Annotated in this window: 104 protein-coding genes, 1 tRNA gene, 1 other RNA gene and 1 riboswitch (1 of these 107 only partly in view); of the genes, 53 read left to right on the top strand and 53 right to left on the bottom strand. The window is 55.3% G+C overall.

Annotation, left to right across the window (positions count from 1 at the left end; translation table 11 throughout):
* Positions 1–887 carry the 5' portion of a galactarate dehydratase gene (gene garD, locus ACH1XZ_RS13390; RefSeq protein ID WP_395595961.1) on the bottom strand. Its footprint begins 685 nt before the window's first position, so the window shows 887 of its 1572 coding nt (coding positions 1–887); it begins with the start codon at positions 885–887; its stop codon lies beyond the left edge, outside the window.
* Between the two features lie 412 nt (positions 888–1299).
* On the opposite strand from garD, the gene ACH1XZ_RS13385 reads away from it, so the two are divergent.
* The 7 genes from ACH1XZ_RS13385 to ACH1XZ_RS13355 all read left to right on the top strand — a co-directional run bounded on the left by ACH1XZ_RS13385 (position 1300) and on the right by ACH1XZ_RS13355 (position 9210).
* Positions 1300–2640, top strand: a complete 1341-nt coding sequence (locus ACH1XZ_RS13385; protein WP_395595960.1) for an MFS transporter — start codon at positions 1300–1302, stop codon at positions 2638–2640.
* A gap of 26 nt (positions 2641–2666) precedes the next feature.
* Positions 2667–3437, top strand: a complete 771-nt coding sequence (gene garL, locus ACH1XZ_RS13380; protein WP_395595959.1) for a 2-dehydro-3-deoxyglucarate aldolase — start codon at positions 2667–2669, stop codon at positions 3435–3437.
* A gap of 30 nt (positions 3438–3467) precedes the next feature.
* A complete protein-coding gene (gene garR / locus ACH1XZ_RS13375) occupies positions 3468–4358 on the top strand; it encodes a 2-hydroxy-3-oxopropionate reductase (protein WP_395595958.1) in 891 nt (296 codons plus the stop codon).
* A 95-nt stretch (positions 4359–4453) separates the two neighbouring features.
* On the top strand, positions 4454–5599 hold the full coding sequence (gene garK / locus ACH1XZ_RS13370; RefSeq protein WP_395595957.1) for a glycerate 2-kinase: 1146 nt from the start codon (positions 4454–4456) through the stop codon (positions 5597–5599).
* A gap of 32 nt (positions 5600–5631) precedes the next feature.
* Positions 5632–6013, top strand: an RNA gene (gene rnpB / locus ACH1XZ_RS13365) — RNase P RNA component class A.
* A gap of 547 nt (positions 6014–6560) precedes the next feature.
* Positions 6561–7886 carry an SLC5/6 family protein gene (locus ACH1XZ_RS13360; RefSeq protein ID WP_395595956.1) on the top strand — a complete coding sequence of 442 codons (1326 nt, stop codon included), beginning with the start codon at positions 6561–6563 and terminating at the stop codon, positions 7884–7886.
* A 19-nt stretch (positions 7887–7905) separates the two neighbouring features.
* Positions 7906–9210 carry an L-cysteine desulfidase family protein gene (locus ACH1XZ_RS13355; RefSeq protein ID WP_395595955.1) on the top strand — a complete coding sequence of 435 codons (1305 nt, stop codon included), beginning with the start codon at positions 7906–7908 and terminating at the stop codon, positions 9208–9210.
* Positions 9211–9339: 129 nt separating this feature from the next.
* On the opposite strand, the gene ACH1XZ_RS13350 is transcribed toward ACH1XZ_RS13355, so the two are convergent.
* The gene (locus tag ACH1XZ_RS13350) at positions 9340–9501 is read right to left on the bottom strand and encodes a hypothetical protein (protein ID WP_395595954.1); all 162 of its coding nucleotides are present in this window, start codon (positions 9499–9501) and stop codon (positions 9340–9342) included.
* 26 nt (positions 9502–9527) lie between these two features.
* On the bottom strand, positions 9528–10229 hold the full coding sequence (locus tag ACH1XZ_RS13345; RefSeq protein ID WP_395595953.1) for a pirin family protein: 702 nt from the start codon (positions 10227–10229) through the stop codon (positions 9528–9530).
* A gap of 104 nt (positions 10230–10333) precedes the next feature.
* On the opposite strand from ACH1XZ_RS13345, the gene ACH1XZ_RS13340 reads away from it, so the two are divergent.
* Positions 10334–11230 (top strand): LysR family transcriptional regulator, encoded by an 897-nt coding sequence (locus ACH1XZ_RS13340; protein WP_035896412.1) that lies wholly within the window; start codon positions 10334–10336, stop codon positions 11228–11230.
* A gap of 111 nt (positions 11231–11341) precedes the next feature.
* On the opposite strand, the gene ACH1XZ_RS13335 is transcribed toward ACH1XZ_RS13340, so the two are convergent.
* The 11 genes from ACH1XZ_RS13335 to ACH1XZ_RS13285 all read right to left on the bottom strand — a co-directional run bounded on the left by ACH1XZ_RS13335 (position 11342) and on the right by ACH1XZ_RS13285 (position 18573).
* On the bottom strand, positions 11342–11707 hold the full coding sequence (locus tag ACH1XZ_RS13335; protein WP_395595952.1) for a DUF805 domain-containing protein: 366 nt from the start codon (positions 11705–11707) through the stop codon (positions 11342–11344).
* A gap of 129 nt (positions 11708–11836) precedes the next feature.
* Positions 11837–12823: a glutathione S-transferase family protein gene (locus ACH1XZ_RS13330; protein ID WP_395595951.1), complete on the bottom strand. Its 987-nt coding sequence runs from the start codon at positions 12821–12823 to the stop codon at positions 11837–11839.
* 71 nt (positions 12824–12894) lie between these two features.
* Complete coding sequence (locus ACH1XZ_RS13325; protein ID WP_064542109.1) at positions 12895–13287, bottom strand: DoxX family protein; 393 nt, start codon at positions 13285–13287, stop codon at positions 12895–12897.
* A gap of 187 nt (positions 13288–13474) precedes the next feature.
* Complete coding sequence (locus ACH1XZ_RS13320; protein ID WP_395595950.1) at positions 13475–13765, bottom strand: YqjK-like family protein; 291 nt, start codon at positions 13763–13765, stop codon at positions 13475–13477.
* Positions 13762–14160 carry a phage holin family protein gene (locus tag ACH1XZ_RS13315; protein WP_395595949.1) on the bottom strand — a complete coding sequence of 133 codons (399 nt, stop codon included), beginning with the start codon at positions 14158–14160 and terminating at the stop codon, positions 13762–13764. Before ACH1XZ_RS13315 ends, ACH1XZ_RS13320 begins: the two co-directional genes overlap by 4 nt.
* A 2-nt stretch (positions 14161–14162) precedes the next feature.
* Positions 14163–14468: an ElaB/YgaM/YqjD family protein gene (locus ACH1XZ_RS13310; RefSeq protein WP_035896418.1), complete on the bottom strand. Its 306-nt coding sequence runs from the start codon at positions 14466–14468 to the stop codon at positions 14163–14165.
* A gap of 26 nt (positions 14469–14494) precedes the next feature.
* Positions 14495–14863, bottom strand: coding sequence for a DUF1090 domain-containing protein (locus ACH1XZ_RS13305; protein WP_395595948.1), 369 nt, complete (start codon positions 14861–14863; stop codon positions 14495–14497).
* A gap of 148 nt (positions 14864–15011) precedes the next feature.
* Positions 15012–15392: an EnvZ/OmpR regulon moderator MzrA gene (gene mzrA, locus ACH1XZ_RS13300; RefSeq protein WP_395595947.1), complete on the bottom strand. Its 381-nt coding sequence runs from the start codon at positions 15390–15392 to the stop codon at positions 15012–15014.
* Between the two features lie 2 nt (positions 15393–15394).
* On the bottom strand, positions 15395–16057 hold the full coding sequence (yqjA, locus tag ACH1XZ_RS13295; RefSeq protein WP_333496213.1) for a DedA family general envelope maintenance protein YqjA: 663 nt from the start codon (positions 16055–16057) through the stop codon (positions 15395–15397).
* Positions 16058–16362: 305 nt separating this feature from the next.
* Positions 16363–17139 carry a transcriptional regulator ExuR gene (gene exuR, locus ACH1XZ_RS13290; protein ID WP_035896422.1) on the bottom strand — a complete coding sequence of 259 codons (777 nt, stop codon included), beginning with the start codon at positions 17137–17139 and terminating at the stop codon, positions 16363–16365.
* A 129-nt stretch (positions 17140–17268) separates the two neighbouring features.
* Positions 17269–18573, bottom strand: coding sequence for an MFS transporter (locus tag ACH1XZ_RS13285; protein WP_395595946.1), 1305 nt, complete (start codon positions 18571–18573; stop codon positions 17269–17271).
* Positions 18574–19049: 476 nt separating this feature from the next.
* On the opposite strand from ACH1XZ_RS13285, the gene uxaC reads away from it, so the two are divergent.
* From uxaC to ACH1XZ_RS13270, 3 genes are all read left to right on the top strand, one after another.
* On the top strand, positions 19050–20462 hold the full coding sequence (gene uxaC, locus ACH1XZ_RS13280) for a glucuronate isomerase (protein WP_185667876.1): 1413 nt from the start codon (positions 19050–19052) through the stop codon (positions 20460–20462).
* A 14-nt stretch (positions 20463–20476) separates the two neighbouring features.
* Positions 20477–21964 (top strand): UxaA family hydrolase, encoded by a 1488-nt coding sequence (locus tag ACH1XZ_RS13275; RefSeq protein ID WP_395595945.1) that lies wholly within the window; start codon positions 20477–20479, stop codon positions 21962–21964.
* A gap of 81 nt (positions 21965–22045) precedes the next feature.
* The gene (locus ACH1XZ_RS13270) at positions 22046–22597 is read left to right on the top strand and encodes a YgjV family protein (RefSeq protein ID WP_333498718.1); all 552 of its coding nucleotides are present in this window, start codon (positions 22046–22048) and stop codon (positions 22595–22597) included.
* 19 nt (positions 22598–22616) lie between these two features.
* On the opposite strand, the gene sstT is transcribed toward ACH1XZ_RS13270, so the two are convergent.
* The 4 genes from sstT to ACH1XZ_RS13250 all read right to left on the bottom strand — a co-directional run bounded on the left by sstT (position 22617) and on the right by ACH1XZ_RS13250 (position 26949).
* Positions 22617–23867, bottom strand: a complete 1251-nt coding sequence (sstT, locus tag ACH1XZ_RS13265; RefSeq protein ID WP_395595944.1) for a serine/threonine transporter SstT — start codon at positions 23865–23867, stop codon at positions 22617–22619.
* 281 nt (positions 23868–24148) lie between these two features.
* Positions 24149–25117 (bottom strand): TerC family protein, encoded by a 969-nt coding sequence (locus ACH1XZ_RS13260; protein WP_395595943.1) that lies wholly within the window; start codon positions 25115–25117, stop codon positions 24149–24151.
* A gap of 272 nt (positions 25118–25389) precedes the next feature.
* Positions 25390–26376 (bottom strand): Gfo/Idh/MocA family protein, encoded by a 987-nt coding sequence (locus tag ACH1XZ_RS13255; protein ID WP_395595942.1) that lies wholly within the window; start codon positions 26374–26376, stop codon positions 25390–25392.
* Positions 26377–26448: 72 nt separating this feature from the next.
* Complete coding sequence (locus ACH1XZ_RS13250; protein ID WP_395595941.1) at positions 26449–26949, bottom strand: YgjP-like metallopeptidase domain-containing protein; 501 nt, start codon at positions 26947–26949, stop codon at positions 26449–26451.
* Between the two features lie 83 nt (positions 26950–27032).
* On the opposite strand from ACH1XZ_RS13250, the gene rlmG reads away from it, so the two are divergent.
* Complete coding sequence (rlmG, locus tag ACH1XZ_RS13245) at positions 27033–28169, top strand: 23S rRNA (guanine(1835)-N(2))-methyltransferase RlmG (RefSeq protein ID WP_395595940.1); 1137 nt, start codon at positions 27033–27035, stop codon at positions 28167–28169.
* A 156-nt stretch (positions 28170–28325) separates the two neighbouring features.
* Here the strand turns inward: rlmG and ACH1XZ_RS13240 are convergent, their stop codons facing one another.
* Together ACH1XZ_RS13240 and ygjG are read right to left on the bottom strand one after the other, a co-directional pair.
* Entirely contained in the window at positions 28326–30344 is a 2019-nt protein-coding gene (locus tag ACH1XZ_RS13240; protein ID WP_395595939.1) for an oxidoreductase, read from the bottom strand.
* A gap of 145 nt (positions 30345–30489) precedes the next feature.
* Positions 30490–31881 carry a putrescine aminotransferase gene (gene ygjG / locus ACH1XZ_RS13235; protein WP_395595938.1) on the bottom strand — a complete coding sequence of 464 codons (1392 nt, stop codon included), beginning with the start codon at positions 31879–31881 and terminating at the stop codon, positions 30490–30492.
* A gap of 365 nt (positions 31882–32246) precedes the next feature.
* Between ygjG and ACH1XZ_RS13230 the strand changes: the two genes are divergently transcribed.
* Positions 32247–33767 carry a methyl-accepting chemotaxis protein gene (locus tag ACH1XZ_RS13230; RefSeq protein ID WP_395595937.1) on the top strand — a complete coding sequence of 507 codons (1521 nt, stop codon included), beginning with the start codon at positions 32247–32249 and terminating at the stop codon, positions 33765–33767.
* On the opposite strand, the gene ACH1XZ_RS13225 is transcribed toward ACH1XZ_RS13230, so the two are convergent.
* Positions 33764–34348 (bottom strand): PadR family transcriptional regulator, encoded by a 585-nt coding sequence (locus ACH1XZ_RS13225; protein ID WP_395595936.1) that lies wholly within the window; start codon positions 34346–34348, stop codon positions 33764–33766. The two genes, ACH1XZ_RS13230 and ACH1XZ_RS13225, sit on opposite strands and share 4 nt — an antisense overlap.
* Before the next feature lie 236 nt (positions 34349–34584).
* Here ACH1XZ_RS13225 and ACH1XZ_RS13220 point away from each other — a divergent pair, with 236 nt between their 5' ends.
* From ACH1XZ_RS13220 to ACH1XZ_RS13205, 4 genes are all read left to right on the top strand, one after another.
* Positions 34585–35349 carry a siderophore-interacting protein gene (locus tag ACH1XZ_RS13220; protein ID WP_395595935.1) on the top strand — a complete coding sequence of 255 codons (765 nt, stop codon included), beginning with the start codon at positions 34585–34587 and terminating at the stop codon, positions 35347–35349.
* A gap of 450 nt (positions 35350–35799) precedes the next feature.
* Positions 35800–37353 carry a peptide MFS transporter gene (locus tag ACH1XZ_RS13215; RefSeq protein WP_395595934.1) on the top strand — a complete coding sequence of 518 codons (1554 nt, stop codon included), beginning with the start codon at positions 35800–35802 and terminating at the stop codon, positions 37351–37353.
* 271 nt (positions 37354–37624) lie between these two features.
* Complete coding sequence (locus ACH1XZ_RS13210; RefSeq protein ID WP_035897195.1) at positions 37625–37924, top strand: DUF1889 family protein; 300 nt, start codon at positions 37625–37627, stop codon at positions 37922–37924.
* Positions 37925–38150: 226 nt separating this feature from the next.
* On the top strand, positions 38151–39161 hold the full coding sequence (locus ACH1XZ_RS13205; protein WP_395595933.1) for a LacI family DNA-binding transcriptional regulator: 1011 nt from the start codon (positions 38151–38153) through the stop codon (positions 39159–39161).
* Positions 39162–39211: 50 nt separating this feature from the next.
* Here ACH1XZ_RS13205 and ACH1XZ_RS13200 read toward each other — a convergent pair whose 3' ends face one another.
* From ACH1XZ_RS13200 to ACH1XZ_RS13170, 7 genes are all read right to left on the bottom strand, one after another.
* On the bottom strand, positions 39212–39643 hold the full coding sequence (locus tag ACH1XZ_RS13200; RefSeq protein WP_395595932.1) for a GlcG/HbpS family heme-binding protein: 432 nt from the start codon (positions 39641–39643) through the stop codon (positions 39212–39214).
* Positions 39630–40541 carry a dihydrodipicolinate synthase family protein gene (locus ACH1XZ_RS13195; protein ID WP_395595931.1) on the bottom strand — a complete coding sequence of 304 codons (912 nt, stop codon included), beginning with the start codon at positions 40539–40541 and terminating at the stop codon, positions 39630–39632. Before ACH1XZ_RS13195 ends, ACH1XZ_RS13200 begins: the two co-directional genes overlap by 14 nt.
* Positions 40535–41362 carry an SDR family oxidoreductase gene (locus tag ACH1XZ_RS13190; protein ID WP_395595930.1) on the bottom strand — a complete coding sequence of 276 codons (828 nt, stop codon included), beginning with the start codon at positions 41360–41362 and terminating at the stop codon, positions 40535–40537. The genes ACH1XZ_RS13195 and ACH1XZ_RS13190 overlap by 7 nt, the downstream gene beginning before the upstream one ends.
* Before the next feature lie 23 nt (positions 41363–41385).
* Positions 41386–42489, bottom strand: a complete 1104-nt coding sequence (locus ACH1XZ_RS13185) for a mandelate racemase/muconate lactonizing enzyme family protein (RefSeq protein ID WP_395595929.1) — start codon at positions 42487–42489, stop codon at positions 41386–41388.
* A 65-nt stretch (positions 42490–42554) separates the two neighbouring features.
* On the bottom strand, positions 42555–44012 hold the full coding sequence (locus ACH1XZ_RS13180) for an MFS transporter (protein ID WP_395595928.1): 1458 nt from the start codon (positions 44010–44012) through the stop codon (positions 42555–42557).
* Between the two features lie 149 nt (positions 44013–44161).
* A complete protein-coding gene (locus ACH1XZ_RS13175; protein WP_395595927.1) occupies positions 44162–45811 on the bottom strand; it encodes a signal transduction protein in 1650 nt (549 codons plus the stop codon).
* A 27-nt stretch (positions 45812–45838) separates the two neighbouring features.
* Positions 45839–47455 (bottom strand): FGGY-family carbohydrate kinase, encoded by a 1617-nt coding sequence (locus ACH1XZ_RS13170; RefSeq protein WP_395595926.1) that lies wholly within the window; start codon positions 47453–47455, stop codon positions 45839–45841.
* 485 nt (positions 47456–47940) lie between these two features.
* Here ACH1XZ_RS13170 and ACH1XZ_RS13165 point away from each other — a divergent pair, with 485 nt between their 5' ends.
* Positions 47941–49302, top strand: a complete 1362-nt coding sequence (locus ACH1XZ_RS13165) for an MFS transporter (protein ID WP_395596056.1) — start codon at positions 47941–47943, stop codon at positions 49300–49302.
* Between the two features lie 341 nt (positions 49303–49643).
* Here the strand turns inward: ACH1XZ_RS13165 and ACH1XZ_RS13160 are convergent.
* Positions 49644–49719: transfer RNA gene (locus ACH1XZ_RS13160), tRNA-Ile, on the bottom strand.
* Between the two features lie 126 nt (positions 49720–49845).
* Between ACH1XZ_RS13160 and mug the strand changes: the two genes are divergently transcribed.
* On the top strand, positions 49846–50352 hold the full coding sequence (gene mug / locus ACH1XZ_RS13155; protein ID WP_395595925.1) for a G/U mismatch-specific DNA glycosylase: 507 nt from the start codon (positions 49846–49848) through the stop codon (positions 50350–50352).
* A 189-nt stretch (positions 50353–50541) separates the two neighbouring features.
* Here the strand turns inward: mug and rpoD are convergent, their stop codons facing one another.
* The 3 genes from rpoD to rpsU all read right to left on the bottom strand — a co-directional run bounded on the left by rpoD (position 50542) and on the right by rpsU (position 54612).
* Entirely contained in the window at positions 50542–52386 is a 1845-nt protein-coding gene (gene rpoD, locus ACH1XZ_RS13150) for an RNA polymerase sigma factor RpoD (protein WP_035893681.1), read from the bottom strand.
* Positions 52387–52539: 153 nt separating this feature from the next.
* The gene (gene dnaG, locus ACH1XZ_RS13145) at positions 52540–54282 is read right to left on the bottom strand and encodes a DNA primase (protein ID WP_035893683.1); all 1743 of its coding nucleotides are present in this window, start codon (positions 54280–54282) and stop codon (positions 52540–52542) included.
* Between the two features lie 114 nt (positions 54283–54396).
* Entirely contained in the window at positions 54397–54612 is a 216-nt protein-coding gene (rpsU, locus tag ACH1XZ_RS13140; RefSeq protein WP_001144069.1) for a 30S ribosomal protein S21, read from the bottom strand.
* A 236-nt stretch (positions 54613–54848) separates the two neighbouring features.
* On the opposite strand from rpsU, the gene tsaD reads away from it, so the two are divergent.
* The gene (tsaD, locus tag ACH1XZ_RS13135) at positions 54849–55862 is read left to right on the top strand and encodes a tRNA (adenosine(37)-N6)-threonylcarbamoyltransferase complex transferase subunit TsaD (protein WP_202217157.1); all 1014 of its coding nucleotides are present in this window, start codon (positions 54849–54851) and stop codon (positions 55860–55862) included.
* A 69-nt stretch (positions 55863–55931) separates the two neighbouring features.
* Here tsaD and plsY read toward each other — a convergent pair whose 3' ends face one another.
* A complete protein-coding gene (gene plsY / locus ACH1XZ_RS13130) occupies positions 55932–56552 on the bottom strand; it encodes a glycerol-3-phosphate 1-O-acyltransferase PlsY (protein ID WP_395595924.1) in 621 nt (206 codons plus the stop codon).
* A gap of 107 nt (positions 56553–56659) precedes the next feature.
* Here plsY and folB point away from each other — a divergent pair, with 107 nt between their 5' ends.
* Positions 56660–57019, top strand: coding sequence for a bifunctional dihydroneopterin aldolase/7,8-dihydroneopterin epimerase (gene folB / locus ACH1XZ_RS13125; RefSeq protein ID WP_395595923.1), 360 nt, complete (start codon positions 56660–56662; stop codon positions 57017–57019).
* A 92-nt stretch (positions 57020–57111) separates the two neighbouring features.
* A complete protein-coding gene (gene bacA, locus ACH1XZ_RS13120; protein WP_395595922.1) occupies positions 57112–57933 on the top strand; it encodes an undecaprenyl-diphosphate phosphatase in 822 nt (273 codons plus the stop codon).
* A 10-nt stretch (positions 57934–57943) separates the two neighbouring features.
* On the opposite strand, the gene ACH1XZ_RS13115 is transcribed toward bacA, so the two are convergent.
* Positions 57944–59185 carry a multifunctional CCA addition/repair protein gene (locus ACH1XZ_RS13115; protein WP_395595921.1) on the bottom strand — a complete coding sequence of 414 codons (1242 nt, stop codon included), beginning with the start codon at positions 59183–59185 and terminating at the stop codon, positions 57944–57946.
* Between the two features lie 69 nt (positions 59186–59254).
* Complete coding sequence (locus ACH1XZ_RS13110) at positions 59255–59875, bottom strand: TIGR04211 family SH3 domain-containing protein (RefSeq protein WP_395595920.1); 621 nt, start codon at positions 59873–59875, stop codon at positions 59255–59257.
* Positions 59876–60109: 234 nt separating this feature from the next.
* On the opposite strand from ACH1XZ_RS13110, the gene ACH1XZ_RS13105 reads away from it, so the two are divergent.
* The 3 genes from ACH1XZ_RS13105 to hldE are packed head-to-tail and all read left to right on the top strand — an operon-like array spanning position 60110 to position 65754.
* The gene (locus ACH1XZ_RS13105; RefSeq protein WP_395595919.1) at positions 60110–61411 is read left to right on the top strand and encodes a CYTH domain-containing protein; all 1302 of its coding nucleotides are present in this window, start codon (positions 60110–60112) and stop codon (positions 61409–61411) included.
* Positions 61412–61432: 21 nt separating this feature from the next.
* Positions 61433–64273 carry a bifunctional [glutamate--ammonia ligase]-adenylyl-L-tyrosine phosphorylase/[glutamate--ammonia-ligase] adenylyltransferase gene (gene glnE / locus ACH1XZ_RS13100; RefSeq protein ID WP_395595918.1) on the top strand — a complete coding sequence of 947 codons (2841 nt, stop codon included), beginning with the start codon at positions 61433–61435 and terminating at the stop codon, positions 64271–64273.
* A gap of 47 nt (positions 64274–64320) precedes the next feature.
* The gene (hldE, locus tag ACH1XZ_RS13095; protein WP_395595917.1) at positions 64321–65754 is read left to right on the top strand and encodes a bifunctional D-glycero-beta-D-manno-heptose-7-phosphate kinase/D-glycero-beta-D-manno-heptose 1-phosphate adenylyltransferase HldE; all 1434 of its coding nucleotides are present in this window, start codon (positions 64321–64323) and stop codon (positions 65752–65754) included.
* A 105-nt stretch (positions 65755–65859) separates the two neighbouring features.
* On the opposite strand, the gene ubiK is transcribed toward hldE, so the two are convergent.
* Positions 65860–66129, bottom strand: a complete 270-nt coding sequence (gene ubiK / locus ACH1XZ_RS13090) for a ubiquinone biosynthesis accessory factor UbiK (protein WP_035893703.1) — start codon at positions 66127–66129, stop codon at positions 65860–65862.
* A 121-nt stretch (positions 66130–66250) separates the two neighbouring features.
* Positions 66251–66399: riboswitch (FMN riboswitch) on the top strand.
* Between the two features lie 107 nt (positions 66400–66506).
* Here ubiK and ribB point away from each other — a divergent pair.
* Positions 66507–67160, top strand: coding sequence for a 3,4-dihydroxy-2-butanone-4-phosphate synthase (ribB, locus tag ACH1XZ_RS13085; RefSeq protein WP_395595916.1), 654 nt, complete (start codon positions 66507–66509; stop codon positions 67158–67160).
* A 64-nt stretch (positions 67161–67224) separates the two neighbouring features.
* Here the strand turns inward: ribB and zupT are convergent, their stop codons facing one another.
* Positions 67225–67998 (bottom strand): zinc transporter ZupT, encoded by a 774-nt coding sequence (gene zupT / locus ACH1XZ_RS13080; RefSeq protein ID WP_395595915.1) that lies wholly within the window; start codon positions 67996–67998, stop codon positions 67225–67227.
* A 195-nt stretch (positions 67999–68193) separates the two neighbouring features.
* Between zupT and ygiD the strand changes: the two genes are divergently transcribed.
* Entirely contained in the window at positions 68194–68982 is a 789-nt protein-coding gene (gene ygiD, locus ACH1XZ_RS13075) for a 4,5-DOPA-extradiol-dioxygenase (protein ID WP_395595914.1), read from the top strand.
* Between the two features lie 3 nt (positions 68983–68985).
* On the opposite strand, the gene ACH1XZ_RS13070 is transcribed toward ygiD, so the two are convergent.
* The 3 genes from ACH1XZ_RS13070 to tolC all read right to left on the bottom strand — a co-directional run bounded on the left by ACH1XZ_RS13070 (position 68986) and on the right by tolC (position 72437).
* The gene (locus tag ACH1XZ_RS13070) at positions 68986–70146 is read right to left on the bottom strand and encodes a glutathionylspermidine synthase family protein (protein ID WP_035893708.1); all 1161 of its coding nucleotides are present in this window, start codon (positions 70144–70146) and stop codon (positions 68986–68988) included.
* A gap of 5 nt (positions 70147–70151) precedes the next feature.
* The gene (locus ACH1XZ_RS13065; RefSeq protein ID WP_185668391.1) at positions 70152–70832 is read right to left on the bottom strand and encodes a DUF1190 family protein; all 681 of its coding nucleotides are present in this window, start codon (positions 70830–70832) and stop codon (positions 70152–70154) included.
* A gap of 180 nt (positions 70833–71012) precedes the next feature.
* A complete protein-coding gene (gene tolC / locus ACH1XZ_RS13060) occupies positions 71013–72437 on the bottom strand; it encodes an outer membrane channel protein TolC (RefSeq protein ID WP_395596055.1) in 1425 nt (474 codons plus the stop codon).
* Between the two features lie 210 nt (positions 72438–72647).
* Here tolC and nudF point away from each other — a divergent pair, with 210 nt between their 5' ends.
* From nudF to ACH1XZ_RS13020, 8 genes are all read left to right on the top strand, one after another.
* On the top strand, positions 72648–73280 hold the full coding sequence (nudF, locus tag ACH1XZ_RS13055; RefSeq protein WP_333496161.1) for an ADP-ribose diphosphatase: 633 nt from the start codon (positions 72648–72650) through the stop codon (positions 73278–73280).
* The gene (locus tag ACH1XZ_RS13050; RefSeq protein ID WP_395595913.1) at positions 73277–73702 is read left to right on the top strand and encodes a DUF1249 family protein; all 426 of its coding nucleotides are present in this window, start codon (positions 73277–73279) and stop codon (positions 73700–73702) included. The genes nudF and ACH1XZ_RS13050 overlap by 4 nt, the downstream gene beginning before the upstream one ends.
* Positions 73703–73794: 92 nt before the next feature.
* On the top strand, positions 73795–74622 hold the full coding sequence (gene cpdA, locus ACH1XZ_RS13045) for a 3',5'-cyclic-AMP phosphodiesterase (protein WP_395595912.1): 828 nt from the start codon (positions 73795–73797) through the stop codon (positions 74620–74622).
* Positions 74622–75197: an esterase YqiA gene (gene yqiA / locus ACH1XZ_RS13040; protein ID WP_035893716.1), complete on the top strand. Its 576-nt coding sequence runs from the start codon at positions 74622–74624 to the stop codon at positions 75195–75197. The genes cpdA and yqiA overlap by 1 nt, the downstream gene beginning before the upstream one ends.
* A gap of 27 nt (positions 75198–75224) precedes the next feature.
* The gene (gene parE / locus ACH1XZ_RS13035) at positions 75225–77120 is read left to right on the top strand and encodes a DNA topoisomerase IV subunit B (protein ID WP_395595911.1); all 1896 of its coding nucleotides are present in this window, start codon (positions 75225–75227) and stop codon (positions 77118–77120) included.
* A gap of 283 nt (positions 77121–77403) precedes the next feature.
* Positions 77404–78381, top strand: coding sequence for a TRAP transporter substrate-binding protein (locus ACH1XZ_RS13030; RefSeq protein ID WP_185668385.1), 978 nt, complete (start codon positions 77404–77406; stop codon positions 78379–78381).
* Between the two features lie 57 nt (positions 78382–78438).
* Positions 78439–78987, top strand: coding sequence for a TRAP transporter small permease (locus ACH1XZ_RS13025; RefSeq protein ID WP_395595910.1), 549 nt, complete (start codon positions 78439–78441; stop codon positions 78985–78987).
* Positions 78988–78999: 12 nt separating this feature from the next.
* The gene (locus ACH1XZ_RS13020; RefSeq protein ID WP_395595909.1) at positions 79000–80289 is read left to right on the top strand and encodes a TRAP transporter large permease; all 1290 of its coding nucleotides are present in this window, start codon (positions 79000–79002) and stop codon (positions 80287–80289) included.
* Here the strand turns inward: ACH1XZ_RS13020 and ACH1XZ_RS13015 are convergent.
* A complete protein-coding gene (locus ACH1XZ_RS13015; RefSeq protein WP_395595908.1) occupies positions 80286–81143 on the bottom strand; it encodes a helix-turn-helix transcriptional regulator in 858 nt (285 codons plus the stop codon). The genes ACH1XZ_RS13020 and ACH1XZ_RS13015 overlap by 4 nt on opposite strands.
* A gap of 152 nt (positions 81144–81295) precedes the next feature.
* Between ACH1XZ_RS13015 and ACH1XZ_RS13010 the strand changes: the two genes are divergently transcribed.
* The 3 genes from ACH1XZ_RS13010 (at position 81296) to ACH1XZ_RS13000 (ending at position 85716) form a co-directional block, all read left to right on the top strand.
* Entirely contained in the window at positions 81296–83134 is a 1839-nt protein-coding gene (locus tag ACH1XZ_RS13010) for a DUF2264 domain-containing protein (protein WP_395595907.1), read from the top strand.
* Positions 83135–83231: 97 nt separating this feature from the next.
* On the top strand, positions 83232–84500 hold the full coding sequence (locus ACH1XZ_RS13005; protein ID WP_270502823.1) for an oligosaccharide MFS transporter: 1269 nt from the start codon (positions 83232–83234) through the stop codon (positions 84498–84500).
* A gap of 25 nt (positions 84501–84525) precedes the next feature.
* On the top strand, positions 84526–85716 hold the full coding sequence (locus ACH1XZ_RS13000) for a glycoside hydrolase family 88 protein (RefSeq protein ID WP_395595906.1): 1191 nt from the start codon (positions 84526–84528) through the stop codon (positions 85714–85716).
* A 112-nt stretch (positions 85717–85828) separates the two neighbouring features.
* Here the strand turns inward: ACH1XZ_RS13000 and ACH1XZ_RS12995 are convergent, their stop codons facing one another.
* The 4 genes from ACH1XZ_RS12995 to qseB form a co-directional block, all read right to left on the bottom strand.
* Positions 85829–86143 carry a putative quinol monooxygenase gene (locus ACH1XZ_RS12995; protein ID WP_395595905.1) on the bottom strand — a complete coding sequence of 105 codons (315 nt, stop codon included), beginning with the start codon at positions 86141–86143 and terminating at the stop codon, positions 85829–85831.
* A gap of 30 nt (positions 86144–86173) precedes the next feature.
* The gene (locus tag ACH1XZ_RS12990; RefSeq protein WP_395595904.1) at positions 86174–86755 is read right to left on the bottom strand and encodes an NAD(P)H-dependent oxidoreductase; all 582 of its coding nucleotides are present in this window, start codon (positions 86753–86755) and stop codon (positions 86174–86176) included.
* Positions 86756–86860: 105 nt separating this feature from the next.
* Positions 86861–88210, bottom strand: coding sequence for a quorum sensing histidine kinase QseC (gene qseC, locus ACH1XZ_RS12985; RefSeq protein WP_395595903.1), 1350 nt, complete (start codon positions 88208–88210; stop codon positions 86861–86863).
* Entirely contained in the window at positions 88207–88866 is a 660-nt protein-coding gene (gene qseB, locus ACH1XZ_RS12980; RefSeq protein WP_395595902.1) for a quorum sensing response regulator transcription factor QseB, read from the bottom strand. Before qseB ends, qseC begins: the two co-directional genes overlap by 4 nt.
* Positions 88867–89016: 150 nt before the next feature.
* Between qseB and ACH1XZ_RS12975 the strand changes: the two genes are divergently transcribed.
* The 6 genes from ACH1XZ_RS12975 to ACH1XZ_RS12950 all read left to right on the top strand — a co-directional run bounded on the left by ACH1XZ_RS12975 (position 89017) and on the right by ACH1XZ_RS12950 (position 97532).
* Entirely contained in the window at positions 89017–89412 is a 396-nt protein-coding gene (locus ACH1XZ_RS12975) for a YgiW/YdeI family stress tolerance OB fold protein (protein ID WP_395595901.1), read from the top strand.
* A gap of 74 nt (positions 89413–89486) precedes the next feature.
* The gene (locus ACH1XZ_RS12970) at positions 89487–90353 is read left to right on the top strand and encodes an AraC family transcriptional regulator (protein WP_395595900.1); all 867 of its coding nucleotides are present in this window, start codon (positions 89487–89489) and stop codon (positions 90351–90353) included.
* Between the two features lie 110 nt (positions 90354–90463).
* A complete protein-coding gene (gene parC / locus ACH1XZ_RS12965) occupies positions 90464–92722 on the top strand; it encodes a DNA topoisomerase IV subunit A (protein ID WP_395595899.1) in 2259 nt (752 codons plus the stop codon).
* A gap of 181 nt (positions 92723–92903) precedes the next feature.
* The gene (gene plsC / locus ACH1XZ_RS12960; protein WP_395595898.1) at positions 92904–93641 is read left to right on the top strand and encodes a 1-acylglycerol-3-phosphate O-acyltransferase; all 738 of its coding nucleotides are present in this window, start codon (positions 92904–92906) and stop codon (positions 93639–93641) included.
* 99 nt (positions 93642–93740) lie between these two features.
* The gene (gene ftsP, locus ACH1XZ_RS12955) at positions 93741–95153 is read left to right on the top strand and encodes a cell division protein FtsP (protein ID WP_395595897.1); all 1413 of its coding nucleotides are present in this window, start codon (positions 93741–93743) and stop codon (positions 95151–95153) included.
* 207 nt (positions 95154–95360) lie between these two features.
* Complete coding sequence (locus ACH1XZ_RS12950) at positions 95361–97532, top strand: YgiQ family radical SAM protein (RefSeq protein ID WP_395595896.1); 2172 nt, start codon at positions 95361–95363, stop codon at positions 97530–97532.
* A gap of 117 nt (positions 97533–97649) precedes the next feature.
* On the opposite strand, the gene dkgA is transcribed toward ACH1XZ_RS12950, so the two are convergent.
* Together dkgA and yqhD are read right to left on the bottom strand one after the other, a co-directional pair.
* The gene (dkgA, locus tag ACH1XZ_RS12945; protein ID WP_395595895.1) at positions 97650–98477 is read right to left on the bottom strand and encodes a 2,5-didehydrogluconate reductase DkgA; all 828 of its coding nucleotides are present in this window, start codon (positions 98475–98477) and stop codon (positions 97650–97652) included.
* Between the two features lie 103 nt (positions 98478–98580).
* Positions 98581–99744, bottom strand: coding sequence for an alcohol dehydrogenase (gene yqhD / locus ACH1XZ_RS12940; protein WP_395595894.1), 1164 nt, complete (start codon positions 99742–99744; stop codon positions 98581–98583).
* Between the two features lie 197 nt (positions 99745–99941).
* Between yqhD and ACH1XZ_RS12935 the strand changes: the two genes are divergently transcribed.
* The gene (locus tag ACH1XZ_RS12935) at positions 99942–100835 is read left to right on the top strand and encodes an AraC family transcriptional regulator (RefSeq protein WP_395595893.1); all 894 of its coding nucleotides are present in this window, start codon (positions 99942–99944) and stop codon (positions 100833–100835) included.
* Between the two features lie 108 nt (positions 100836–100943).
* Here the strand turns inward: ACH1XZ_RS12935 and yghB are convergent, their stop codons facing one another.
* Together yghB and metC are read right to left on the bottom strand one after the other, a co-directional pair.
* Positions 100944–101603, bottom strand: coding sequence for a DedA family general envelope maintenance protein YghB (gene yghB, locus ACH1XZ_RS12930; RefSeq protein ID WP_395595892.1), 660 nt, complete (start codon positions 101601–101603; stop codon positions 100944–100946).
* Positions 101604–101850: 247 nt separating this feature from the next.
* Positions 101851–103038 (bottom strand): cystathionine beta-lyase, encoded by a 1188-nt coding sequence (metC, locus tag ACH1XZ_RS12925; RefSeq protein ID WP_395595891.1) that lies wholly within the window; start codon positions 103036–103038, stop codon positions 101851–101853.
* Positions 103039–103288: 250 nt separating this feature from the next.
* On the opposite strand from metC, the gene exbB reads away from it, so the two are divergent.
* The 5 genes from exbB (at position 103289) to ACH1XZ_RS12900 (ending at position 109259) form a co-directional block, all read left to right on the top strand.
* On the top strand, positions 103289–104020 hold the full coding sequence (gene exbB / locus ACH1XZ_RS12920; protein ID WP_395595890.1) for a tol-pal system-associated acyl-CoA thioesterase: 732 nt from the start codon (positions 103289–103291) through the stop codon (positions 104018–104020).
* 6 nt (positions 104021–104026) lie between these two features.
* Positions 104027–104452 (top strand): TonB system transport protein ExbD, encoded by a 426-nt coding sequence (gene exbD / locus ACH1XZ_RS12915; RefSeq protein ID WP_035892082.1) that lies wholly within the window; start codon positions 104027–104029, stop codon positions 104450–104452.
* Positions 104453–104683: 231 nt separating this feature from the next.
* A complete protein-coding gene (locus tag ACH1XZ_RS12910; RefSeq protein WP_395595889.1) occupies positions 104684–106135 on the top strand; it encodes a methyl-accepting chemotaxis protein in 1452 nt (483 codons plus the stop codon).
* A 153-nt stretch (positions 106136–106288) separates the two neighbouring features.
* Entirely contained in the window at positions 106289–107716 is a 1428-nt protein-coding gene (locus ACH1XZ_RS12905; RefSeq protein WP_395595888.1) for a glycoside-pentoside-hexuronide (GPH):cation symporter, read from the top strand.
* Between the two features lie 10 nt (positions 107717–107726).
* Positions 107727–109259, top strand: a complete 1533-nt coding sequence (locus ACH1XZ_RS12900; RefSeq protein ID WP_395595887.1) for a glycoside hydrolase family 43 protein — start codon at positions 107727–107729, stop codon at positions 109257–109259.
* On the opposite strand, the gene ACH1XZ_RS12895 is transcribed toward ACH1XZ_RS12900, so the two are convergent.
* Positions 109232–109675, bottom strand: coding sequence for a cytoplasmic protein (locus tag ACH1XZ_RS12895; RefSeq protein WP_395595886.1), 444 nt, complete (start codon positions 109673–109675; stop codon positions 109232–109234). The genes ACH1XZ_RS12900 and ACH1XZ_RS12895 overlap by 28 nt on opposite strands.
* Before the next feature lie 2 nt (positions 109676–109677).
* Positions 109678–110073 carry a hypothetical protein gene (locus ACH1XZ_RS12890; protein WP_395595885.1) on the bottom strand — a complete coding sequence of 132 codons (396 nt, stop codon included), beginning with the start codon at positions 110071–110073 and terminating at the stop codon, positions 109678–109680.
* A 103-nt stretch (positions 110074–110176) separates the two neighbouring features.
* Between ACH1XZ_RS12890 and ACH1XZ_RS12885 the strand changes: the two genes are divergently transcribed.
* Complete coding sequence (locus ACH1XZ_RS12885; RefSeq protein ID WP_395595884.1) at positions 110177–110686, top strand: ESA_00282 family adhesion-associated protein; 510 nt, start codon at positions 110177–110179, stop codon at positions 110684–110686.
* Between the two features lie 70 nt (positions 110687–110756).
* Entirely contained in the window at positions 110757–111251 is a 495-nt protein-coding gene (locus tag ACH1XZ_RS12880; protein ID WP_395595883.1) for a TIGR00645 family protein, read from the top strand.
* A 145-nt stretch (positions 111252–111396) separates the two neighbouring features.
* On the opposite strand, the gene ACH1XZ_RS12875 is transcribed toward ACH1XZ_RS12880, so the two are convergent.
* Positions 111397–112437, bottom strand: a complete 1041-nt coding sequence (locus tag ACH1XZ_RS12875) for an aldo/keto reductase (protein ID WP_395595882.1) — start codon at positions 112435–112437, stop codon at positions 111397–111399.
* Positions 112438–112640: 203 nt separating this feature from the next.
* On the opposite strand from ACH1XZ_RS12875, the gene ACH1XZ_RS12870 reads away from it, so the two are divergent.
* The gene (locus ACH1XZ_RS12870; RefSeq protein ID WP_035892073.1) at positions 112641–112931 is read left to right on the top strand and encodes a DUF2623 family protein; all 291 of its coding nucleotides are present in this window, start codon (positions 112641–112643) and stop codon (positions 112929–112931) included.
* A 28-nt stretch (positions 112932–112959) separates the two neighbouring features.
* On the opposite strand, the gene yghU is transcribed toward ACH1XZ_RS12870, so the two are convergent.
* A complete protein-coding gene (yghU, locus tag ACH1XZ_RS12865; protein WP_395595881.1) occupies positions 112960–113829 on the bottom strand; it encodes a glutathione-dependent disulfide-bond oxidoreductase in 870 nt (289 codons plus the stop codon).
* Positions 113830–113858 lie beyond the last annotated feature (29 nt).

Here is a 113858-nt window from a genome sequence, read left to right as displayed (position 1 = left end):
CCGGAGAACGCATCGCTGCCGCCGCACTGCATCCCAACCACCAACTCCGAGGCTGGGCAGGTTTCACGCTGGCGCTTGTTGAGTTTTTCCAGATGGCGTTCGGCCACCTGCAGAATGTCGTCAACCATCGAGCGAAAACCGACATGCTGTTCATCCTGCAGGCGCACGATGCTGGCACTGTCGACCGGGATGCTCTGGACATCTTCGGTACCCTGAAGCAGACGTTCTGGCTGTAACTTTTCACAGCCGAGGCCAACCACCATCACTTCGCCGCCAAAGTTAGGGTTCAGGGCGATATTGTGGATGGTGCGAATAGGTACGATGGCCGCTGGGGCGTTGATCGCCACGCCGCAGCCGTACAGGTGATTGAGGCCCACCACGCCGTCGACGTTGGGGTATTTTGGCAGCAGATCGCGTTCAATAATTTTGACTACGTAATCCACCACGCCCGCGACGCAGTGTACGCTGGTTGAAATACCCAGCAGGTTTTTGGTCCCCACGCTGCCATCGGCATTGCGGTAGCCTTCGAAGGTGTAACCCTCCAGCGGTGGTAGCGGCTCCGGTACTTTGGTTGCCAGCGGTAAGGTATTCAGCGGCGGCGCTTTTGGCAGAATGACCGTGGACTCATCTATCCAGCTCCCTTTGACGATGTCGCGTACGGCGTAGCCGATGACCTCGCCGTAGCGGATAATTTCGCCATTATGAGGAATATCCACCAGGGCCACTTTATGTCCTTGAGGAATATGTTCAATTAATTCCAGTCCGTCAGGAAAACGGGTTCCTGCTTTTAATCCATTATCGTTAACAATAATCGCCACATTGTCTGTTTCGTGCACTTTAATATAAAAGGCAGTTGGCGATTCTTGTCTGATTTCGATGTTAGCCATTGTCCAGCATTCTCCAGCCAGTGGGTAAAATAATAAATGTTATAAGTGTCAGGTTTTTCAATGTGGAAAATAAGAACACTTTGATTATGGAATAAAGCATGTCAGGTGTTGGAATCTAAAAATGTGATAAAGATCACTTATTATCGTCATGCCTTGTGGCGCAAGGGTATCAAAAATTGAAATTGTGCATCAGCGCCCAGTGTTATGTGCATATGTATAACTAAAAGATTTTGTAAGGTGCTTTAATTGTGTCTTTGCACAATGTATGGCTATCGTTTCCTGATTATACTGAATCACGATTTCATGGTGTCTTATCGATTTATAAAGATTGCCAGTTATCAATAAATAATCAGCGAAATAGACCTTAATAATAAAAAAATAATTAAGGTTCTCTGTGCCCGAGGATAATAAAATGATACATGATACAGCTGATGTTTCTGGATCAACGAAAGGAATGCATACCCGTTATTTAATTCTTTTAGTTATTTTCATTGTTACGGCCGTTAACTATGCGGACCGCGCCACGCTCTCAATCGCCGGTACGTCGGTGGCAAAAGAGCTGGGACTGAGTGCGGTCGAAATGGGGTACATCTTCTCTGCGTTCGGTTGGGCATATTTGCTCATGCAGATCCCCGGTGGTTGGTTACTGGATAAATTTGGTTCGAAGAAAGTCTATACCTATAGTCTGTTCTTCTGGTCGCTGTTTACTTTCCTGCAGGGCTTTGTCGGCTTCTTCCCATTAGCGTGGGCGGGCGTCTCAATGTTCTTCATGCGCTTTATGCTGGGCTTCTCCGAAGCGCCTTCCTTCCCGGCTAACGCCCGTATCGTGGCAGCCTGGTTCCCGACCAAAGAACGCGGCACGGCGTCCGCTATCTTTAACTCCGCGCAGTACTTCTCTTTAGCGCTGTTTTCGCCACTGTTGGGCTGGTTAACCTTCGCCTGGGGCTGGGAGCACGTCTTTACCGTGATGGGTGTGATTGGCTTCGTGTTGACCGGCATGTGGGTGAAGTTCGTCCATAACCCAACCGACCATCCGCGCATGTCCAAAGAGGAGCTGAAGTTTATTGCGGATAACGGCGCTGTGGTCGATATGGACCATAAAAAGCCGGGTAGCGATGCGGCAAAAGGTCCGAAGCTGGAGTACATCAAACAGTTGCTGAGCAGCCGTATGATGTTAGGGATCTTCTTCGGCCAGTACTTCCTGAACACCATTACGTGGTTCTTCCTCACCTGGTTCCCGATTTACCTGGTGCAGGACAAAGGTATGTCGATTCTGAAAGTAGGGCTGGTGGCGTCTATTCCTGCGCTGTGCGGTTTCGCCGGTGGCGTGTTGGGTGGGCTGTTCTCCGACTACCTGATTCGTCGTGGCTGTACGCTGACCTTTGCCCGTAAGCTGCCTATCGTATTGGGCATGCTGTTGGCATCGACGATTATTCTGTGTAACTACACCGACAACACCGCGCTGGTCGTTACCCTGATGGCGTTGGCATTCTTCGGTAAAGGCTTTGGTGCACTCGGTTGGCCGGTTATCTCCGACGTGGCGCCAAAAGAGATTGTAGGGCTGTGCGGCGGGCTGTTTAACGTCTTCGGTAACGTGGCGTCTATCGTCACACCGCTGGTGATTGGCTATATCGTGAGTGAGCTGCACTCCTTTAATGGCGCACTGATTTTTGTAGGCTGCTCCGCCCTGATGATGATGGTTTGCTACCTGTTCGTGGTGGGCGACATCAAACGTCTGGAACTGCGTAAGTAAGCCACGACTAACTTAAGGTAATGAAAATGGATAACGCGATTTTCCCTAACAAATTCAAAGCTGCGCTGGCGGCAAAACAGGTACAGATTGGCTGCTGGTCCGCACTTTCCAGCCCAATCAGCACTGAAGTGTTAGGACTGGCCGGTTTCGACTGGCTGGTACTGGACGGTGAACATGCGCCGAACGACGTGACGACGCTCATCCCGCAACTGATGGCCTTAAAAGGCAGCGCCAGCGCACCGGTGGTTCGTATCCCAACCAACGAGCCGGTGATTATCAAGCGCATGCTGGATATCGGTTTCTACAACTTCCTGATTCCGTTTGTGGAAACCGAAGAAGAAGCCGCACAGGCGGTCTCTTCGACCCGCTATCCGCCAGAAGGCATTCGCGGCGTGTCCGTTTCTCATCGTGGCAACATGTTTGGCACCGTGCCGGATTACTTCGCGCAGTCCAATAAAAACATCACCATCCTGGTGCAGATAGAAAGCCAGCTGGGCGTCGACAACGTTGATGCCATTGCCGCCACTGAAGGCGTAGATGGCATCTTCGTCGGCCCAAGCGACCTGGCCGCCGCGTTAGGCCATCTGGGCAACGCTTCTCACCCGGAAGTGCAGCAGGCGATTCAACATATTTTCGCCCGTGCCAAAGCGCACGGTAAGCCAAGCGGCATCCTGGCGCCGGTAGAAGCCGATGCGCGCCGCTATCTGGAGTGGGGCGCAACCTTTGTGGCGGTAGGCAGCGATCTCGGCGTGTTCCGCGCCAGTACGCAGAAGCTGGCTGACGCCTTCAAGAAGTAACCACCACCGAATACACACATATTTGAGGAAATGACGATGAAAGTTGGTTTTATTGGCCTGGGTATCATGGGTAAACCGATGAGTAAAAATCTGCTGAAAGCAGGTTACTCGCTGGTGGTTTGTGACCGTAATCCTGAAACGATTGCTGAAGTGATTGCCGCCGGTGCCGAAACGGCAACCACGGCAAAAGCCATTGCTGAACAGTGTGATGTGATCATCACCATGCTGCCAAACTCTCCGCATGTGAAAGACGTCGCGCTAGGTGAAAACGGTATTATCGAAGGCGCGAAGCCGGGCACCGTGCTTATCGACATGAGCTCGATTGCACCGCTGGCTAGCCGTGAAATCAGCGACGCGCTGAAGGCGAAGGGCATTGATATGCTCGATGCGCCAGTCAGCGGCGGCGAACCAAAAGCTATCGACGGCACCCTGTCGGTGATGGTCGGCGGTGATAAAGCTATCTTCGATAAATACTACGACCTGATGAAAGCGATGGCGGGCTCCGTGGTGCATACCGGTGAAATCGGCGCGGGCAACGTGACCAAGCTGGCAAACCAGGTGATCGTCGCGCTGAACATTGCGGCGATGTCTGAAGCGCTGACGCTGGCAACCAAAGCGGGCGTTAACCCGGATCTGGTTTATCAGGCGATTCGCGGCGGCCTGGCGGGCAGTACCGTGCTGGATGCCAAAGCACCGATGGTGATGGATCGTAACTTCAAGCCGGGCTTCCGTATCGACCTGCACATTAAAGATCTGGCGAATGCGCTGGATACCTCACATGGCGTGGGCGCGCAGCTGCCGCTGACCGCCGCGGTGATGGAGATGATGCAGGCGCTGCGTGCTGATGGTCTTGGAACCGCCGACCATAGCGCTCTGGCGTGCTATTACGAAAAACTGGCGAAAGTGGAAGTCACTCGCTAAGGACGTTGTGCCCGGTGGCGCATTGCGTGCCGGGCTTACAGGGTAGGCCGGAACTGTGAAACGCGCTCCGGCGTCGTGCGCTAATAGGCTCAGATATGAAAATCGTAATCGCCCCAGACTCTTATAAAGAAAGCCTTTCTGCCACCGAGGTAGCTCAGGCAATAGAAAAAGGATTTCGGGAAATCTTTCCGGAAGCGCAATTCGTGTCAGTGCCGGTCGCCGACGGTGGAGAAGGAACGGTTGAGGCGATGATTGCGGCAACGCAGGGTCGTTCAGTGACGTCAACGGTCACCGGCCCGCTTGGCGATGCCGTAGAAGCACAGTGGGGGATCTCCGGCGACGGGAATACCGCCTTTATTGAAATGGCGGCGGCAAGCGGTCTGGCATTAGTTCCACCGGAGCTGCGTAACCCGCTGATTACCACCTCTTACGGCACCGGGGAGCTGATCCTCCAGGCGCTGGAGAGCGGGGTGAAAAACATTATTATCGGCATTGGCGGCAGCGCGACCAATGACGGTGGTGCCGGTATGGTACAGGCGCTGGGCGCGAAGCTGTGTGATGCTAGCGGCACGGAAATCGGTTTTGGCGGCGGTAGCCTGATGAGCCTCAACCATATTGATATTTCCGGTCTTGATGCGCGTCTGAAAGACTGCGCGATTCGCGTGGCCTGCGATGTGACGAACCCGCTGACGGGGCCCTTTGGCGCGTCCTGTATCTTTGGCCCGCAGAAAGGGGCGACGGAGGCGATGATCGCCGAACTGGACCGTAATCTGGCGCACTACGCGGATGCGATTAAGAAATCGCTGCGCATTGACGTCAAAGAGGTGCCGGGTTCCGGCGCGGCTGGTGGGATGGGCGCGGCGCTGATGGCGTTCCTCGGCGCGGAGCTGCGTAGCGGCATTGAGATTGTGACCCAGGCGCTGAATCTCGAAGAACATATTCATGACTGCACGCTGGTGGTGACCGGTGAAGGCCGCCTCGACAGCCAGAGCATTCACGGCAAAGTGCCGGTCGGCGTGGCCAGCGTGGCGAAGAAGTACCATAAGCCGGTTATCGGCATTGCCGGTAGCCTGACGCGCGATGTGGGCGTGGTGCATCAGTACGGGATTGATTCGGTATTCAGCGTGCTGAACCGCATTGGCTCGCTGGAAGAAGCCTTCCGCGACGCGGCGGAGAATATTTACCACACTTCCCGGAACATCGCCGCCACAATTCAGGTGGGGATGCGGATCGAAGGGTGACATCGACGCGCAAACCCTCTATACTTCGCGCCGAAGCTGACCAGACAGTCGCCGCTTCGTCGTCGTCCTCTTCGGGGGAGACGGGCGGAGGGGAGGAAAGTCCGGGCTCCATAGGGCAAGGTGCCAGGTAACGCCTGGGGGGTGTAACAGCCCACGACCAGTGCAACAGAGAGCAAACCGCCGATGGCCCGCGTAAGCGGGATCAGGTAAGGGTGAAAGGGTGCGGTAAGAGCGCACCGCGCGGCTGGTAACAGTCCGTGGCACGGTAAACTCCACCCGGAGCAAGGCCAAATAGGGGTTCATAAGGTACGGCCCGTACTGAACCCGGGTAGGCTGCTTGAGCCAGTGAGCGATTGCTGGCCTAGATGAATGACTGTCCAACGACAGAACCCGGCTTATCGGTCAGTTTCACTCTTTAAAGAAAACCCCGCCTCGGCGGGGTTTTTGCTTTTCAGCATCTGGCAAAGCACGTCCCACGCTGTAGCGTAATATTCTGATTGTTTACCATATCCATACAAACAATGGAGTTATTCACTAAATCGAGGCGCTGGTGTGATAGCCATCATTTTTTGCCTTTCTTTAAATTCACATCTTATTAACACAGCGCATTGCGCTATCTCACAAAATCCTCGAGGCGTTCAACGTTGTATAAATCAACACCCTATTAAAATTCATTAAAAAACAATTAGTTATAATTGATCGCTAAAGAATGAAAACCACCGAAATCTCTATTTTTTTAGTAAAAGAGAAATACATTGGTTAATTTTGCGCTAACGATAGGAATATTTTCTATTTTCGGCGCTTTACTGCGCAAATAGTTGCAAGTTTTTTCTCCTTAACCCGCGATATCATTTTATCAATCTAAAAAAGGCAGTGAATAAGCCTGTGGTATTTGTACTTTGTGGAACATCAAACTGCATTAAAACAATAAACCCCTACATACTAAGAGTGAGAATTTGTTATGGAAACAATCTCAGTTGCACCCGCACAGACGTCGTCTGCGGCCGCGCGAGCGGGCATGTCAGAAAGTGAATGGCAGGAAGCAATAAAATTCGACAGTACCGACGTCGGCTGGGTGATCATGAGTATCGGGATGGCTATCGGGGCGGGGATCGTGTTCTTACCCGTTCAGGTTGGCCTGATGGGGCTGTGGGTCTTCCTGCTCTCCTCCATCGTCGGCTACCCGGCGATGTACCTGTTCCAGCGTCTGTTTATTAATACGCTTGCTGAATCACCAGAGTGTAAAGACTATCCGAGCGTTATCAGCGGCTACCTCGGCAAAAACTGGGGGATCTTACTCGGCGCGCTCTACTTCATCATGTTAGTTATCTGGATGTTCGTCTACTCCACGGCTATTACCAACGACAGCGCCTCTTATCTGCATACTTTCGGCGTCACCGATGGGCTGCTCTCGGAGAATCCATTCTATGGTCTGGTGCTGATTTGCGTGCTGGTCGCCATTTCATCGCGCGGTGAAAAGCTGCTGTTTAAAGTCTCCAGCTTTATGGTGCTGACGAAGCTGCTGGTGGTCGCGGCGCTGGGTGTTTCGATGGTGGGGATGTGGCATCTGTACAACGCTGGCACGCTGCCGCCGATGGGGTTACTGGTTAAAAACGCCATTATTACGCTGCCATTTACCCTGACCTCTATCCTGTTTATTCAGACCTTAAGCCCGATGGTCATCTCTTACCGCTCTAAGGAGAAATCCCGCGAAGTGGCGCGCCACAAAGCGCTGCGAGCGATGAATATTGCCTTCGGTATTCTGTTCGTGGTGGTCTTCTTCTACGCCGTTTCCTTTACGCTGGCGATGGGCCACGATGAAGCGGTGAAAGCCTATGAGCAGAACATCTCGGCGCTGGCGATTGCCGCCCAGTTTATTAACGGCAGCGCAGGTGCATGGGTCACCGTGGTGAGCGTGATCCTCAATATCTTTGCCGTGATGACCGCCTTCTTTGGGGTTTACCTGGGCTTCCGCGAAGCGACACAGGGGATTGTTATCAACCTGCTGCGCCGCAAAATGCCGGAAGAAAAAATCAATCAGAAGCTGGTGCAGCGCGGGATCATGATCTTCGCCATCCTGCTGGCCTGGAGCGCCATTGTGCTCAATGCGCCGGTGCTGAGCTTCACCTCTATCTGTAGCCCTATTTTCGGCATGGTGGGCTGCCTGATTCCGGCCTGGCTGGTCTACAAGGTTCCGGCGCTACATAAATACAAAGGCGTCTCGCTGGTGATTATCATCATTACCGGCCTGCTGCTCTGCGTCTCTCCATTCCTGGCATTCTCCTGATTTACGCGTGGTAATGAATATGGTTGAAGTAACAATGAATCCGCTGTGGGACGATATGATTCTGGCGGTAAAACAGAATGTGAAGCCTGCAATGGGCTGCACCGAGCCGGTATCGCTGGCGCTGGCAAGCGCGATTGCGGCTTCTCACCTGGCGGGACGTATCAGCCATATCGAGGCTAAGGTATCGCCAAACCTGATGAAAAACGGCATGGGCGTTACCGTACCGAGTACCGGGATGGTTGGCTTGCCGATTGCCGCCGCGCTCGGTGCGCTGGGCGGCGATGCGCAGGCCGGGTTAGAGGTCCTGAAGGGCGCGTCGGTGGAGGATATTACGGCGGCCAAGCTTCTGCTGGCCAGCGGTAAGGTGTCGGTGACCATGGAAGAGCCGTGCGATGACGTGTTGTACGCCAGCGCAACGGTTTATACCCTCGACGAGTCGGCTACGGTGACCATTGCTGGTGGCCATACGCGCGTCATTCGCGTGGTGAAAAATGGCGTGACGCTGCTGGATGCTAGCAATTGCGAGGGTGCAGAAGAGGAGCAGACGGCCTCGCTTGAGCGCGTCACGCTGGAGCAGGTTGTTGAGTTTGCCGAGCAGGCGCCTTTTGAGAAAATTAGCTTTATTCTTGATGCCGCGTTGCTAAACAGCGCGCTCTCCCACGAAGGGCTACGCGCGCCGTACGGTCTGCATATTGGCGCGACCCTGCAACGCCAGCGTGAGCGCGGGCTGCTGGCAAAAGATCTGCTGAGCGACATTATTATTCGTACCTCGGCGGCCTCGGATGCGCGCATGGGGGGCGCTTGTCTGCCCGCAATGAGCAACTCCGGCTCGGGTAATCAGGGGATTGCCGCCACTATGCCGGTGGTGGTGGTCGCGGAACATCTGGGCTGTTCCCAGGAGAAAATGGCCCGTGGGCTGATTCTTTCGCACCTGACGGCTATCTATATTCATCACCAACTGCCCATGCTCTCGGCGCTCTGCGCGGCCACCACGGCCTCGATGGGGGCGGCGGCCGGTATCTGCTGGCTCATCGACGGCAGCTATCGCAGTATCTCAATGGCTATCAGCAGCATGATTGGCGATGTGAGCGGCATTATCTGCGATGGCGCGTCCAACAGCTGCGCGATGAAAGTGTCGACCAGCGTATCGTCGGCGTGGAAAGCGGTGCTGATGGCATTGGATGAAACGGCGGTGACCGGAAATGAGGGGATTGTGGCGAACGATGTCGAGCAGTCGATTAGCAACCTCTGCTCGCTGGCCTGTCACTCCATGCAGCAGACGGACAAACAGGTGATTCAAATTATGGCGAGCAAGCTTGGCTAAAAAATAGGGAATGTCGGCTGGATAAGGCGTTTACGCCGCCATCCGGCAATCTGTACAGGTGTTGCCGGATGGCGCTTTGCTTATCCGGCCTACAATAAAAAAGCCCCGGTGTCTGGCCGGGGCATCTTCTCAGGCGGCTTGTTCTTCCGCCTGATGACGCTCTGCTTCACAAACGATCGCTTCGAGCTCGTTCAGCATCTCTTCAAAACCAAACGTTTTAGGCGCGGTGACCGGCTGTGGGGCGTTAACGACGACGGCCTTGTGCTGCTTCTTGTTGTTTCGCTTACTCATAATGTCTTCGGTGTCCCTGAAAATCGTTACACCGGTAAATCTATCAGCAAAGCGCGCAGCGGGGTATCAGCCACGAGTGTGATATTGTTCTCATCGCGGATAAATGCCCCATCGCCGCAGGTCAGAGACTGCTTTTCGGCCTCGTGCGCCAGCGCATGAACCGTACCATGAATAGACTGCAGATAGGCGCGCGGCCCGTGCAGCTGCAGGCTGACCTGCTCACCTTTCGCCAGTTCAATATGGTGCAACCATACCTGCTGACGCAGCTGTAAACTATGCTGGCTGCCGTCCGGCGAAGCTAACAGTTGGTGGTTCGTCTCTTTCAGTTTGATCTTCTGCACGCGCGAATTTTCGCGTTCAGGGCAGGCGTCGAGCCAGATTTGCATCCGGGTTAACGGCTTGTCTTTACTCAGATTATGCTCGCTGTAGCTCACGCCTTGCTGAGTGGCAATCAGCAGTGCTTCCCCGGCTTTGGCACGAATATGATGGCCTTCGCTGTCGCGGTACTCCGCTTCACCTTCCAGGATAATATTCAGGATATCGACTTTTGGATAAGTGCGTGGCTGGAAGGCGGCACCCGGTGCGAGCACTTCCTGATTCAACACGCGCAGTGAGGCGTAGCCCAGCAGCTTCGGATCAAAGTAGTGTCCAAAAGAGAAGGTATAGCGAGCCTGCAGCCAACCGAAGTCTGCCTGTCCGCACTGTTTCGCTGTTCTTGTGGTAATCATCTTCTTGACCCTCCTTTACACTAAATCAATGGTAAAGGTATGGACGCTGCATTGTTAGCCAGATATTCTGCCCGGTATGTTCAAATTTACTGAATGAGCGCGCTATGGCCAAAGAGAGAGCACTGACGCTAGAAGCACTACGAGTAATGGACGCCATCGATAGACGCGGAAGCTTTGCCGCCGCGGCTGATGAGCTTGGACGCGTGCCTTCGGCATTGAGCTACACCATGCAAAAGCTGGAAGAAGAGCTGGACGTGGTGCTGTTTGACCGTTCGGGTCATCGAACAAAATTCACTAACGTGGGGCGCATGCTGCTGGAACGCGGCCGCGTCCTGCTGGAAGCCGCCGATAAGCTGACCACCGATGCGGAAGCGTTGGCCCGAGGCTGGGAAACCCATCTCACCATCGTGGCAGAGGCGCTGATCCCAACCTCGACGCTGTTCCCGCTGGTGGAAAAGCTGGCGACCAAATCTAACACTCAGCTGTCGATCATTACCGAAGTGCTGGCGGGGGCCTGGGAGCGGTTGGAGCAGGGGCGTGCGGATATTGTGATTGCGCCGGACATGCATTTCCGCTCATCGACTGAAATTAACTCCCGTAAACTGTATTCGGTGATGAACGTCTACGTGGCCGCGCCGGATCACCCGATTCACCAGGAAGCCGAGCCGCTGTCGGAAGTCACGCGCGTGAAGTACCGCGGCGTAGCGATTGCCGACACCGCCCGCGAGCGCCCGGTACTGACGGTACAGTTGCTGGATAAGCAGCCGCGTTTGACGGTGACGTCGATGGAAGAAAAACGCCAGGCGCTGCTGGCTGGACTGGGCGTGGCGACCATGCCGTATCCGATGGTCGAAGAGGATATCGCACAGGGGCGCCTGCGCGTGGTGAGCCCGGAATACACCAGCGAGATTGATATCATTATGGCCTGGCGTCGCGATAGCATGGGCGAAGCGAAGTCATGGTGCTTGCGTGAGATTCAGAAGCTGTTAACCGCGAAGTAGAGTTGTAGGCCGGATAAGGCGTTTACGTCGCCATCCGGCAATCAGCACCGCATTGCCGGATGGCGCTACGCTTATCAGGCCTACAATACTCGCATTTTAGCCTGACCGGGATCAGGAAAGACGCTTCGGATCCGGCCCAAAACGGTTGTCGCCAGGCGTTCCGTTCTGGCAGTTAAAGATGATAATCACCAGCCAGCCAATCACCGGAATGATCAGCAGCAGTAGCCACCATGCCGAACGATCGGTGTCGTGCAGTCGGCGGAACTGGACTGCCCACCATGGAATAAAGACCAGAATGCCGTAAATGGTCGTGAGGATCCCCTCGCCGCCAGCGCGCTGCCAGCCCAGCATCTTATCCACCACGCCTAGCACCGCCGTCAAAATGACGTTCACCAGAATAAACATCCAGTACTCTTTGCGACGGGCACGGCCACCAAATCCAATGTAATTACGTAGAACGTTGAGATACCAATCCATTTTTATGCCTCAGTTGATCATTAATCACTTGTTTTTAAAGCGATCAAGCTAAGGATAGTCGTGAATGAAATAGTGGTAAATATTGATCACGTGAATTAATTGGGCATCGAGGACCGATGCCCGGTGTGCTTAACGGAAACGCTCGTCGCGGCCGTGCGGTTCGTCCAGATCCTGCCATGGCCCAATGGAGATAATCCCGGTCGGGTTGATGGTTTTGTGGCTACGGAAGTAGTGAGTACGAATATGGGCGAAGTCGACAGTCTCTGCAATGCCCGGCATCTGGTAGATATCGCGCAGGAAGCCGTGCAGATTCAGATAGTCGCTGATGCGATGCTTATCGCACTTGAAGTGGGTCACATAGACCGGATCGAAGCGGATAAGCGTCGTCCACAGGCGAATATCGGCTTCGGTCAGCTGATTACCGGTCAGATAGCGATGCTGGCCGAGGATCTTTTCCAGACGATCCAGCGAACTAAAGACGTTGTCGACGGCTTCGTCATAGGCCGCCTGGCTGGTGGCGAAACCGGCTTTGTAGACACCGTTGTTCACCGTGTCGTAGATCCAGCTATTCAGCCCATCAATTTGTTCGCGCAGCGCGGACGGATAGTAATCGCCCGCTTTGGCGCCCAGCGCATCAAAGGCGGTATTGAACATACGGATGATTTCCGCAGATTCATTGCTGACGATGGTCTGGTTCTTTTTATCCCACAATACCGGCACAGTTACGCGCCCAGAGTAGGTGGAATCGGCGTGCTGATAAAGCTGATACAGGAACTGATGCTGGTAAAGCGTATCGCCCGTGGCGGCCGGGAAATCGGCATCGAAGGTCCAGCCGTTTTCCAGCATCAGCGGGTTGACGACGGATACGGAGATGAACGGCTCCAGCCCTTTGAGCTTACGCAGGATAAGCGTGCGGTGCGCCCACGGACAGGCAAGCGAGACGTACAGATGATAGCGATCTTTCTCAGCGGCAAAACCGCCGTTGCCGGTAGGGCCTGGCTCGCCGTCGGCGGTCAGCCAGTTGCGAAAGGCGGAAACTGAACGCTGGAAACGTCCACCGGTGGATTTGGTGTCATACCAGACGTCTTGCCAGACGCCATCGATTAATTGTCCCATGATGTGCTCCTCCAGATAGCAAAAGCGAGGAGATATCTCCTCGCTTTTTTTATTCATTCAGTATAGTGCGCTTACCACTTTTTATTCAGCACGCGGTCGATGCTGAATGCGCCTGGACCGGTGATGCCCAGCAGCAGGTAGCCGCCAGCGATGGTCAGGTTTTTCATAAACATCAGCGAGTTCATGCCTTCAGCAAAGTTGCTGTGGAAGATGAAGGCGGTCAGCAGGGTGAAGCCTGCGGTGAACAGCGCGGTGGTGCGGGTCAGGAAACCGAACAGAATCGCCAGACCGCCGCCAAACTCAAGCAGAATGGTCAGTGGCAGCAGGAAACCTGGGACACCCATTGCTTCCATATACTGCTGCGTACCCGCATACCCGGTGATTTTGCCCCAGCCTGCGGTGATAAACAGAATCGGCATCAGAATACGTGCGACCAGGAAACCAATATCTTCTAATTTTTTCATCTTTCTCTCCAGAGAACCCTGCGGGCAGTTAAACCGTTTTATTGAGCGTTTACACGCTGATAGCGCGTAGCTGCTGTCGATGGAGAGAAATATAACTGTGACGTATAACAATTGTTAGCAAGGAAAACTGTTGAAGTTCTTCAAAGAATCTGAGCAATGATGTATGGCAGTGGGGAACGGGAGACGGTTACAGGGACTTACGCGCGATATTCCTGACCATTCGCCAGGTGCTCCAGATACCCACGCCGCGACGGGCCCAGCGCACCAGGAAACGCGGATGACGCAGTGAAACGACCGCCATTGCGCTACTGGCGACCATGAACCACGAACGCAGGCTGACAAGCTTGCTCCAGCCGCGATCGTAGGGTTGGGTGGCATCCAGCCAGTCGCGACGGCTGGCGCTAAGGTCCAGCCGCTGCTGCTGAATTTGCCGCAGTAGATGCGTTTTGCGAGCTTCTCGTTCCTGTCGTGGACTCATGGTTCATTATCCTCCAGCAGGGTACGATCGTTAGCCAACTCGTGACGAGTATGGCGTAGCAGCGTTGAACGACGCGCTTTGCGCAGCGTCCATATTCCGCCAACGATAGCGAGGAGCAACAGCGTCGCGGTGGTGGCTACCATAACGATGAGACGATACTGCGGGTCAACGGCCCACATTATCAGTACCAGCAGGCTCATCAGGCCGAAAGCGGTAAACAGCAGGGTAAGCCCTGCCATTAACAGGAGCTGGAAGAGGTTAGCTTTTTCCTCTTCCAGTTCTACTACGGCTAAGCGCAACCGCGTTTCGACCATCTGAACCACGAGGGTAACAATGCGCTGGCCGATGCCGAGAATGTTCTTTCCCGGCCCCTGCGCCTGGTGAGAATCGCTCATGCTTAACGACGCGTCAGCAGAACGCCCAGCACCAGCCCGACGGCTGCACCAATACCGACGCCGGTCCATGGGTTTTCACGCACGTAGCCATCGGCTTTGGCGGCCGCTTCGCGCGTTTGCTTTGATAAGACTTCACCGGCTTCGCCCAGGCGGTCACGGCTCTCTTTCAGCGCGCTTTCCGCTTTACTACGCAGCTTGCTCATCTCTTCTTTGGATTTGTCGGTGGAAGCATTCAGGACCTCTTCCAGAGTATCGGACAGGGCTTTCAGCTCTGCGCGTAATTGATCTGATGTCGTATCTTTAGCCATCGTATCTCTCCTGTAAGAATTTCCACTCAATATGCGCGGGATTCCAGCGTATTAAGTTCTTTTTTGGCTTCCTGCAGCTTATGCTCGCGTTTGGCCACTTTATCCGCATCGCCTTTCTGTTTTGCTTCCTTCAGATCCTGCTCGCGCTCGCGAACTTCATCCTTTTGTTCAGCAATTTTTTCCTGATGATCGGCGCGAAGCTTGCTGTCAGTACAGTGTGCCTGGACTTCGCTCAGCGCTTTTTTTAAACCGTCAATACGGTTCTGATTGTTATGCTTTTCGGCATAGCCAATCTCGCGCTGAATATCCTGCTCTTTTTCCTGACAGAGTGATGTTGCTGCTGCGCTCGCACTAAGGGACGCGAGAGCAAGGGCAAGAACGATGCGGTATTTCATGTATAAACCTTCCATTGTGCATAGTACACCTGACATGTACTTATTCCGATGTGCGGGAGACGCCGTGACGTTACCCACAACACTAAGCATAGTAACTAAAATACAAAATCACCAAAGTCGGTGAAATTATTCGGATTCCTGGAAGTGGCTAGCCAAATCGATGCGAGGTATCACGAAGAAGAGACAGCCAGCTTGCCGGGTTGTTATCCTCATCCTGCAGCGCTATCACATAAACATGCGGCAGGGTGTTATCCAGTACGCGCTTTGCAGCGGCGCTCTGTTCGCTGGATTCAAAGGTCACCAGCAGCGCATCATCCTTCGGGGTGATGCTCTTAAAACGAATGCCGTTAGCATCCAGATGGTGGGAGATAGCAAAGCCATCCGGCATGCTCGCCGGGTTGATCGGGCGAATGGCAAGCGTAGACTCTTCACGCTGAAGCGCGGCCCACAGCCAGAGCAGGATGCAAAGCATCAGCACCATGCTCAGGCTAAGTGTAAATCGACGTAGCAGAATACGGTTTGGCACCATTGTTACCCTCGATTACCGTATTTTTTCTTCCACACGACGGCCAGCGAGCCTATCAGGCCAACAACCAACAGTACCACTGGCAGCAGCATCAGGCAGGACATCAGCGCGTCTTCGTATTTCTGGAATACCGGCGTTTTACCCAGCAGATAGCCAAGGGTGGTCAGAATCAGCACCCACAGCAGGCCGCTCATCCAGTTGAAGAACTGGAAACGCGCGTTGTTCAGACCGGAAATCCCGGCAATGGTGGGCAGCAGGGTACGCACAAAGGCGATAAAGCGGCCAATCAGCAGCGCGGAAAGCCCGTGTTTATGGAACAGATGGTGCGCGCGCTGGTGGTAATGGGCGGGAAGGTGCGAGAGCCAGTTCTGGACGATACGCGTATTGCCCAGCCACTTGCCCTGAATATAGCTAAGCCAGCAGCCAAGGCTCGCGGCAACGGTGAGCAGAAGGACCGTTTGCGGGAATCCCATCGCGCCTTTGGCAATGAGTACGCCGACCAGCACCAGCAGGCTATCGCCCGGTAAAAACGCGGCCGGCAGCAAACCGTTCTCAAGGAACAGAATCATAAATAAGACAAAATAGAGCATGCCAATCATGGACGGATTAGCGAGGGTTTCGAAATCCTGGCTCCACAAGGCATTTAAGAGTTGGGTTAATAGTTCCATTCACGATTCCTGGTACATCGATTAACGTAATGCCTGAACGCGCTGCGACGGTTTTCTCTTGTTTCTATTTTAATAGCATCGCGATAAATACGCGCTGAACAGTCCCTGTTTTGGCAAAATTATCTATAGCTGAACAACAAAAAGGCAAATTGCACGCAATTGTAACAAATGACGTGGTTTTACGTCATAGAAATTGCAATTTGTTGCAGTTCGATTTTGCGTTTTCGTGCGGGGAGTGGCTAGGGGATTTACAAAGGCTTACCCACGCGAAATGTCAGGTAAGCCCTGGAAAGAAAACGGCGTGATTATTTACCGCCGATAGCGACCGTATCGAGGTGAACGACCGGGTTTTCCGCAAACAGGTAGCGGTCGGCGTTGAATTCGAAATCATCGCTGGTTTCGTTGAACAGCATCAGCTTGGTGTTTTCCAGATGCTGCCACATGGCAATTTTCGCAGCGTGCGGATCTTTGCGAATCAGCGCTTTCAGAATCTGGTCGTGATCGTCACACCAGTTGTCGACGGTGCGGGCGTCAATATGGTCGTGGAGTTTTTTCCAGTACGGGTTGTGCACGCGCTGGGTCCACATTTTTTCGACAATGGCGGCAAGGGCGGTGTTCTGCGTTGCCAGAGCAACCTGCACGTGGAACTGGAGATCCCACTCTGAATCACGGAAGCATTTTTCCTGGCGCGCCTTTTCCTGGATCTCCATCAGCTTCATGATGTCCTGCTTGGTGACCTGGGTGGCGGCAAACTCCGCGATGTTACTCTCAATCAGCTGACGTGCCTGCAGCAGCTCAAACGGGCCGTAGTTGGCAAACTCTTGCGACTCGTCTGGGGTCTGGTGGTATTTTGCCTGGTTAGAAATGACGTGAATGCCGGAGCCTTTGCGGACTTCAACATACCCTTCCACTTCCAGCATGATGATGGCTTCGCGAACCACGGTACGGCTGACGCTCTTTTCATCGGCAATAAAGCGCTCCGCAGGCAGTTTATCGCCCACAAGGTAGACGCCTTGCTCAATGCGTTCTTTTAGCTCAGCGGCCAGTTGCTGATACAAGCGACGTGCGTCGGCGATTTCCATATGCTCTCCAGGCAGGGTACGGCAGATTAAATTTGTTATACCACTTTTACGAGCAGCTAACCACATTATGACATGAAAAAAGCCGCCTGAAACAAGGCGGCTTTTGCGAAAACAGACATTGGTTACAGTTTAGTTTTGTGTCGCCTGTTGAGTCGGGCGATTGGCGTCAGACTCACCGTCGTCAGCCTGCTTGTTCTGCAGGACGGTCCAGATAACCAGCGCACCTAACAGGTCGAAGATAGCCAGGACTGCAAACAGTGGGCTGAAGCCGATGGTATCTGCCAGCGCACCGACGACCAGAGCAAACAGGGTGCTCGCCATCCACGCCGCCATCCCGGTCAGACCGTTCGCGGTTGCGACTTCGTTACGACCGAAGACGTCAGAAGAGAGCGTAATCAGCGCGCCGGACAGGGACTGGTGAGCGAAGCCACCGAGGCACAGCAGAGCGATTGCAATGTATGGGCTGGTGAACAGACCGATCATCCCTGGGCCAATCATCAACAGTGCGCCCATGGTGACCACCATTTTACGGGAAACAATCAGGTTCACGCCGAACCAGCGCTGGAACAGCGGCGGCAGGTAACCACCCAGTACGCAGCCTACGTCAGCGAACAGCATTGGCATCCACGCAAACATCGCGATTTCTTTCAGGTCGAAGCCGTAGACTTTGAACATGAACAGTGGGATCCAGGCGTTGAAGGTACCCCAGGCTGGTTCAGCCAGGAAGCGCGGCAGGGCGATACCCCAGAAGCGACGGGTCTGAATGATCTGCCATGGAGACATTTTCTTCGCATTGTTGGTCTGGTGCTGTGCTTCCTGACCACCAATGATGTAATCACGTTCTTCGTCAGTTAATTTTTTCTGATCGCGTGGGTGTTTGTAGAAGATAAGCCAGGACATTGCCCAGATGAAGCTCAGCGCACCGGAGATAATGAACGCCATCTGCCAGCTGTGCATCACGATAGCCCAGACAACCAGCGGTGGCGCAATCATGCCGCCGATAGAAGAACCGACGTTAAAGTAACCTACTGCGATAGAACGCTCTTTAGCCGGGAACCACTCGGAGCTCGCTTTCAGACCCGCAGGGATCATGGCGGCTTCAGCAGCACCTACCGCACCACGTGCGATGGCAAGACCGCCCCAGCTGCCTGCCAGCGCAGTCGCGCCGCAGAAAACAGCCCAGGCAACGGCGAAGAAGGCGTAACCGATTTTGGTACCCAGAATGTCCAGAACGTAGCCGGCAACCGGCTGCATCACGGTGTAAGCTGCAGAATAAGCAGCGATGATGTAAGAGTATTGCTGTGTGGAAATGTGCAGCTCAGCCATCAGAGTTGGCGCGGCTGCCGCCACGGTATTACGTGTCAGGTAGCCCAGCACGGTGCCCATTGTCACCAGTGCGATCATGTACCAACGTAACCCTTTAATTTTACGCATGTAAACCTCATCGTGTTGTTATAACTGCGAGTCCTGCAGCCATCCTCCCGTGTTGCCGGAAGATGTCATTCTCGAAGGGGCTTACCGGTGTAATGCTTCCCGGTACGGCCCGAACTTGCCAGTAAGTACGCGTGCTGAATTCGGTATCCGTACCGCTCAATCAGGTGTCTGTATCGACCACGGCTACTACATTCCGTCGTTCAATGTGTTTCGACGGGGTGCAAGATAACTTGTCATACAACTTTAAAAGGTGAATACCGTCACAAAAGAGGTATTTTCCGTACGGTTTAAGGGGTAGATATGCCAGGCCAGGCGCGGCGCGGCTTGCAGGGGCGTTTTGTCATTTTTTCTGTCATTTTTTGTCAAGGTTTATTGATCTAACTCACGAAAAAATCTTCGGTTGAATGAAATTGGTGTGATAACTTTGACGACATTACAGATAAACATCTGACCCACTCGCTGAGAGGAAGACGATAATGACCCCGTTCATGACTGAAGATTTTCTGTTAGACACCGAATTTGCCCGCCGTCTGTACCACGACTACGCAAAAGACCAGCCGATTTTCGACTATCACTGCCACCTTCCGCCGCAGCAGGTTGCTGAAGACTACCGTTTTAAAAACCTGTATGACATCTGGCTGAAAGGCGACCACTACAAGTGGCGCGCAATGCGTACCAACGGCGTAGCTGAACGCCTGTGTACCGGCGATGCGTCTGACCGCGAGAAGTTTGACGCGTGGGCTGCCACCGTACCGCACACCATCGGCAACCCGTTATACCACTGGACCCATCTGGAGCTGCGTCGCCCATTCGGCATCACCGGTAAACTGCTGTCGCCGTCTACCGCTGGCGAAATCTGGGATGAGTGCAACGAACTGCTGGCGCAGGACAAATTCTCCGCGCGCGGCATCATGAAGCAAATGAATGTGAAAATGGTCGGCACCACCGATGACCCGATCGATTCTCTGGAGCACCACGCGGCCGTCGCCAAAGACGGTTCATTTGACGTGAAAGTGCTGCCAAGCTGGCGCCCGGATAAAGCTTTCAACATCGAGCTGGCCACCTTCAACGATTACATGGCAAAACTGGGTGAAGTGTCTGACACCGATATCCGTCGTTTCGCTGACCTGCAGACCGCGCTGACTAAGCGTCTGGATCACTTCGCCGCTCATGGCTGTAAAGTGTCCGACCACGCGCTGGACGTTGTGCTATTCGCGGAATCTAATGAAGCGGAACTGGATAGCATCCTGGCACGTCGCCTGGCCGGTGAAACGCTGAGCGAGCACGAAGTGGCCCAGTTCAAAACCGCCGTTCTGGTCTTCCTCGGTGCTGAATACGCACGTCGCGAATGGGTACAGCAGTACCATATCGGCGCGCTGCGTAATAACAACCTGCGCCAGTTCAAACTGCTGGGTGCGGACGTCGGCTTTGACTCCATCAACGACCGCCCAATGGCTGAAGAGCTGTCTAAGCTCCTGAGCAAGCAGAACGAACAGAACCTGCTGCCCAAAACCATTCTGTACTGCCTGAACCCACGCGATAACGAAGTGCTGGGCACCATGATCGGTAACTTCCAGGGTGAAGGTATGCCGGGCAAAATGCAGTTTGGTTCCGGCTGGTGGTTCAACGATCAGAAAGACGGCATGGAACGTCAGATGACTCAGCTGGCACAGCTGGGCCTGCTGAGCCGCTTCGTCGGCATGCTGACCGATAGCCGTAGCTTCCTGTCTTACACCCGTCACGAATACTTCCGTCGTATTCTTTGCCAGATGATTGGCCGTTGGGTTGCCGCGGGCGAAGCGCCTGCAGACATCCAGCTGCTGGGTGAGATGGTGAAAAACATTTGCTTTAACAATGCGCGTGACTACTTCGCCATTGAACTGAACTAAAGTCTGGGGTTGGTATGCAATACATCAAGATCCATGCGCTGGATAACGTCGCGGTAGCGCTCGCTGATTTGGCCGAAGGAACCGAAGTCACCGTTGATGGGCAGGTCATTACCCTGCGTCAGGCGGTAACGCGTGGCCACAAATTCGCCTTACGCGACATCGCGAAGGGTGAAAACGTCATTAAATACGGTTTACCTATTGGCCATACGCTGGTGGATGTGGCAGCGGGCGAGCATATTCATGCTCACAACACGCGCACCAATCTCAGCGATCTGGACACGTATAGCTACCAACCCGATTTCCAGGCAGAGGTTGCTCAGCCCGTCGATCGTGACGTGCAGATTTATCGCCGTGCGAACGGCGATGTGGGCGTGCGTAACGAACTCTGGATCCTGCCGACCGTGGGCTGCGTGAACGCCATGGCTCGCCAGATGCAGAACCGTTTCCTGAAAGAGACCCACGATGCCGAAGGTATCGATGGGGTTCACCTCTTCAGCCATACCTACGGTTGCTCACAGCTCGGTGACGATCACATCAACACCCGTACCATGCTGCAAAACATGGTACGTCACCCGAATGCGGGCGCGGTGCTGGTGGTCGGCCTGGGTTGTGAAAACAACCAGGTTGACGCCTTCCGCGAAACCCTTGGCGAGTTCGATCCTGATCGCGTTCACTTTATGGTCTGCCAACACCAGGAAGACGAAGTGGAAGCCGGGATCGAACATCTCCATCAGCTGTACAACGTAATGCGCAATGACAAACGCGAGCCGGGTAAACTGAGCGAGCTGAAGTTTGGTCTGGAGTGCGGTGGGTCTGACGGCCTGTCCGGTATTACCGCCAACCCGATGCTGGGTCGTTTCTCCGACTACGTGATTGCCAACGGTGGCACCACCGTGCTGACCGAAGTGCCGGAAATGTTCGGCGCTGAGCAGCTGCTGATGAGCCATTGCCGTGACGAAGAGACCTTCGGCAAGCTGGTGACCATGGTCAATGACTTTAAGCAGTACTTCATTGCTCATGACCAGCCTATCTACGAGAATCCATCGCCGGGCAACAAAGCGGGCGGCATTACGACGCTGGAAGACAAATCACTGGGCTGCACGCAGAAAGCGGGCTCCAGTAAAGTGGTTGACGTGCTGCGCTATGGCGAACGCCTGAAAACGCACGGTCTGAACCTGCTGAGCGCACCGGGTAACGATGCGGTCGCCACCAGCGCTCTGGCGGGTGCGGGCTGTCACATGGTGCTGTTCAGTACCGGTCGCGGTACCCCTTACGGTGGTTTCGTGCCGACGGTGAAAATTGCCACCAACAGCGAACTGGCTGAGAAGAAGAAACACTGGATCGACTTCAATGCTGGTCAGCTGATTCACGGTAAAGCGATGCCTCAGCTGCTGGAAGAGTTCGTGGACGTTATCGTCGACTTCGCCAACGGCAAGCAGACCTGCAACGAGCGCAATGATTTCCGCGAGCTGGCTATCTTTAAGAGCGGCGTCACGTTGTAATAAAAATGTGATCTGATACGATAAAACGGCGTTTCATTGTCTGAAACGCCGTTTTTTTATGCTGTTTAACAAGGACCTCTAATGACGGCGTATTGGCTGGCCCAGGGCGTAGGCGTTCTGGCATTTATCATCGGCATCACCACCTTCATCAACCGCGATGAACGGCGCTTTAAGTTTCAACTTTCGCTCTACAGCGCCACCATTGGCGTGCATTTCTTCCTGATGGGCGCGATCCCCGCCGGGATGAGCGCGGAGCTAAACGTCATTCGAACGATCATTTCGGTCTATACGCGCCGTATCTGGGTGATGTTTGTCTTTATCGCGCTGACGCTAATCCTCGGACTGAGCAAACTGCACCATGCCATGGAATTGCTGCCGATAGCCGGGACGGTGGCCAGTACCTGGGCGCTATTCCGCTGTAAAGGGCTGACGGTACGCTGCGTCATGTGGTGCTCCACGCTTTGCTGGGTTATCCATAACTTCTGGCTCGGCTCGATTGGCGGCACGATGATTGAAGGCAGCTTCCTGGTGATGAACGGCTTGAACATCATTCGTTTCTGGCGGATGCAGCGTAAGGGGATTGATCCGTTTAAGGTCGAGAAGAAAGTGCAGGAAGAGAACCCCTCCGCCTGATGGCGAAGGGGTCAGAGCATTAGCTACGCAGAGCGTTCTTTGCCAGACGCGCATCCTCAGCCTGACACACGGCGGCGGTGAACATCACGTCGGTGGAGGAGTTGATAGCCGTTTCGCAGGAGTCCTGCAGCACGCCGATAATAAAGCCGACCGCTACTACCTGCATGGCAATCTCGTTCGGAATACCAAACATGTTACAGGCCAGTGGGATCAGCAACAGTGAACCACCCGCTACCCCCGATGCGCCACAGGCGCAGAGCGATGCCACGACGCTCAGCAGCAGCGCGGTTGGCAGGTCGATAGCAATGCCCAGCGTATGTACGGCTGCCAGCGTCAGCACGGTGATGGTAATCGCCGCCCCCGCCATATTGACCGTGGCCCCCAGCGGAATGGAAACCGAGTAGGTATCGCGATCCAGATTCAGCTTCTCGCACAGCGACATGTTGACCGGAATATTCGCCGCCGAGCTGCGGGTAAAGAAGGCAGTCACGCCGCTTTCGCGCAGGCACATTAGCACCAGCGGATACGGATTGCGGCGGATCTGTAAATAGACCAGCAGCGGGTTAATCACCAGCGCAACCACAGCCATACAGCCAATCAGTACCAGCAGAATCTGCGCATAGCCCCACAGCGCGGAGAAGCCCGTAGTGGCAAGCGTCGAAGAGACCAGGCCGAAAATACCGACAGGGGCAAAACGGATAACGACCTTCACGATAAAGGTGACCGCGTTCGACAGGTCATTGACCAGATTTTTGGTGGTTTCATTACCGTGGCGCAGTGCGAAGCCCAGACCGACCGCCCACACCAGAATGCCGATGTAGTTGGCATTAATCAGCGCGTGGATTGGGTTAGCGACGATGCTCATCAGCAGCCCATGCATAACTTCTACAATGCCGGTTGGCGGCGTGATATCCGTCGCACCGGTAGTGAGTTGTAACGTGGAAGGGAAGATAAAGCTCACCACCACGGCGGTCAGCGCCGCGGCAAAGGTGCCGAACAAATAGAGCCATAAAATGGGGCGAATATTGGTTTTCTGGCCCTGCTGGTGGTTGGCAATTGATGCCATCACCAGCGTTAATACCAGCACTGGCGCAACGGCTTTCAGCGCGCCGACGAACAGCGTGCCGAGCAGGCCAGTGGCAATAGCGGCAGGTTTAGAAACCAGCGCCAGAAGGATACCGAGAATAAGACCAACCAGGATCTGTTTAACCAGACTACCCCGAGTCAGAAGACGCATAAAGCCGGATGATGCGGGTTGTTGTGTCATCATTGCATTCCTTAACGTGATGAGTTGTGTCTTTCCAGCGACGTATTATTTGTTACGTTTATGTCTGGATGTAAAAAAATGTTTGCTCGATCGAGTATAAGGAAAGTCGTCGTTTGGGGAAGTACAAAATGCTGGAATTTACGCCGCACATCATATTTTTTAACCAATGATTTACAATGTGTGACGCAGATTAAAGTATGAATGTAGCCCGGGCGAGGCGTTCACGCCGACCCGGGGAGGCTCGGTGCCGCTCCCGGCGTCGCTGCGCTCGGCCGGGATACGGGTTACATTTTCTGCTTTTTCAGGTCGTTACGGTGGTTAACCCAGGCGTTGAGGAGCAGGGTGAATGCCAGGATCCCGCCGACCACGCCCAGCGATACCGAGATCGGGATATGGTAGAAATCAACGATCAGCATCTTAATACCGATAAACACCAGGATAACCGACAACCCGTACTTCAGCATCGAGAAGCGCTCTGCCACGCCCGCCAGCAGGAAGTACATCGCACGTAAACCGAGGATGGCGAACAGGTTAGAGGTCAGCACGATAAACGGATCGGTAGTAACCGCAAAGATAGCCGGAATGCTGTCGACCGCGAAGATAACGTCGCTCAACTCCACCAGAATCAACACCAGCAGCAACGGCGTTGCAAACAGCACCCCGTTCTTACGGGTAAAGAAGTGCTCGTTCTCGATTTTATCGGTCATCCGCAGATGCCCGCGCAGCCAGCGTACCAGCGGTTTATCGCCAATCCCGCCTTCATCTTCTTTCGCCAGCGCCATCTTAATCCCGGTGAACAGCAGGAACGCGCCGAAGACATAGAGCAACCATTCAAACTGGGAGATAAGCCAGCTTCCTGCGAAGATCATGATAGTACGCAGCACAATCGCGCCCAGTACGCCGTAGACCAGCACGCGTCGCTGCAATGCAGCCGGTACGGAGAAGTAGCTAAACAGCATCAACCAGACGAAGACGTTGTCCACCGCCAGCGATTTCTCAATCAGGTAGCCGGTGAGGAAGGCCAGCGCCTGCGGGTCAGCGACCGCGCGGCCCTGAGTTTGTGCCAGATACCACCAGAAAGCAGCGTTAAACAGTAATGAGAGGGTGACCCACACCAGCGACCAGGCTGCCGCCTGCTTCATGGACATGGTATGTGCGCCGCGACGGCCCTGCAGGAACAGGTCGATAGCAAGCATAATCACCACGACGACAGCGAATCCGCCCCACAGCAACGGTGTGCCGACTGTATTCATAGAATTTTCCTTACGCATAAAAAAACGGCTAACGTCAGAAGACGATAGCCGCTGCTTTTTTATGCATAGACCTCGCCTTCCGGCAAGGTCTCACTTACAACTAAAAACGAATGCGGTGGCGCATTCGTTTTCCGTTGCTCGGCGACCGGATACGGTTTTACACGTATCGTAATGACGATCCACCGACAAGGAAGTTACTCCCCTTTGCACGTAACAAAATATGACAGACCATTGATTTCGTCAATGGTCCGTAACATGTGCTTTACGTTGTTTTACGCGGCGGGCGTATCCGCCGGGAAGACAACGCCGGTCTGGCGACGAATTTCCGTCTGAACCTTCGCGGTGATACGGCTAACTTCAAGAGCAGGGTGGTCCACTTCATTGTTTTCGACCAGGCGCGCAAACTCCTCGGCTTCATACAGCATAGTATTAATATGCTGAGGCTGGCTGAGATCCTGCGCCTTACTGCCGCGCGGGATAAAGCAGACTTTTTGGCACTCGGAAATTTTCTCAACCACCAGCGCGCCCGCTTCACCCTGAATTTCACTCGGCAGGGTAGAGTCGCTGACCTTAGAGTGCTGCAACGTCACGCTGAAATCGCCATAGTCGAGCACCGCGATACCGTGCGCATCAACGCCGCTATCGAGCAGGCTGGCAGAGGCTTGTACCTGCTTCGGCTCGCCCCACAGGGCTACCGCGGAGGCCAGGCAGTAGAAACCGATATCCATAATCGAGCCGTTCGAGAAGGCCGGGTTAAAGGTATTTGGGTTTTCGCCGTCCAGGTAGCGCTGGTAACGTGAAGAGTACTGGCAGTAGTTGATAAACGCCTTACGAACCGGGCCGACTTTCTCCAGCGACTGCTGCAAAATCTGGAAGTTAGGCAGGCTGGCGGTTTTGAACGCTTCGAACAGCACCACCTGATTTTCCTGCGCGAGGGCGATAGCCTGCTCGACTTCATGCAGGTTGGAGGCCAGCGGCTTCTCGCAAATCACATGCTTTTTATGCTGCAAAAACAGTTTGGTCTGCGGGAAGTGGAGTGAATTCGGGCTGGCGATATAAACCGCGTCAATATCTTCGCTTTGCGCCATGGCATCCAGCGACGTAAACAGATGTTCGACGGGATAATCGTTGGCGAAGGTCTGTGCCTGCTCAAGGCTGCGGGAATAGACGGCGGTCAACTTGTACTTGCCGGTCTCATGCGCGGCATCGACAAACTGGCGGGTGATCCAGTTTGTCCCAATCACTGCGAAACGTATCATAAACGCCTTCTGGCTCCATAAAGGGATTCTTTCGTCAATGTAACACGCCTTTATGACATTGCCAGTGGGCGACTACGCAGATTCCTTTAACGAAAGGTGCGTCAGCCACAGACGGGTATCAAACTCTAGCTGGTGATACTGCGGCTCCATATAGCAGCACAGCTGATAGAACGCTTTGTCGTGCTCTTTTTCTTTCAGATGCGCCAGCTCATGCACCACGATCATTTTCAAAAAGGCTTCCGGCGCGTTACGGAACACGGTGGCCACGCGGATCTCGGCTTTTGCCTTAAGCTTGCCGCCCTGCACGCGGGATATCGCCGTGTGCAGCCCGAGCGCGTTCTTCAGCACGTGGATCTTATTGTCGTACATGACTTTATTGATCGGCGGCGCATTACGCAGGAACTGGCTTTTCAGATCCTGGGTATACTGCCAGAGGGCTTTATCGGTGGCGAAATCGTGGGTACCCGGATAGCGTTTTTCCAGCACCGCCCCCAGACGCTGTTCAGCAATCAAGGTTCTCACTTGAGAAAGCAAATGTTCCGGATAGCCCTGGAGGTAAGTTAGTTGGTTCATCTTTGCCCATGCCAATCATAAAAAGTGTATACTCACGCACCCTTTTCAGGGATACGCCGAAATTTTACCATTCAGGAGGGCCGATGAGCCACACAGACAACGGTTTCCGTTCACTGACACTTAAACGTTTCCCGGAGACGGACGACGTTAACCCACTGCTGGCGTGGGAAGCAGCCGATGAATATCTACTGCAACAGCTGGACGATACTGAGATTCGCGGCCCGGTGCTTATCCTGAATGATACCTTCGGTGCGCTGGCCTGCGCGCTCGCGGAGCATACGCCGTACAGCATCGGCGACTCTTACTTAAGCGAGCTGGCGACGCGTGAAAACCTGCGCCACAACGACATTGCCGAATCGAGCGTGAAGTTTCTCGACAGCACCGCGGAATACCCGCAGGCGCCGGGCGTCGTGCTGATTAAGATCCCAAAAACCATGGCGCTGCTGGAGCAGCAGCTGCGTGCGCTGCGTGAAGTGGTGACGCCAGAAACGCGCATTATCGCCGGTGCGAAAGCGCGTGATATCCATACCTCTACGCTTGAGCTGTTTGAAAAAGTGCTGGGCCCAACCACCACCACGCTGGCATGGAAAAAGGCGCGCCTGATCAACGGCACCTTTACCAAACCGGCGCTGGCTGAAACCGCCCAGACCCTGAGCTGGAAGCTGGAAGGCACCGACTGGACCATCCACAACCACGCGAACGTTTTCTCCCGTACCGGGCTGGATATCGGCGCGCGCTTCTTTATGGAGCATCTGCCGGAAAACCTGGAAGGCGAGATTGTCGATCTCGGCTGCGGTAACGGCGTGCTGGGCATGACGCTGCTGGCGAAAAACCCGGAAGCCAGCGTGGTGTTTGTTGATGAATCGCCGATGGCGGTTGCTTCCAGCCGTCTGAACGTGGAAACCAACCTACCGGATGCGCTGGATCGCAGCGAGTTTATGATCAACAACGCGCTCTCCGGCGTAGAACCGTTCCGCTTCAACGCGGTGTTCTGCAACCCGCCGTTCCACCAGAAGCATGCGCTGACCGATAACATCGCGTGGGAGATGTTCCACCACGCCCGTCGCTGCCTGAAAATTAACGGCGAGCTGTATATTGTGGCGAACCGTCATCTGGACTACTTCCACAAGCTGAAGAAGATTTTTGGTAACTGCGAAACTATCGCCACCAACAACAAGTTTGTGATCCTCAAAGCGGTGAAGTTGGGTCGCCGTCGTTAATTAACGTCGCACGGTTTCACATTGCCGGATGGCGGCGTAACCGCCTTATCCGGCCTACAAAAGGCATTTTGCACGCTCCTGTAGGCCTGATAAGCGTAGCGCCATCAGGCAAAGTGGAGCAGAGTGCTGGATGGCGGCGTAACCGCCTTATCCAGCCTATATCCCAAGCGCCAGCTTTGTCCCCTGCGCAATCGCCCGCCTTGCATCCAGCTCACTGGCCACATCGCAGCCACCGATAAGATGCACCGTCTTGCCCGCCGCCAGCAGCGGTTCCTGCAACGTACGGTTTGGCTCCTGACCGGCACAGATAATCACGTTATCTACCGCCAACACCTGCGCTTCGCCGCCTATTTCAACGTGCAGCCCCTCATCGTCTATCTTCTGGTAGCTGACCGCCGGGATCATCTTCACGCCGCGTGAAAGCAGGGTGGTGCGGTGGATCCAGCCGGTGGTTTTGCCTAAGCCTTCACCCGGCTTGCTAGCTTTACGTTGCAGCATCACAATCTGCCGCGGGCTGCGTGCCAGGTGTGGCCCTTCCGGGCGCAGGCCGCCCGACTGCAGCAGGCTGGTATCGATACCCCATTCCACGCAAAACTCGGCGATATTCTGGCTGGTGGGGTCGCCCGGCTGGCTTAAGTACATCGCCGTATCAAAGCCGATGCCGCCGCAGCCGATAATCGCCACCCGCTGTCCAACCGGCGCTTTATCGCGCAGGACGTCCAGATAGGTCAGCACTTTAGAATGGTCGATCCCCTCGATCGGCGGCGTGCGTGGTGCGATCCCGGTCGAGAGGATCACGTCATCAAAGTCGAGGAGATCGTCGGCGTTGACACGCTGGTTGAGCTTTAAAGTCACCCCGGTGACGTCGATCATCCGGCGGTAGTAGCGCAGCGTTTCGTAAAACTCTTCTTTGCCGGGGATCTGCTTGGCGATATTAAACTGCCCGCCAATTTCCGCGCTGGCATCGAACAGCGTCACCTGATGGCCTCGTGCGGCAGCGTTGATAGCAAAGGCCAGCCCTGCCGGGCCCGCGCCGACAACCGCCAGGTTTTTGCGCGTGGTGGCCGGGAGGATCGGCATTTTGGTTTCGTGGCAGGCGCGCGGGTTGACCAGGCATGAGGTCACCTTGCCGACAAAGATCTGATCCAGGCAGGCCTGGTTACAGCCAATGCAGGTGTTGATCTCATCGCTGCGTCCCGATTGGGCTTTTGACAGCAGTTCGGCGTCAGCGAGGAACGGGCGCGCCATCGATACCATATCGGCATCGCCGCGCGCCAGAATATCGTCCGCCACCTGCGGATCGTTAATGCGGTTGGTGGTAATCAGCGGGACGGTGACCAAACCTTTTAATTTGCGCGTCACCCAGCTAAACGCCCCGCGCGGCACTGGCGTCGCGATGGTCGGGATCCGCGCTTCGTGCCAGCCGATCCCGGTATTGATGATCGTCGCCCCCGCGGCTTCGACAGCCTGGGCGAGACGTACGGTTTCATCAAAAGTACCGCCGTTGTCCACCAGGTCGAGCATCGACAGGCGGTAGATAATAATAAAGTCTTTCCCAACGCGCTGGCGTACGGCGCGCACCACTTCTACCGCGAAGCGCATGCGGTTGTCGTAGCTGCCGCCCCATTGATCGTCGCGCTGGTTGGTGCGTGCGGCGAGAAATTCGTTAATCAGGTAGCCTTCCGAGCCCATTACCTCTACGCCGTCGTAGCCTGCTTCCCGCGCCAATTGGGCGCAGTGGGCGAAGTCGTCGATAAGCCCCAGAATACCTTCGTGCGTGAGTTCGCGCGGCGTAAAGCGGTTGATCGGCGCCTGAAGCGGGGATGGGGCAACCAGATTGGGCTGATAGCTGTAGCGGCCAGTATGCAGGATTTGCAGCGCAATTTTGCCGCCCTCCTGATGGACGGCGTCGGTAATGGTCCGGTGGTGCGGCAATTGACTCACATCGTTCAGCATCGCGCCGCCCGCCATCCCTACGCCGGTCGCATCCGGAGCGATGCCGCCGCTGACGATAAGCGCCACGCCGTGACGCGCGCGCTCGGCATAGAACGCCGCCAGACGCTCCGCGCCATCGGGATACTCTTCCAGCCCGGTATGCATAGAGCCCATCAGCACGCGATTTTTCAGCTGGGTAAAACCAAGATCGAGCGGGGCGAATAGCGACGGATAGCTCATAAGGATGTCCAGTATGTGAAATTATTGTTATGTGGTCGGATGAGTTACTAATTTAGCCGTCGGCGGGAAAAAGGGAAAAGGGGAATGCGATGATTGTGATGGGATTCAAAGAACGCCCCCCCACCAAACGGTAGGGGGCGTGAGTTTACTGCTCGGTGGCAACCTGACTCTGGCTGACGCGCAGGGCCGCCAGCGCGTTACGCGCCGCCTTAAGCACCTGGTCGCACTGTTCCATCGTTAAGGTCAACGGTGGCTCGATGCGGATGGTCTTGGCGTTGTTGAGCGTTCCGGCAACCAGCACGCGCTGGCGGAACATCTCGCTGGCAAAGTGATAGCCGATTTCGTTATCGACAAACTCAATGGCCATCAGCATGCCTCTACCACGCGCTTCACGGACCAGATCCGGATATTCGCGCGCCATGCTGCGGAAACCATCCAGCAGAACATCGCCTTTCTGTTCCGCCTGAGCAGGCAGGTTTTCGGTCAGCAGCACGTTGATGGTCGCCAGCGCGGCCGCACAGGCCAGCGGGTTACCGCCAAAGGTGGTGGTGTGCAGGAACGGGTTATCGAACAGCACCGAGAACACCTCTTCGGTAGCGATGGTCGCACCAATCGGCATCACGCCGCCGCCGAGGGCCTTCGCCAGGCACAGAATGTCCGGCTGAACGTTCTCATGCTCGCAGGCGAACATCTTGCCGGTGCGCCCCATGCCGGTTTGCACTTCGTCGAAGATAAGCAGCGCGCCAAACTCATCGCACAGCTTACGTACGGCGGGCAGGTAGCCCTGCGGTGGCAGAATAACGCCACCTTCACCCTGGATGGGCTCGAGGATCACCGCCGCCACGTCGTCGCCGGTTTTCTGGCATTCGCTGAGCATCGTGCGCATGGCGTCGAGATTACCGAACGGCACGTGGTGGAAGCCCGGCAGTAGCGGCATAAACGGCTTGCGGAACGTTGACTTGGCGGTGGCCGACAGCGCCCCGAGCGATTTCCCGTGGAACGCGCCGCTGGTGGCGATAAAGGTGAACTTGCCGCGCGGCGACTGGTACGCTTTTGCCAGCTTCAGCGCCGCCTCTACGGATTCGGTACCGCTGTTGCTAAAGAAGCTGTACTTCAGTTTGCCCGGAGCCAGCGCTGCCAACGTTTTGGCGAGCATCGCCCGTAGCGGGTCGAGCAGTTCCTGGCTGTGAAGCGGTTGTTTAGCGAGTTGATTCTGTACGGCGGAAACCACCACTGGATTACGGTGCCCCACGTTGAAAATACCAAAACCGCCCAGGCAATCGAGAAACTCCTGACCCTGGGTGTCGACAAGCGTATTTAACCCTCCCGCCTGCCACTCTACGGCTCCGTAATCCCCACCGGCTGTTACAGATTTTCGGTACTCTAAAAACCCCGGATTCACATGCTCTTTAAAGTATTCACGGACCTCCTGGTTAAGCGCTTTCATCTCCTCATGGTCAAGCGTTCGCTTTTCAATGAGATTCAGTGCGTGTGCGCTGCAGGCCAGAGCCGATGCGCTGGAAGGTAACCTGTTCAAAATAAGCTCCTGGGGATCACGTATCACACGATACTGATTTAAGTATTGCAGGGATTACGCCATCTCAGCGTTGGTGGTGAAAATCGGGATAAACGCCAGGGGAAATCGCGTTTGTACAATATTTAATCGTCCAGCGAAGCGTGAGAGTGTGAAAGCGGTCACGAGGCAGTGCGTGGTTGTCGGGCGTATTGCCCTACAAAAGGGCAGGTTTTGCGCCACGGATGAGCAGCAAAGAATGACGTGAGGAATGTAGGGCTTTTGTCGATTTTGCGATCTAACGCAAAATTAACAATTAAGGTTAATTTAATATCCTCCGATATAACAATTGTAATACATTTCTCTTAGCACCTGAAAAGGATGTCCGTATGTCGACCCTGCCCGACCAAAACTCGTCCGAATCGCTGATGGACGACCACACCACGTTGATGTCCACCACCGATCTCAACAGCTATATCACCCACGTCAACGATGCCTTCGTGAAGGTGAGTGGCTATAGCCGCCACGAGATGCTCAGCCAGCCGCACAATATGGTGCGCCATTCCGATATGCCAAAAGCGGCCTTTGCCGATATGTGGCGAACCCTGAAGCAGGGCGAGCCGTGGAGCGGTATCGTCAAAAATCGCCCGAAACACGGCGGCCATTACTGGGTGCGCGCGAACGCCATCCCCCAGGTGCGTAATGGTAAAACGATTGGCTATATGTCGATTCGCACCAAAGCCAGCGAGGAAGAGATTGCGGCGGTGGAGCCGCTGTATCAGGCGCTGCGCGAAGAGCGCAGCAATAAGCGTCTTTATAAGGGACGCGTTATCAGTAAACGCTGGTGGGGTAAGCTCGCTGCGATCCCGCTCCGTTGGCGGGTCAGAAGCATTATGTCGGGGTTCTACCTGCTGCTGGCTGCCAGCCTTCTGGCCCTGAGCGCGCCGGTTATGGCGGTGCTGGCGTCGGCGCTGATTCTGCTGCTGACCACGCTGGTGTTTGAGTGGCAAATTGTTCGCCCAGTAGAAAACGTGGCACGACAGGCGCTCAGCGTGGCGACCGGCGAGCGGAACAGCGTTGATCCGCTACCGCGCAGCGACGAGCTGGGGCTGACGCTGCGCGCGGTCGGCCAGCTTGGGCTGATGTGCCGCTGGCTGATTAACGATGTCTCGACGCAGGTAAATAGCGTGAGCGACGGCAGCGATGTGCTGGCGCGCGGCAATGAAGATCTGAATCAGCGTACTCAGGAAACGGTCGTTAACGTACAGCAAACCGTGGCGACGATGAGCCAGATGGCGGCGTCGGTACAGAATAACTCCCAGACGGCAGCCGAAGCCGATAAGCTCTCGCTGGCGGCCAGCGGCGCGGCGGCGCAGGGCGGTCAGGCGATGCACCGGGTGGTGCAGACCATGGAAGATATTGCTGACAGCACGCAGCGCATTGGCTCCATCACCACGTTGATTAACGATATCGCGTTCCAGACCAATATTCTGGCGTTGAACGCCGCCGTCGAAGCGGCGCGGGCGGGCGAGCAGGGGAGAGGGTTTGCCGTGGTCGCCGGGGAAGTTCGCCATCTGGCGAGCCGCAGCGCGACGGCGGCAAACGAAATTCGTCAACTGATTGAGGCCAGCGCCAGCAAGGTGCAGTCGGGCTCCGAGCAGGTTCACGCTGCCGGGCGCACGATGGATGACATTGTCTCGCAGGTACAGAATGTCACCCAACTGATTGCGCAGATTAGTCAATCTACGTCTGAACAGGCCACGGGGCTGTCTGATTTAACGCGAGCCGTGGCGAAGCTGGATGAGATCACCCAGAAAAACGCCGGGCTGGTGGCGGAAAGCGCCAATGTATCGGCGATGGTGAAACACCGGGCCAGCCGTTTACAGGATGCGGTTACCGTCCTGCATTAATCGAGCTGCGAGATCTCGAGCGCCGCGCGGTCGATAATGCCGACAATCTGCTTCAACTGCGCGTCGCTTGTCTCGCCCTGATTGACCTTCAGGTCCAGTACGGCCTTAAAGTTATCCAGTGCCCGCTTCATCTGCGGGTTTTTGCGCAGCTCATGCCCTACCATGCGGGACTTCAGGCGCGCCTGAATGTGCTCCAGATGTTCCTGGTTTTCTTCCAGCGCTTGGGTGCCTTCAGCGGTAATGGCGATTTTTTTACGCCCGCCGTCCTCTTCATGCACCGTAATCAGCCCCTGGTCCTGGAGCAGGTCGAGCGTCGGGTAGATAACGCCAGGACTTGGGCTGTAATTGCCCTGGGTCAGCGCTTCAATCGCTTTAATCAGTTCATAGCCGTGGCTGGCGTTATCTTTCAGGATGCTGAGGACAACCAGACGCAGCTCGCCGTGGCCGAAGAAGCGCTGGCGACGTCCGCCACCGCCGCCGTGACCTTCGCCACGCCCGCCACGATGTTCACACTCACCGCGTTCGCCGCGATGTCCACGACCACCACGGCCGCGATGTTCAGAATCAGAGAAAGGTCTCATAATGTTTATCCTTACGTTGTTTAGATATATCTAATTTATATCTAAAATTGTATCTTTAGCAATATCGAAAGATGGATATTTATTAATTAATTGATTAGTAATGATTTTAATTTTAATGATGAATTTTTCGTGCACCGCCGTTCATATATCTTAAAAATAGCTTGCTTTCTGTTTAGTTGGCAATCATTATCATTTGCAAAAGATTTAGATATATCTATTTGTGAGAGAGACGCCCAATGAAAGAGAACAAATACCCGCAGCGCGTGCGCAATGAACTTCGTTTTCGTGAACTGACCGTCCTGCGCGTCGAGCGCATGGGTGAAGCCTTCCAGCGCGTGGTGCTGGGCGGCGAGGCGCTGGAAGGTTTTAGTTCGCGCGGCTTTGACGATCACACCAAGCTGTTTTTCCCGCAGACCGGTGGCACCCTGACGCCGCCGACGATGACCGATGAGGGCATTGTATGGGCAGACGGCGTACGCCCGCAGGCTCGCGACTATACGCCGCTCTATAACGCCGAGCGCCACGAACTGGCCTACGATTTCTTTATCCACGATGGCGGTGTTGCCAGCCAGTGGGCAATGGCAGCAAAAGCGGGCGATACGCTGCTTATCGGCGGCCCGCGCGGTTCGCTGGTGGTGCCGGAAGATTATGCCTGGCAGCTGTATGTCTGTGATGAAACCGGAATGCCAGCGCTGCGTCGCCGCCTGGAAGCGCTGCAGACATTAGCGGAGCGTCCGCAGGTGACGGCGCTGGTGATGGTTAAAGAGGACGCGGACAAAGCCTATCTGGCCGGGTTCGATGGTTTCAATATTGAGTGGATCGCTGGCTACGATGCCGCCACCGTCGCCGCGCGTCTGGCACAGCTCACGGTGCCGGCGTCTGATTATTTTATCTGGCTAACCGGCGAAGGGAAGGTGGTAAAAAATCTGACCGACGGTTTTGTGACCGACGCTATCGACCCGCAGCTGGTGCGTTCAAGCGCCTACTGGCACGCGAAATAACTGCATTCTGGTTGCGCTATACGATGATGCGATAGCGCGACCCTGTTCCTGCCATTTCTCTCCTCATGATTTATCCAGATCTCCCCTCATCATTATGATGAACATCCTGTTTTCCACACTTTTTATACGATTATTTTGCCCTGTATTTAGGGCTGTATTTGACGATTATCTATTGACTAATTAATTGTTTTTAATGAATTATTAATGCGTAAAGACGTGGTTATGTGATGTCAATCACTACATTCATGTTTCCAATACAAAATCTGTAAAACTAGAACTTTGTCGACTTTTCGTCTAAAAATACCGGGTCCAGGGCTAGACACGACCATGTAATGGTTATCAAATGGTTAAAAAACACCGTGTCAGATGTTAATCATCGACAAAATTAAAAAATGGTTAGCCCGCATACACGACTTACCTGCGTTACGACGCACCTTCTCTGGAGAAACTATGCATTCCTCTGTTAATAAAAACGAAAGCCGGACCTTTTTCGGTCATCCGTACCCGTTGGGTTCGCTGTTCTTTACCGAAATGTGGGAGCGATTCTCGTTTTACGGTATCCGCCCGTTACTGATTCTGTTTATGGCGGCAACCGTCTATGACGGCGGCATGGGCTTAGCGCGTGAAAACGCCTCGGCGATTGTGGGTATCTTCGCGGGGACGATGTACCTGGCGGCGCTGCCGGGCGGCTGGCTGGCTGATAACTGGCTCGGCCAGCAAAAGGCGGTGTGGTACGGCTCTATCCTGATTGCGCTTGGCCACTTATCGATCGCGCTGTCGGCCTTTATGGGCGACAACCTGTTCTTTATCGGCCTGATGTTTATCGTACTGGGCTCCGGTCTGTTTAAAACCTGTATCTCAGTGATGGTCGGTACGCTGTATAAAAAGGGCGATGCCCGTCGCGACGGCGGATTCTCGCTGTTTTATATGGGCATCAACATGGGGTCATTTATCGCGCCGCTGATTTCCGGCTGGCTGATTAAATCCCACGGTTGGCACTGGGGCTTTGGCATCGGCGGTATCGGGATGCTGGTGGCGCTGGTTATCTTCCGCGTGTTCGCCGTTCCGGCAATGAAGCGCTACGACAGCGAAGTGGGCCTCGACTCTACCTGGAACAGCCCGGTAGCGAAGAAAAACGGCGTTGGCGCATGGCTGCTGGCGTTAGCGGTCGGTGTGGCGGTGATTATCACTCTGATTGCCCAGGGTGTGATTGTGATTAACCCGGTGGCCGTCGCCAGCGTGCTGGTGTACGTGATTGCAGCCTCCGTTGCGCTGTACTTCATCTACCTGTTCGTCTTTGCGGGCCTGAGCCGTAAAGAACGCGCGCGCCTGCTGGTGTGCTTTATTCTGCTGGTCTCCGCGGCATTCTTCTGGTCGGCCTTCGAGCAGAAACCAACGTCGTTCAACCTGTTTGCCAATGACTACACCAACCGCATGATTGGTGATTTTGAGATCCCGGCGGTATGGTTCCAGTCAATTAACGCCCTGTTCATCATCCTGCTGGCGCCGGTCTTTAGCTGGGCCTGGCCTGCACTGGCGCGTAAAAACGTCCGTCCGGGCAGTATCACCAAGTTCGTTATCGGTATTCTGTGTGCGGCAGCGGGCTTCGGTCTGATGATGCTGGCAGCGCAGAACGTGCTGAGCAACGGTGGCGCGGGTGTATCACCGATGTGGCTGGTGGGCAGTATCCTGATGCTGACGCTCGGCGAGCTGTGCCTGAGCCCGATTGGTTTGGCGACCATGACGCTGCTGGCGCCGGAAAGAATGCGCGGTCAGATGATGGGGCTGTGGTTCTGCGCCAGCGCGCTGGGCAACCTGGCGGCGGGTCTGATCGGTGGTCACGTGAAGGCCGATCAGTTGGATATGCTGCCGGACCTGTTCGCGCGTTGCTCCATTGCACTGCTGATCTGTGCTGCGGTGCTGTGCGTTCTGATTGTGCCGGTTCGCCGGATGCTGGAAAACGCCAAATCTAGCGCGGAACAAAAGCCGGTCAGCAACGCGTAAAAGCGCCGGGTGGCGGCTACGCCTTACCCGGCCTACAGAACCCTTCGTAGGCCTGATAAGCGAAGCGCCATCAGGCAATCCCCTAAGCCGGTACATTCTGTATCGGTTTTTTTTTGCGCAGCGCGCACCATTTCTTGCGCAAAACGGGTATAAAACGTGATTTTTGATCGAGAATAAATGCAATAACGTGAGCGGTTCCTTTGAAATTGCGCCGGATTCCGGTCCATAGTATAGACTTGTTTACTACGTGGTTTATTTTAAGGACAAGCATATGCCAGCAGTCATTGATAAAGCTTTGGATTTCATTGGTGGTATGAACACGTCTGAGCCAGTACCACAGTCCATGGATGAGAGTACAGCGAAGGGAATTCTGAAATATTTAAAAGAGTTAGGTGTTCCTGCAAGCTCTGCGGCGGTGGCTGAACGTGGTCATCAGGACGGCTGGAGCGAAGGGTTTACAGATAAAGTGGCGGGATGGGCCGAAAAGGTCGAATCCGGCGAGCATATGGTGATTAAGAACCCTGAATTCTTCTCTTCCTACATGCGTGAAGAGCTCCGTTCACTGGTGTGAGTTAACCCTGTTTAAATCCCAATAGCCTATCCCGGATGCTTTCGCCCTGTGTTGAAAGCATCCTCTTTCCTTCTCTCCCTTCTACCACCATCATCGCCCCCTAAAACGGCCATGTCTCGCGTGCTGAAAAATCAGTGCTGATAAAAATAAAAAGCCTGCTAATGTATTGCTAACTCGAATTAGTTTATGATTAACGTGTTCTGTTCGTTATGGAAAATCCTATTTTATGGCCAAAACAGTTGAGCAAGTTGCCAGAGCGCTGGATATTTCAATTACCACCGTCAGGCTGGTATTGGGAGGCAAAGCTGAACAGTATCGCATCAGCGTTAAAACGCAGCAGCGTATTAACGATTATGTTGCTGAAAACGGGCTGGTGGTAAACCAGATAGCACGTAGCCTGAAGCTGAACAAAACCGAAACGCTGGGGTTGGTTATCCCCCGGCTCTCGAACCTGTTTTTTTCCACGCTGGCGGAAAAGCTGGAATCCTGCTGCCGTCAGGCGGGCTATCAGCTGATGATCGCGAGCACCTACAGCGACAGCGATCATGAAAATAGCCTGGTGGAAGGGCTTTTGGCGCGTAATGTGGACGGCCTTTTCGTGGTGCCATCAACGCGGGAAAGCCAGCTCCACCATCAGAAGCTGGCGCGGAAAAGGCCGCTGGTTTTGCTCGACCGTGATTTCGGCGAAAGCGATGTGTCGCTGGTGGTGAGTGATAACTATAACGGGAGTAAAAAGCTGGTGCAGGCGATGACGCAGGCCACAGAGGTTTCCCCCATTTTCTTTATCGCGGGCGACACGCAGCAGCCGTCTATTCAGCGACGTTTGCAGGGCTACCTGAGCGAATTACCGCAGGGTAATGAGTGGATCTTATCCGCCAGCCACAACCGTCAGGAAGAGGGGCGTCAGCTGATGCTCGACTTCTTAAAGCAGCATCAGCAGCCACCAAAAGCCTTTATTGCCTCGTCGCTGCCGATTCTGGAAGGGACGCTGAGCGCGCTGCGGGAAACCTACGGTTTTATTCCGTCGGATATTTCGATTGGCACCTTCGATGAGCATCAGATGCTGGGCTTTTTGCCGAATGAAGTCTGGTCGATGCGTCAGGATGAAGATACGTGGGCGCAGCACGCTTTCCACCTTATGCAGCAAAAGCTGCAGGGGGAGAATGCGGATGTGAAGATTACCGTGCCGATGACGATGATTCACCGTCCGCTGTCGGTGGAGAAGCGGCAGCGTTAAGGATTATTGGTGTCGCCTCCCTCTCCCCAAAGGGGAGAGGGGGAAATACGTTAAAACAACGTCGCAATAAACCGCTCCACCATCTCCGCATCCGCCGCAGGCGGCAGCCCGCTCACTCCCACACCGGCAATAGCCATTCCCTCTACCAGCACTGGCGCACCTCCCGGCATCGCCAACAGCAGCGGGTCGTGAAAAGCGTCGAGCCGCAGCGTACCCGCCTCAACCTCACTTTCGAGCCGAGCCGTCGCGCGCCGAAAGCGCAGGGCGCTCCAGGCTTTACGCTGGGCGAGCTGACGGGGTAGCGGTGGGCAACGGGCATGGGCGCCAAAGGCGATAAGCTCGCCGTCGGTGCCCACGACCGCGAGCGCTAACCCGTTGCTCTGCGGATGTGCCTCTGTGTCCTGTAAAAATTGGGCAACCCGCAGGCAAATTTCGCTGTCGTTCAGACGGTAAAGCTTAAGCAAATGATTATTGTCCGGCATCGGCGATATACCCCTGCAGGCGCTGGTGCAGCGCATCCAGCTCGGCGCGCTGGGTGGCCGTCAGGGAGACAAACGGCTCGCGGGTTGGCCCGGTATCAACAACGCCTTTACCCGCCAGGTATTTCGCTGACTGGAAAACGCCACGGGCGACCAACGCTTCAACCACCTCGTTAATTTGCTGCTGCAGCCGCTGGGCGCGCGGAATATCACCCTGCTTAAAGGCGTGGCGCAGCGCGAGGAACAGCTCCGGCTGTAGGTTGACCGTGGTGCCGACGGTTGCGGTGGCTCCCGCTGCCAGGCTCGAGAGGAAAATTTCATCAAAGCCGTTGAAGAAGACCTTATCGGGATAGCGGGCAATCATCCGTTCCAGCGAGTAAAGGTTGTGCGAGGTGTGTTTAACGCCAAGCACTTGCTCGTCACCGAGCAACGCCTCCGCCGTCTGCGCATCCAGCTCTACGCTGGTAAATTGCGGAATATTATACAAAATTACCGGAATCGAAACCGCATCCAGCACCCGGCGATAGTAGGCGATAATTTCGTCCCGACTGTACTTGTAGTAGTAGGGCGGCACCAGCGAGACCGCGCTGGCGCCATCCTGCTCGGCGCTTTTTGCCAGCGCGACCGCATCCTGAGTGCGCGGCGTGCCAACGTGTGAAATTACCGGAACCTTTCCTTTGGCCGCCTTGACCAGCGCGGCCAGCACCTCCCGGCGCTCGTCAAAGCGCAGAAGGGGCCCCTCTCCGGAGGAACCGCAGCAGTAAAATCCCTCGACACCGCGCGCCAACTGCGCCTCAGCGAGTTTCTCCAGTGCTGAATAGTTGACGGATTCGTCGGCGTGCATCGGCGTCACTATGGCGGAGATAATGCCGCGAAAGGCCTGCCATTTGTCGTTTACCATGCCGTCCATCCTCCATCGACCACCACGTTTGAACCGGTCATATAGACCGAGGCATCAGACAGCAAAAAGACCACCGCGCCGTTGTATTCGTGCGGTTTTGCCATCCGGCCAATGGGGATACGGTTGGTGTAGTTTTTTTGGAAACGCGGGTCCTGGTCGCTGCGCTCGACGCCGGACAGCGTCAGGGTATTCACGCGGATCCCATCGCGCCCCCAATAGGTGGCGCAGTAGCGGGTGAAGTTATACAGACCGGACTTCGCCGCTGAATAGGCGACGGGCTTGATGAACGGAATGCCGGTGTCCTCTTTTTTGAAGCTGTAGATATCCTGCACTGGCGACACCACGCCGTAGATGGAGCCGACGTTGACGATGGAGCCGCCTTTGCCTGCCTGGCGCATTCTTTTGCCCACCTGCTGGGTCATCAGGAATGTGCCGACCAGGTTCACTTCCACGACATCGCGGAATACCTCTTCAGGAAACTCTTCAAATGGCCCGGAAACCTCCGGCGGCGCGCTCGGCTGGGTATCGACACCGGCATTATTGACCAGCCCATCGGCCACGCCCCATTTGGCTTCGATGGCGTCCAGTACCCGGTTGATGTTGGTTTTATCGGTAATGTTGACCTCCGCGCAGAAGAGGCGCGGAGAGTCTTTAATTTCGCCGAACACGCGGTCAATACGCGCGTCGTCCAGGTGGGTGGCTAGCGCGGCGACCTTCGCGCCGCGCGCATGCAGGGTCTTCACGTACTGCGCCCCCAGCTGACCCAAGCCACCGGTCACAATGATGACCTTGTCTTTTACCGAGAATAACGTGTCTTCCATTGTTCTATCCCTTTTGTAGGTTGTTAGATTTTGTGCGTTGCAAGGTAGTCGCGGTCGAGGATGATGCCGTGTCCCGGGCGTTCACTCGGTACGTAGTAGCCATCCACCTCTTCACCCGCTTCGGCAATAATGCGCAGATCTTTCCAGCGTCCGCCGTCGGTCATCTCGGCGGACGAGATGTTCGGGACGGTGGCCAGCAGGCTGGCGCTGAGCTCCATGACAAAGTGCGGCGTCATTGGCAGGTTGTGGGCGCGGGCAACGGCGGCAATATCGAGATAGCCGGTAATCCCGCCTACGCGGCCTAAATCTGCCTGGATATAGTCCGCGCAGCCGCTTTCGATGTACTGCGTGAACTGGTTTAAGTTATAGACGTTTTCGCCCAGAGCGATAGGCGTCGTGCTGCGTTCCCGCAGCTTAAGGTGGCCGGTGATATCGTCGGAAGGCAGCGGCTCCTCAATCCACAGCAGGTTGAGCGGCTCAAACAGCTTGAAGGCGCGCAGCGCCTGCGGGAAGTTCCAGCCCTGGTTGGCATCGACGGCCAGCGGGAACCCCGGAACGGCTTCCTGAATTTTGCGCAGACGCTCTACGTCCTCTTCCAGCGTAGGTTTCCCCACCTTGACCTTGGCGGCCTGATACCCGGTGCGCTGCCAGCGTTTTACCTGGTCGATAACCTCTTCAATTGACAGGTGCAGGTTGATACCGCTGCCGTACAGCGGTACGCGGTCGCGCACGCGGCCAATGATGTCGATGATCGGCGCGTTCAGGGTTTTACCGAGCAGATCCCAATAGGCAATATCCAGCGCCGCTAGCGCATGCGTCGTGACCCCTGCGCCGCCCACATCGTGCACGTGTTTGTAGGACCGATGCCACAGGCCGCGCGGTGAAAGCGGCTGGCCGATGACGTCAGGAATAATTTCTGCAATCAGCGCGGAGATGGTCTTGCCGCACCAGCCGGAGGTATGGCTGAAGCCGGTGCCAACGTGGCCGTTTGAACCGTAAACGTCGACAATGGCGACTTCAATATCGGTCACGTGGTGAATCTGATCACCCCACGGGCCTTCCGGTAAAGGGACTCGGGCGGTCATCAGTTCAATATTTTCAATAACGGGCATTTTGGTTGTGTTCATGATGAATCCTTCCTGTATGCATGTTGGGTGGCGGCCGTCATGTAGCTCGCCACCGGAGTGAAAATTTAGTTTTTAGACGTTGATACTGACGTTTGGGGGCCCTGAACGCTTCGTTCGCGGCTCTCGTCTGGGGCCATATCGTGCTCATCGCCCACCGAGTGGCCAAAGACTTCCGGCAGCAGGAAGATGGAGGCGAGGAAGGCGCAGAATGGCGCAATGGCGATAATCAGTGACGCCAGCGGTACGCCAAGCGTCTCAAACAGCGGCGGGAACACCAGCGTAGTGACGAACGCGGTGACCTTAACGATGGTGTAGCCAATGCCGGAAGCCATCCCGCGGTAGCGTGGTTTGGCGACCAGTGAGATAACGGTCATCCCACTTTCTGAATCCCAGTAGTGACCCCATAGCATCAGTGCCGCACCGAGGGTGATAAAGGTAAAGCTGCTGCTGTAGACGCCCCATGACGAAATAGAGATGCCGATGGTAACCAGCAGGAAGCCATATTTGCTCAGCCCTTTATGCCCAAGCTTGGGCAGCAGCAGAGGCCCGACGAAGGCGGAGAGCGCCGCCACGCAGTTGACCGCCAGCAGCGCGAGGTTGTTCTGTATCTGCCCGGAAATCCCGATGGTGACCAGAATCAACGGCAGGTAGAACGAAAAGGCGTAGTTTTCAAACGACTGCACGGCACAGGAGAACCAGCCAAACAGGGTGGTGCGCCGGGTAAATGGACGGCGGAATAGATCGTGCAGCGTCTCTTTGAGAGTAGGGTCAGCAATAGTGACGTTGGTGTCCGGCAGAATATCGTCAAGCAGACGACCGTCCTGCTCGCCGTAGTAATCGCGAGATGCCTGTTTTGCTTCGATAAAGCGTCCGCGCTCAACGAACCAGGCGGGCGTTTCCGGCAGCTCGCGACGCATGAACAGCAGCACGCAGGCCGGGATTGCCGGAACGGCCAGCACGATGCGCCAGATGAGATCCGGATGAATGCCCAGCACGACCAGCGTGGTGACGAGGAGAATGGCGGCGATAATGCCGAGAGCGAACATAAACTGCCAGCGGTTTGCCATTACTTCACGCTTGCCTTTCGGCATCACTTCCATGATGTAGGTAAAGCCGTTGGCTACGTCAGCGCCGACGGGAATACCGGCCAGGCAGCGAATAATCGCCAGCCAGTACATGTTCGGGGCGAGCCCCTGCAGGACGGCAAAGATGGCGAACAGAATCATTGACCACAGGAAGATTTTGCGCCGGCCGAGTTTATCGGTCAGCCAGCCGCCGAGGAGGGCGCCGATAACCGCGCCAAGCTGGGTGCCCGCTGCGGTAAAGCCGAGCAGCCAACTGCTTGGCTCATAGATGTCTTTCAGCGCGAATAAAATATAGGCCATGGAATAGATATCCCATGACTCAATTAACAGTGCGGTGATCATCAGCCAGCCCGCTTTGGTACAGCCCGGGGCTTCTTGCTGATCGAGTCTTTTTTTGGCCTTCTGGATAATAAATTCAATGTGTTGCTGCTGATACATATAATCCTCTCTTACCCGGACGACAGGGGATACCCTGCCGCTCGGATAAACGTGTGCTGATTCATTCCTTAATCTATTCAAGGAGATGAACTAACCGGATGTTGACCAGGATCGCTAACAACGTAAGAACTACAGAGCGAGTCAGTTTTTTACTTCACCAGTGAATGCGCCTCGCCGGCGAGGAAGACGGTGATATTTTGCGTCAGCGCCTGGGCGACAAACGCCGTCAACACCTCCGGCAGTAGCGGCTCATCGACGTAGGCCAGGCTAAGGTGGTTGCTTTGATGCCCCGCCATCAGGTCATCGCGTGAGATACCGTCCAGGACGGCGTTGAGCAGCGGCCATTCGTAGTTTGTGGCCTTACGACGGCGCTCAAATTCATTGTGTGGCAGCTCAACCGCCGTACCGGTGCCGATATGCATAATGACCTGCGAACCTTCGTAGTGCGCGCGCGCCCAGATAAAGCGCCCCGCCTTGCCCTGACCGGCAATCGTGGAACCTCCGTATGGGAAGAACATCGGCGGCTGTCGGTAGCCGGTCGCGCCGGCAATACCGCCTTTGAGATGGGCAAAGGGTACGGCGCCGGAGATTTCCAGGTCCCAATAGAAGGTGCCTTCGTAGTCGCTGCCCCAGCGGATGTCATGCAGGGTGGTCTCGCTCTCCATGCCGAGAGCGCTGAGCAGTTTGGCGAGCATGATTTGCGGAACGGCGCTGCCCATGTCTACTTCGTTGATACAGGTGATTGGCGCATCCGGGCAGATAGTGCGGCCCTGTTCATCCGGGATCGGGAAGCGTTCCGCGTTGCCGATAGCGCCTTCAGCAAAGTCCGAGGCTGCGCAGCTGTCTTTTAGCCCCTGCTGATACTGCACGCCTACCGCTGACAGCCCGAAGCGTTGCACGAAGCGCGCCATGGCAATCATCATCGCGCACTGTTCCAGCACCTGTTCACGGGTGAGCTCTTTGGTGCTGTCCTGGCCGAATTTGAACTGCATCCCGCGGCTTTCATACCACTCGAGGCAGGCTTCCCGCAGCGCCTGTGGCACTTTACCCATCTCAACCAGCAGCGCCGATTGCGACAGCGACTCCACCGGAATACCGATATCAATCATCGCTTTCTGCGGGAAGACGCCGTTAATCATCCCCATGCAGAAGGTATCGAACAGACCGACAATCGCTTTGTGCTTGAGGAGAGATTGCCCTACCTTCACGCCAATCTGTCCGGCATCGCTTGCCAGTAAAGGGGCGCTGGCGGCAACCGGATGCAGATAGCCCAGCTTATGGCTGAGGTGCCCGTCGCGAAGCCAGGTATCCAGGCCGAGCATAAAGCGGTCGTCGCTAAAGGTTTCCGACCACAGGCGCGAGTAGGGACGCTCAAGGCTGGTCAGGCAGCCTGCCATGCAAAGCATGCCGACAAGACCGGGCCAGGTGCCATCGAAGTTTGCCAGCAGCAGGATCGGGCCGCGATGGTGAACCAGTGAAGGGGCAATGTGGTGTGAATACTGCCAGGCGGTGAGCAGGACGATAACCGGTGCGTCAGGATCGATTCTGGCGAAAAGATCGCTGCCTTCTTTCTGGCTGCTGATAAAGCCGTGACCACGGCTTTCATTGACCGGATGTGCACGGCGTAGACTGTAGCCGAGCTTTTCCAGCGCCGTTGCGAGGCGTTGTTCAAATAGCTTCTGAGTGGGCCAGCAGGTGACGTTTGCCGGTTCACGCAGGTCGGCGTTGGTGACCATTAACACTTCACCGGGCTGCGTGGTGAGGGTGTCGGCTTCATGGGGCAGAGATAAATTCAGCATAAGACGTTCTCCTGTAGGGGCAGTCATTTATTGGTCTTGTAAGGGGGCCGGCATGAACTTAAGGAACTGTTGTTGGGCGCGCTGCTGGTCGTCGTACATCATCAGGTAGACCTCATACTTCGCGAGGTGGAAAGCCTGAATGTCGGGAGACAGGTCGGCCAGAACGGTTGTGCCTGCGTGACTCATGGTGCGGGCCGCATCGGGGAAGCCGCTGAAGTCGCCGCAGGCCACGCTGCCGAGCAGAGCGGCGCCAAGGGTGACGGCATCATCTTCCGCCGCCAGGTGAATATCGCAGCCGGTGGCGTTTGCGTATTCGCGCAGCCACAGCGGATTTTTGGTGGCGCCACCGCACATCATGATGCGGGAAACCTGATGCCCGGCATCGCGCATGGCTTCAATGATGTGACGGGTTCCGTAGGCAATCGCTTGTAGGGTGGCAAGGTAGAGACGGGCAAGCCCCGTAGCACCGGTTTCCAGCGTCAGGCCGTAGATAGCGCCGCGCGCCTGCGGGTTAGCGCGTGGAGAGCGGTTGCCGTGGTGATCGCCCAACACGTGCAGTTGGCGGGTGGGCCAGCGCTCCTGGCGCTCAAGGGCATCAACCCATTGATTAAGCAGTTGGTAAGTGGAGATGCCGAGCGCGCTGGCTTCCTGACGAACGGCAGGCCAGTGAGCGTGCTGCTGTAGCGTCCATTCGACCAATGCCCCTGCGGCGCTTTGCCCGCCTTCATTCAGCCAGAGACCGGGCAGCATCGCGCCGTAGTAAGGGCCCCATACGCCAGGAATATCAATCGGTTGTGGGCTGACAATCATATGGCAGTTGGAGGTACCGCTGATTATCGCCAGGCTTCCCTCCGGCTGGCTGCCGCTGAGGGAGAGCCCCCCCGCGTGAGCATCGATGATCCCACTGGCCACCACCACATCTTCGGTTAACCCCCAACGTGCGGCGACGTCTGGCTGGAGATAGCCTGCTTTCGCCCCCAACGGCAAGACGGTGGCAGGGATCTTCTCGATCGCATCCTCAAGGCCGACGGCGGCGAGCAGCGTGGCGCTAAACCGCTGTTCGTGAGCGAGATAGTTCCATTTGCAGGTCAGGGTGCAGACGCTGGCGACATCAGCGCCGCTGGCTCGCCAGACCAGATAGTCGGCGAGATCGAACAGGCGCCATGCCTGGCGGTAGCGTTCGGGAAAGTGGCGTTTCAGCCAGAGGATCTTGGGCAGTTCCATCTCCACGCTCACCTCGCCGCCGACGTAGCGTAGCGCTGCGTCGTGAGTTTGATTGATGTCGAGGGTTTCCTGCTGCGCGCGATGATCCATCCACATCATGATGTCGCGTTCGGGATGACCGTCGCGTGAAACGGGGATGCCGCTGCCGTCTTGCGCCACAACGACCAGCGAGCAGGTCGCGTCAAAGCCAATGGAGCGGATCAATGCCGGATCGATAGCCGCGCTTTTCACGCACTCTGCAACGGCATCGCCGATGGCCTGCCATATTTCGGTGGCAGACTGTTCTACGCAATCGCCCGTACTATGGAATTGGCTTATTGGTTTGACGATAAAGGCCAGTCTTTCGCCGTTTCCGGTGAAGATCCCTGCTCTGACGCTGGCCGAACCCACGTCAACGCCGATGTATGCCTGTCCTTTCATGGTTAATCCTCTTGGCTAACTCGAATTAGCAAATTAGGTCAAAAGAAAAGCAGGAACAATTTCTTTACCGAGGATCTGTGATGGCTATCAAACAGACATTTTTATTAAATTGATTTTAAAGGATTATTTTATTCTGGTTTTCTTGTGACCGAATAAAGGGTAGTCAGAGAGGACCGCGTCTGAAATTAAGGGGAGAAAGTTAGCGAAACGGCATTCGTGAATTAATACACGATATATTTTTATTTATACATTTGAATATTAATGATTTTGTTAATTTTTTTGTCCTGGCGTGCCGTTGGCCACTGAGCTGACCAGTCAAAATTTAACCGATCCGGCTCACACTCTTTTAGTATTTCCGTTGTGAATATTTGTTCGTTGTTATAATTAGCTAATTCGAGTTAGCTTTTAAGCGCGACTGCTTGTCAAAGCGGTTAACCCGGCGCAGACCAATCTGACAATAACTATTCAGGACAGAGGATTTAATGATGACTATGCTTACCTCGCCAGCCATTACCCCTGCAGAAAACGAACCGATATCGCTGCAAAAACAAGAACGTAGGAAGCTGATTACGGTTCTTGGCTCTGGGTTATCCGGTACGACTATCGAATTTTACGACTTCTTCATTTACGGGACGGCGGCAGCGCTGGTCTTCCCATCGCTCTTTTTCCCGAATCTGTCGCCGCTGATGGGGTTGCTGGTTTCGTTTCTGACGCTGTCGATAACCTTTGTGAGCCGCCCGATTGGTGCCATCGTATTCGGTCACTACGGCGATAAAATTGGCCGTAAGAAATCGCTGGTGCTGTCGCTGATGATCATGGGGATCTCGACTTTCCTTATCGGGCTTATCCCGAGCTATAACACCATTGGTAATGCCGCGCCGTTGATCCTGATTTTCCTGCGTCTGTGCCAGGGCTTCGCCATCGGCGGAGAGTGGGGCGGGGCCACCACGCTGATAACCGAGTACGCGCCGCGCAACCGTCGTGGTTTCTTCGGTACCTTCGTGCAGTTGGGTAACGTACTGGGCCTGTTTATTGCCACCGGGGTGTTTGCGCTGGTGGTGATGCTGCCGGAAGACGATCTGATGTCATGGGGCTGGCGAGTGCCGTTCCTGCTGAGTATTGCGCTGCTGTTTGTTGGTATGTTTATTCGCTCCCGCATTGAAGAGACGCCGGTTTTTAAAGAGAACCAGAAAAAGCAGAAAACGACGCAAACGAATGAGCAGAAATTCCCGATTCTAACGGTGCTAAAGCACCATCGCAAAGCGGTATTCCTGGCGATGGGTATGCGCATGGGCGAGATTGTGCTGGGGTGGTTAACGGTGGCCTTCTTCATGTCCTACGTGACTCGCGAGCTCAATTTTACCCGCGAGACCGCGCTGAACGGGCTGCTGCTGGCGAGCTTTGTCGGTATCTTCACCTTCCCGTTCTTTGGCTGGCTTTCCGATAAAATTGGTCGTCGCCCGGTGTATCTTGCGGGGGCGGCGATCACGCTTATTTTCGCGTTTCCGCTGTTCTGGATGATTGATTCCGGCTCGGTGAAAATGTTTATGTTCGCCACCACCTTCTGCTACTCCGTTGGGCTCGGCATGATGTTCAGCGTTCAGCCCGCCTTCTTCTCTGAGCTGTTTGATACCAGCGTTCGCTATACCGGGGTATCACTGGGCTTCCAACTGGCCAATATTGTCGGGGGGTTAACGCCGATGATTGCGACGCTTCTGATTGCCTGGTCCGGCGGGGCGTCGTGGCCTATCTCGCTGTTCCTCGCCTGCATGGCGCTGGTCACTATTCTGTGCGTTTGCGTCACACGCGAAAGCTACAATGATGAGCTGAATGCGGTAAATAAATAGCGCGCGTTTTACCGACTATAAATAGAGCAGGGCTGGTGATATTTCGTCAGCCCCAGCGTGCCGATGTATGGCTATAACGTCAGTTGCTCAACGAAGTGACCGGTGAACCTTGTGCGGCAAATGAAAAGGGGATGCTGGTGATAGAAGAGAGTATTTCCAGCTATCCCAACGTCGCCCATTCGGAGAAAGAAGCGATCATGGCGCTGGTAGATAGTCGGATAGGCAACTTTGGCCGCCCGGCAAAATGCTACGACGCACGATCCAGGCGATTGAGGTGGGATGATGGGGTTGGGTTTATCAAGGTAAAAGGGCTGACGATTTCTCGTCAGCCCTTTTTTATCTGGTGGCCCCTGTTGGGTTTGAACCAACGACCAAGCGATTATGAGTCGCCTGCTCTAACCACTGAGCTAAGGGGCCGGGTAGCGGACGATTATAAAGTAACAGCGAGCGCCAATCCAGCGCTAAGCGCGCACATGCTGTTTTTATAAACAATGCATTTTCAATTCGTTATACTGATCCCACGATGTATTGGTCGAGAATATTATGGTTAAGGACATTATTGATTCGGGGCTGCGCGTGCTGTTCTGCGGCATTAACCCGGGGCTGTCATCTTCTTCTCTGGGCTATCCCTTTGCCCATCCGGCAAACCGCTTCTGGAAGGTGCTGCATCTTGCGGGGTTTACCGAGCGTCAGTTGAAGCCGGAAGAGGCGGAGCAGATGCTGACGTTTCGCTGCGGCGTCACCAAGCTGGTTGAACGCCCGACGGTGCAGGCGAGCGAGGTCAGCTTGCAGGAACTGCGCAGCGGCGGGCAGGCGCTGATTGAGAAGGTTGAGCGTTATAAGCCAGCTGCTCTGGCGGTGCTCGGCAAGCAGGCCTTTGAGCGCGGTTTAGGGCAGCGTGGGGCGACGTGGGGTAAGCAGACCTACATGATTGGTGATACCGAGGTGTGGGTGTTGCCGAACCCAAGCGGGCTGAGTCGGATTACGTTGGATAAGCTGGTGGAGGCATATCAGGAATTGGACGTGGCGTTGAAGGCGCGCGGCCTGTAGCCCGGATAAGCGCAGCGCCATCCGGCAGTATATGTGCAAATTGCCGGATGGCGGCGTAAACGCCTTATCCAGCCTACGGGGCTACTCCGGCCTGTAGCCCGGCCAAGCGCAGCGCCGCCGGGAAAGCGCAGAATCGCAGACAAAAAAAAGCTCCCTAATGGGAGCTTTTTTACGTTTTTACCGGGGCGATTAATCGTCCAGGAAGCTACGCAGCACTTCAGAGCGGCTTGGGTGACGCAGTTTACGCAGCGCCTTCGCTTCGATCTGACGGATACGTTCGCGGGTAACGTCGAACTGTTTACCCACTTCTTCCAGCGTGTGGTCGGTGTTCATATCGATACCGAAACGCATACGCAGGACTTTCGCTTCACGGGCGGTCAGGCCAGCCAGAACGTCGTGGGTGGCAGCGCGCAGACTCTCGGTAGTTGCGGAGTCCAGCGGCAGCTCGAGGGTAGTATCCTCGATGAAGTCACCCAGATGCGAATCTTCATCGTCGCCGATTGGCGTTTCCATGGAGATCGGCTCTTTGGCGATTTTCAGCACCTTACGAATCTTGTCTTCTGGCATCAGCATGCGCTCGGCCAGCTCTTCCGGTGTCGGTTCACGACCCATCTCTTGCAGCATCTGGCGGGAGATACGGTTGAGCTTGTTGATGGTCTCAATCATATGCACCGGAATACGGATGGTGCGCGCCTGGTCTGCGATAGAACGGGTGATCGCCTGACGGATCCACCAGGTTGCGTAGGTGGAGAACTTGTAGCCGCGACGGTATTCAAACTTATCTACCGCTTTCATCAGGCCGATGTTGCCTTCCTGAATCAGGTCAAGGAACTGCAGACCACGGTTGGTGTATTTCTTGGCGATAGAAATAACCAGACGTAAGTTTGCTTCAACCATCTCTTTCTTCGCACGGCGGGCTTTCGCTTCACCGATGGACATACGACGGTTGATATCTTTAACCTGCTCGATGGTCAGGCCGGTCTCTTCTTCAATCTGCTGCAGCTTCTGCAGGCTGCGCATAACGTCTTCTTTCACGTCATGCAGCTTTTCAGACCAAGGTTTGTTCATCGCGATAGCCGCGTTGAACCAGGTTTCGCTGGTTTCGTTGCCGGTGAACAGAGTGATGAAGTTTTTCTTCGGCATTTTGCACTGTTCAACGCACATCTTCATGATGATACGTTCCTGGGTACGCACGCGGTCCATCATGGTACGCATGCTGTTAACCAGGTAGTCGAACTGCTTCGGTACCAGACGGAACTGCTTGAATACTTCAGACAGCTTCAGGATCTCTTCCTGAGCGCTGGCATGGCTACGGCCTTTTGCTTTGATCGTGTCGCGAGTGATTTCGTACTGGGTACGCAGCTCGCCAAATTTCTCACGTGCCAGCTCAGGGTCGATGCTGTTGTCATCGTCGCTGCTGTCGTCGCTGTCGTCGTCTTCGTCTTCATCGTCGTCATCCATCTCTTCCTGAGACAGTTCGGAACCGACGTGAGTGGCGGTAGGCGCCATATCTTCTTCAGCGTTCGGGTCAACGAAACCGGTGATCAGGTCAGACAGACGCGCTTCTTCAGCTTCAACGCGATCGTACTGTTCCAGCAGGTAGGTAATGGCTTCTGGGTATTCGGCAACGGAGCACTGAACCTGGTTGATCCCGTCTTCGATGCGTTTGGCGATGTCGATTTCGCCTTCACGGGTCAGCAGTTCTACCGTACCCATTTCGCGCATGTACATGCGCACCGGGTCGGTCGTACGCCCGATTTCGGATTCCACGCTGGACAGAACCTGTGCAGCCGCTTCTTCCGCGTCTTCATCAGTGTTGTTGGAGGTTTCAGCCAGCAACAGATCATCGGCATCCGGCGCTTCTTCCATCACCTGAATGCCCATGTCGTTGATCATTTGGATGATGTCTTCGATCTGATCTGAATCGACGATATCTTCCGGCAGATGGTCATTGACCTCGGCATAGGTCAGATAGCCTTGCTCCTTACCACGCTGGACAAGAAGCTTGAGCTGTGACTGCGGGTTTTGCTCCATAAGACGGTATCCACACTTAATTCATTTGATTGGTGTCGGTCGGCGAACGAACCGCCGACATTTAAAGCGAGGGCGTACTTATATTAGTGCCGCTGCGCCTCGAGCGGCTGTCGGGGGCTTCCCGAACGGTATTCGGCAGTTAAGCCGTTAAATTCATTTTTTTTCCAGGGCCTGTCTGATTTCCCAGAACTCCCTGCGTTCTTCACTGCTTAAACCGTGCGTGCGATCGCGAGCTATCAACTCTTCCTGTCGCTGTTCAAGCATTGAATCAAAAATTCGGTTGAGCGTATCGGTGAACATTTTTTCAACGTTCTCATCCTTTATATCGTTCCAGGCTGAGAGTTTTTCAAGTGTTGAGTACTCACTTGTTCCACGATAGTTCTCTAAAAGCTGGCCTGTTGTCAGGCCCGGTTGCGCAACGCACAGGTTCACCAGTTGGGTGAACAGGCTGAGACCCGGTAGCTTTGTCTGCGCCAGCCCATGCATAGGCGGGACAAGTGGTGCCAGATTTGGGTTTTGCACCAGTAGCCCTATAAGTATACGCATAGGCGTCTGTTTTATCTGCTGAGTCGGGCGAACAACCCCACTTTCTGCCTGTTTAGGCATTAAACGATCAAGTTGTGCATCGTCAAAGATGCCTAGCTTCAGACCCAGCGTCTGGCGCAACTGAATGCGGTGCGCGTCGCCTGGTACCTGGCTGATTAACGGTAGCGCCAGGGCTGCGAGCTGCGTGCTGCCGTCTGGTGTACTCAGGTCAACCTGTGGCAGGAGGCTATTAAATAAGAACACGGAGAGCGGTTGTGCATGCTCCATCCGGGCTTCAAAAGCCTCTTTGCCTTCTTTACGAACCAGCGTGTCCGGGTCTTCACCGTCGGGCAGGAACATAAAGCGTAGCTGACGACCGTCGGTCATGTAAGGCATTGCCGTTTCCAGCGCACGCCATGCGGCGTCGCGCCCGGCGCGGTCGCCGTCGTAACAGCAAATAACGTTATTCGTCGCACGGAACAGCATATGCATGTGGTCGGCTGTGGTTGATGTACCCAGCGAAGCCACCGCGTAGTTAATACCGTATTGCGCGAGGGCGACGACATCCATATAGCCTTCGACAACCAGCAGGCGCTGGGGTTCCGCGCTGTGCTGCTGGGCTTCATAAAGGCCATAAAGCTGGCGACCTTTATGGAAAATATCGGTTTCCGGGGAGTTGAGGTATTTCGGCGTATCGTTACCTAATACGCGACCACCAAATCCAATCACCCGGCCTCGTTTGTCGCGAATCGGGAACATCACGCGATTGCGGAAACGGTCGTACGTTCTTCCCTGGTCGTTGTTGACCAGCATTCCGGCATCGAGCAGCAGCTTTCTGTTGTCGACATTACCGCCGAAACGTTTTAAAGCGTTGTCCCAGCCTGGCGGTGCAAAACCAATAGCAAAACGCTGGACAATCTCGGCGCTTAGGCCGCGTTGCTCCAGGTACTGGCGTGCAGGCTCGGCGATGGGTTGCGTGAAGGATTGCTGATAAAAATCATTTAATCCTTCCATGAGTTGATAGAGATTTTGTCGTTGATGACGCTCTATCTGGCTCAGGCCTGTTCCGGCTTCATACGGCACTTCAAGATTGTGCATGGCCGCCAGTTCTTCAACGGTTTCAACGAACTCGAGCTTGTCATAGTTCATTAAAAAGTCGATGGCATTGCCGTGCGCGCCGCAGCCGAAGCAGTGGTAAAACTGCTTATCACCGTTCACGGTGAAAGAGGGGGTTTTCTCGTTATGGAACGGACAGCACGCATGGTAATTCTTGCCCTGCTTTTTCAGCTTCACCCGTGCATCGATCAGATCGATGATGTCGGTGCGCGCCAGCAGATCATTAATAAATACGCGTGGGATTCGTCCAGCCATAGGCCCCGTTTATTTGAAGACGTATAAACGAAAACAAGCCGCGCATTCCTTTCGGAAGCACGGCCTTGCAACTACAACTCGGTCTGACAATTGAGAGCCGATGCTCTCAAAAGATTAGTACAGACGAGTACGGCGTGCGTTTTCGCGAGCCAGTTTCTTCGCGTGACGTTTCACTGCAGAAGCTTTAGCGCGCTTACGTTCGGTAGTCGGTTTTTCATAGAACTCACGACGACGAACTTCCGCCAGAACACCTGCTTTTTCGCAGGAACGCTTGAAGCGACGCAGAGCTACGTCGAACGGCTCGTTTTCACGTACTTTAATTACCGGCATGTGCCTCTCACCTTTGATTAATTCGGTTTGCTGCTGGCATCAGCGCCAGCTTATTTCAAAATGGTGCGGAATTTTACTGCAACTACTGCTGCTTTGTAAAGCACCGGTGCCTTTTTTGAAATGAACTTTTTAAGGGTGAGGAGTATACACGAGGCAGCTTCCTGGGGCGAACAATGTTTTACAAGCCGGGAGAGAAAACCTAAACTGCGCGGTATTGAAACGAGGTAAATATAGCCATGCGTGTACTGGGTATTGAAACATCCTGCGATGAAACCGGCATCGCAATTTATGACGATGAAAAAGGTCTGTTAGCCAACCAACTGTATAGTCAGGTGAAATTACACGCTGACTACGGCGGCGTGGTGCCTGAACTGGCGTCGCGCGACCACGTGCGTAAAACGGTGCCGCTGATCCAGGAGGCCTTGAAAGAGGCTAATCTGACGGCGAAAGATATTGATGCTGTGGCCTATACCGCAGGCCCTGGTCTGGTCGGGGCGCTGCTGGTTGGTGCTACCGTTGGTCGCTCTCTGGCGTTTGCCTGGAACGTGCCGGCGATTCCTGTACACCATATGGAAGGGCACCTTCTGGCACCAATGCTGGAAGATAATCCGCCTGAATACCCGTTTGTAGCGCTGCTGGTTTCCGGTGGCCATACGCAGTTGATTAGCGTGACCGGCATCGGCGAATACACGCTGCTCGGTGAGTCGATTGACGATGCGGCGGGCGAAGCCTTTGATAAAACGGCGAAGCTGCTCGGTCTGGACTATCCTGGCGGCCCAATGCTGTCAAAACTGGCCTCGCAGGGCACGGAAGGACGCTTTGTCTTCCCGCGTCCAATGACCGACCGTCCGGGTCTGGACTTCAGCTTCTCTGGCCTGAAAACGTTCGCGGCCAATACCATCCGTAATAACGAGGCTGACGACCAAACTCGCGCCGATATTGCCCGTGCATTTGAAGATGCGGTGGTGGATACGCTGATGATCAAGTGCAAACGCGCGCTGGATCAAACCGGTTTTAAGCGCCTGGTGATGGCGGGCGGCGTGAGCGCCAACCGTACGCTGCGCGCGAAGCTGGCCGAAATGATGCAGAAACGTCGCGGCGAAGTGTTCTATGCACGTCCTGAGTTCTGCACCGATAACGGCGCGATGATTGCCTATGCGGGGATGGTACGTCTGAAAACCGGCGTGAATGAATCGCTGGGCGTGACCGTTCGTCCGCGCTGGCCGCTGGCTGAACTTCCTGCGGCGTAAACGCCTTATCCGGCCTACGCGGTCTGTAGCCCGGGCGAGGCGTTTAGCCGACCCCGGGATTGCCCCTTTCTACTTTTCTTCTTTCTTCTGTTTACGCTTTTTCAAACGCGCCCAGATTTTTGTCTCCTGACGTCGCCATAGGCGTTGAATATTGTCATGATGACGCAAAAGAATCAGACACGAGAGCATCGACACCGGGAAGGTGTATTGGGGTTTAAACCACCAGACGTAAAACGGCGCGACCAGCGCGCTGACGATGGCGCCAAGCGAAGAATAGCCGCTCAGCAGAATGGTCAGCAGCCAGGTCCCGGCCATCACGCCGGTGAGGTCCCAGCCGATAGGCGCAATGGCGCCGAAAGCGGTAGCAACGCCTTTACCGCCCTGAAAATGGAAAAATACCGGCCAGATGTGGCCCAGACAGGCGGCAATCGCCACCAGGCCTAGCCAGAATGGGGAAAGGCCAAGGGCATACGCGCCCCAAACGGGCAGCATCCCTTTCAGGATGTCGAAAATCAGCACGGTTGCGGCTGCGCCTTTTCCGCCGATGCGTAACACATTAGTGGCCCCGGGATTACCGGAACCACTGGCGCGAGGGTCAGGTAACCCCGCGATGCGGCAGACCAGAATGGCGCTGGAAATTGAGCCGCAAAGGTAGGCGAGGATGATCATTCCAGGCTCGATTGCACTCATAACGCTGTTCCATTTTGAAAATGTCGAAGTATTCTCTGCATCTGTGGATAATACGCATAATTCGCCGGAAGTGGTATCCGGTTTAGCCTAAAACCAAGCAGGTCGTGATGGATATTGTATTTATAGAGCAACTTTCGGTAATCACCACTATTGGTGTTTATGACTGGGAACAGACCATTGAACAGAAGCTGGTGTTCGATATCGAATTAGGCTGGGATAACCGTAAAGCCGCCGCCAGCGACAACGTGGATGACTGCCTGAGCTATGCGGATATCAGCGAAGCGGTAGTCAGGCATGTCGAAGGCAGCCGTTTTGCGCTGGTTGAACGCGTAGCAGAAGAGCTGGCCGAGCTGCTGATGTCTCGCTTTAACTCCCCGTGGGTGCGTATCAAAGTCAGCAAACCAGGTGCCGTCGCCCGCGCGGCGAACGTCGGCGTTATTATTGAGCGTGGCCATAATCCGAAATAAAAGTATCAGCAGTAATATTATTTAAACCAAAGTGATTTATACCGGTCATAGTGCCGGGTTTATTTTATTGTTTACTTTTTAAGGGTTTATTAATGAGCGATATACACTCGCTGCTGGTCGCGGCAATTTTGGGTGTGGTCGAAGGACTGACGGAGTTTCTGCCCGTATCCAGTACCGGACATATGATAATCGTAGGTCATCTACTGGGGTTTGAAGGCGATACCGCGGATACCTTTGAAGTGGTTATCCAGCTCGGTTCGATTCTGGCAGTGGTGGTGATGTTCTGGCGCCGTCTGTTTGGGCTGATTGGCATCAACTTCGGGCGTCCGCCGGTTCACGAAGGTGAAGGCTCCGGGCGTTTATCGCTGATTCATATTCTGCTTGGCATGATCCCCGCAGTGGTGCTGGGGCTGGTGCTGCACGATAAAATTAAATCGCTATTTAACCCGGTTAACGTGATGTACGCCCTGATTGTGGGCGGCCTGCTGTTAATCGCCGCTGAGCTGCTGAAACCGAAAAAACCAAGCGCGGTGGGCATTGATGATATGAACTATCGTCAGGCCTTTGCGATTGGCTGCTTCCAGTGTCTGGCGCTGTGGCCTGGCTTCTCTCGCTCCGGGGCGACGATTTCTGGCGGGATGCTGATGGGCGTAAGCCGCTACGCGGCCTCAGAGTTCTCGTTCCTGCTGGCGGTGCCGATGATGATGGGCGCGACGGTGCTGGATCTCTATAAGAGCTGGCACTTCCTGACCGCCGCCGACATCCCGATGTTCGCGGTAGGCTTTGTGATGGCGTTCCTGGTTGCGTTGGTGGCCATTAAAACCTTCCTGCAGCTCGTGAAACGGATTTCGTTTATTCCGTTCGCTATCTATCGCTTCGTTGTGGCAGCCGCGGTTTACGTGGTCTTCTTCTGATGAAGAGCCCTCAGTCTTTGGGCTGAGGGCAACGCTTTTCCTTCCAGTTCGCAACCGCCTGAATTCGACGGCGCGTCAGTTCTTCTCGAATCTCCGGCCCTTTAAAGCCATCGTCGATAACTTCTTTATTACCCACGGCTTTCGCTGCCTGCCAGGCTTCGCGGAGCAAGCGTCCCTGCGGATAGTCACAGGCTTCAAAGTGAGTGCGGCCCCGCACGTCCGCCTCGCTGGTCAGCGCAATCTGCTCAATGCGCTGCGGCTTGCGCCAGGCGTCTAATGTATCAAAAAGCTTCACCAGCGTTTTGGGCTGCAGAATGGGCAAGGTATGGATGAGGTCGTGGAACTCGGCAACCAGCTTTGCCAGGTCGCGCATCTCGTTGGGTACCTTCAGGCGCTGGCAGAGCTGTTCAACCAGCTTCACGCCTGCCGGACCATGGCCGTGGTGACGCGGCCAGAGCGCTTTTGGCGTAAGGCCTTTGCCTAAATCGTGGCACAGCGTGGCAAAGCGAACATCAATGTCCGGGCTCAGCATCGCCGCCATGGTCACGGTCATCAATGTATGCACGCCGGTATCAATTTCCGGGTGCCATTTTTCCGGTGCCGGTACGCCATACAGTGCATCAATTTCCGGGAATAACACCTTCAGCGCGCCGCAGTCGCGAAGCGTCTGGAAGAAGACCTGTGGGTTACGCGTGCCGAGCGCATTTTCGGTTTCTTTCCAGACGCGTTCTGCCGTCAGATGGGCGAGCTCGCCTGCGTCAGTCATTTCGCGCATCAGCGTCATGGTTTCATCGGCAATCCGGAAACTCAGGTGGGCATAGCGTGCGGCAAAGCGAGCCACGCGCAGGACGCGCAGCGGGTCTTCGCCAAAAGCGGGGGAGACGTGACGCAGAATGCGCTGTTGAAGGTCGTTACGGCCGCCGTAAGGGTCGATAATCGTCCCGTCGGCATCCTGAGCCAGCGCGTTGACGGTTAAATCGCGGCGCAGCAGGTCCTGCTCCAGCGTGACGTCCGGCGCGGCATAGCAGGTGAAGCCGGTATAGCCCGAACCCGATTTTCGTTCGGTGCGGGCAAGCGCGTACTCTTCGTGGCTTTCAGGGTGGAGGAAAACGGGAAAGTCGCGGCCTACCTGCTGGTAGCCCGCGTCGAGCATTTGTTGCGGCGTGGCGCCGACCACCACCCAATCTTTATCTTTGACCGGTAGCCCTAACAACCCGTCCCGAACTGCACCACCGACCAGATAACTCTTCACGCCACGCTTCTCCTCGACATTATTCCTTTCTGGATAATACGAAAGAAGCACTGAGAACGCGAATCGGGGTTAGTTCATCCAGCGATCTTTGCGCTTACGGCTCGGGATGATGTGTGGCAGAACCAGACCCAGGAGCAGACCCATACCCAGCACACCGCCACCGTACATAAACCACTGCATAATGATGGTACGTTGCTTGTCATCCAGCTGCAGATTGGCGGCGTTCACTTTTTTCTGCGCGACAATAAGCTCATTCTTAAGCTTCTGGTTTTCATTTTTTAAACCATTAATCACGCTATCACTCTGGGCGACCTTTTTCTGCATTTCAGAGGTGCGCTGGTTCCAGGTGGTGTCGATATTATTGAGCTTGTCGGTCAGGGTTTTGACCTGATTTTCCAGATCCGGCACACGGGTACGCAGGCTAGGCGTCGCGGTCAGTTCCTTCAGCGGGATCCAGGCGGTGCGGCCGTTGCTGTCGCGAACCTGACCGTACTGGGTCGCATCGTTGGTTTGCAGCAGGGTCACTTCTTCGCCCGCGTTCACGGTGCCCGCCAGGCGGTAGTTATCACCCGGGCCGCTACGGACCCAAGTGTTCAATTCGTCGGAAACGTAGCGCTTTTCATCAGCGTGCGCGATGGTGGAAGCGGTAAGTGTCAGTAAAGTAATGGCAATTAAGCGTAATTTTGGCATCAGATCATCGTTTTTGTCATAAAAGTGGAACGATAGTAGTGGCAACAGTCTGACGACGCAAAGCATTCTGCGGCAATCAGAATCCTCCAGGAGGAAAAAACGCCATCAGCGATTAGCCCGACAAATTGCGCATTGCATGGCAATTTGTCGCAAAATACTATCTACTGACAAAAAGAATACCTGTAAGTTCGCCACAAAGGTATTTCCGGGCAACGAAACCACAAGAATTCAATCATGGCTCAAGAAATCGAATTAAAATTTATCGTCGATAACGCTGGCGTTGAGACGCTGCGTAACCACCTTAGCACCCTCGATGCAGAGCATACGCCTGCAACTCAGTTACTGAATATCTATTACGAAACCGCCGATAGCTGGCTGCGCCGCCACGATATGGGGCTGCGTATTCGCGGCGATAACGGTCGCTATGAGATGACGATGAAAATCGCCGGGCGCACCGTAGGCGGGCTGCATCAGCGCCCGGAATACAATATTGATATCAGTACTCCAGAGCTGGCGCTCGATAAGCTGCCGGCAGAAGTCTGGCCGAACGGTGAGATGCCGGAAGGGCTGGCGGAGCAGGTGCAACCGCTGTTCAGCACCGATTTCCTGCGCGAGAAGTGGGTGGTGTCACAGGGGAAAAGCCGCATTGAGGTCGCGCTGGATCTGGGCGATGTTAAAGCCGGTGAGCATCAGGAAGCTATCTGCGAACTGGAGCTCGAACTGCTGAACGGCGAAACCACCGACGTGCTGGCGCTGGCGAAACAGCTGGCGGAAACCGGCCTGCTGCGTCAGGGCAGCCTGAGCAAAGCCGCTCGCGGATACCATCTGGCGCAGGGCAATGAAGCTCGCGTGATGAAACCGCTGACCATTCTTTCACTGCCGCCGAAAGCGACGGTAGGCCAGGCGCTGGAAGCGGCGCTTGAAAACGCGCTCGCCCACTGGCAGTACCACGAAGAGCTGTGGCTGCGCGGCAACAAAAAAGCGAAGGTAGAAGTGCTGAATGCGCTGGGTCTGGTTCGCCATATCCTGACGCTGTTTGGCGGCATTGTGCCGCGTAAGGCCAGCGCCGCGCTGCGCGATGGGCTGACCCAGATTGATGCGCTGATGGCGAGCGATGCGTCCGCGCACGAGGTGGTATTCAGCCGTGAGACGGCGCTGACCAAGCTTGCTTACACCGAGTGGTTGGTACAGCGCGGCTGGGAAGCGTTCCTTGACGCTAAAGCAGAAGCCAAAATGGCCGATTCATTTAAGCGCTTTGCTGATATTCATCTTTCTCGCCAGGCCGCTGAACTGCGCACCGTTTTTGCTTACCCGTTGGGTGATGCCTACGGCGATCAGTTACCGCGCCTGATTCGCGATATCAACACCGTTCAACTGCTGGCGGGCTATTACGATACCGACCAGGCTGAACGCTGGCTGGCGAACTGGCAGGGCTTGCGCCACGCGATTGAAACTCGCCAACACATTGAAATTGAACATTTCCGTAATGAGGCTCTGTCGGTCGAGCCGTTCTGGTTGCACAGCGGAAAACGTTAATTAACTTCAGGGAACCCGCGTATGACGCCGCTTTCTTCGCAGTTACAGCAGCACTGGCAAACGCTCGTTGAGCGAGCCCCGGATGATTTTCCTATCGAGTCGCTTGGCGTGGAAGCGCAGGCTGTTTTCACCTTTAGTGATTTTGTTCAGCAAAGTGTAACGGCGCACCCCGAGTGGCTGGCGTCGCTGGAAAGCGACCCGCCGCAGGCGGATGAGTGGCGGCAATATGCGGGTTGGCTCCAGGCGGAGCTGGCTGAGGTTTATGATGAAACGGCGCTGATGCGCACCCTGCGGCTATTTCGCCGCCGGGTGATGGTGCGTATTGCCTGGGCGCAGGCGCTGTCGCAGGTCTCCGAAGAAGATACGCTCCAGCAACTGAGTCATCTGGCGGAAACGCTGATCGTCAACGCGCGTAACTGGCTCTACGAGGCCTGCTGCCGCGATTGGGGCACGCCGTGCAGCGCAGAGGGCGTGCCGCAGCCGCTGCTAATCCTCGGGATGGGCAAGCTGGGCGGCGGAGAGCTGAACTTCTCCTCCGATATCGACCTGATCTTTGCCTGGCCAGAACATGGCAGTACCCAGGGCGGGCGTCGCGAACTGGATAACGCCCAGTTCTTTACCCGCCTCGGCCAGCGCCTGATTAAGGTGCTGGATCAGCCAACGCAGGATGGTTTCGTCTACCGCGTTGATATGCGCCTACGGCCGTTTGGCGACAGTGGCCCGCTGGTGCTGAGCTTTGCCGCGCTGGAAGATTATTACCAGGAGCAAGGGCGCGACTGGGAGCGCTATGCCATGGTCAAAGCGCGGATCATGGGCGATGACGACGGCGTGTACACCAGCGAGCTGCGGGCGATGCTGCGGCCGTTCGTCTTCCGTCGCTATATCGACTTCAGCGTGATCCAGTCGCTGCGTAATATGAAAGGGATGATCACCCGCGAAGTCCGCCGCCGTGGCCTGAAGGACAACATCAAGCTTGGCGCGGGCGGCATTCGTGAAATCGAGTTTATCGTTCAGGTCTTTCAGCTGATCCGCGGCGGACGCGAGCCGATGCTGCAAAGCCGCTCGCTGCTGCCGACGCTCAAGGCCATTGAAACCTTGAATCTGCTGTCGGAAACCGACGCACAGGCGCTGCGTGAGGCATATCTGTTCCTACGTCGCCTCGAAAACCTGCTGCAAAGCATTAACGACGAACAGACGCAGACCCTGCCTGGTGATGACCTCAACCGCGCCCGTCTGGCGTGGGGAATGCATTTTTCCGATTGGAGTTCGCTGACCGAGCGGCTGGATGCCTTGATGGCGGAAGTGCGCCGCGTATTCAACGAACTTATCGGTGACGATGAAGAGCCTTCGCAGGAAGAGCAGCTTTCGGAGTCCTGGCGCGAGCTGTGGCAGGACACCCTGCAGGAAGATGATTCTCCGTCGGGGCTGGTGCATCTGAGCAATGACGACCGCCATCGCGTGCTGTCGCAAATTGCCGATTTCCGCAAAGAGCTGGATAAACGCACCATTGGCCCGCGTGGGCGTCAGGTGCTGGACTCGCTGATGCCGCATCTGCTGAGCGAAGTGTGCTCGCGCGAAGACGCCACGGTGCTGCTCACGCGCATTACCCCGCTGCTGAGCGGCATCGTTACTCGTACCACCTACCTCGAGCTGTTAAGCGAATATCCTGGCACCTTAAAGCATCTAATCCGTCTGTGTGCTGCATCGCCGATGGTGGCAAGCCAGCTGGCACGCTACCCGTTGCTGTTGGATGAGCTGCTCGACCCGAACACGCTCTACCAGCCAACGGCGACCGACGCCTATCGTGATGAGCTACGCCAGTATCTGCTACGTGTACCGGAAGAGGACGAAGAGCAGCAGCTGGAAGCCCTACGTCAGTTTAAGCAGGCGCAGCTGCTGCACATTGCCGCCGCCGATATTGCCGGGACGTTGCCGGTGATGAAGGTCAGCGACCACTTAACCTGGCTGGCAGAGGCGATGATTGGTGCCGTTGTCCAGCAGGCGTGGGTACAGATGGTGGCGCGCTACGGCCAGCCAATGCATCTGCGGGAGCGCCACGGTCGCGGTTTTGCAGTGATTGGCTACGGTAAGCTCGGCGGATGGGAACTGGGCTATAGCTCAGATTTGGATCTGGTCTTCCTGCACGACTGCCCGATGGACGCCATGACTGACGGCGAACGAGAAATCGATGGCCGTCAGTTCTATCTGCGTCTGGCGCAGCGCATTATGCACCTGTTCAGCACCCGTACTTCATCCGGTATTTTGTATGAGGTTGATGCGCGGCTACGCCCCTCCGGTGCGGCGGGTATGCTGGTAACTACCGCCGAATCGTTTGCTGACTATCAGCAAAACGAAGCGTGGACCTGGGAGCATCAGGCGCTGGTGCGCGCCCGCGTGGTCTACGGTGACCCGCAGTTGCAGCAGCAGTTTGACGAGATCCGTCGACGTATTCTGACTACCCCGCGCGAGGGCGCGGCGCTGCAAACCGAAGTGCGCGAAATGCGTGAAAAAATGCGCGCGCATCTGGGCGGCAAGCAACGTTATCGTTTTGATATTAAAACCGATGCGGGTGGGATAACCGATATTGAGTTTATTACCCAGTATCTGGTGCTGCGCTATGCCCACGAGAAGCCGAAGCTGACCCGCTGGTCGGATAACGTGCGCATTCTCGAACTGCTGGCGCAAAACGACATTATGGACGAGCACGAAGCACAGGCGCTCACCCGCGCCTACACCACGTTGCGCGATGCGTTACATCATCTGGCGCTTCAGGAACTGCCGGGAAATGTGGACTTATCAAGCTTCGTGCGGGAGCGTGAACTGGTCAGCGCCAGCTGGCAGAAGTGGCTGGTTCAACCGTGAAATGTGATATTATCGCGCCAAAATTTTGATTCTCCCAGGAGACAAGAATGAAAGTAACGCTGCCGGAATTTGAACGCGCAGGAGTGATGGTGGTTGGCGACGTCATGCTGGATCGCTATTGGTATGGCCCAACCAGCCGTATTTCCCCGGAAGCCCCGGTTCCCGTGGTGAAGGTGGAAACTATCGAAGAACGTCCTGGCGGCGCGGCAAACGTGGCGATGAACATTGCGTCCCTGGGGGCGGGTTCGCGTTTGGTTGGTCTGACCGGTATTGATGATGCGGCGCGCGCGCTGAATAAAGCGCTGGCCGACGTCAACGTGAAGTGTGACTTTGTTTCCGTACCGACGCACCCAACTATCACCAAGCTGCGCGTGTTGTCGCGCAACCAGCAGCTGATCCGTCTGGACTTTGAAGAGGGTTTTGCTGGCGTAGATCCACAGCCGCTGCACGATCGTATTCAAAGCGGCCTGCCGAGCGTGGGTGCGCTGGTGCTTTCCGACTACGCCAAAGGGGCGCTGGAAAGCGTGCAGCAGATGATTCAACTGGCGCGCAAAGCGAACGTTCCTGTGCTGATCGACCCGAAAGGCACCAACTTCGAACGCTACCGTGGCGCAACGTTGCTGACGCCGAACCTCTCTGAGTTTGAAGCGGTGGTCGGCAAGTGCAAAGACGAAGCTGAGCTCGTTGAGCGCGGCATGAAGCTGATTGCCGATTTCGATCTTGCTGCGCTGCTGGTGACGCGTTCTGAGCAGGGTATGACGCTGCTGCAGCCGGGCAAAGCGCCACTGCATCAGCCAACCCAGGCGCAGGAAGTGTACGATGTGACCGGTGCGGGCGATACCGTGATCGGCGTGCTGGCGGCGACGCTGGCCTCCGGCAAAACCCTGGAAGAGGCGTGCTTCTTTGCTAACGCGGCCGCAGGCGTGGTCGTGGGTAAACTGGGGACGTCTACCGTTTCACCTATCGAGCTGGAAAACGCCGTGCGCGGTCGTGCGGATACCGGTTTTGGCGTGATGAGCGAAGAAGAGCTGAAGCAGGCGGTTGCCGCTGCTCGCCGTCGCGGTGAGAAAGTGGTGATGACCAACGGCGTGTTCGATATTCTGCACGCGGGGCACGTCTCCTACCTGGCCAACGCGCGTAAGCTGGGCGATCGTCTGATTGTCGCGGTTAACAGCGACGCTTCTACCAAGCGTCTGAAAGGTGAAACCCGTCCGGTTAACCCGCTGGATCAGCGCATGATCGTGCTGGGCGCGCTGGAGTCCGTCGACTGGGTGGTGTCGTTTGAAGAAGATACCCCGCAGCGTCTGATTGCCGGGATCCTGCCGGATCGTCTGGTCAAAGGCGGCGACTATAAGCCAGAGCAAATTGCCGGTAGCGAAGAAGTGTGGGCGAACGGTGGTGAAGTGCTGGTGCTGAACTTTGAAGATGGTTGTTCTACAACCAATATTATCAAGAAAATTCAGAAAGATAGCGGGAAGTAGCGCGCTATTGATGCCGGATGGCGCTACGCTTATCCGGCCTACAACTTCTCGAGCATCCGATTTGTAGGCCGGATAAGCGTAGCGCCATCCGGCACTCAACAACGATTACTCTTTGTCGTCTACTACCGGTGCCGCAGCGCGGTTTTCCAGCTCGCTAATCCGCTGTTCCAGCAGCGCCAGCTTCTCACGCGTACGCAGCAGAACTTGAGTCTGCACATCAAACTCTTCGCGGCTCACCACATCAAGACGCGTCAGCTGTGACTGGATCACCTGACGAACTTTCTTCTCAATATCATCCCCGAACTCACGCAGGCCTTTCGGCATGGATTCGTGGACCTGGCGGGCGATTTGTTCAATTTTTTTCGGGTCGATCATCTCTTGTTCCCTGATTCTGTCGGCATGAACGTTATTGTAGTGTCTTATCCCGGTGCGATAAACCAGAATTGTTCGAAGCTTATGCATTGCCGAAGATAATCATTGGCGTTATAGTAAGTACGCTTATTCTCAGGGCGGGGCGAAATTCCCCACCGGCGGTAAATCAGCTACGGCTGAAAGCCCGCGAGCGCTTCAGACGTTTTCTGAAGGTCAGCAGATCCGGTGTAATTCCGGGGCCGACGGTTAGAGTCCGGATGGGAGAGAGTAACGATTCAGTTGGGTTAAGCACCCGCTCGCGTTATCCATTTGCCGTCATATCGGCACTCCTAAGACTGCCCTGATTCTGGTAACCATAATATTAATGAGGTTTTTTTACCATGAATCAGACGCTACTTTCCTCTTTTGGTACTCCGTTCGAACGCGTTGAAAACGCGCTTATTGCTCTGCGCGAAGGTCGCGGTGCGATGGTGCTGGACGACGAAGATCGTGAGAACGAAGGCGACATGATCTTTGCCGCCGAAAACATGACCGTTGAACAAATGGCGCTGACTATCCGTCACGGTAGCGGCATCGTTTGTCTGTGTCTCACCGACGAACGTCGTAAACAGCTGGATCTGCCAATGATGGTAGAAAACAACACCAGCGCCTACGGCACCGGCTTTACCGTCACTATCGAAGCGGCTCACGGCGTGACCACCGGCGTTTCTGCCGCTGACCGTCTGACCACCGTTCGTGCGGCGATTGCCGACAACGCGAAACCTTCCGATCTGAACCGTCCTGGCCACGTTTTCCCACTGCGCGCGCAGGCGGGTGGCGTACTGACCCGTGGCGGTCATACCGAAGCGACTATCGATCTGGTAACGCTGGCAGGCTTCAAACCGGCGGGCGTACTGTGTGAACTGACCAACGACGACGGCACGATGGCGCGTGCGCCAGAGTGCATCGAGTTTGCGAAGAAACATAACATGGCGCTGGTGACCATCGAAGATCTGGTGGCCTACCGTCGTGAACACGAACGTAAAGCCAGCTAATTTTAGCGGCCTGTGTGATGAAGCCCGGTTTGCGAGACGCACCGGGCTTTTTTATTGCCTGTCGTCAGCCAATGCCCATTGATTGCAGAATTACCAGGCTCATTCCCATCACCGACATCCCGCACAATACGCCGTAGCTCGGGTTGTTGTTAGGGTCTATCTCTTTGGCCAGCGGCATGAGTTCATCCACCGAAAGGGCGACCATAATCCCGGCGACCGCCGCCATAATCGAGGCCATCAGCACCGGTGACACCATGCTGCCGAGAATCGCCCACGCCAGCACGCCGCCGAGTATTTCAGCCATGCCGGAAATCCCCGCCCAGAATACCGCTTTACGCTTTGAGCCCGTGGCGGCATAGACCGGCCCGGCAACCGCCAGCCCTTCAGGAATATTGTGCAGCGCCACGGCAAGCGCAATGCCAAAGCCCAGCTCAAGGTTGTTGCTGGCGGTGACGAAGGTGGCGATGCCTTCCGGGAAGTTATGCAGACTGATGCCGAGAGTTAACAGCACGGCAGTGCGGCGAATGTTGCGCGGCAGCGGCTGGGTGTTTTTCTGCATCAGGTCCTGCGGATGCGCATGCGGCAACACGTGATCGAGGGCAAAATAGCCAATCAGGCCCACGACAAACATCCCGTAGCCCAACACTGGCGACATTCCGGGGGCGTCGAGCGCGGCGGGCAGCATCTCCATTAAGGAGATAAGCAGCATAATGCCGGCGGCAAAGCCGAGTGAAAAGGCGAGTACCCGGTTGGACGGTTTTTGTCCGATAACCCCAAGTATTGCACCAATGAAGGTGGCAGCTCCTGCCAGTAATGTCAGAATCAGCGGTACCGACATCGCTTACTCCTTATGATAATGATTATCATTCATGATATTGAAAATCGTCGTTCAAGGCGAGAGGCGACGCTATTCTTTACTTCATCCTTACATTCAAATTTTCTGAAGATCATCATCACGCTTATCTGAGTTTATCCTCACTCAAAACAGGTTAATGTGGTGTTATTCAATTATTCCCTCTGGAAGGATAACATCATGTCTCGTAGCCGAATGCCAGCACTGTTTTTAGGTCACGGCAGCCCGATGAACGTACTGGAAGATAACCTCTATACCCGTACCTGGCAGCACCTGGGCGAAACCTTACCGCGTCCGAAAGCGATCGTGGTGGTGTCCGCGCACTGGTTTACCCGCGGCACGGGCGTGACGGCGATGGAAACCCCGAAAACGATCCACGACTTCGGCGGTTTTCCGCAGGCGCTTTACGATACCCATTATCCGGCTCCGGGCTCCCCGGCGCTGGCGCAGAAGCTGGTAGAGCTTCTGGCTCCTGTTCCGGTGGCATTGGATAAAGAAGCCTGGGGTTTTGACCACGGCTCCTGGGGTGTGCTGATCAAGATGTACCCGAATGCGGATATCCCGATGGTGCAGCTGAGTATCGACAGCACGAAACCGGCGGCGTGGCACTTTGAAATGGGTCGTAAGCTGGCGAGCCTGCGCGATGAAGGCATTATGCTGGTGGCGAGCGGCAACGTCGTGCACAACCTGCGCACCGCGAAATGGCACGGTGATTCAACGCCATACCCGTGGGCCACGTCGTTCAATGACTATGTGAAGGCAAACCTGGACTGGAAAGGACCGGTAGAACAGCATCCGCTGGTGAACTATCTGGCGCATGAAGGCGGTTCATTGTCGAACCCAACGGCGGATCACTTCCTGCCGCTGCTTTATGTTCTGGGGGCCTGGGATGGAGAAGAGCCCATCACGATCCCGGTAGACGGTATCGAAATGGGCTCCCTGAGTATGCTGTCGGTATTAATCGGCTAGCGATTACTCAACGAAAATGTGGGGATAGAAGCGTGACAGATCCTGAGTGATCAGCGCTCTGTCCTCACGAATACCGATCCCAGCCGGTTCGTCGTTAATCAGCCAACTGCCAATCAACATGTAGCTATCACCAAACTTCGGCAGCGGATGGAACTGCTGCACAATCATCCCTTCTTCGCCGTACGGTCCTTCCACCTGCTCGATGGTTTTGCCATTCTCGACTATCGAAATGTTGGCGCCTTCGCGGGAGAAGATTGGCTTCACCACGAATTTGTCCATCTCTGGATGGTTGTCTTCGGCAAAGTAGGCCGGCAGCAGGTTTGGGTGATCCGGGAACATCTCCCACAGCAGCGGCAGCAGCGCTTTGTTAGAGATGATGCTCTTCCACGCCGGTTCCAGCCAGCGTACGCCAGCGTCTTCGAGCTTGGTGGAGAACATCTCGCGTAGCATGTATTCCCATGGATAGAGCTTGAACAGGTTGCTGATAACCTGATCCTGAAGATCGGTAAACTGACCTTTCTCGCCCAGACCGATCTCATCAATATAGAGAAACTCGGTTGCCACACCGGCTTCAGCGGCACAGTCTTGCAGGTATTGCACGGTACCGCGATCTTCCACGGTATCCTGACAGCAGGTCAGATGCAGTAGCTGGAAGCCGTGCTGTTCGCGCAGCACGTTGAAGCGCTCGATGATCTTTTCCTGCAGGCTGTTGAACTGATCGCTGCCTTCCGGCAGGTTGCCTGCGTTGATCTGATCTTCAAGCCAGATCCACTGGAAGAACGCCGCTTCGTACAGTGAGGTTGGGGTATCGGCGTTATTCTCCAGCAGTTTAGGTTCGCCGGTGCCGTCCCACGCCAGATCGAGGCGCGAGTAGAGCGACGGCTGCTGCGTTTGCCATGACTGGCGCACGAAGGTCCAGGTGTGCTTTGGAATGCGGAACTTCGCCATCAGTTCATCGCTGGCGATGACGCGCTCAACCACTTTCAGGCACAGCTGGTGCAGTTCAGCGGTGACCTCTTCCAGCTTTTCAACCTGCGCCAGCGTCAGCTTATAGTAGGCTTCTTCGCTCCAGTACGGTTCGCCATACATGGTGTGAAAGTTGAAGCCGTACTCCGTCGCCTTTTCACGCCAGTCCGGGCGTTCAGTAATGCTGATTCTTTCCATCTTAATTAGCCGCCCATTGAACGGGTGGTGGTGCCTGATGCGCTACGCTGCATGGTGGACTGCTTGGCAACGGACTCACCAAAGCCGCCACGAGTCACGGTGCTGGTGGTCGCTGGTTTTGGCGCCATCGCGGTTTTCGGTACGTTCATCGAACGGCCCGGCTGCGCGGCACCGTAGTTTTTACCGCCGGCATCGGTGTATTTACCATAAGCCGGGCTGGATGGATTCTTCGAGGTGAAGACCGGCTGCTGCTGGTAGCCGCCCATGCCGCCGCTCATCATACGACCCATCATATAGCCGGCCATCAGCGGCATCCAGAAGCTGCCGCTGCTTTGTGCCTGCGCCTGGTTTTCACCGCTGGCTGGCGCCATGCCAGCCTGAGCAGGTGCCTGCTGGCACTGGCCTTCGCCAAATTCAGCGACGCAGTCTTCGCGGCTGGCGTATTTCGGCGCGGTACGTTCGGCTTCTTTCAGCGCGTTATCGAAGGTGGTTTTACACTCGGCGCTTTTGCCCGGGTTTGCCGCGGAGCAGTCGTCCGCGTTCTGGTACAGCGTGACCGTTTCGTCGGTTTTCTCACAGCCTGCCAGCATGAATACCGCGGTAACGGCTAATGCGACCGGAGTGAGATGACGCGCGCCCCAGCTTTTACGAAAGGCGGCGTGTTGAATATTGTTTGTCCGTTTCATTGTATTCTTCCTGGACCCAGTAGAGTGGTATTGCAATAGCGCTCAGGATAGTAGATGAGTGGTTGAAAATGAAGCGAAGAAGGGCGTAAAGCGGCGGATCTTTACGTTGCCTTACGTTAGCGCAAGAGAAAGAAAAAAGGGCTCGCATAAAGCGAGCCCTTTTTGGTGCGGCGTGCAGCCTTAGCGCAGACGCGCTTTGCTGGTCGCCGGAGAGGTGTAGCCGTCAGCCGAGGCGTCCTGCTGCGGGTTCTGTGGCGCAACGCTGTCGGTAGACGTCGCCACGTTTTTACCCAGCGTATTGTTCAGCGCAAGCAGATCCTGCTCGTTCAGTGTACCCAGCGCATTTTTGATATTCAGCTGGTTGATCAGGTAGTTATAACGCGCGCTGGAGAGCTGTTGCTTGGCGTTGTACAGCGTGGTGGTCGCATCCAACACGTCAACGATAGTACGCGTACCCACGGAGTAACCCGCTTCCATCGCGTCTAAAGAGCTCTGAGCAGAGACAACGGCCTGTTTATAGGCGTTGATGCTGCTGATAGAGGCGTTGATGTTGTTGAAGGATGAACGCACGGTCTGAACGACGGAACGGTGCGCGCTTTCCAGCTGCTCGCTAGCGCCGACGAAGTTGTACTGCGCCTGTTTCACCTGCGAGTTAACCATCCCGCCCTGGTACAGCGGCAGGGAGAAGCTCAGGCCGATTTTGTTCTGGCCGGCGTCGTTGTCGTTGTACTGCGAGCCGTTGGTTTTAGAACCGCTGTAAGAGGTGTTAGACACCCCGGTAGAGGCGGTTAAATCCAGCGTTGGCAGATGGCCGTCCTGCGCCTGGCGAATCTGCTCACGCGCCAGATCCTGGCTCAGACGAGCCTGAAGCAGTGAAAGGTTGCGGTTTTCCGCTTCTTTCAGCAGCGAGTTAACGCCCTGCGGCTTGTCGGTTTTAAAGCTGTCGACGTTCAGAGAAGCCAGCTCTGGGTAGTAGTTACCGGTGACCTGACGCAGCGCTTCAACGGCGTTGTCGAGGTTGTTACGCGCGGTCACTTCGTTCGCCAGCACGGTATCGTACTGTGAACGGGCGTTCTGCACGTCGGTAATCGCCACGAGGCCAACGTTAAAGCGCTGAGTGGTTTGATCCAACTGGCGGTAAATCGCCTGTTTCTGCGCTTCGGTGTAGGAGAGCGAGTCAATCGCGCTCAGCACGTTAAAGTACGCCGTGGCGGTATTCAGAATCAGCGTTTGCTGATCGGTTTGATAGGTCACATCCTGGATGCCTGCCGCTTTTTCCTGCAGGGTCAGAGCACGCCATTTGGACATATCGAACAGCGACTGCGTTAACTGCAGTGAGCCGCTGGTCACGTTGGAGTTCACGCCGTTGCTGTCGCGGAAGCCATTGGTATAGGTATAATCGGCACCCAAACCTAACTGCGGTAACAGTGGGCTACGCGCTTCGTTGATCTTTTCGAATGCGGCATCGCGGTCTGCTGCAGATTTACGGAGATCTGGGTTACTGGTACGTGCCTGCTGATAGACCTGTAACAGGTTCTCTGCCTGGCTCATTGTACTGAAACCCGTAAGGCTCAGACCAATAAGGATGGGGAGCAATTTCTTCATTTGCATTTGCATTCCTTGTTGTGAAGCTTAGCGCTGATCTAATTCACAGAAAAAATATTCGCCGATTGTACCAGAGTCTGCCACGTTAAAAAGTTGTCGTAATGTGCCATCTGGCGTTAATTTGCACCAATCTACCACAGAGAGTGTGGAACCTAAGATAAACAGACTTTAAATCCACATTTTCACCACAATTACAGCATAGGCAAGGCCATGACAAAATCACGTAACCCGGTGGTTACCCTCTCGAAAAACGATGTAGAAATTATTGCACGAGAAACAGTATATCGCGGTTTTTTTTCAATAGATGTGTACCGTTTTCGCCATCGTTTATTTAACGGTGAGATGAGCGGGGAAGTTCGACGCGAAATTTTTGAGCGCGGTCACGCGGCAGTCTTGCTACCCTTTGACCCAGTGCGTGATGAAGTGGTGCTGATTGAACAAATTCGCATTGCGGCTTACGACACCAGTGAGACCCCCTATTTGCTGGAAATGGTTGCTGGCATGATTGAAGAGGGCGAGAGCGTGGAAGACGTGGCTCGTCGCGAATCGCAGGAAGAAGCCGGGCTTGAACTTGGGCGGGTTAAAGAGTGTCTGAGTTATCTGGCAAGCCCTGGTGGCACCAGCGAGCGCCTGACCATTATGGTCGGTGAAGTGGATGCAACAACGGCCAAAGGTATTCATGGCCTGGCGGATGAACACGAAGATATCCGGGTTCATGTGGTAAGCCGGGAGTACGCTTATCAATGTGTTGAAGAGGGAAAAATTGACAACGCAGCGTCTGTCATCGCTTTGCAATGGCTACAGCTGCATTATCAGGACTTACGAAAAGAGTGGATCAAATGAAGCGTTACACACCTGACTTCCCTGAAATGATGCGCCTGTGCGAAACCAATTTCGCACAATTACGTCGATTACTGCCGCGCATTGATGAAGCCGGCGAAACGGTGAACTATCAGGTGGCCAATGCGCAATATCGGTTAACGATAACGGAATCAACTCGCTACACTACGCTGGTCACCATTGAACAGACGTACCCGGCGGTGAGCTACTGGAGCCTGCCATCGATGAGCGTACGGCTGTATCACGATGCGATGGTGGCTGAAGTGTGTTCAAGTCAGCAGATCTTTCGCTTCAAAGCGCGATATGATTATCCAAATAAAAAGTTGCATCAACGCGACGAAAAGCATCAAATTAATCAGTTTTTAGCTGATTGGCTAAGATACTGTTTAGCACATGGAGCGATGGCGATTCCGGTTTGTACATAGCATCTTTCAGGCTGCCTCTGAGACGCTGCCAGTGATGATGCAGCATGAAAGGATGATGTGTATGTTTGCATCGTGAAACCTAAGGACACCATTTGGAAAGCCTTTTAAACCTTCCTCTGGCTGGTGGGGCCAGTGTCAGGGTACTGCAAATTACTGATACTCACCTGTTTGCTAAGAAAGATGAAACGCTGTTAGGCGTGAACACCTGGGAGAGCTATCACGCCGTTTTGCAGGCCATTCATGCCTCGGCGCGTGACGCCGACCTGGTGGTTGCGACAGGCGATTTAGCACAGGATCATTCATCCGCGGCCTATCAGCACTTTGCTGACGGCATCGCGAGCTTTTCTGCGCCCTGCGTATGGTTACCGGGTAACCATGACTTCCAGCCATCCATGTACAGCACGCTTCAGGACGCGGGGATCTCCCCGGCTAAGCGCGTTATGGTAGGCGAGCACTGGCAGATCCTACTGCTGGACAGTCAGGTCTTTGGCGTTCCTCACGGCGAGCTAAGCGAGTTCCAACTCGAGTGGCTGGAGAAACGACTCGCTGAAGCACCGGAACGACACACGCTGCTGCTACTGCACCATCATCCGCTGCCGGCGGGTTGCAGCTGGCTCGATCAGCACAGCCTGCGTAATGCCGCTTCGCTGGATAACGTACTGGTACGCTACCCGCGCGTGAAAAACCTGCTTTGTGGGCACATCCATCAGGAGCTTGACGTTGACTGGAATGGCCGTCGGATTATGGCGACGCCATCGACCTGCGTGCAGTTTAAGCCGCACTGCGCCAACTTCACGCTGGATACCGTTTCCCCTGGATGGCGCTGGCTGGAGCTGCATGCCGATGGTTCATTAACCACCGAAGTTTGCCGCCTTGCCGGGTGCGAATTCCATCCTGATACCGCATCTGAAGGCTATTGATGGCGACGCTTCTTTATCTGCACGGATTCAACAGTTCCCCATGGTCTGCCAAGGCTACTGCGCTTAAGCAGTGGCTGGCGGAGCACTATCCCGACGTGAATATGGTTATTCCCCAGCTACCGGCTTACCCGGCGGAAGCGGCGGAGATGCTTGAAGCGTTGGTGCTAGAATATGGCGGCGAGCCGTTGGGTATTGTGGGGTCATCGTTGGGCGGTTATTACGCCACCTGGCTGTCCCAATGCTACATGCTGCCAGCCGTGGTCGTGAACCCGGCGATACGCCCGTTCGAGCTGCTGGTGAATTTCCTCGGCCCGAACGAGAATCCCTACACCGGGCAGCAATATGTGCTAGAGTCACGCCATATTTACGATCTCAAAGTCATGCAAATTGACCCACTGGAAGCGCCGGATCTTATCTGGTTGCTTCAGCAGACCGGCGACGAAGTGCTTGATTACCGCCAGGCCGTGGACTATTTCGCCTCCTGCCGACAAACGGTAGAGGAGGGCGGTAATCACGCATTTACCGGCTTTGAAGATCACTTCACACAGATTATCGATTTTCTGGGGTTGCATTAAGCAGCGCCAACTACCTACGAATAGATCATGACGCAATCTTCTTATAACGCTGATGCCATTGAGGTACTCACCGGGCTTGAGCCGGTTCGCCGCCGCCCGGGGATGTACACAGATACCACACGTCCGAACCACCTTGGTCAGGAAGTGATTGATAACAGTGTGGATGAAGCGCTTGCCGGGCACGCGAAGCGTGTTGAGGTGATCCTTCATGCCGATCAATCACTGGAAGTGATCGACGATGGTCGCGGCATGCCCGTTGATATCCACCCGGAAGAGGGCGTACCTGCGGTTGAGCTGATCCTCTGCCGCCTGCACGCGGGCGGTAAGTTCTCCAATAAAAACTACCAGTTCTCCGGCGGCCTGCACGGCGTAGGGATCTCGGTGGTCAACGCCCTGTCGAAGCGCGTTGAGGTGAACGTTCGCCGCGATGGTCAGATCTACACCATTGCTTTTGAAAACGGCGACAAAGTTGAAGACCTACACGTGACCGGTACCTGCGGCAAACGCAATACCGGGACCAGCGTCCACTTCTGGCCGGACGAAAGTTTCTTCGACAGCCCGCGCTTTTCCGTTTCCCGCTTAAGCCACCTGCTGAAAGCGAAAGCGGTACTTTGCCCCGGCGTTGAAATCGTCTTTAAAGACAAAGTGAACGACACCGAACAGACCTGGTGCTACGCCGACGGTCTGAACGACTACCTTTGCGAAGCCGTAAACGGCCTGCCGCTGCTGCCGGAAAAACCGTTTGTCGGTAATTTCTCTGGCGACACTGAAGCGGTAGACTGGGCGCTGCTGTGGCTGCCGGAAGGTGGCGAACTGCTGACTGAAAGCTACGTCAACCTGATCCCGACCATGCAGGGCGGTACGCACGTTAACGGTCTGCGTCAGGGCCTGCTCGATGCGATGCGCGAGTTCTGCGAATACCGCAACATTCTGCCGCGCGGCGTGAAGCTGTCGGCGGAAGATATCTGGGATCGCTGCGCCTACGTGTTGTCGGTGAAGATGCAGGACCCACAGTTCGCCGGGCAGACGAAAGAGCGTCTCTCTTCCCGTCAGTGCGCGGCGTTTGTCTCCGGCGTGGTGAAAGATGCCTTCAGCCTGTGGCTGAATCAGAACGTCCAGGCCGCTGAACTGCTGGCCGAAATGGCTATCTCCAGCGCCCAGCGCCGTCTGCGCGCGGCGAAAAAAGTGGTGCGTAAAAAGCTTACCAGCGGCCCGGCACTGCCGGGTAAACTCGCCGACTGTACCGCACAGGATCTGGCTCGCACCGAACTGTTCCTCGTCGAAGGTGACTCCGCAGGCGGTTCCGCTAAACAGGCGCGCGATCGTGAATATCAGGCGATCATGCCGCTCAAAGGTAAGATCCTGAACACCTGGGAAGTCTCTTCCGATGAAGTGCTGGCCTCGCAGGAAGTGCACGATATTTCCGTGGCGATCGGTATCGATCCGGACAGTTCGGATCTCAGCCAGCTGCGCTACGGCAAGATCTGTATCCTCGCGGATGCGGACTCCGATGGTCTGCACATCGCGACGCTGCTGTGCGCGCTGTTTGTGAAGCACTTCCGTGCGCTGGTGAAAGAAGGCCACGTCTACGTGGCGCTGCCGCCGTTGTACCGTATCGATCTCGGCAAAGAGGTGTATTACGCCCTGACCGAAGAGGAAAAAGCGGGCGTGCTGGAGCAGCTTAAGCGCAAGAAAGGCAAGCCGAACGTACAGCGCTTTAAAGGTCTGGGTGAAATGAACCCGATGCAGCTGCGCGAAACCACGCTTGATCCGAACACTCGCCGCCTGGTGCAGCTGTACATCACCGATGAAGATGAACAGCATACCGATGCCACCATGGACATGCTGTTGGCCAAGAAGCGTTCGGAAGACCGCCGTAACTGGCTGCAGGAGAAAGGCGACATGGCGGAGCTGGAAGCCTGATAAATTGCCGGGGGCGCTTCGCTTGCCCGGCCTACGATTTTAAAGGAGACGCTTGCGTCTCCTTTTTTTATTGCCACCCCGCTTAATTAATCGATTCAATTCTAATTTCTACGCTATCTGAAATGCCATTTTAAAATTTGGTATGACAGGTCACAGTTTAGTTGTATGACTTCTACCATATTCTGTCGCTGGATATAAAACATACTTCTGAACATGGACGTCAATCTGTGCTGGCTATTGATTTGCATGGTGAATTTTATCTTTAATCAAAAGAGAATCGTCTATGTTAAGAAGAAAACTGGCAGTAAGCGTTTTATCTTTCTCGTTACTGATGGGGTCTGCGGCGGCGATGGCAAAAACGGTGTTCATCGCTTCAGATGTACATCCGGCTGACTATCCGACCACGGCGGCGGTGATTCACATGGGTGAAAAACTCAGCCAACAAACCGACGGGCGACTGTCCATCCGCATGTTCCCAAGCGGGCAGATGGGTGATGAGAGCACCACGCTTGAGAAAACCCGTGCGGGCGCCATTGATATCCTGCGCGTTTCCATGGCTCCGGTCGGTGGCATCCTTCCTCAGGTGAGCGTCTTCAATATGCCGTTTGTGTTCCGCGATACCGATCATCAGCACAAGGTGCTGGATGGCGATATTGGTAACACGCTGGCAAAAGAGATCTCCGACAGCAATCTCGGCCTGGTCTTCCTCGGCTGGATGGACGCAGGCTCCCGCAGCCTGATAACGAAAAAACCGATCACCAGCCTCGACGATCTGAAAGGGGTGAAGATCCGTCTGCAAAACAACCCGATCGGCCTTGATACCTTTAAAGCGCTGGGCGCGAACCCGATAGTCCTGCCGGTAGGCGATGTCTTCGCCAGCCTGCAAACCGGGGTGATCGACGCGGCGGAAAACAACGAGCCGACCTTTGACACCGAAAACTACGTGGTGGCCGGGACCAAATATTTCGATCTCACCGAACACTTTATGATCCCGGAAGTGCTCGCCTTCTCGAAGCGTAAATGGAGCAAGCTCTCGGCGGACGATCAGGCGCTGATCATGAAGCTGGCGAAAGAAGCGCAGGCTGAAGAGCGCGTACTGTGGGCCGATTACGTGGAGAAATCCAAACAGCGCCTGCAAAGCCAGGGCGTGAAATTCCTTCCGGTCGACAAAAAGCCGTTTGTCGACGCCACTGCACCGGTTCGTGAGAAATACGGTAAGCAGTTCAGCGATTTAATGCAGCAAATTCAGGACACCAAATAATCCACTTAGCGGCGGGCCAGCGTGGGCTGGCCTGCCCGTTTTGATCTGGGGATAACAATGAAAAATTACTATGTCCTGGCGATGGATGCTGTGTATCGGATCTGTATCTGGCTGTCAGGGATCAGCCTATTATTTATGACGTTTATCTATCTGGTGGGGATCTACGCCCGTTTCCGACCCGATCTTCCCGCCTGGCTGGACTTTCTGCCGCACGCCTCAACCAGCTGGCCGGAGCCTTTATCTCAGATCTGTATGATCACCTTCTCCTTTGTGGGGGCGGCGGCGGCCTATCGTGCCGGCAGTCATATTGCGATCACCATGTTGGTCGATCATATCAATCCAGTGATGAAAAAAGGGCTGGCGGTGTTTGTCGATCTGGCGATGCTCGCCACCTGCCTGTTTATCATTCACTGGGGGATCATTGGCTGTATGGATGCCTGGGAGGATGTGGTGCCGTCGCTGCCGTTCCTGACCTCGGGGATCACCCATCTGCCGATCCCGCTGGGCTCGTTCTTTACGCTGCTGTTTGTGGTTGAAAAAATGCTGTGCGGTCCGCAAACGCACCGCGAACTGGTGCAGTTTGGCTCGCCGAAAGTCGGCCACTAAGGAGCGAATACCATGGACTTAACGCTGATTATCTTTGTCGTCACCTTCGTGACGCTGATGGCGATTGGTATGCCAGTGGCCTACGCTGTCGGCCTGACCGCCGTGGTGGTCACCGCCTTCGCCGATTTCTCCCTCGACGGCCTTATCATCACCATTTTCCACAGTACCGATAACGTTAACCTGCTGACCATTCCGTTCTTCGTTTTTGCCGGAGCGATTATGGCAGAAGGGGGAATGGCACGACGGCTGGTGGATTTCGCCGGGCTGTTTGTCGGCTGGATCCGCGGCGGCCTGTCGCTGGTGAACATCCTCGCCTCGACGCTGTTTGGGGCGATCTCCGGATCATCGGTTGCCGATACGGCCTCGATCGGATCGGTGCTGATCCCGGAAATGGAGCGCAAAGGCTACCCGCGCTCGTTCGGTGCGGTGCTGACCGCCAGCGCCTCGGTGCAGGCGATCCTCGTGCCGCCAAGCCATAACTCGGTGCTGTTTGCTATCGTGGCGAACACCGCGGCGGTCACTATTCCGGCGATGTTCCTTGCTGGGATCATCCCAACGCTGGTGCTGTGCCTGACGCTTATCGTCATGTGCCTGATTGCCGCGCGTAGAAACAACTATCCGAAAGAGGAACGCGTCGAACTTAAGCGCAAGATAAAGATTGCCTCAGACGCTATTTGGGGGCTGATCACCATTGTGATCATCTCTGGCGGTATTCTCTCCGGCTTCTTCACGCCGACGGAGTCTGGGGCCATTGCCTGCGTGTGGGCGATGTTTGTGACCTTCTTTGTCTACCGCGAATACAAGCTTAAGGACTTCCCGAAGCTGATTCACCGCACCATCAAAACCGTCACCATGGTGATGGTTTTAATTGCCTTCGCCGCCGCGTTTGGCTCGGTGATGACGCTGGTGGGACTGCCGCAGGAGATCTCCGCCGCGCTGCTGTCACTGTCGGACAATAAGTACGTCATTCTGTTAATTATCAACATTATGCTGCTGCTTTTGGGCTGTCTGATGGACATGGCGCCGCTGATTCTGATCCTGACGCCGATTCTGCTGCCGGTGGTGGTTGAGCTGGGTATCGACCCGGTGCACTTTGGGATCATCATGATGATGAACCTGGGGATCGGCCTCATCACGCCGCCGGTGGGTTCGGTGCTGTTCGTGGCGAGCGCCGTGAGCGGGCAGAAAATTGAGACGGTGGTGAAGGCCATGATCCCGTTCTACTGCGTGCTGTTCCTGGTGCTGATTATTATCACCTATGTTCCGATGATTTCTTTGTGGCTACCTGGGCGCCTCCATTAGGCCTGAACCACGTGATTTTTGCGATACCGTAAGGGGGTCTCACCGATCCCCTTTTTAAATGAGCTAATAAAGTAGGTCACCTCAGAAAAACCTACCTGTGCGGCAATCTCGCTCACCGGCAGCGCGCTGTGCAGCAGCAGCTCGCAGGCGCGTCGCAGCCGAATCGTGTTGAGATAATCGTGAATATTCTCCCCCGTCTCGGCGTGAAAGCGGCGCGACAGATAGCTGCGTGATTTCCCCAGTTCCTGCGCCAGCGCGTCGAGGCTGAACTTCTGCCGATAGTTTTCTTCAATCCAGAACATGACTGAACTGGCGATACCGCGCCCGGCTTCCGGCATTTTTTCCTGCCCAGGCGGTAACATATTAAACAGCGTCATCAGCATGCAGGTGATTTGCTCGGTACTGAGCCCGGAGGCGTGGGACATCGCGGCATACAGGCTGAACAGGTGATCAATATGCGCGTGCTGGTCGGCTAAATCCGCCACGAATGCCGGGCGGCCGCGAGCCGAAAGCGCCTGTAAGCGGCGATGATTTTCTGGAAAGTGACGTAGCAGCGTTGCGATGGCGTGCTGGTCAACATGGATAATTGTCCGCCGGTAACTATTCTGCGCTTTCTCATCGACCATGATTTTATGCAGCGTGAACGGCGGGAAGAAAAAGAGCCTGCCGGGGCGCATGGTGTACTGGCGATTATCGACGATTACCACGCCAAACCCTTCTTCGACATAGAGAATTTCCAGACACTGATGCCAGTGCTGGTAGCGCACGGTGTTGGCAAAAAGACGACTGAACGACGCCACGGCGTCATTTAGCGTGATCAGCTCCAGATGTTCGGTATTCCAGGACGAAGTCATGTGCAATAAATTTAAACTTTTGCCGGTTTAATCTTACTACTAAACCACTGTTTTAAATTTTATCAAGCAGCGGTTCATTGAATAGTATCAGTTGTGACCGGGTTAACATTTCTACGCCACCCCGATTCTCTATGCTTTAGCCACTTTCGAGAATGGGTAAATTAGGGGTCAGGACAGTGACGGAAATATCAAAAATATTGTCATCACGACAGGACGTAGCGCAGACGCTGACGGCGATGCTGAGCGCTCTCGATAAACAGTTTCCCGAAAACGTCGCGCAGTTCTCGCTGGGTAACACCTGCGCGCACTACAGCACGGATATCGCGGAAATGGAGGGCTTATCGAGAGCGCTTTGGGGCCTGTTCCCGCTGCTGGCGGGCGGGGCTGAGGTACCGTTTAGCGATAAATACCTTACGGCGATTAAGCTCGGGACTGACCCGCAAAGCCCATCCTATTGGGGGGAAACCGGGCCGTACGACCAGCGTCTGGTTGAGATGGCGGCCTACGGCCTTGGCCTTGCGTTGTTGCAGGACAAGCTGACCAGCCATTTCAACGCTGCCGAACTGGAAAACCTGCACCGCTGGCTGAACCAAATTACCGATGCCCAGATGCCGGACAGCAACTGGAACTACTTCGCGATTATCGTACAGTTGGGCTTTAAACGCGCCGGGCTGCCGTACGACCAGGCAGCTATCGACCGTCGCTTCACGATGATGGAAGCTTACTATCTGGGCGGCGGCTGGTACTCCGATGGTCCGGGTCGCCCAAAAGATTACTACATCTCGATGGCGTTCCACTTTTACGGCCTGATTTACGCCACGCTGAACGCGGACGACGACCCAACGCGCGCGGCTACGCTGCGTGAACGCGCCTGTCTGTTTGCCCACGATTTTATCTACCTTTCCGCCGCTGACGGGGCGTCGGTGCCGTTTGGCCGCAGCCTGACCTACCGCTTCGCGATGGTGGCGTTCTGGAGCGGTGTGGCCTTTGCCGGGCTCGATGTATTCTCGCCGGGCGTGGTGAAAGGTATTGTCCTGCGCCACCTGCGCTGGTGGCTGGATCAGCCGATTTTCGATCGTGACGGTATTCTGACGCTCGGCTTTGCCTACCCGAACCTGGCGATGTGCGAAGACTACAACTCGCCGGGCTCGCCGTACTGGGCGCTGAAGGTATTCCTGATTATGGCGCTGCCGGAAACGCACGCTTTCTGGCAGGCGGAAGAACTGCCGCTGCCGAGCCTGGCGCCGGTACATGCGATTGTGCCCGCCCAGCAAATTTTGCAGCACAGCGAAAACTCGCAGCATGTGGTGATGCTCACCTCCGGCCAGCTCGAGCTGAACAACTACGTCAACACCGAGGCAAAGTACACCAAATTTGCCTATTCCACGCGCTTTGGCTTCACCATCGAGCGCGGGCGCTACGGCATTAAGCACGCGGCCTGTGACTCGATGCTGCTGCTGTCGGATAACGACAACTACTGGCGCGGCCGCCGCGAATGCGAAAGCGTGGAGATGCTGGACGGCGCTATCTACTCACGCTGGCTGCCGTGGCGCGACGTGCAGGTCGATACCTGGCTTATCCCATGCGGTGACTGGCACGTGCGCGTTCACCGTGTGAATACGGCGCGTCGCCTGCAGACGGTGGAAGGGGGCTTTGCGGTGATGAAAGCTGATGCGGAACTGACCGTGCGTCAGAGCCGGGTGAACGCCGCCAACGGCGTGAGCGCGGTGGTGGATCTCTCGCCTCACGCCGTACGCGTGGCCGATAGCGTCATTACCCCGCCGAACAGCAGCGTGATGTTTGCCGAGTGCGCGGCGATCCCGATGTTAACGGGTGAGATAGCGCCAGGAGAACATTGGCTTTGCTGTGGTGTAGTGGCAAGTGGTAACCATAATATGATGTTGCCAGCATTGCCAACGCTGCATATCGAAAATAATACGCTGAACGTGACGGATAGCGTCAGCGGGAAAATAACGACGCTGAATTTTTAAATATCCGGATAAAACAATAAACCGGAATACCTCCTGACAAACTTTGCATCCTTTTGATGCAGAGTTTGTACCCCTACATCGTCTTGTCGAGGACCGTATGGAAAAACTATCGTCAACAAACAGGCTGGAATATTACAAAATAAGTTCATTTATCTTTTTATATTTCTTTACCTGGTCCGCCAGTATTGGTTTATTTGCTATTTGGCTTGGACAAAAAGCAGAACTCAGCGGTGCGGTAATTGGTACCGTGTTTGCCGTCAACGGTATATTCTCCGTTATCCTAAAACCTATTTACGGCTACATTCTCGATAAAATAGGCATGAGTAAATATCTGCTCTATTTTGTAGTAGTGATGTCGGCCCTGATGGCGCCGTTCTTTATTTATGTTTATCAACCGCTGCTGCTCTCCTACACCACCGTGGGGATCATTGTTGGTGCCATTTATCTGAGCTTCGCGTGGTATGCCGGCGTGGCGGCCTGTGAATCGTATGCCGATCGCTACAGTCGCCTGAACAGCATGGAGTTTGGCCAGATTCGTATGTGGGGCTCGCTCGGCTGGGCGGTGGCGTCGTCGTTCTCCGGTCTGCTGTTTAATATCTCTCCGGCCTACAACTTTATCCTCGGCAGCGTGGCATCGCTGGTCATGCTGGCGGTGTTAATCAGCCTGAAGGTGGATACTGAAACCAGCAACGCCAGCGCGGTTATCTCTAAGGACAAGATTGTCCTGAAAGACGTGTTCGACCTGCTGAAAAGCGGCAAGTTCTGGGCATTCTGTCTGTATGTGGCCGGCGTGGCGTGGATGATGTTTGTGGCTGAGCAGCAGTTCTCACGCTACTTTGTCACCTTCTTTAGCGATGTGCACGAAGGCAACACTATCTTTGGTTTACTGGGAACCGTGCAGTCCGGCACCGAGTTCGTGATGTACATCTTCATGCCGATGTTCGTTAACTATATTGGCGCAAAACGTGGCCTGATCATTGTCGGGGCGCTCGTTGGTGCGCGCCTGGTGATTTCTGGCCTGTGTGACTCACATCTGCTGATTTCCGTTATTAAGCCGCTGTACGGTCTGGAAATTTGTCTGCTGCTGGTGTCGGTCTTTAAATATATTGCTGAGCATTTCGATAAACGCGTTAACGCCACCATGTATCTATTGGGTTATCAGGCAATGTTATATATCGGCAACGTGGTGGTCTCTTCCCCGGCCGGTTTATTATACGACCGTATCGGATTTGAAAAGACTTATATCATCATGGGTGGAATTGCGCTGTTCTTTACGCTGATTTCTGCATTCACTTTATCCGCCTGTAAACGTCAGAATCATCGCCAGCCTGCACTTGATGTGGCTGAGAATGGTATTTCTAAATAAGCCTTACTGAATCAAGGAACCGAATATGTTAAACCGTATCGTTGAGGAAACCCTGCGTGAATTTCCGGGTGCACCCGTTAATCTTCAGACGTTTAACGATGAGCTGTGCTCGGCGCGTAGCCACGTCCTTAAGCTGATTAGCCGTCATTTAACGGATTTCGGTGATAAATTCCCGGGCGAAGCCTGCGTGAACGGCTACTATCCACTCACCGAAAACGTTGAGTGGACGACCAGCTTCTGGACCGGGCAGCTATGGCTGGCCTGGGAGATGACCGGTGAGGAGAAATACCGGGCGTTGGCGGAAAAACACGTACGCTCGTTCGGCCTGCGTATCGCGGGCCGCTGCGATACCAACACGCATGACCTGGGCTTCCTGTACACGCTTTCCTGCGTGTCAGCGTGGCGCTTAACCGGCAATCGCGATGCACGCGGCTTCTCTTTGCAGGCGGCGGAAGCGCTGCTGGAGCGTTTCCATCGTAAAGCGGAAATCATCCAGGCCTGGGGTGTACTGACCGACCCGGAGCAGGCCGGGCGCATGATTATCGACTGTACCATGAACCTGCCGCTGCTCTACTGGGCGACCGAGCAGACCGGCGATCCGCGATTTGCCGATGCCGCGCGCGCCCACGTGCGCCAGTCGGCGAAATATCTGGTGCGTGACGATGCCTCGACCTACCACACCTACTATATGGACGTGCAGACCGGCGCGCCGCGCTTTGGCAAAACGCAGCAGGGCTATGCCGATGATTCTTGCTGGTCGCGCGGGCAGGCGTGGGGTATTTACGGCTTTATGCTGAGCTTCCTGTATACCGGCGATAAAGAGTTGATTAGCCTGTCGAAAAAGCTGGCGAACTATTTCCTTAATCGCCTGCCGGAAGACGCGGTTTGCCATTGGGATCTGGCGCTGGTGGGCACTGACGCGCTGCGCGATTCATCCTCGGCGGCGATTGCGGTGTGCGGCCTGCTGGAGCTGGTGAAACATCTGCCAACCACCGACCCGGACCGCGAGCGCTATCAGCAGTGGGCGATGGGGATTATGTCGTCGCTGTCGAAACACTATCTGATGGGCGTGGACGAGCCGGGTACCGGCGTGCTGAAACACTCGGTCTATCACTTCGCCAGCGATAAAGGCGTGGATGAGTGCTGTAGCTGGGGGGATTACTTCTATGTGGAAGCGCTGGTGCGCATGACGCAGAGCTGGAAGCTGTATTGGTAAATGGCTATTGCCCGGTGGCGCTGCGCTTACCGGGCCTACATTTAAGCCGGGCTACGTTGGTTTTGTAGGCCGGGTAAGCGCAGCGCCACCCGGCACATCACGGCAACGAAACTTAAACGCCTGATTCCAGAATACGAATCGTCGTATCCAGCACGTCGCCTTTCACCGCTTCGCTCCAGGCTTTCATGTGCGGAGTTTGCAGGTGCGCTTCAAGGTGCGCCACGCTTTCCCACACTTCAACCATCACGATAGAGTCAGGTGCCGTGGTCTGGAAGCTCACGTTTGCGGCGTGATCCACCATCGGCGCATAGCCGTGGCAGCCGTCTTCTTTCAGTACGGTTGGGATAATTTTGGTGAACTGATCCAGCACCGCCTGACGGTGATGTTGTCCTGGACGAGTACGGATTTCAGCAATAATGGTCAACATGATTAACTCCTTCTAATTCCAGGCTAACAGTTAAGCAAAAATCTTCGCAAGATGCTCGCGGTATTCTGCAACATAACGTGGAACGTCAGGCATTTTAATCACATCGTTGGTGATAAAGGTCGGCAGCGCTTCCATTCCCAGGAACTGGTTGGCTTTGTGGAACGGCAGGTAAACGCCGTCAACGCCCACGCCGTGGAAGAACTGATCTTTATCGGTAAAGGCTTCCATTGGCGCATTCCAGGTCAGGGACAGCATGTAGGTTTTGCCCTGAATCAGACCGCCGGAGCCATATTTTTTGCTGGCGTCGGAACGGGTACGGCCATCGCTGGCGTACAGAGAGCCGTGGCCTTCGGTGAACACGTCATCGATATATTTTTTCACGGTCCACGGCGCGCCCATCCACCAGCCTGGCATCTGCCAGATAACGGTGTCGGCCCACAGGAAGTTTTGTACTTCGGCTTTTACGTCATACTCGCCGTCTGCGCGAACCACTTTAACATCATGCCCGAGGTCGCGCAGGTAGGTCTCCGCGACTTCAGTCAGGGTGTCGTTCAACTGGCCGTTAGAATGGCCGAATTTTTTCGCACCGTTGATAATCAGGATGTTGCTCATTATAAATCCTCAAAAGTTGGCTTTTGAGGGGCATGATACTCGCCTTGCTGTAACGATTAAATGTGCAAAATGTGCAAAGTCTTTTGCTGGATTGGCAATAATCGGCTACCCGCGAATCGTCACTTCAAAGCCGCCGCCGGGCGCGTTAGCAAACGTCGCCGTCATCCCATGCAGCGTCGCAATCCGCTGCACAATCGACAGCCCCAGTCCGCTGCCGGTTTCATCCTGCCCCGGCGGGCGATAGAAACGTTCGCCGATACGCGCCAGCGCTTCTGGCTGAATACCCGGTCCGTTATCGCGGACGCTGAAGCCGTGGCTGTCCAGGGTAACGTCAACGACGCTACCCGACGGACTGTAGCGCACGGCGTTATCCAGCAGATTACGCACCAATAGGCTCATCAGCAGCGGCTGGGCGGTGCGGGTGACCTGCTGGGCGTTCAGGTGCAGGCGAATCTCAATACCCGCCTTTTGCGCGGTGTGGTAGATGTCCATCACCGAGGATTGCAGCAGCTCGCCGAGATTTACCGGTTGCACGTCGGCGAGTTGTTCCAGCGAGTCGAGGCGGGAAAGGGTCAGCAGTTGCTCGACCAGGCGCGTGGCGCGGTCGATACCGGCATGTAGCTGCATCAGCGCCTTTTGCTGGCTTTCCGGATCGTCCTGCGACAGTTGCGCCACTTCGGCCTGTACCCGCAGTGCGGTGAGCGGGCTGCGCAGCTCATGGGCTGCATCGGAGGTAAAGCGCCGCTCGCGGGTCATGATATCGTGAGTTTTGCGGAACAACTGATTGAGCGCATCCAGCATCGGGCGGACTTCGTTTGGCACGCCGTGGGTATCCAGCGGCTCGCCGGAGTCCGGGTGGCGCTGGCGCAGGGTGCGGGTTAATTTTTTGAGTGGCGCCAGCTCGCGGCTAATCAGCAGAATCAACAGCAAAAAAGTGACCGGCAGGGCAATCAGCCACGGCGTCAGCTGGCTGGTGATGATATCCAGCGCCATCTCCTGGCGGTAATCCCACTCCTGGCCGACCACGATGCGGTACTTTTTATCGGCGGTGGTCAGCCACAGGAAGCGCCAGCTATCGTCATCGTTGCTCAGCGGGCCGTCGTCAAAGCCTTCGCGGCGGTAGTGATAGGGGATGTACGGACCGTTCTCGCCGTCGTGCAGCACCATTTTGCCGTCGACGGTATAGATAGCGAACGCCAGCGCGTCTTCATCAAGATGGCCGTGTTTAATTTTTTTCGGCGCGCGAATCCACTGGCGGGATGTCGGCAGGTCGGCGAAATCCATCGCGCTGATGCGTTTGGCAAACAGCATTTGCTGGGTATCGAACAGCTTGTCCAGCTTGTCGGTGGTTTGCTTCCAGGCGATGACGCTGGCAAAACACCAGGCCACGGCGGAGAGCAGCATAAACAGCAGCGTCAGACGAACGCGCAGGCTTAGACGACGGAACAGATTCATTGGTCACCCAACGTGTAGCCGATACCGTGGACGGTACGAATAAACGGGCTGCCGAGCTTGCGGCGCAGATGGTGGACGTGCACTTCGATGGCGTTGCTGGTGACCTCTTCATCCCAGCTATAGAGCTTCTCTTCGATAAGCTTACGCGGCAGTACCCGCCCGGCGTTGCGCAGCAGCAGCTCCAGCAGGGCAAACTCTTTTGGCTTTAGCGCCAACGGCTCGTTTTTAAAAGTGGCGGTCAGGCTATTCGGGTCAAGCTCCACCTCGCCGTGGCGCAGTACGCTGCTCGGCTGGCCGTGGGCGCGGCGGATAAGTGCTTCCAGGCGGGCGGCGACCTCAATCAGCGCGAACGGTTTACAGAGGTAGTCGTCAGCGCCTAAGCGCAGCCCCTCGACGCGCTGGCTGAGCGCATCGCGGGCGGTAAGAATGAGCACCGGTTCGCGGCGGGATTTTTCGCGCCACTCACGCAGAATATCCAGCCCGTCAATGCCGGGCAGGGTAAGATCCAGGATCGCCGCGTCGTAAGGGGCGTTGTACAGCGCAATTTTCCCCTCTTCGCCGCGGGTAAACCAGTCGATGCTGAAGCCCATTTTTCCGAGCCCGGTTTTAATACCGTCGCCGATAAGCTTGTCGTCTTCCACTAATAAAATGCGCATCTGCTGCTCCTTGCTCGCTGCTTTATATGCCAAGTAAACCGCGCCTGCGCGGTTGCTGTACAGCAAAAATAAATCTTTTTTCCTCTTAAGAAGTTGTTAAGAAATGGCGGGTGTAATAGTGCTCATACACCACAAAAGGGAGAACAAATCATGAAGAAACTTGCTGCTATCGCTGCCATTCTGGCCCTGGCTTCTGCACCGGCATTCGCCGCCACTCAGGGCGGATTTTCCGGCCCGTCCAGCACCACGACGACGCAGGCTGGCGGCTTCGTTGGCCCTAACGGCACTGTGACCAACGCGGCGAACGCCAAAACCATGCGTGATGACACCTGGGTTACGCTGCGCGGGAACATCATCGAGCGCGTGTCCGACGATCTGTATATTTTTAAAGATGCCAGTGGCACCGTAAATGTGGATATTGATCACAAGCGCTGGAACGGTCAGACCATCACCCCGCAGGATGTGGTTGAAATCCAGGGTGAAGTGGATAAAGACTGGAACTCCGTTGAAATCGACGTGAAACAGATCCGCAAAGTGAATCCGTAATCTGCTAAGACTGCGCAAGATCGGTCAGGATTCACTGCGGCCAGGTGGGCAGAATATCCCGCAAGGAGGCAGTGATGAGTGACTTATTAAGCGCGGCTTATTCCGAACGCCTGCGGCGCGTTTGCGACCACATTGAGCGTCATCTGGATGAGCCTCTCTCGCTTGAGGCGTTAAGCCGGATGGCGCACAGTTCGCCATTTCATTTCCATCGGCAATTTACCGCCTGGAGCGGCCTGCCGCTGTATCGCTATATCCAATGGTTACGTCTGCGCCGCGCGTCGTGGCGGCTGGCGTTTAACCCGCAGGATAAGGTTATCGATATTGCGCTGGATGCCGGGTTTCAGAACCCGGAGTCGTTCACTCGTGCCTTTAAAACTGCGTTTGGCCAAAACCCGCGCCAGTTCCGCCAAAAACCGGACTGGGCAGCCTGGCACCAACGCGTTCCTAAACTGGCTTTACAGGAGCAGCACGTAATGGACGTGAAAATCGTTGAATTTCCGCAAACCAACGTTGCCATGTTGACCCATCAGGGGCACCCGAATCGGGTGAACGACAGCGCGGCAACCTTTATTGAGTGGCGACGCCGCACCGGGCATTCGCCGGTGACGAGCAGTCAGACCTACGGTATTGCCTGGCATGACCCGCAGACCACGCCGCCGGAACAGTTTCGTTTTGATATCTGCGGCAGCATCGCTAAACCGATACCGGAGAATGCGTACGGCGTGGTTAACGCGGTGATTCCCGGCGGGCGCTGCGCGGTGGTGCGTCATCAGGGAGCGCTGGATTCGCTGTCTGACAGCGTCTGGTATTTGTTCCGCGAATGGCTGCCCGGCAGCGGCGAGACGCCGCGCGACTTCCCGGTCTTTTTCCAGTACCTCAATTTCGTTCATGAGGTGCCGGAACATGCGCTGCTGACGGATATTTATTTACCGCTTCGTTAACCCGCTCCCAACCTCTCTCACGGTTTGTGACTCAGACCGTGAGATAGGGTATTATCTGCGGCAATATTGCCGTCCGAACGGTCAGCATGCAGATTGAGGATCCACTGTTAATGAGCGATATGGCAGAGCGCCTTGCGCTACATGAATTTACGGAAAACGCTTACTTAAACTACTCCATGTACGTCATCATGGATCGTGCGTTGCCGTTTATTGGCGATGGCCTGAAACCGGTGCAGCGCCGCATTGTTTACGCAATGTCGGAACTGGGGTTGAACGCCACCGCAAAATTTAAAAAATCCGCCCGTACCGTCGGTGACGTACTGGGTAAGTACCATCCGCACGGCGATAGCGCCTGCTACGAAGCGATGGTGCTGATGGCGCAGCCGTTCTCTTACCGTTACCCGCTGGTCGATGGCCAGGGGAACTGGGGGGCACCGGACGATCCTAAATCGTTCGCGGCGATGCGTTATACCGAATCCCGCCTGTCGAAATATTCCGAGCTGCTGTTAAGCGAGCTGGGGCAGGGCACAGCCGATTGGGTGCCGAACTTTGACGGCACCATGCAGGAGCCGAAAATGCTGCCTGCGCGCCTGCCTAACATCCTGCTGAACGGCACCACCGGTATTGCCGTGGGGATGGCGACGGATATTCCGCCGCACAACCTACGCGAAGTGGCGAAAGCCGCAATTACCCTGATTGAAAAACCGCAGACCACGCTCGACGAGGTGCTGGATATCGTTCAGGGCCCGGACTACCCGACCGAGGCGGAAATCATCACCTCGCGCGCGGAAATCCGCAAAATTTACCAGAACGGCCGTGGCTCCGTGCGTATGCGCGCGGTGTGGAATAAAGAAGACGGCGCGGTGGTGATTACCGCACTGCCGCATCAGGTTTCCGGCGCTAAGGTGCTGGAACAGATCGCGGCGCAGATGCGTAACAAAAAGCTGCCGATGGTCGATGACCTGCGCGACGAATCCGACCACGAAAACCCGACTCGTCTGGTTATCGTGCCGCGTTCCAACCGCGTGGACATGGAACCGGTGATGCACCACCTGTTCGCCACCACCGATCTGGAAAAGAGCTACCGCATCAACCTGAACATGATCGGGCTGGATGGTCGTCCGGCGGTGAAAAACCTGCTGGAGATCCTCACCGAATGGCTGGCGTTCCGCCGCGACACCGTACGTCGTCGTCTGAACTACCGCCTCGAGAAAGTGCTCAAACGCCTGCATATCCTCGAAGGTTTGCTGGTGGCGTTCCTCAACATCGATGAAGTGATCGAGATTATCCGTCACGAAGATGAGCCGAAACCGGCGCTGATGTCGCGCTTTGGCATCAGCGAAACCCAGGCGGAAGCGATCCTTGAGCTGAAATTGCGCCACCTGGCGAAGCTCGAAGAGATGAAGATCCGCGGCGAGCAGGATGATTTAGCCAAAGAGCGCGATCATCTGCAGTCGATCCTGGCGTCCGAACGCAAAATGAGCAACCTGCTGAAGAAAGAGCTGCAGGCCGATGCCGAAGCCTTCGGTGACGACCGCCGTTCGCCGCTGCATGAGCGCGAAGAAGCGAAAGCGATGAGCGAACATGACATGCTGCCGTCTGAACCTGTCACCATCGTGCTGTCGCAGATGGGCTGGGTACGCAGTGCGAAAGGCCATGACATCGATGCTCAGGGGCTGAACTATAAGTCCGGCGATAGCTGGAAATCGTCGGTGAAAGGCAAGAGCAACCAACCGGTGGTGTTTGTCGACACGACGGGTCGCAGCTACGCCATCGACCCGATTACGCTGCCGTCCGCACGTGGTCAGGGCGAGCCGTTAACCGGCAAGCTAACGCTGCCGCCGGGCGCGACCGTTGAGCATATGCTGATGGAAGGCGACGATACCAAGCTGCTGATGGCATCTGATGCGGGCTACGGTTTCCTGTGTACCTTCAATGACCTGGTGGCGCGTAACCGTGCCGGTAAGGCGCTGATTTCACTGCCGGATAACGCCCGCGTGATGCCGCCGGTGGTCATCGAAGACGAGAGCGATATGCTGCTGGCTATCACCTCGGCGGGTCGTATGCTGATGTTCCCGCTGAGCGACCTGCCGCAGCTGTCAAAAGGTAAGGGCAACAAGATTATTAATATCCCGTCGGCGGAAGCGGCCAGCGGCGTTGATAGCCTGGCGCATCTGTATGTGCTGCCGCCGCAGAGTACGCTGACCTTCCATGTGGGCAAACGTAAGATCAAACTGCGCCCGGAAGAGCTGCAAAAAGTGACGGGTGAGCGCGGTCGTCGCGGCACCCTGATGCGCGGCCTGCAAAAAATCGATCGCATTGAGATTGATTCGCCGCGTCGCGCCTCGGCGGGTGACAGCGAAGAGTAATTATTTTCCCCCGTCGTCAGGCGGGGGAAAAATTACTGTGAAACCGTTGTTAATTCAGCCGTTGCGATTAACAATACCCCTTTGCAGGGGTCTGCAAGTAACAAAGCCCTGTCCGGTATATATCCTGTCGGCACCCGCCTGATCGGTAACATTCTAAGTGGTTCAGGGTTCAGAGGACGCTATGCTATTTATTTTACGTGTCATTATTGTCGTCATTTATTGCATCCTGGTATGCATCTTTGGCTGCATCTATTGCCTGTTCAGTCCGCGTAACCCAAAACACGTCGCCACCTTTGGCCATATGTTTGGCCGTATGGCGCCGGTGTTCGGTTTAAAGGTTGAAACCCGCAAACCGGCTGACGCGGAGCGCTATGGCAACGCGATTTATATCGCCAACCACCAGAACAATTACGATATGGTGACGGCGGCGAATATCGTCCAGCCGCCAACCGTGACGGTCGGTAAAAAGAGCCTGGTGTGGATCCCGTTCTTTGGCCTGCTGTACTGGCTGACCGGCAATCTGCTCATCGACCGCAATAACAAAGCGAAAGCGCACAGTACCATTGCGGAAGTGGCGGATGCCTTTAAAAAACGCAGAATTTCCATCTGGATGTTCCCGGAAGGTACTCGCAGCCGTGGTCGCGGTCTGCTGCCGTTTAAAACCGGTGCGTTCCACGCTGCCATCGCCGCTGGCGTGCCGATTATTCCGGTCTGCGTGTCAAATACCTCCAATAAAATCAAGCTTAACCGCTGGAACAACGGTCTGGTGATTGTTGAAATGCTGGAGCCAATCGACACCAGTGCATGGGGTAAAGATCAGGTTCGCGACCTGGCGAAGCACTGCCGTGAAGTGATGAAGGCTAAAATCGACGAGCTGGACCAGGAAGTGGCCCAGCGTGAGTCTGCCGGTAAAAAGTAATCTCCGCTGATGGCGCGGGTAAACGCTCGCGTCGCACGCTGTTTTACTGTCGGGAAAATGATTTCCCACGTTTGATTAGTTAGTTTTGATGGAGCTTATATGTCACTCAGTCGGCGTCAGTTTATTCAGGCTTCGGGCGTTGCGCTTTGTGCGGGCACCGTGCCGCTGAGGGCTCAAGCTGCAGGGAAGCAACCCGCATTGCCGGTGCCTCCGCTGCTGGAGTCTCGCCGTGGGCAACCGCTATTCTTAACGCTGCAACGTACGCACTGGTCGTTTACCCAGGGCACGCGCGCGTCCGTCTGGGGCGTCAACGGCCGCTATCTTGGGCCGACGATCCGCGTCTGGAAGGGTGATGATGTTAAACTCATCTACAGTAACCGTCTGACGGAAAACGTCGCCATGACCGTGCGTGGCTTGCAGGTGCCGGGGCCGCTGATAGGCGGCGCGGCGCGCATGATGACGCCAAACGCCGACTGGGCGCCGGTGCTGCCTATTCGCCAGAACGCGTCAACGCTGTGGTATCAGGCCAATACGCCGAACCACATGGCGCAGCAGGTGTATAACGGCCTGGCGGGGATGTGGCTGATTGAAGATGAAGTTAGTAAGTCCTTACCATTCCCTAATCACTACGGCGTCGACGACTTCCCGGTCATCATCCAGGATAAGCGTCTGGATAACTTTGGCGCGCCGGTATACGACGAGCCGGGCAGCGGCGGCTTTGTTGGGGATACGTTGCTAGTCAACGGCGTACAGGGGCCGTATGTTGAAGTGTCGCGCGGCTGGGTGCGCCTGCGCTTGCTGAACGCCTCCAACTCCCGCCGCTACTCGCTGCGCATGAGCGATGGCCGTGCGCTGCACGTGATTTCCAGCGATCAGGGCTTCCTGCCTGCGCCAGTCTCCACCACGCAAATCTCGCTGGCGCCGGGCGAACGTCGCGAAGTGCTGGTCGATATGACCAACGGTGACGAAGCCTCCATCACCTGTGGTGAGTCCGCCAGCATCATGGAACGTATTCGCGGCTTCTTCGAACCATCGAGCATTCTGATCTCCACGCTGGTACTGACCTTGCGCCCGACGGGGCTTCTGCCGTTAGTGACCGATAACTTACCGATGCGCATACTGCCAACGGAAGTGCTCAGCGGCACGCCGATTCGCAGCCGTGACATTCTGTTAGGCGACGACCCCGGCATCAACGGCCAGCTGTGGGACCCGCAGCGTATCGATATCACCGCGCAACAGGGCACCTGGGAGCGCTGGACGGTACGCGCCGATGCGCCGCAGTCGTTCCATATTGAAGGGGTGATGTTCCAGATTCGCAACGTCAATGGCGCAACGCCGCTGCCGGAAGACCGTGGCTGGAAAGATACGGTCTGGATTGATGGTCAGGTAGAGCTGCTGGTCTATTACTCGCAGCCGTCATGGCCGCACTTCCCGTTCCAGTACGCCAGCCAGACGCTGGAGCTTGCCGACCGTGGTTCTATTGGACAGATTCTGGTGAATCCAGCTCCATAGTAGGCCGGATAAGACGTTTACGCCGCCATCCGGCAATCAGCACCGAATTGCCTGATGGCGCTACGCTTATCAGGCCTACTGTAGCCCGGCTAAGCGCAGCGACGCCGGGGCCTACACCGCACTAAAAATTCCCACTTCATTAGTAAGGCGATCGGGCTTATAATCCCCGGCCTTTGTCTATTTTTTTGCCAATTTTTCGGAAGCAATATGAGCGCTATCTCCCTGATCCAACCGGATCGCGACCTTTTCTCCTGGCCGCAGTACTGGGCCGCCTGCTTTGGGCCGGCCCCGTTTTTGCCAATGTCACGTGAAGAGATGGATCAACTTGGCTGGGATAGCTGCGACATCATTCTGGTAACCGGCGACGCCTACGTTGACCACCCGAGCTTCGGGATGGCGATTTGTGGCCGTATGCTGGAAGCGCAGGGCTTCCGCGTGGGGATCATCGCCCAGCCGGACTGGAACAGCAAAGACGACTTTATGCGTCTGGGCAAACCGAACCTGTTCTTCGGCGTCACCGCCGGCAATATGGACTCGATGATCAACCGCTACACCGCTGACCGCAAGCTGCGCCATGACGATGCTTATACCCCCGACAACGTCGCAGGGAAACGTCCGGACCGCGCCACGCTGGTCTATACCCAGCGCTGTAAAGAAGCGTGGAAAGATGTGCCGGTGATTCTCGGCGGCATCGAAGCCAGCCTGCGTCGCACCGCGCACTATGATTACTGGTCTGATACCGTACGCCGTTCGGTGCTGATTGACGCCAAGGCTGACATGCTGATGTTCGGTAACGGCGAGCGTCCGCTGGTGGAAGTGGCGCACCGTCTGGCGCTGGGCGAAAAAATTAGCGACATTCGCGACGTGCGTAATACCGCGATCATCGTTAAAGAAGCGCTACCGGGCTGGTCTGGCGTCGACTCAACCCGCATCGACACCCCGGGGAAAATCGACCCGATTCCGCATCCGTACGGCGACGATCTGCCGTGCGCCGACAACAAACCGGTGGCACCGAAAAAGCAGGAAGCCAAAGCCGTGACCGTGCAGCCGCCGCGCCCTAAGCCGTGGGAGAAAACCTACGTGCTGCTGCCGTCCTTTGAAAAGGTCAAAGGCGACAAAGTGCTGTACGCCCACGCTTCCCGTATTCTGCACCATGAAACCAACCCGGGCAGCGCCCGCGCGCTGATGCAGAAGCAGGGCGACCGCTATATCTGGATTAACCCACCGGCGATCCCGCTCTCCACCGAAGAGATGGACAGCGTGTTCGCGCTGCCGTATCAGCGTATCCCGCACCCGTCATACGGCAAGGCGCGTATTCCAGCGTATGAGATGATTCGTTTCTCTATCAATATTATGCGCGGCTGCTTCGGCGGCTGTTCCTTCTGCTCTATCACCGAGCACGAAGGCCGTATTATCCAGAGCCGATCTGAAGATTCGATCATCAACGAAATCGAAGCCATTCGCGACACGGTGCCTGGCTTTACCGGCATTATCTCCGACCTGGGTGGCCCAACGGCCAACATGTATATGCTGCGCTGTAAGTCGCCGCGTGCGGAGCAGACCTGCCGTCGTCTCTCCTGCGTGTACCCGGAAATCTGTCCGCATATGGATACTGACCACACGCCGACGATTAACCTCTACCGCCGAGCCCGCGACCTGAAAGGTATCAAGAAGATCCTGATTGCCTCCGGGGTGCGTTACGACCTGGCGGTGGAAGACCCGCGCTATATCAAAGAGCTGGCCACCCACCATGTGGGCGGCTATCTGAAGATTGCGCCTGAACACACCGAAGAAGGGCCGCTGTCGAAGATGATGAAGCCGGGGATGGGCAGCTATCACCGCTTTAAAGAGCTGTTCGACACCTATTCTAAGCAGGCCGGTAAAGAGCAGTATCTGATCCCGTACTTTATCTCCGCCCACCCAGGGACGCGCGATGAAGATATGGTAAACCTGGCGCTGTGGCTGAAGCAGCACCGTTTCCGTCTGGACCAGGTGCAGAACTTCTACCCGTCGCCGCTGGCGAACTCGACCACCATGTATTACACCGGCAAGAACCCGCTGGGTAAAATTGGCTATAAGAGTGAAGACGTGGTGATCCCGAAAGGCGATAAGCAGCGCCGTCTGCACAAAGCGCTGCTGCGCTATCACGATCCGGCTAACTGGCCGCTGATTCGTACGGCGCTGGAGACGATGGGTAAAAAGCATCTGATCGGCAGCCGCCGTGATTGCCTGGTGCCTGCGCCAACGCTGGATGAAATGCGCGAAGCGCGCCGCCAGAACCGCAACACCCGCCCGGCGCTGACCAAGCACACGCCGGTGGCGCATCAGCGCCAGACGCCTAACGGCATCAAAAAGCGTCCTAAACCCGCGTCCCGATAAAAAAATACCCGGCATAAGCCGGGTATTTTATATGCCTGATGGCGCTTCGCTTATCAGGCCTACTCGATGATGTGTAGGCCGGATAAGGCGTAGCCGCCATCCGGCACTTATCACAGATTAACCGCCAAACTGATCCGGGTCTGGTCCTAAACGCTTGCCCTGATCCAGCTTCGCAATTTCGCTCAGTTCATCTTTATCCAGACGGAAATCCCACACCGCAAAGTTTTCCGCGATGCGCGACGGCGTGACCGATTTCGGGATCACCACCAGGCCGCTGTCGAGGTGCCAGCGAATCACGATCTGCGCGGGAGTCTTACCGTATTTATCCGCCAGAGTACGGATAATTTTCTGGTCAAACACCCCTTCACCGCCTTGCGCCAGCGGGCTCCAGGACTCGGTCTGGATTTTGTGCGTGGCGTTCCAGGCGTTTAGCTGACGCTGCTGCATCAACGGATGCAGCTCAATCTGGTTGATCACCGGCGCCACGCCGGTTTCATCAATCAGCCGCTGTAGGTGAGGCACCTGGAAGTTACACACGCCGATGCTCTTAACCAGCCCCTGTTTTTGCAGTTCGATCAGACTCTTCCACGCATCGATATAGTGATCGGTGGCGGGAACCGGCCAGTGGATCAGATACAGGTCGAGATAATCCAGTTGCAGGTACTCCAGGCTCTCCTGTAGAGCATCCGCCGCCCGGAGATGGGAGTCGTTCCACAGCTTGGTGGTGATGAACAGATCCTCACGAGCAACGCCCGCGCTCGCAATCGCTTTACCGACGCCCGACTCATTTTTGTAAGCGGCGGCGGTATCAATGGAACGGTAGCCCACCTCGAGCGCTTTATGGATCGCGGTGACGACTTCCTCATTCGTGGCCTGCCATACCCCGAGGCCGAGCTGCGGCATTACATTGCCATCGTGCAGTTTAATCACGGTTGGATGTGTCATGCATTTCTCCTTTTTACGAGCTTGCCAGGGCATGACCCTGGCAAGGTTTGTAAGATTAAGTCTGGTCGAAATATGCAAAAACGAAAGGTAAAGCGAGAAGCTCTTAGCGAGCAGCTTCGTAAATACGGCGGCTCACGTCCAGGGTAATATCCTGATTTTCACCCAGTTTGGTCATGCCGTGCTCTTCGAGTTTTTTCAGCAGCGCCGGGATAGAGCTGCCGTCCAGACCGTAGTCGGACAGGCGAGTTGGCACGCCCATTTGTTCGAAGAAGCTGCGGGTAGCGGCGATAGCGGCGTCGATACGCGCATCATCAGACCCTTCGGTGATGTTCCAGACGCGTTCTGCGTACTGCAGCAGTTTGGCACGTTTGGTATCGCGTTTTTCATTCCACAGGGCAGGCAGCACGATAGCCAGCGTCTGCGCGTGATCCAGACCGTGCATTGCGGTCAGTTCGTGGCCCAGCATATGGGTTGCCCAGTCCTGCGGCACGCCAGCGCCAATCAGGCCGTTCAGCGCCTGAGTGGCTGCCCACATGATGTTGGCACGAACGGCGTAGTTTTCCGGTTCCTGCAGCGCTTTCGGGCCATCTTCAACCAGAGTCAGCAGAATGCCTTCCGCGAAGCGGTCCTGAATTTTGCCATCAACCGGGTAAGTCACGTACTGCTCTACGGTGTGAACGAACGCATCCACAACGCCGTTAGCGACCTGACGCGGCGGCAGGGTGTAGGTGTAAACCGGGTCCAGAATCGCAAACAGCGGCTGCACGTGCGGAGACATAAAGGCGCGTTTGTCACCGGTAGTTTTACGGGAGATAACGGCGCCTTTGTTGGACTCGGAACCGGTTGCTGGCAGCGTCAGTACGGAACCCATAGGGATCGCGCTAGCGACGTTGCTGCCGTAGGTTTCCAGAATTTCCCATGGGTCGATGTTGGTATCGTAATGGGCGGCAGCGGCGATAAACTTGGTGCCATCCAGTACGGAACCGCCGCCAACGGCCAGCAGGTAGGTGACTTTCTCTTCGCGGGCAATCTTCACCGCGTTCATCAGGGTTTCATAAGATGGGTTTGGTTCAATCCCGCCGAACTCCAGCACGTCGAGACCCTGCAGTGCGCTCAGCACCTGGTCCAGCACGCCGGTTTTTTTCACGCTGCCGCCGCCGTAGGTAATCAGCACGCGAGCGTCAGCGGGGATCTGAGCGCGCAGGTTTTCGATAGCGCCTTTGCCGAACAGAATGCGGGTCGGGGTATGAAGATCAAAATTAAACATTGCTCGTTCCCTATAGTGTGGGTGGAAAAAGAGGGCGATGAGGGGTCACCGCCGAATGACATCATTGTGGTCTTCGTTGTCGTACCTCTCAATGCACATTTCTGCGATTGTCTTGCCCATTTCTCCATAGCTCTGGAGAAATACGTTAAACAAAGCCACAATGACAGCGTCGGAAAAGGTATCAGGAGCCTCCGTTGATGAACCGTGAAGAGATCTGTTTGCTGCTGACAGATAAAATTAAGCAGCTGAAAAGTAACGAACAAAATCTGCGATCCCTGCTGCCGGATATTCAACTTATCTATGGTACCCAGCCGAGCGGACGCACCCCGGTGATGTACCGGCCGGGCATCGTGTTTCTCTTTTCCGGCTATAAGATTGGTTATATCAACGAGCGTACCTTCCGCTACGATGCCAACGAATATCTGCTGCTCACCGTACCTTTACCCTTCGAGTGTGAAACTTTTGCGACCGAAGAAGCGCCGCTGGCGGGATTACGGCTTGATGTTGATATCCTACAGCTGCAAGAGCTGCTGATGGATATCGGTGAAGACCCGCTGTTTCATCCGTCGTCGATGGCGGAGAGCGGCATCAACTCGGCGACGCTCTCAGAAGAGATTCTTTGTGCCTCCGAACGCCTGCTGGACGTGATGGAACGCCCGCTGGACGCCCGCATTCTGGGGAAACAAATTATTCGTGAAATGCTTTACCACGTGCTGACCGGGCCTCGCGGCGGCGCGCTGATGGCATTGGTCAGTCGCCAGACCCATTTCAGCCAGATTAGCCGGGTGCTCAAGCGTATTGAAAGCCAGTACACCGAAGCCTTAAGCGTGGACCAGCTTGCCGCTGAGGCCAATATGAGCCTGTCGGCGTTTCACCATAACTTCAAGTCGGTAACCAGCACGTCGCCGTTGCAGTATCTGAAAAGCTACCGTCTGCACAAAGCACGCATGATGATGGTTCATGATGGGCTGAAGGCCAGCGCCGCGGCGATGCAGGTGGGATACGAAAGCGCATCGCAGTTCAGCCGGGAGTTTAAACGCTATTTTGGCATAACGCCGGGAGAGGATGCTGCACGGTTGCGGGGAATGTGATTTGTGGCTCGGGTGCTATTCCCGGCGTCGCTGCGCTCGGCCGGGCTACCAGGCGTTGGTAGGCCTGATAAGCGTAGCGCCATCAGGCATGATGCGGCACGTTACCGATTACGCGTCGCAATACTTCTTCTTAATCACCACAATCACCGTACCCAGAAGTCCGGCGACCAGCAGGAAAATAGGCAGGATCATCAGGAAGGTCATCACCTGATCTTCATGACGTTTTACAAACGGGATCATGCTGATGGCATAGCCTAAGCTTGTCACCACGCCCACCCACAGCAGTGCGCTCAGCCAGTTGAACAGCTGGAAGCGGCGGTTCGACAGGCCGGAGATGCCCGCCATCGTTGGCAGCAGGGTACGCACAAACGCCAGGAAACGCCCCGCCAGCAGCGCCAGCAGACCGTGACGATCAAACATGCAGGTGGCCCGCTGATGATATTTATCCGGCAACTGCGCCAGCCAGCCTTTTACCACGCGAGTATTACCCAACCAGCGGCCCTGAATATAGCTCAGCCAGCAGCCCAGGCTTGCTGCAGCGGTCAGGATGGCAATGGTGGGCACGTAGCCCATCACGCCCTTCGCAATGAGCGCGCCCGCCAATAGCAGGAGGCTATCGCCGGGTAAGAATGAAGCGGGAAGCAGGCCATTTTCCAGAAACAGTGTGGCAAACATGACCAGATAAACGATCCCCACGACGTGCGGATTCGCCAGAGCAGCAAAATCGTGCTGCCAAAGCGCGGCGACAATATCTTGAATAACGACCATGAACATTCCTGTGGAACAGCGTTTTCGCTTATTGTACGCCCGAAAGATTAAGAACACCTTGATCGCGTGCGCAACTCATTAAACCGCGCTGTCCTGATTTGCTGACAACAACGCGGAAACGGTTTACGCCGACGGTGGTTTATCACTTCGGGGACCGACTGTTCTCAACATCGGTGATGCGCCTGAGCGACGCATCAAAAACATTGCTAACCCACCCGATGGCCTATGCCAACGGGCTGGGGTTATGTTACACGATGCGGGCAAATCCTGCCGCTAAATCCGCAATCAGATCGTCAACGTTTTCTAAACCGATATGGACGCGAACCAGCGTGCCGGTAAAATCGATTTTCCCTTCCGGGCGAATGCTGGCAAGTTCAGACGGTTGGTTAGCCAGAATTAACGACTCAAAGCCGCCCCAGGAGTAGGCCATGCTGAACAGCGAGAAGTTATCGAGGTAGTTTGCCAGCTCTTCATCGTTCAGGCGCTTTTTGAGCACAAACGAGAACAGACCGCTGCTGCCGGTAAAATCACGTTTCCAGAACTCATGCCCTTTACTGCCAGGAAGCGCAGGGTGATTCACGCGCTCAACCTGCGGCTGCTGCGCCAGCCACTCGGCCACCTTCAGGCTGCTTTCATGGTGCTGGCGTAAACGTACGCCCAGAGTACGCAGACCGCGGCTGGTCATGTAGGCGGTATCCGCATCGAGCATCTGGCCCATCAGGTAGGCGTTTTCACGCAACTGTGGCCAGCAGCGCTCGTTAGATACCGCCGTACCGACCATCGCATCAGAGTGGCCAATCAGGTATTTGGTGCCAGCCTGAATGGAGATGTCGATACCGAAATCGAGCGCTTTAAACAGAATTCCCGCCGCCCAGGTGTTGTCGATCATGATGATGGCTTCAGGCGCCACGCGGCGCACGGCGGCGACAATGGCCGGGATGTCGTGTACTTCCATGGTGATGGAGCCAGGGGATTCGAGGAACACGATTTTGGTGTTGGGCTTAATCAAGTCGGCAATCCCTTTGCCGATCATCGGATCAAACCAACGGGTGGTCACGCCCAGTTTGCCGAGAATTTTGGTGCAGAAGTCCTGGCTGGGCTCGTAGGCGGTGTTGGTCATCAGCACGTTATCGCCTTGTTCGACAAACGCCAGAATGGTATTGGCAACCGCTGCCGCGCCGCATGGGAAGAGGGCGCAGCCAGCACCGCCTTCCAGCTCACACATGGCTTCCTGCAATGAGAAATGGGTGAGAGTACCGCGGCGACCATAGAACAGCTCGCCGTTGGCGCGATTGCGGGTCGCATGTTTTTTGGCGGCGACCGTGTCGAACACCAGCGAAGAGGCGCGCTGAATGACGCTGTTCACCGATCCTTGGGTGTATTTTTTGCTGCGTCCGGCGTTAACCAGCGCGGTATCGAGGTGTTTGTCTGCCATTTTTGCCTGCCTATTTTTATACGTCTGGATGGCTAAATTAACACGATTGCACGCGGGATCTACCGTTTAGTGTGCGAACAGCAGAAAATTTTGCCAAAAAACGCGCGGAAAACTTTTTTACTGCGTAAGCGCAAGGAAAATAAGTGTGATTTGGGTCAATATGTAAATACTAATGAGAACTACTATCAATTCGATGATGTTTTGATATTATTGTTCCCAGAATTTGTGATTTATGTCCTGGAGATACACAGTGGGTAATAATTTGATGCAGGCGGATCTCTCCGTTTGGGGTATGTATCATCATGCCGACATCGTGGTTAAAGTGGTCATGATTGGCTTGATACTGGCATCCGTCGTCACCTGGGCCATTTTCTTCAGCAAAGGTGCAGAGCTTATCTCCCATAAGCGCCGCCTCAAGCGCGAACAAAAACTGTTAGGCGAAGCGCGTTCCCTGAATCAGGCGAATGAAATCGCGGCTGCATTCGATGCCCGCAGCCTGAGCACGCAGTTAATCAACGAAGCGGAGAACGAGCTGGAGCTCTCTGCGGGTTCGGAAGATAACGAAGGTATTAAAGAACGTACCGGCTTCCGTCTTGAGCGTCGCGTGGCGGCGGTGGGTCGTCATATGGGTCGTGGTAACGGCTTCCTGGCAACCATCGGTGCAATCTCCCCGTTCGTCGGCCTGTTTGGTACCGTATGGGGTATCATGAACAGCTTCATTGGTATCGCCCAGACCCAGACCACTAACTTGGCGGTTGTTGCTCCTGGTATCGCAGAAGCGCTGCTGGCAACGGCAATTGGCCTGTTCGCTGCGATTCCAGCGGTGGTTATCTATAACATCTTTGCGCGTCTGATTGGTGGCTTTAAAGCCAACCTGAGCGACGTTGCAGCGCAGGTTCTGCTGCTGCAAAGCCGTGACCTGGACCTCAGCGCCAGCGGCGTACATCCGGTGCGTACCGCCCAGAAATTACGAGTAGGTTAACGCCCCATGGCAATGCGTCTTAATGAAAATCTGGACGATAATGGCGAAATGCATGATATCAACGTGACGCCGTTTATCGATGTCATGTTGGTACTGCTGATTATCTTTATGGTTGCCGCCCCGTTGGCCACCGTGGATGTCAAAGTGAATCTGCCAGCGTCGTCTAGCCAACCGCAGCCTCGCCCGGATAAACCGGTCTACCTGTCGGTCAAGGCGGACAAATCAATGTTCCTTGGTAACGATCCGATTACCGACGACAACATGGTGACGGCAATTGACGCGCTGACGGAAGGCAAAAAAGATACCACTATCTTCTTCCGTGCCGACAAAACCGTGGACTATGAGACGATGATGAAGGTCATGGATACTCTGCATCAGGCAGGCTATCTGAAAATTGGCCTCGTCGGTGAAGAGACCGTCGCGAAAAAATAAGTATCCCGGATGGCGCGTTCTGCGCCATCCGTTATTATTCTTCTAGTACTATAATATTTCCCTTAAGTCTCATATATTCCAATTCACTGTTAAATATTATTAAGCATGACTTAATCGTCGCGATATATTTTTAACAACGTGCTGGCTAGTCATAAATAACCCCTCTACGCTTAATTCTGAACGCTAACAATAATATGACGTGAAATAACACCTGCGCGGGCGGAATATATCATGGCAATAATGACGTTGTGGCAAGCCGATGGCGTGCCTCGGGATCTGTTCTCTTTATCCTCTATTCGCCGTAGAGCCGACCGGCTGTTGATGGTGCTCGCCTGGGTCATGTGGGGCGTATCGTTGGGCGTAGGGGCGATGAATGGCAACCTCAGCCTGGCGCTACTGGTGGCGACATTGCTGGCGGTACTCGGCACGCTCATGACGTTACTTTTTCCCGGCAAGCTCATTACCCGCCTGATGTACGCATTTATTATGATGGCCTATTCCGCGCTGCTTATTCAGCTTGGCGGTGGCGAAACTGAATACCATTTCTCGGTATTTGTACTGCTGTCGGCGCTGCTGGCGTGGCGCGACTGGCGGCCATTAATTATGGGCGCCGCCGTTATTGCCGTGCATCACCTGGTATTTAATTATTTACAAGAGTATGAGCTGTTCAATATTACCGTCTTTATGCACACTGGCCTGCATATGGTGATTATGCATGGACTATACGTTGTCGCGCAGACGATATTCCTCGTGCTGCTGGCGGTACGTATGGAGCAGGATGCCCGCTCGGCGAGCGAAGTGGCGAAGCTCGCCTCGGTTATCAACCGCGAGACGGGCTATCTGACCCTGGAGCGTGACAGTAAAACCAGCCGTTCCCCGTTTGCCCGCACCTTTAGCCTGACGTTGGATGCGATGCGCAATACGCTTGAGCAGGTGAGCGGCAACGTTTCGCAACTGATTGAGGCGTCGCAAACGCTTCTCCAGCGTAATACCGCACTTTCCGAGCGCACGGACAACCAGGCGCGATCGTTGGCCGTCACCGCCAGCGCCATGGAACAGCTCGCCGCGGCGGCCTCGCTCACCAGCGAGAAGGCCAGCGAGGCGCGGACGCTAGCAGAACAGGCAAGCGGCGTGGCGCAGGAGGGTGGGGAAAATATACGCTCGGCGATGGCCTCCATGACGCATATCCGCGATGAGTCGCTGAAAATCAACGGTATTCTCGAGCTTATCGACGGCATTGCCTTCCAGACCAATATTCTGTCCCTGAACGCTTCCGTTGAGGCGGCGCGGGCAGGCGCGCACGGCAAAGGCTTCGCGGTAGTGGCTGCCGAAGTGCGTACGCTGGCGCTGCGCTGTGAAGAGGCGGCACGCGATATCCGCCAGATGATTGCCACCTCCGTCGAGCGCACCCATCAAGGGGCGGAGCAGGTTGAGCGGGCGGGAAAAACGATGGCATCGATTATCAGCAATATCGACAGCCTGCAATCCTGCGTTGACGTGCTGTTCTCAATGAGCGACCAGCAAAAAACCAGCGTGCTACAGATGAAAGGCAGCATTGCCACGATTGATGCCAGCGTGCAGGAGAACGCACAGCATGTGGCGCAGACCATTCAGGTGGCGCAGCAACAGCAGCATCATACCGGTGAGTTGAAGTCGGCGATCTCGGTGTTCCGGCTGGTTTAAGGTCACAAAAATGAAAGCGGTATGACAAATCATCCAGTTATGTGACAACTTCCGCAGTTGCCAGAAAACGTAATACCAGTACGAAAAATGACAATAGGATTGTTATGGGCATCCTCCTACATTGAAGCCTCTTCAATTCCGGAGGACATTCTCGTGGCAAATGACAGCAAATTGTCTATCGCAGAAAAGCTGGGATATGGCATGGGCGACGCCGCTTGCGGCATCGTCTACTCTTCTGTAACGATGTTTTTGACCTGGTTTTATACGGATATTTACGGCCTCTCCGCGGCGGCGGTAGGGGTGATGTTCCTGGTGACCCGCGTGCTGGACGCCATCACCGACCCGCTGACCGGCATCGTCGCCGACCGGGTAAAAACCCGCTGGGGCCACTTCCGCCCGTGGCTAATCTGGTTCGCTATTCCCTACGCCGTGCTGGCGGTGATGACCTTTACCACGCCAGCTTTCGGCGCATCAGGTAAGCTGGTTTATGCCTACCTGACCTACACCCTGCTGATGCTGTGTTACACCTTTATCAACATTCCTTACTGCGCGCTGGGCGGGGTGATCACGCGCGATGAAAAAGATCGTCTGTCGGCGCAGTCCTATCGCTTTACGATCTCCTCTGTTGCCGGGCTGATGGTCTCGGTCGCGACGCTGTTCCTGGTCGATTATCTGGGCAAAGAGGATAAGCAGTTCGGCTTCCAGGCCACCATGGGCATCATGGGATTGATTGCCATCGTCATGCTCGCATTTTGCTTCTTCTCGACCAAAGAGCGCGTAGCGCCTGCGGTTGAACAGCAGGGCAGTATTCGTGAGGATCTGCGTTCGCTGCTGGCTAACGATCAGTGGCGGATCGTGGCGATCATTACCTTCTTCTCCAGCATGGCGGGCGTGATGCGCAGTGCCGCCACGCTTTATTACGCCACCTATCTGATGATGGGGGGCGTGGAGTCGGCGGCGGGTACGGCGATGAAATCGGCCTTTGTTTCGACAAGCGTGGTCGGCACCATTATCGGCAGCATCGCCGCGGGCTGGCTGGCGAAGCGTTATCGCGCGGTTTCACTGTTTAAAAATATCAACCTGCTGCTGGTGGCGGTGGGCGTGGTGATGTTCTTCGTACCGCCAACCTGGCTACCGGTGGTGTTCCCGCTCTATTTCCTCGTCGGCTTCTTCCACCAGATGTATCAACCGTTTAAGTGGAACATGATGGCTAACGCCGCCGACTACGGCGAGTGGAAGTTTGGCCGCCGTATTACCGGGCTCTCGTATTCTGGCAACCTGTTCGCGTTGAAAATGGGGATGGCGGTTGCGGGCGCGGTGGTGGGATTCTCGCTGGGGCTGTTTGGCTACCAGGCGGGCGTCAGTGAACAAACGCCGATGGCGACCATGGGCATCGTTGGGCTGCTGACCCTTGGGCCATCGCTCTCTTACCTGGTGCTGTGGTGGTTATCGCGCTTCTATAAGCTCGATGACCAGAAAATGGCAGCAATTCAACGTGACCTCTCCGCTCGCCAGCAGGCAGGTTCCCCGGCGACAGCCGCAGAGCCGCAAGCGCTTGACGGCGAATTGAGTAAAGCCTGAGGAGAGTGAGATGACGCAATCTGAATATCAAAACCCGATTTTATGCGCGGACTATTCCGACCCGGATATCGTTCGGGTCGGGGACGACTTTTTTATGGTCTCCTCAAGCTTTAACCATATGCCCGCGTTGCCTATTCTGCATTCAACGGATCTGGTCAACTGGCAGATTATCAACCACGTCTTTGACGCGCTGCCGCTGCCCGGCTACGACGAGTATCAGCCAGGAAAAGGCGTATGGGCACCGTCAATTCGCTGGCATGACAACAAGCTGTGGGTGTTTTTTAGCACGCCGGATGAGGGCATATTTATGTGCCAGACCGACGATCCCTGGGGGCAATGGAGCGCGCCGTACTGTGTACAACCGGCGAAAGGCTGGATTGATCCTTGTCCGTTCTGGGATGACAACGGCGATGCCTGGCTGGTGCATGCTTTTGCCCATAGCCGCAGCGGCATTAAGCACAAGCTGCAGCTGTTTGCCATGTCGCCGGACGGCACTTCCCTGCGAGGCGAAGGGCGTATCATCTATGACGGTAGCTGTGACCAGCCGACGCTCGAAGGGCCGAAGGTCTACAAGCGCGACGGCTGGTATTACATTTTCGCTCCGGCGGGCAGCGTGGAGACAGGTTGGGAAACCGTGCTGCGCGCCCGCAGTATGACCGGCCCGTGGGAGGCCAGAAACGTGCTGTTCCAGGGCGATACGCCGGTGAATGGCCCGCATCAGGGCGGCTGGGTGGAGCTGGACGACGGCGAATGCTGGTTCGTGCATTTCCAGGATGCTCACCTCTACGGACGTATCGTCCACCTGCAGCCGATGCGCTGGGAACAGGACGGTTGGCCGCGTATCGGTGAACCGATGGGTGACGAAGGCGAAGGACAGCCTGTGATGCGCTGGTCACGCCCGGCAAGTCTGCCGCCATCGGCACGTCTATTGCCGCAAACCGATGATGATTTTGCGCGAGGCGTGCCGGGTTTACAGTGGCAGTGGCAGGCGAACCCTAATCCTGGCTGGCTGTTACCGGGAAGCCACCGGCTGAATTTACGCTGTTATCCGCTGGTACAGGCTGAGCATAAACGTCATCTCTACTGGCAGCCTAATCTGCTCCTGCAAAAATTCCCGGCGTGGCAATTTACTGCCCGAACGGCGTTGACGCTGAACGCAGCGGGAAATGGCGACAGCGGCGGCCTGATTATTTACGGCGAGCGCTACGCGGCGCTGCTGCTTGAAAAGCAGGGCGGACATCATCAGTTGCTTTGGGTGACTGGCTGGATGAGCGATGCCGGCGTGGTGCGCGAGAGCCGTCGGGTCATTGCACCGATAAATAGTGCGTCGTGCGCGTTCAGCGTGAGCGTCACCCATGGCGGCATTTGCCGTTTCGCCTGGTGTGAACAAGGGGGAACCTGGCAGTCGGTAACGCCACCTTTTGCCGCGGGAAAAGGGAAATGGGTTGGTGCGAAAATCGGGCTAGTGGCGCTTGCGCTGGAGGCGAATTCACCGCAGGGATCTTGCGCTTTTGACTATTTCGCGACGGATATCACCGGCTGAACGGGGGGCTTTTCGTCTTCTTTATCCAGTTTAAGGATGACGTTTGAGGTGCGGTAATCACCATCCGCGAGGCCGCGGCTGATTTCCAGGGTTGCGGTTTCGCGGTTCAGCACGTGCTGATAGCAGGATTCAGTGTGGGCGAGAATTTTATCGCGCAGGTGCGGGTAACGTTCCATGACTTCGCAAAGGGTCGCGCCAAAGATCTCTTCTTTAACCTGATAGGCATAAATGTCGCGGCGGTTTTTCCACTTCATTTTGACCAGCGCGGCGGTAAGCGGGACGGAAGGGCTGGAAATGCGGCGACCTTCAGCGCTTTTTTCGTCGCGCAGTGCCTGAAGATTACGCTGAAGAAGCGCCTCATCGCTTATCTGGGGGCTTAACGATATATTAGCCTGATTAACATCGACAAGTTTCATACTTACTTATCCGTTAAATTATAAAACAGCGGGGTGACTTTTTCCTGCGTCATTAAATTAAGCCAAATTTCATTGCCATTATCATTTATCTCCTGGGTTTTTAACTCAATAATTTGACTTAACTCCAGTGAAGAGATCTCTCCCTGAACAACAAGGTTATTTAGCATAAGGGCAAAGGCTTCAATTTTCGCTACGCGATATAATCTATCTTTAATATGACGGTCACGCTCTTCCAGCAATGGGTTACGTGATTGGCCACCGCTTATCAATATCTCATCCTGCCAGTCTGCAAGGGTAGGCTTCTCCGGCTCTACCTGCGTGCTGGCCTTCATATCCGGCGACTCAGCCTCTACGGCTGGGATACAAAAACGGGCTGGGATAAGGGTTTCAGCAATCATATACCTGTCATCTTTCGAGGGGCTGGAAAGTGTTTTTTATTATAGTGAGGTTCGTTGACATTATCATGGCGCACTTTTAAAATCAAAAAAAGTGGAGGAAACCATGAGTGGTATTATTTATTTTGTGATGGTGTTACTGCTACTCACCGGCGTTATTTTAATTTTTCTGTATGGTCAAAATAACGATTCAGCAGATACCAATAATGAAACCATCCCCCCTTTGGCCCCTGCGCCACTCAGCAAAGATGAAGGTGAAAATCATTTTGCCAGCCTGATGAGCAGCATCACCCCTGTGTGGTATTGGCGTATTAATCATGAGTATATCGATTTTCTGCAATCAACCATTAAGCGGATGTCGATAGACGAATTAAAAGAAACCCCCGGGCTGTTTGAAGCGCAGGATCGCTGCCGAAATCTGAACGGGGCGGTTTATGAATATTACGATGAAATCAAACGCCGCTGTCTGAAAGGCGAGCGCGTTGCGCCGGTTGATCCGGTGGTGCAGAGTTTAAAGCAGTGTTATCAGGAGTTCGCCCACGAAGCCTATCCGGAGCTGGTGGGGCTGGTGTGGCAAGACTATCGGCGCCCGTTCATTCGTCCCCATGATGTGTGATTACATCTGTTGTTATGATGTTGCATAGTTGCGATATACTAGGCCGAATTTGACTGACGAACAGGACGCTATGGAACGTTTTCTGGAAAATGCGATGTACGCATCGCGATGGATTTTGGCCCCGGTCTACTTTGGCCTTTCGCTGGCGCTGCTGGCATTATCTCTGAAGTTTTTTCAGGAGATTTTTCACGTACTGCCGAACATTTTCAGCATGGCGGAAGCTGACCTGATTCTGATGCTGCTGTCGTTGGTGGATATGACGCTGGTGGGTGGCCTGCTGGTCATGGTGATGTTTTCTGGCTACGAAAACTTTGTCTCGCAGCTGGATATCAGCGAGCACAAAGAGAAGCTTAACTGGCTGGGGAAAATGGATGCCACCTCGTTGAAAAACAAGGTTGCGGCATCGATTGTCGCCATTTCCTCTATTCATCTGCTGCGCGTGTTTATGGATGCCAAAAACGTGCCGGACAACAAGCTGATGTGGTACGTGATTATCCACCTGACGTTTGTGCTGTCGGCGTTTGTGATGGGTTACCTGGATAGCCTGACCCGCGCGAAAAAATAGCGATATAAATACCTTATCCGGCACGTTTGTAGGCCGGATAAGGCATCGCCGCCATCCGGCAATGTGCGCCGGGTTGCCTGATGGCGCTACGCTTATCAGGCCTACAGGGAGCGTAGCCCGGCCAAGCGAAGCGCCGCCGGGGGTGTTACTTATCTGACGACGCCTGCCACAAATTCAACTGCCCATCTGCCACATGCTTATCAATCTGCGCCAGTTCCTCTGCTGAGAAGCTCAGGTTTTCCAGCGCCTTCACGTTCTCTTCAATTTGCTCAGGGCGACTCGCGCCAATCAGCACTGACGTCACGCGGCTGTCTTTTAGCAACCAGCTTAGCGCCATCTGCGCCATCGACTGACCGCGCTGCTGCGCCATCTCGTTAAGCAAACGCAGACTGTTGAGGTTGCTCTCGCTCAGCATCTTCTCCGTCAGGCCGCGCGCTTTTTTGCCTTCCGTCTGCATGCGGGAACCTTCCGGGATCCCGTTCAGGTATTTGCCGGTCAGCAGCCCCTGCGCGAGCGGGGTAAAGGCAATACAGCCCACGCCGTTTTGCTCAAGGGTATCCAGCAGGCCGCTCTTATCTACCCAGCGGTTCAGCAGGTTGTAAGACGGCTGATGGATTAACAGCGGAATTTTCCACTCGCGCAGCAGTTCAACCATCGTCTGAGTACGTTCGGAAGAATAGGAAGAGATGCCGACGTAAAGCGCTTTACCGCTCTGCACCGCCTGCGCTAATGCCGCCGCGGTCTCTTCCATCGGCGTGTTCTCATCAACGCGGTGGGAATAGAAGATATCCACGTACTCCAGCCCCATACGCTGCAGGCTCTGATCGAGGCTCGCCAGCAGGTATTTGCGTGACCCGCCGGAGCCGTATGGCCCAGGCCACATATCGTAACCGGCCTTGGTGGAGATAATCAGTTCGTCACGATAGCCGGCAAAATCCTCTCGCAGCAGACGGCCAAAGTTTTCCTCAGCGCTGCCCGGCGGAGGCCCATAGTTGTTCGCAAGGTCGAAATGGGTAATACCGCAGTCGAAGGCTTTACGCAGCAGCGCGCGCTGGCCCTCGAGGGCGCTGATATGGCCGAAACTGTGCCATAGGCCGAGGGACAGCGCGGGAAGCTGTAACCCGCTGCGGCCGCAGTAGCGATACTGCATCTGTTCGTAACGGGCTGGGTTTGCTTGCCAGGCCATAAGGTCTCCTTCTCTTTTTATTTTGAAACACGGTTCCTAGCCTACTTATTTTTGTGATGAACGCCCGTTGTGTCGATCACACTGTCGGGGTTGGGGATGAAAAAGACGCGCTTTATTCCTCTTAGGGGGTAGCCCTTAAATAGCGCTACCCCCGCTCAAAAAGTCGCTATATAATTTTATATATAACGATTGAGGGCGTAGAGATGGATAACCATTTTGGCAAAGGGTTAATCGCGGGACTGAAGGCGCCTTATGCCGACAGCGCGCAGAAGGTCATCGGTTTTTGCACCGACTATAAGCGTGGCTTTGTGCTGGGCTTTTCGCACCGTATGTTTGAGAAAACCGGCGATCGCCAGCTTAGCGCCTGGGAGGCGGGGGTGTTGACGCGCCGCTACGGGCTGGATAAAGAGATGGTGATGGATTTCTTCAAAGAGCACGATTCCAGCACAACCGTTCGCTATTTTATGGCGGGCTACCGGCTGGAAGGTCAATAAAGCCGGGTGCCTGGCACCCGGCTTTTCATCATGATTGCTGACGCTTGTCTTCGGTATTGGTATCGAAGTCACTGGCGTCATGACGCTCGTGCAGCTGTTCGTTCAGCGGGCCGTTGGTGCGGTTAACGATACGACCGCGCTTCACTCCCGGACGGCTGGCGATATCCTGCGCCCAACGCATGACGTTCTTGTAGCTCTGTGCATCCAGGAACTCATCCGCCCCATACACGTTGCCCAGCACCACGTTGCCGTACCATGGCCAGATAGCGATGTCGGCGATGGTGTACTCTTCGCCCGCCACATAGCGCCCACGAGCCAGTTGTTTATCCAGCACGTCCAACTGACGCTTTGCTTCCATGGTGAAGCGGTCAATAGCGTACTCAATCTTCACCGGCGCATAGTTATAAAAGTGACCAAAACCGCCGCCAAGGAACGGGGCTGAGCCCTGTAGCCAGAATAGCCAGTTCAGCGTTTCGGTGCGCCCAGCCGGATCTTTTGGCAGGAAATGGCCAAACTTCTCCGCTAGGTAGAGCAGAATATTGCCGGACTCAAACACGCGGGTCGGCGGGGTGGTGGAGTGGTCGCTAAGCGCCGGGATCTTCGAGTTCGGGTTCACTTCCACAAAGCCGCTGGAGAACTGATCGCCCTCGCCGATGCGAATCAGCCACGCGTCATATTCTGCTTCCGTTACGCCCGCAGCCAGCAGCTCTTCCAGCATAATCGTGACTTTCTGGCCGTTGGGCGTACCCAGAGAGTAAAGCTGGAGTGGGTGATGGCCCACCGGCAGCGCTTGTTCATGAGTGGCACCGGAAATTGGGCGGTTAATATTGGCAAATGCGCCGCCGTTGTTTTGCTTCCATTCCCACACTTTGGGTGGCTGATAGGTGTTCTCTGACATAATCGCTCGCCTTATTTTGATGATGTGTT

This window comes from Kluyvera chengduensis, from assembly GCF_044197065.1.
Classification (GTDB): domain Bacteria; phylum Pseudomonadota; class Gammaproteobacteria; order Enterobacterales; family Enterobacteriaceae; genus Kluyvera; species Kluyvera ascorbata_C.
The sequence above is the reverse complement of the archived record's forward strand: the minus strand, read 5'-3'. Positions and strand labels throughout refer to the sequence as shown.

Excerpts from the sequence above, each read along its gene's own strand:
- mzrA (WP_395595947.1), bottom strand. The coding sequence starts at position 15,392 with ATGGTGCCAAACCGTATTCTGCTACGTCGATTTACACTTAGCCTGAGC.
- nudF (WP_333496161.1), top strand. The coding sequence starts at position 72,648 with ATGACAAAATCACGTAACCCGGTGGTTACCCTCTCGAAAAACGATGTA.
- ACH1XZ_RS12995 (WP_395595905.1), bottom strand. The coding sequence starts at position 86,143 with ATGTTGACCATTATTGCTGAAATCCGTACTCGTCCAGGACAACATCAC.
- ACH1XZ_RS13005 (WP_270502823.1), top strand. The coding sequence starts at position 83,232 with ATGGAAAAACTATCGTCAACAAACAGGCTGGAATATTACAAAATAAGT.
- tsaD (WP_202217157.1), top strand. The coding sequence starts at position 54,849 with ATGCGTGTACTGGGTATTGAAACATCCTGCGATGAAACCGGCATCGCA.
- ACH1XZ_RS12880 (WP_395595883.1), top strand. The coding sequence starts at position 110,757 with ATGGAACGTTTTCTGGAAAATGCGATGTACGCATCGCGATGGATTTTG.
- ACH1XZ_RS13105 (WP_395595919.1), top strand. The coding sequence starts at position 60,110 with ATGGCTCAAGAAATCGAATTAAAATTTATCGTCGATAACGCTGGCGTT.
- ACH1XZ_RS13270 (WP_333498718.1), top strand. The coding sequence starts at position 22,046 with ATGACGGCGTATTGGCTGGCCCAGGGCGTAGGCGTTCTGGCATTTATC.
- ACH1XZ_RS13185 (WP_395595929.1), bottom strand. The coding sequence starts at position 42,489 with ATGAACACAACCAAAATGCCCGTTATTGAAAATATTGAACTGATGACC.
- ACH1XZ_RS13385 (WP_395595960.1), top strand. The coding sequence starts at position 1,300 with ATGATACATGATACAGCTGATGTTTCTGGATCAACGAAAGGAATGCAT.
- bacA (WP_395595922.1), top strand. The coding sequence starts at position 57,112 with ATGAGCGATATACACTCGCTGCTGGTCGCGGCAATTTTGGGTGTGGTC.
- garL (WP_395595959.1), top strand. The coding sequence starts at position 2,667 with ATGGATAACGCGATTTTCCCTAACAAATTCAAAGCTGCGCTGGCGGCA.
- ACH1XZ_RS13275 (WP_395595945.1), top strand. The coding sequence starts at position 20,477 with ATGCAATACATCAAGATCCATGCGCTGGATAACGTCGCGGTAGCGCTC.
- ACH1XZ_RS13020 (WP_395595909.1), top strand. The coding sequence starts at position 79,000 with ATGGACTTAACGCTGATTATCTTTGTCGTCACCTTCGTGACGCTGATG.
- ACH1XZ_RS13315 (WP_395595949.1), bottom strand. The coding sequence starts at position 14,160 with ATGAGCGATTCTCACCAGGCGCAGGGGCCGGGAAAGAACATTCTCGGC.
- ACH1XZ_RS13175 (WP_395595927.1), bottom strand. The coding sequence starts at position 45,811 with ATGCTGAATTTATCTCTGCCCCATGAAGCCGACACCCTCACCACGCAG.
- hldE (WP_395595917.1), top strand. The coding sequence starts at position 64,321 with ATGAAAGTAACGCTGCCGGAATTTGAACGCGCAGGAGTGATGGTGGTT.
- ACH1XZ_RS13000 (WP_395595906.1), top strand. The coding sequence starts at position 84,526 with ATGTTAAACCGTATCGTTGAGGAAACCCTGCGTGAATTTCCGGGTGCA.
- ACH1XZ_RS13195 (WP_395595931.1), bottom strand. The coding sequence starts at position 40,541 with ATGGTAAACGACAAATGGCAGGCCTTTCGCGGCATTATCTCCGCCATA.
- ACH1XZ_RS12990 (WP_395595904.1), bottom strand. The coding sequence starts at position 86,755 with ATGAGCAACATCCTGATTATCAACGGTGCGAAAAAATTCGGCCATTCT.
- zupT (WP_395595915.1), bottom strand. The coding sequence starts at position 67,998 with ATGTCGGTACCGCTGATTCTGACATTACTGGCAGGAGCTGCCACCTTC.
- ACH1XZ_RS13330 (WP_395595951.1), bottom strand. The coding sequence starts at position 12,823 with ATGGGACAATTAATCGATGGCGTCTGGCAAGACGTCTGGTATGACACC.
- mug (WP_395595925.1), top strand. The coding sequence starts at position 49,846 with ATGGTTAAGGACATTATTGATTCGGGGCTGCGCGTGCTGTTCTGCGGC.
- uxaC (WP_185667876.1), top strand. The coding sequence starts at position 19,050 with ATGACCCCGTTCATGACTGAAGATTTTCTGTTAGACACCGAATTTGCC.
- rpsU (WP_001144069.1), bottom strand. The coding sequence starts at position 54,612 with ATGCCGGTAATTAAAGTACGTGAAAACGAGCCGTTCGACGTAGCTCTG.
- parE (WP_395595911.1), top strand. The coding sequence starts at position 75,225 with ATGACGCAATCTTCTTATAACGCTGATGCCATTGAGGTACTCACCGGG.
- ACH1XZ_RS13180 (WP_395595928.1), bottom strand. The coding sequence starts at position 44,012 with ATGTATCAGCAGCAACACATTGAATTTATTATCCAGAAGGCCAAAAAA.
- yghB (WP_395595892.1), bottom strand. The coding sequence starts at position 101,603 with ATGGTCGTTATTCAAGATATTGTCGCCGCGCTTTGGCAGCACGATTTT.
- ACH1XZ_RS13165 (WP_395596056.1), top strand. The coding sequence starts at position 47,941 with ATGACTATGCTTACCTCGCCAGCCATTACCCCTGCAGAAAACGAACCG.
- ACH1XZ_RS13215 (WP_395595934.1), top strand. The coding sequence starts at position 35,800 with ATGCATTCCTCTGTTAATAAAAACGAAAGCCGGACCTTTTTCGGTCAT.
- ACH1XZ_RS13050 (WP_395595913.1), top strand. The coding sequence starts at position 73,277 with ATGAAGCGTTACACACCTGACTTCCCTGAAATGATGCGCCTGTGCGAA.
- ACH1XZ_RS13325 (WP_064542109.1), bottom strand. The coding sequence starts at position 13,287 with ATGAAAAAATTAGAAGATATTGGTTTCCTGGTCGCACGTATTCTGATG.
- ACH1XZ_RS13355 (WP_395595955.1), top strand. The coding sequence starts at position 7,906 with ATGGTTGAAGTAACAATGAATCCGCTGTGGGACGATATGATTCTGGCG.
- ACH1XZ_RS12900 (WP_395595887.1), top strand. The coding sequence starts at position 107,727 with ATGACGCAATCTGAATATCAAAACCCGATTTTATGCGCGGACTATTCC.
- ACH1XZ_RS13345 (WP_395595953.1), bottom strand. The coding sequence starts at position 10,229 with ATGATTACCACAAGAACAGCGAAACAGTGCGGACAGGCAGACTTCGGT.
- ACH1XZ_RS13335 (WP_395595952.1), bottom strand. The coding sequence starts at position 11,707 with ATGGATTGGTATCTCAACGTTCTACGTAATTACATTGGATTTGGTGGC.
- ACH1XZ_RS12890 (WP_395595885.1), bottom strand. The coding sequence starts at position 110,073 with ATGATTGCTGAAACCCTTATCCCAGCCCGTTTTTGTATCCCAGCCGTA.
- exbD (WP_035892082.1), top strand. The coding sequence starts at position 104,027 with ATGGCAATGCGTCTTAATGAAAATCTGGACGATAATGGCGAAATGCAT.
- plsY (WP_395595924.1), bottom strand. The coding sequence starts at position 56,552 with ATGAGTGCAATCGAGCCTGGAATGATCATCCTCGCCTACCTTTGCGGC.
- ACH1XZ_RS13305 (WP_395595948.1), bottom strand. The coding sequence starts at position 14,863 with ATGAAATACCGCATCGTTCTTGCCCTTGCTCTCGCGTCCCTTAGTGCG.
- ACH1XZ_RS13225 (WP_395595936.1), bottom strand. The coding sequence starts at position 34,348 with ATGAGACCTTTCTCTGATTCTGAACATCGCGGCCGTGGTGGTCGTGGA.
- ACH1XZ_RS12895 (WP_395595886.1), bottom strand. The coding sequence starts at position 109,675 with ATGAAACTTGTCGATGTTAATCAGGCTAATATATCGTTAAGCCCCCAG.
- ACH1XZ_RS13025 (WP_395595910.1), top strand. The coding sequence starts at position 78,439 with ATGAAAAATTACTATGTCCTGGCGATGGATGCTGTGTATCGGATCTGT.
- ACH1XZ_RS13240 (WP_395595939.1), bottom strand. The coding sequence starts at position 30,344 with ATGAGCTATCCGTCGCTATTCGCCCCGCTCGATCTTGGTTTTACCCAG.
- garK (WP_395595957.1), top strand. The coding sequence starts at position 4,454 with ATGAAAATCGTAATCGCCCCAGACTCTTATAAAGAAAGCCTTTCTGCC.
- dnaG (WP_035893683.1), bottom strand. The coding sequence starts at position 54,282 with ATGGCTGGACGAATCCCACGCGTATTTATTAATGATCTGCTGGCGCGC.
- ACH1XZ_RS13205 (WP_395595933.1), top strand. The coding sequence starts at position 38,151 with ATGGCCAAAACAGTTGAGCAAGTTGCCAGAGCGCTGGATATTTCAATT.
- ACH1XZ_RS13360 (WP_395595956.1), top strand. The coding sequence starts at position 6,561 with ATGGAAACAATCTCAGTTGCACCCGCACAGACGTCGTCTGCGGCCGCG.
- qseB (WP_395595902.1), bottom strand. The coding sequence starts at position 88,866 with ATGCGCATTTTATTAGTGGAAGACGACAAGCTTATCGGCGACGGTATT.
- ACH1XZ_RS12870 (WP_035892073.1), top strand. The coding sequence starts at position 112,641 with ATGGATAACCATTTTGGCAAAGGGTTAATCGCGGGACTGAAGGCGCCT.
- rpoD (WP_035893681.1), bottom strand. The coding sequence starts at position 52,386 with ATGGAGCAAAACCCGCAGTCACAGCTCAAGCTTCTTGTCCAGCGTGGT.
- plsC (WP_395595898.1), top strand. The coding sequence starts at position 92,904 with ATGCTATTTATTTTACGTGTCATTATTGTCGTCATTTATTGCATCCTG.
- ACH1XZ_RS13255 (WP_395595942.1), bottom strand. The coding sequence starts at position 26,376 with ATGATACGTTTCGCAGTGATTGGGACAAACTGGATCACCCGCCAGTTT.
- rlmG (WP_395595940.1), top strand. The coding sequence starts at position 27,033 with ATGAGCCACACAGACAACGGTTTCCGTTCACTGACACTTAAACGTTTC.
- ACH1XZ_RS13260 (WP_395595943.1), bottom strand. The coding sequence starts at position 25,117 with ATGAATACAGTCGGCACACCGTTGCTGTGGGGCGGATTCGCTGTCGTC.
- folB (WP_395595923.1), top strand. The coding sequence starts at position 56,660 with ATGGATATTGTATTTATAGAGCAACTTTCGGTAATCACCACTATTGGT.
- ribB (WP_395595916.1), top strand. The coding sequence starts at position 66,507 with ATGAATCAGACGCTACTTTCCTCTTTTGGTACTCCGTTCGAACGCGTT.
- ACH1XZ_RS13015 (WP_395595908.1), bottom strand. The coding sequence starts at position 81,143 with ATGACTTCGTCCTGGAATACCGAACATCTGGAGCTGATCACGCTAAAT.
- ACH1XZ_RS13200 (WP_395595932.1), bottom strand. The coding sequence starts at position 39,643 with ATGCCGGACAATAATCATTTGCTTAAGCTTTACCGTCTGAACGACAGC.
- ACH1XZ_RS13065 (WP_185668391.1), bottom strand. The coding sequence starts at position 70,832 with ATGAAACGGACAAACAATATTCAACACGCCGCCTTTCGTAAAAGCTGG.
- ACH1XZ_RS13220 (WP_395595935.1), top strand. The coding sequence starts at position 34,585 with ATGAAAGAGAACAAATACCCGCAGCGCGTGCGCAATGAACTTCGTTTT.
- ACH1XZ_RS13190 (WP_395595930.1), bottom strand. The coding sequence starts at position 41,362 with ATGGAAGACACGTTATTCTCGGTAAAAGACAAGGTCATCATTGTGACC.
- yghU (WP_395595881.1), bottom strand. The coding sequence starts at position 113,829 with ATGTCAGAGAACACCTATCAGCCACCCAAAGTGTGGGAATGGAAGCAA.
- yqiA (WP_035893716.1), top strand. The coding sequence starts at position 74,622 with ATGGCGACGCTTCTTTATCTGCACGGATTCAACAGTTCCCCATGGTCT.
- ACH1XZ_RS13030 (WP_185668385.1), top strand. The coding sequence starts at position 77,404 with ATGTTAAGAAGAAAACTGGCAGTAAGCGTTTTATCTTTCTCGTTACTG.
- metC (WP_395595891.1), bottom strand. The coding sequence starts at position 103,038 with ATGGCAGACAAACACCTCGATACCGCGCTGGTTAACGCCGGACGCAGC.
- ACH1XZ_RS12970 (WP_395595900.1), top strand. The coding sequence starts at position 89,487 with ATGAGTGACTTATTAAGCGCGGCTTATTCCGAACGCCTGCGGCGCGTT.
- parC (WP_395595899.1), top strand. The coding sequence starts at position 90,464 with ATGAGCGATATGGCAGAGCGCCTTGCGCTACATGAATTTACGGAAAAC.
- ACH1XZ_RS12935 (WP_395595893.1), top strand. The coding sequence starts at position 99,942 with ATGAACCGTGAAGAGATCTGTTTGCTGCTGACAGATAAAATTAAGCAG.
- qseC (WP_395595903.1), bottom strand. The coding sequence starts at position 88,210 with ATGAATCTGTTCCGTCGTCTAAGCCTGCGCGTTCGTCTGACGCTGCTG.
- ubiK (WP_035893703.1), bottom strand. The coding sequence starts at position 66,129 with ATGATCGACCCGAAAAAAATTGAACAAATCGCCCGCCAGGTCCACGAA.
- ACH1XZ_RS12975 (WP_395595901.1), top strand. The coding sequence starts at position 89,017 with ATGAAGAAACTTGCTGCTATCGCTGCCATTCTGGCCCTGGCTTCTGCA.
- ACH1XZ_RS13250 (WP_395595941.1), bottom strand. The coding sequence starts at position 26,949 with ATGAACCAACTAACTTACCTCCAGGGCTATCCGGAACATTTGCTTTCT.
- garR (WP_395595958.1), top strand. The coding sequence starts at position 3,468 with ATGACGATGAAAGTTGGTTTTATTGGCCTGGGTATCATGGGTAAACCG.
- ACH1XZ_RS12875 (WP_395595882.1), bottom strand. The coding sequence starts at position 112,437 with ATGGCCTGGCAAGCAAACCCAGCCCGTTACGAACAGATGCAGTATCGC.
- ACH1XZ_RS13010 (WP_395595907.1), top strand. The coding sequence starts at position 81,296 with ATGGGTAAATTAGGGGTCAGGACAGTGACGGAAATATCAAAAATATTG.
- ACH1XZ_RS13070 (WP_035893708.1), bottom strand. The coding sequence starts at position 70,146 with ATGGAAAGAATCAGCATTACTGAACGCCCGGACTGGCGTGAAAAGGCG.
- ACH1XZ_RS13340 (WP_035896412.1), top strand. The coding sequence starts at position 10,334 with ATGGCCAAAGAGAGAGCACTGACGCTAGAAGCACTACGAGTAATGGAC.
- ACH1XZ_RS13320 (WP_395595950.1), bottom strand. The coding sequence starts at position 13,765 with ATGAGTCCACGACAGGAACGAGAAGCTCGCAAAACGCATCTACTGCGG.
- ACH1XZ_RS13285 (WP_395595946.1), bottom strand. The coding sequence starts at position 18,573 with ATGCGTAAAATTAAAGGGTTACGTTGGTACATGATCGCACTGGTGACA.
- ACH1XZ_RS13350 (WP_395595954.1), bottom strand. The coding sequence starts at position 9,501 with ATGAGTAAGCGAAACAACAAGAAGCAGCACAAGGCCGTCGTCGTTAAC.
- ygiD (WP_395595914.1), top strand. The coding sequence starts at position 68,194 with ATGTCTCGTAGCCGAATGCCAGCACTGTTTTTAGGTCACGGCAGCCCG.
- glnE (WP_395595918.1), top strand. The coding sequence starts at position 61,433 with ATGACGCCGCTTTCTTCGCAGTTACAGCAGCACTGGCAAACGCTCGTT.
- ftsP (WP_395595897.1), top strand. The coding sequence starts at position 93,741 with ATGTCACTCAGTCGGCGTCAGTTTATTCAGGCTTCGGGCGTTGCGCTT.
- dkgA (WP_395595895.1), bottom strand. The coding sequence starts at position 98,477 with ATGACACATCCAACCGTGATTAAACTGCACGATGGCAATGTAATGCCG.
- exuR (WP_035896422.1), bottom strand. The coding sequence starts at position 17,139 with ATGGAAATCGCCGACGCACGTCGCTTGTATCAGCAACTGGCCGCTGAG.
- sstT (WP_395595944.1), bottom strand. The coding sequence starts at position 23,867 with ATGATGACACAACAACCCGCATCATCCGGCTTTATGCGTCTTCTGACT.
- ACH1XZ_RS12885 (WP_395595884.1), top strand. The coding sequence starts at position 110,177 with ATGAGTGGTATTATTTATTTTGTGATGGTGTTACTGCTACTCACCGGC.
- ACH1XZ_RS12950 (WP_395595896.1), top strand. The coding sequence starts at position 95,361 with ATGAGCGCTATCTCCCTGATCCAACCGGATCGCGACCTTTTCTCCTGG.
- ACH1XZ_RS13210 (WP_035897195.1), top strand. The coding sequence starts at position 37,625 with ATGCCAGCAGTCATTGATAAAGCTTTGGATTTCATTGGTGGTATGAAC.
- ACH1XZ_RS13170 (WP_395595926.1), bottom strand. The coding sequence starts at position 47,455 with ATGAAAGGACAGGCATACATCGGCGTTGACGTGGGTTCGGCCAGCGTC.
- ACH1XZ_RS13230 (WP_395595937.1), top strand. The coding sequence starts at position 32,247 with ATGTCGACCCTGCCCGACCAAAACTCGTCCGAATCGCTGATGGACGAC.
- yqhD (WP_395595894.1), bottom strand. The coding sequence starts at position 99,744 with ATGTTTAATTTTGATCTTCATACCCCGACCCGCATTCTGTTCGGCAAA.
- yqjA (WP_333496213.1), bottom strand. The coding sequence starts at position 16,057 with ATGGAACTATTAACCCAACTCTTAAATGCCTTGTGGAGCCAGGATTTC.
- ACH1XZ_RS13310 (WP_035896418.1), bottom strand. The coding sequence starts at position 14,468 with ATGGCTAAAGATACGACATCAGATCAATTACGCGCAGAGCTGAAAGCC.
- tolC (WP_395596055.1), bottom strand. The coding sequence starts at position 72,437 with ATGAAGAAATTGCTCCCCATCCTTATTGGTCTGAGCCTTACGGGTTTC.
- ACH1XZ_RS13110 (WP_395595920.1), bottom strand. The coding sequence starts at position 59,875 with ATGCCAAAATTACGCTTAATTGCCATTACTTTACTGACACTTACCGCT.
- ACH1XZ_RS12910 (WP_395595889.1), top strand. The coding sequence starts at position 104,684 with ATGGCAATAATGACGTTGTGGCAAGCCGATGGCGTGCCTCGGGATCTG.